This window comes from Aeromonas sp. 604443 (assembly GCF_049170315.1).
Taxonomy (GTDB): domain Bacteria; phylum Pseudomonadota; class Gammaproteobacteria; order Enterobacterales; family Aeromonadaceae; genus Aeromonas; species Aeromonas veronii_A.
This window is the reverse complement of the sequence record NZ_JAAKMI010000003.1, coordinates 345247-448528: the sequence shown is the minus strand read 5'-3', so window position 1 is coordinate 448528 and position 103282 is coordinate 345247. Positions and strand designations below refer to the sequence as shown.

Here is a 103282-nt window from a genome sequence, read left to right as displayed (position 1 = left end):
CTCGGGTGGGTACTCGCAAGCTGCATTATCTGCTCCAGGGTCAGGATGATGGCGGGCTCAAGGTCGGGCGGGACAGGTTGTTTCGGATATTGGCCGAGCACCGCCTGCTGGTGCCACCCAGACGGGCTTATCACAAGACCACCCACAGTTTTCACCGTTTCTACCGTCATCCCAACTTGCTCAAGGCGGGGCCAGAGCAGGTCACACCGGTGGCCCCGGAGCAGGTCTGGGTCGCAGATATCACCTATCTGCCAGCCAGGAGCGGACCGCTGTACCTGAGCCTGGTGACGGATGCCTACTCACGCAAGATAGTGGGCCACCACGTACACGAAGGGATGCACGCGGAGTCGGTGGCGATGGCGTTCAGGAAAGCACTGAAGCAACGGCGTGGCGACGGTGAACTCATCCATCACTCAGACCGCGGCGTGCAGTATTGCTCGGGACTGTATCAGTCATTACATGAACGGTACGGGGTGAAATGCTCGATGACGGATGGGTATGACTGTTACCAGAATGCGTTGGCGGAGCGGGTGAACGGGATTTTGAAAGGAGAGTTGTTGTTGCAAAGCCCACAGGACCTGGCGCAAGCGCGGGAAATGGTGCGTGAAGCGGTAGATATTTACAACGAGGAGCGGCCGCATCATGCATTGAAATACAGAACCCCCGATGCGGTACATAGGGGGTTCTGAGTAGAGAAATGCTAGTTGAAAATGTGTAAACCTATTTCAGGACTAGATAGAAGCAGTGGACTCGACACAATCGCTGTCGCCACTTTGTCGCCATTTAAGCAAAAGAAAAAGGCCACTATTTCTAGTGACCTTTCGTAACTCTTTGATTTTAATGGTGCCCGAGGCCGGAATCGAACCGGCACGACGCGAACGTCGAGGGATTTTAAATCCCTTGTGTCTACCGATTTCACCACTCGGGCACCGTAATCGGTATCAAGCTCGCGCCGCGGGCTTGTCAATATGGAGGCACGTTCCGGAGTCGAACCGGACTAAACGGATTTGCAATCCGCTGCATAACCGCTTTGCTAACGCGCCATGCAAAAGAGAGTTGACTCTCTATTGTCTGAATTTGGAGCGGGAAACGAGACTCGAACTCGCGACCCCGACCTTGGCAAGGTCGTGCTCTACCAACTGAGCTATTCCCGCATTGGTCTGGCTGACTGCCTGACTACGAGGACGCATTCTAGCGATGTTCCTCGCCCAGTCAACCAGAAATATTTAATTACCTGATCGTTCGGGCATTTTTTGCCCTTTTTGAACAGTTTTAGCGCCTTTGGCCGTTTCCTGCCTCAAATCAGCGGAAACCTCACCTTGCGGCGCAAGTGACTCACAGGTTGGCGTGGTGGGTCAAATCGCCCCAGGCGGCCTTCATGTACTGGAACATAGACCAGAAGGTGAGCACGGTAGCGACATAGAGCATCACATAGGCGAGCCACACCATCCAGACGTTGTATTGCCAGATAAGACCGGTGAGCGACACCATCTGGATCATGGTCTTCCACTTGCCAATCCAGCTGACCGCCACCGAGGAGCGTTTGCCGAGCTCAGCCATCCACTCACGCAGGGCGGAGATGATGATCTCGCGGCCAATCATGGTCATGGCGGGGATGGTCACCCAGATGGTGTTGTAGTGTTCGACGATGACCACCAGTGCGGCGGCGACCATGATCTTGTCGGCAACGGGGTCAAGGAAGGCGCCAAAGGCGGTGGACTGATTGAGCTTGCGAGCCAGATAGCCATCAAACCAGTCGGTAGCAGCAGCCAGAATAAAGATGATGGCGGCAGCCAGATAGGACCATTGATAAGGCAGATAGAACAGGATGACGAAGACGGGAATGAGCAAAATCCGGAAAAACGTCAACAGGTTAGGTATATTTGTCATTATTTTCAGCCACTTCTTGTACGTCGCTACATAGTGCGCCAAAGCCGATTTGCGATGCAACCGCGCTGGCGCCCGTCTTGGTCTTTTTAATCCATCAATCTTCTCAAAATGCGATGGCCATTATGGCATTTACGCCCCCCCCGCGTCACGGCTCTTGTGCATCAAGGAGTTAGCGATTGTGCCATGCTGCTAACCCTGCTCAGGCGCTGTGCAAGCCATCGTGGATGGTCTGGGCCAGCTCCTGACTGATGCCGGGTACCTTGGCCAGTTCATCCACGCTCGCCTTTTTGACCTCCTGCAGACCGCCCAGATATTTGAGCAGCGCCTGCCGTCGCTTTGGCCCCACCCCCGGAATATCCTCCAGACTGCTGCTGGTGCGGGCCTTGGCCCGTCTGGCCCGGTGGCCGGTAATGGCAAAACGGTGGGATTCATCGCGAATATGCTGAATAAGGTGCAAAGCGGGCATATCTGCCGGTAAATGCAGCTCTTCGTGGCTCTCCCCCATGATGAGAGTTTCCAACCCCGCCTTGCGGGTGACCCCCTTGGCAATCCCCACCAGCAGCGGATATTTGCCGCCGAGGAACTCCAGCTGACGGGCCAGGATCTCTTCGGCGCGGCGCAACTGGCCGAGGCCACCGTCAATAAACAACACGTCCGGCACCTTGTCCGGCTCCTGCTGCTTGCCAAAGCGGCGCTCCAGCGCCTGCTCCATCGCCGCGTAGTCATCACCGCCGGTGATGCCGTCGATGTTGAAACGACGATATTCCGATGAGAGCGGCCCCTCCCGGTTGAACACCACGCAAGAGGCCACGGTGCGCTCCCCCATGGTGTGGGAGATATCGAAACACTCCATGCGGGCGATGGGGCGCTCCAGCTCCAGCAGCTCTTCCAGCTGGTCGTAGCGGGCGGTGATGGTGCTCTTGTGAGCCAGCCGCGAGCGCAGCGCCGTCTCGGCGTTGATGGAGGCGAGCTTGATAAAGCGGGCCCGTTCGGCGCGGGTACGGCTCACCACCCGCACCTTGTAGCCTGCGGTCTGGCTCAGAGTCTCGGCGATGACGCTCTCGTCCTCAAGGGCCACATCGAGCAGCACCTCGCTCGGGATCTGCCGCCCCCCCTGCCCCGACAGATAGAACTGCAGCAGGAAGGATTGCACCACCTCGTCGAGCGGGGTGTCAGCCGGCACTTTCGGGAAGTAGCTGCGTGAGCCGAGCACCTTGCCCTGACGGATAAAGAGCACGTGGATGCAAGCAGCACCTTGCTGGAAGGCGACCCCCACCACATCCAGCTCGTCCAGTACGTTGCCGCTCACCGACTGCTGTTCGGTGACCCGGCGCAGCGCCAGGATCTGATCCCGGTAGCGGGCCGCCTCTTCAAAGCGCAGATCGCCGCTGGCAGACTCCATCTTGCCCACCAGCTCGCCAATCACCTGCTGGTTCTTGCCCGCCAGAAACAGTTTGGCAAGCTCCACCTGCTGGGCATATTCGGCCTCGCTCACCAACCCGGGTACGCAAGGGCCAGCGCAACGCTTGAGCTGATAGAGCAGACAGGGACGGGTGCGGTTGGCATAGACCGCATCCTCGCACTGGCGCACCGGAAAAATCTTCTGCATCAGATGCAAACTCTCGCGCACCGCACCGCCAGAGGGGTATGGGCCGAAGTACTCCCCCTTCACCTTGCGGGCGCCGCGATGGACGCCGATGCGCGGATGCTGGTGCGCGGTGATGATGATCCAGGGGTAGGATTTGTCGTCCCGCAGCAGCACGTTGTAACGGGGCTGGTACTGCTTGATAAGGTTGTGCTCGAGGATCAGCGCCTCGGTCTCGGTGTGGGTGACGGTGACCTGAATATCGGCGATCTGGCGCACCAGGGTGCTGGTCTTGATGCTGTCGACGTTGGTGCGAAAGTAGGAGGCGAGCCGCTTTTTCAGATCCTTGGCCTTGCCCACATAGATCACGGTGCCACCGCTGTCATACATGCGGTAGACGCCACTCTGATGGGTGACGGCGCTCAGAAACGCCTTGCTGTCGAAGAGAGGTTCGGGAGAGAAGGTCATCAGCTACTCGGCTCACACAAAGGCAAAAATTGACGGGCAGAGCATACTGCCCCCGCCGCCTGAAAAGCAAAAGGGCAGAAAAGCAAAAAGGCGGCACGCGCCGCCTTTGTGACCACACGCCACCCGATTAGAGGGTATCGGCATCCAGCATGCCATAGCGAATGGCCAGATGGGTCAGTTCCACGTCACCGTTGATCCCCAGCTTGCTAAACAGACGATAGCGGTAGCTGTTGACCGTCTTCGGGCTCAGATTGAGCTGCTCGGAGATATCGGTCACCTTCTGCCCCTTGGTGATCATCATCATGATCTGCAGCTCGCGCTCGGAGAGGGACTTGAAGGGATTCTCGTCAGCGGAGGCAAACTGGCTGAGGGCCATCTGCTGGGCAATCTCCGGGGAGATGTAGCGCTGACCGGAGTGCACCAACCGGATCGCCTGGATCATCTCGTCGGGAGCAGCCCCCTTGGTCAGGTAACCGGCGGCGCCTGCCTGCATCACCTTGGTGGGGAACGGATTTTCTGAATGAATGGTCAGCACTATGATGCGCACATCGGGGCGGATCCGCAGAATTTTGCGGGTCGCTTCCAGACCACCAATACCCGGCATGTTCATGTCCATCAGGATCACGTCCGGATGGTGTTGGCGACAGAAAGTGACTGCGGTCTCGCCGCTCTGTGCCTCGCCCACCACCTTGATCCCGCGCACATCTTCAAGAATGCGTCTTATCCCTGTACGCACCAGCTCATGATCATCGACCAGGAATACATTTATCACCCAAACACCCCGTTTTATCTCGTTTTAGCCGCCCGGTTAGGGTTAACAGGGCGTCTTGCATCATAACCAAACTCGTCGCTTTGGCAAACCATGCACGCCAAAAGTTTGAGAAAACCCATGTTTAGCGTTTAAAATCAAATAATTATATAAAATTTCAAAACAAAAAACGGTGCCTTGCGACACCGTTCTTCATGACGTTAGTGCTGTGGCCATCACTTGGCCAAAAAGGCGCGCACCTTCTCCAGATCGGCCTGGGTATCCACCCCGACAGGCGGCGCTTCAAGGGCCTGGGCGACGTGGATCTTCTCCCCGTACCAGAGCACCCGCAGCTGCTCCAGCGCCTCGACCTGCTCCAGCACGCTCGGTGCCCAGTCTACGTAACGCTGGATAAAGCCGGCGCGATAGGCATAGATACCGATATGACGCTGGTAGTGGTCACCAATCTGCTCATGGCTCTTGGCAAAGCGATCCCGATCCCAAGGAATGCTGGCGCGACTGAAGTAGAGGGCGTAGCCATCCTTGTCAGTCACCACTTTCACTGCGTTCGGGTTGAACGCCTCTTCCGCATCCTTGATCGGCACCGACAAGGTCGCCATCGGCGCCGTGGCAGCGGCCAGATTGTCCGCCACCTGACGAATGATGGCGGGCGGAATGAGCGGCTCATCCCCCTGCACATTGACGATGATGGTATCGGCGGCAAAGCCGTAGTGACGGCACACCTCGGCCAGACGCTCGGTGCCGGACTGGTGATCCGGTGAGGTCATGCACACCTCGACGCCGGTGCTCAACAATGCCTGCTGTACCCGGGCATCGTCAGTGGCGACGATCACCCGATCGGCACCCGATTGCAGGGCTTTCTCCACCACGTGCTGCACCATGGGCTTGCCATGGATATCCGCCAGCGGCTTGCCCGGCAGACGGGTTGACGCATAGCGGGCAGGAATAACGACAACGAAACTCATGACGGCAACTCATCGCTATTGAGCGGACGGGCACGATTCTCCAGCAGCACCGGGATCCCCTCCTCCAGCGGATAGGCCAGCTTGTCGAAGCGGCAGACCAACTCATGAACTGCTTTGTTGTAATGCAGCTTACCCTTGCAGACCGGGCAGGCGATGATGTCGAGCAACTTGATGTCCAAAGCCAAAACGATACTCCTTCAACGATGTCGCGCTGGCGGCTTCATCACGCCAGCGATGGATGTCGAGCAACCAGATATTCCATACGGGACCGCTATTGGTCCACTTCTCCCTCGCTCAGGCAAGGGAGATTAATCTTGCGCCTTGGTCGCACCCTTTGCCTTCGCCCCCAGCTTGTGCAGCAGGGCATCGAGCAGGGAGGCTGGCAACTCGGCACTGACCGGCAGATACCACCAGTTATCGAGGGCAAACGGGCGGCACTTGACCGCATCCTTCTCGGTCATCAGCAGCGGCTTGCTGGCAAAGCGCCCCACCAGCTCATCCCGATCGAAGGGGTGATGATCGCCGTAGGCTGCCTGCTGATCCAGCTGATAGCCGAGCCCTTCCAGGGTGGCAAAGAAGCGGGGCGGATGACCAATCCCCGCCAGCGCATCAACCGGCCCCGACAAAGGGGCTACAAGCGGCGCATCGTCGCGCACCCGGCGCGGGGTGTCGGCGACCAGTTGCATGGGGTACTCCCCCTTGCCCGGCTCGCCGCCGTTGCAGATGATGGCGTCCACCCGTTTGAGACGAGTGACCGGCTCGCGCAGCGGCCCCATCGGCAACAGGCAGGCGTTGCCGAAACGGCGCGCTCCGTCCACCACCACCAGCTCGATGTCGCGGGCCAGCGCGTAGTGCTGCAGGCCATCGTCGGTGATGATGATATCCACCTCACCGCTCTGCTCCAGCAGTCGTACCGCGTCGGCACGTTTCGGGGCAACCACCACCGGACAGCCGCAGCGCCGGGCAATCAGCACCGGCTCATCCCCCGCCTGTGCCGTGGTGCTGGTCTTATCCAGCCGATAGGGGTAATGGGGCGCCTTGCCGCCATAACCACGGCTCACCACCCCGGGGCGATAGCCGCGGGCTTGCAACTGATCCACCAGCCAGACCACCACTGGCGTCTTGCCGTTGCCCCCCACCGAAATATTGCCCACCACGATCACCGGCAAGGAGGAGCTATACCCCTTGCGCCAGCCGTGACGATAGGCGTAGCGGCGGGTGCCGCTGATGATGGCAAACAGCAGGGCAAAGGGGGCCAGCAACCAGCGCCAGCCACTTTTGCGATACCAGAGCCGTTCCAGCATCAGGCCTTGCTTCCCGCGTTGCCAAACTGAATAGCGCGCAGCTGGGCATAGGTGCCACGCTGCTCCATCAATGCTTCGTGGTTCCCGCGCTCGACGATATGACCTTCGTCGATTACCAGGATCTCGTCTGCCTTCTCGATGGTGGAGAGACGGTGGGCGATCACCAGCGAGGTACGCGCCTTGCAAAGCTCGTCGATAGCCGCCTGAATGTGGCGCTCGGACTCGGTATCGAGGGCCGAGGTGGCCTCATCCAGCAGTAGAACCGGCGCATCGCGCAGCAGGGCGCGGGCGATGGCAACACGCTGACGCTGACCACCGGAGAGGGATGCACCGTTCTCGCCAACCACAGTGTCATACCCGTTGCTCATCTTGCTGACGAATTCGTCGGCATGAGCGATGCGGGCAGCCTGCACGATCTGGTCGCGGCTGTATTTGTCTTCTGCCGCGTAGGCGATGTTGTTGGCCACCGAGTCGTTGAACAGGTGGACATGCTGGGAGACCAGCGCGTACTGCTTGCGCAGCTCGCTCAACTTGTATTCGCGGATGTTGATGCCATCCAGCAGGATCTCGCCCTGATCGATGTCGTAGAAGCGGGTCAGCAGGCTGGCAATGGTACTCTTGCCAGAGCCGGAACGGCCCACCAGCGCCACCGACTTACCCGCCTCCACCTTGAAGCTGACGTTGTGCAGCGCCGGGGTATCCTTGGTCGGGTAGGTGAAGGTGACGTTGCGAAACTCGATCTCACCGCGAGCACGCTCCAGAGTGCGGGTGCCGGTATCCTGCTCCGGCTCGGTGTCGAGCAGGCCAAACAGGCTGTGGCAGGCGGTGATGGCACGCTGGAACTGGTTGTTGACGTCGGTCAGGCTTTTCAGCGGCTTGAGCAGCATCATCATGGAGGTGATCATGACGGTAAACGTACCGGCAGTCAGGGTTGATTTGACGCTGTCAATGGTCGCGACGTAGAGGAAGGCCGCCAGCGCGATGGAGGCAACCATCTGCACCACAGGGCTGCCGATGGCATCAGCCGCGACCATCTTCATGGTCTGCTGGCGCATGTTGTTGCTGACCTGGAAGAAGCGCTTCTCTTCCACCTTCTGGCCACCAAACATCAGCACCTCTTTGTGCCCTTTGAGCATCTGCTCGGTGGAGGTGGTGATATCCCCTACCGCCTGCTGAATATGACGGCTGATCTGGCGGAAACGGCGGCTGATAAGGCCGATGATGACCCCCACCAGTGGGCCAACCACCAGGAAAATCACCGACAGCTGCCAGGAGTGCCAGAACATCAGGCCGAGCAGGCCGACTACGGTCGCCCCTTCCCGCACCAGGGTCACCAGCGTGGTGCTCGCCGCCGAGGAGACCTGACTGGCGTCATAGGTCACCTTGGAGAGCAGATGACCGGTATTCTGACGGTCGAAGAAGCTCATCGGCATCGCCACCATGTGATTGAACACCTGCTGTTGCAGACGCATCACGACGTGGTTGCCAACCCAGGCCATGCAGTAGTTGGAGAGAAAGTTGGCGACACCGCGCAGGGCAACGATGCCGAGGACGAAGAAGGGCATCCATTTCAAAACGGTGCTGTCGTTGCCATTGATGCCCTGATCGATCAGCGGCTTGATGGAGTAGACAAAGGTGGTATCCACGGCGGCGTAGCCCAGCATCCCGATGATGCCACCGACCAGGCCCAGCTTGCGATCACGGACATAACCGAGCAGGCGTTTGAATACTGGCCAGCTCTCTTGTGAGGTTTCTTGTTGCATGAATAGCCGTTAGTAATGGAAATGACGGGCTATTCTAGCCAAAGCGCAGGATTACACCAAGCGTCGCCACCGATATAGAATCCATCCGCTGCGGAAATGACGGATTATTGCTCAAACCACACTCTCGGCCGCCACCACTCACCACTGCGCCGGTACCAGGGCCCCAGATCTCGCTCGGCAGTGACGCTCAAGCCCGCTGCAGTGGGTTCGACCAGCATCGCCCCTTGCTGACCGGTGATCCACTGGCGGGTATCCCGATAGCGGGCCACCACATCTGGACGGGGAAAGCCCCACTGATTCATAAAACCGGCGCTGTGGATCACATCCTTTGCCGCCACCGCCGCGACAAACGGGAGCGTGGAGGAGGTGCGACTGCCATGATGGGGGCTCACCAGCAAGGTGCTGGCCAACCCATCCCCCTCCAGCGCCACCAGCCGTTGCTCGGCTTGCCGCTCGATATCTGCGCTCAGCAGCACGCTGCGCTGCCCATCGCTGATACGCACCACGCAGCCATCATTATTGCGCCCGCCACCGGGGCGCTCGGGCCAGAGCACTGCAAACGAGAGCCCCTGCCAGCGCCACTGTTGCCCACGCTGGCAGAGCGTCGTTCCCTCACTGAAGAGATAAGAGGAGAGCTCGTGACGCACCGGCATGGCGCTGAGCAGTCGCTTGCGATTGCCGGCATGGTCCCGATCCTTGTGGCTGATGATGAGGCGATCAATCACCCGGATCCCCAGATGGCTTAGCTGAGGCAGGATCACAGCGTCCGCCATGTTGTAGCCTCCGGGATAACGATCGCCGGTGTCATAGAGGATGGCGCGCTCCCCCTTGCTGATCAGCACCGCCAGCCCCTGCCCCACATCCAGCACCCGCAGTTGCCAGCGGGCAGGCGTTGGCCAGCACACCAACACCAGCGCAAGGGCACCCGGTAACCAGAGCCAGCGTGCCGGGCGCCACTGTGCGGCGAACCAGAGCAGCAACAGCAGGGTGCAGAGTGGCAGCCACCAACCGGGCAGTGGCCACCACAGTTGCAGTTGGTCTGCCAGCCAATTCAGGATGGTCAGCACCCACCCGAGCCCCAGATCCGCCAGCCAGAACAGGACATAGGCAAGCGAGGTGGAAAGCGGTGCAAGCAGCACACCGATCAGGGCCAGCGGGATGATGGCGATACAAAAGAGCGGCACCGCCAACAGGTTGATCACCATGGCAAGGGGCGCGATCCCCTCGAACAACGCCAGTTGCAGCGGCAGCAGACCGAGTAGCAGCCAGAGCTGGATCTGCCAGAGCCCCGGCTTGTCGTGGAGATATCCCACCAGCAGCAAGATGGCCACCGCCAGAAACGAGAGCCAGAAGCCGGCCGAATAGAGGGCGAAGGGATCCCAGAGGGTCAATACCACAAAGGCCCACAGCCAGATGCGCCAGGCCGGCCACTCTCGCCGACTCCAGCGCAACACGCTCCACACCAGCACCATGATCAGGGCCCGCTCGGTGGCCACAGCAAACCCGGCCAACGCGCTGTAGACGGCGGCAAACAGCAGGGAGGTGATGATGGCGCCGCGCAGACCAAACAGCCTGCCCAACCACCACCCGAGCACCGCCACCAGCGCAATGTGTTGCCCTGAGATGGCGATGATATGGGTCAGGCCGCTGCCGCGAAACAGCTCCCACTGGGCATCCGTGATGCCGCTCTGCTCGCCAAAAGTGAGCGCCGCCAGCAAGGGGGCATGGTCAAGCGGACGCCAACTCTCGGTCGCCGCGCCCAACCAGCGTTCGCGCCACCCCACAGGTGCTTGTTGAATGTCGATCACCCGGCGCAAATTGCCGGTGGCGGTGATCCCTTTGCCCAGCAGCAGACGCCGCCCATCCAGCCCCGCCTCGTTGGCCAGACCGTGAGCCGGTTTCAACGAGGTCACCAGGGTGATCCGGCTGCCCACTGTCATGGCGGGTAATGCCTTGTAGGCATTGACCCGGATCAGGGGCTCAGGTGTCACCGGTTGCTCGTCGAGGGTGCTCACCCGCAGCAGCAGCCGGACAAATTTATCCCCCTCGGGCTCTGCACTTTGCAGCTGTGCGGTTATCATGTGGCTCGTCTGATCGCCCAACCGCTCCAGCCAGGCCAGCCGATAGGCAAGATTGGCCTGCATCCAGAGGATGCCGAGCAGGAGAAACAGCCACCGCCAGGCACGACAATATGCAAGGGGGATCAGCAGGGACAGCAACAGGCCCCCCCATGCGAGTGAAGGTAACCATGGCCAGAACAGTGAGGAGCTTGCCCCCAGGGCAAACGACAACAGACGCAGATCCATGGAGCAAGTATTTAGCAAGGTTTCAATATGCCCAAACGACTCATTAAACGCTGGATGCCCGATCAGCAAACCCTGAAAGAACACAAGCACCTGCGGCTGTTCGGCAAACTGCTGCTCGATGCCAACCTCTGGCACCTCAACCGCCGCTCGGCCGCCGGGGCCTTTGCGGTGGGCCTCTTCATGGCCTGGGTGCCGCTCCCCTGCCAGATGCTGCTGGCCGCCGGAGGCGCCATCCTGTGCCGGGTCAATCTGCCGCTCTCGGTGGCGCTGGTCTGGCTCTCCAACCCCTTTACAATGCCTCCCCTGCTCTATGGCGCCTATCTGGTTGGTTGCCAGTTGCTGGGACATTCGGCGCAGCAGATCGAGATTGAATTCACCTGGGAGTGGCTGGTCTCGGTACTGGGCACAGTGGCACCACCGCTGTTGCTGGGCTCGCTGATCCTGGCCCTGCTCAGTTCCCTTATCGGTTACACCCTGATCCGCACCTTCTGGCGGATCAGCACGGTACGTCAGTGGCAAAAACGCAAGATGGCACGCCCATGCTGAGTCGCTGGTTTGCCCGCTTCAAGCTAGATCCCGATACCCTGCGCCAGCAGAAGTGGTTTGCCCTGTTTGGTGAACGACTGCTTGCCCCAGCCCTCTGGCAAGGGGGAACCCGCGCCCTGAGCGGCGCGGTAGCAGCCGGGATCTTCGCCTGCTGGTTCCCCATCCCGATGCATTCGCTCATCGCAGTCGGTCTGGCGCTGGCATTCAGCCTCAACCTGCCGCTGGCGCTGCTGGCGGTCTGGTTTAACAATCCGCTGACCCTGCCGTTCATGTATCTCTACGCCTATCGCACCGGTTGTCTGGTACTGCACCAGACACCGGAGCCTTTTCACCTCAGCTGGACCCTCCACTGGCTGGAGCAGGAGGCGGCCACCCTGGTCCCCCCCTTCCTGCTCGGCAGCCTGCTGCTGGCGGTACTCACCGCCCTGAGCGGCGGCGCCCTGACCGCGCTGCTGCTGCAACTGCGCAAACTGTGGCAAGGAGCCCGCCACCAGTGAGCCGCCCTTACCCTTGTTTGGTGATCAGCCGTTGACGATCAAAAAAGCCCGTCACCAAGGTGACGGGCTTTTTCATGGCATAGAACCAGAGCGCAAGGTGATGCGATTACAGCACCTTGGCGATTGCCTCGCAGAGGGGATCGATATTGGCGCGGGTGATCCCGGCCACGCTGATCCGGCCTGAGCCGACGATGTAGATGGCAAATTCGCTCTTGAGGCGCTCCACCTGATCCTTGGTGAAGCCGGAGAAGGAGAACATGCCGTTCTGCTCGCGGATAAAGCTGAAATCCTGGCTCACGCCGAGGGCAGCCAGCTTCTCTACCAGCAGTTCGCGCATCTCGCGAATACGCACCCGCATGGCCGCCACTTCTTCGACCCACTCGGCATAGAGAGCCGGATCGCTCACCACGGCGGTGACCACAGCGGCGCCGTGTGACGGCGGGTTGGAGTAGTTGGCACGAATGACGGTCTTGACCTGAGTGAAGGCCACGTCGGCGATCTCCTTGGTCGCGCTGACCAGCGTGAAGGCGCCGACCCGCTCGTTATAGAGGCCGAAGTTCTTGGAGAAAGAGCTCGCCACCAGCAGCTCGTCATGGCACTCGGCGAAGATGCGCAGGCCTTCGGCATCCTCTTCAATACCACGGGCAAAACCCTGATAGGCGAAGTCAAACAGCGGCAACCAGCCGGCGGCAGCACTCTGCTTGGCCAGCGCGCGCCACTGATCAGCTGTGGGGTCGATACCGGTCGGGTTGTGGCAGCAGCCGTGCAGCAGCACCAGCTCACCCGGTTGCACTTCGGCGAGCGAGGCCTGCATGGCGGCGAAGTCGAGCCCCTTGGTGGCGGCGTCGTAGTATTTGTACCACTTGACGGTAAGGCCCGCGGCCTGGAATACGCTGACGTGGTTGGCCCAGGTGGGATCGGAGATCCAGATGGTCTTGGCCAGACCGTTGCGCACTACAAATTCGGCCGCGATGCGCAGGGCACCGGTACCGCCCGGCGCTTGCGCCGTCTTGGCGCGGCCGCTGGCGGCCAGCGCGGAGTGCTGCCCGAACAGCAGTTGCTGCACGATGCGGCCATATTCGATATTGCCTTCAATACCGAGGTAGTTCTTGGTCTTCTCGTCGGTCAGCAGCTTCTGCTCGGCTTTCTTGACGCAGTGAAGAATGGGGGTGGCACCGGACTCGTCCTTGTAGATCCCTACGCCCAGATTGATCTTGTGGCTGCGAGAGTCAGCGCGGAAGGCTTCGGTCAGGCCCAGGATCGGATCCGCTGGGGCGGCAACAACCTTTTCAAACATGGTATTCCCTGTATTCCGTTGAGTTCGTTGGGTGGCAAAGCGGCTTGATAAACAAAAGCGCTCATCTGGCGAGCGCTTCGTCAACTCTTTATATCACCGCGTTCAATGGGGGAAAACCGCTTTTTGGCTCGCTTTCAGGCCAATTTCAACCAACGGCATGCCACGCTGGCGCCAGCGCACACACCTCGGCCGACAAGCCACCATTGGACTCAACTAAACCGCTACAAACTGCTAACAATGGCTTGGGGATCCGGCTCGGTTCCCAGGGCCGGGCTTCAGTCAAAGGTTGGGCATACGCGCTAAGGATGGGGGCCAGATCACGGGGCAACCACCAGCTGGCCGGACGCCCCAGCCGCTGGGCCAGCGCCTGCAGCCGATCCACCCCGGCGGGGTCGAGAGCGGTGAGATGACTCCACAGCACATTGGGGGGCAAGGCGGCCACCACCTGCTGCAAGGCAAGGGGAGCCGATGGAGGGGCCCACACCAGCAAGGTGCCGGGATCAAGGGGCAACTCGGCAAAGGCGCCAACGCTGTCGGTGGTGATCACCCGCTCGATACTCCCCTCCCCCCACAGGATCTTGCCAAGACCCGCCAGGGTGCGCTCGGGCAGCGCCACCTCCCCCAGCGCCTGCAACCAGGGGGCTGCGTCGATCAGGGTGCCGCCGCTGAAAAAGAGGCTGAACGGCTGGGCGGCGCGCAAGCGCAACAGCTGATCGGCGCAGAGCCGGATCCCCTTGTCCTCGAAATCAATCTGCTCGTTGGGGGTGAAGTTCACTTCGCTCTTGCGATAGAGCGCCGCCAGCACCCGTTCGTTGACCAGCTCCCCCAATTGCCAGCCCTGAGCATGCAACCACTCCTCGGGCTCGGGGGGCGCGGTGGCGATCTCGGCCAGCATCAGCTCGCGGGTGAGATAGCGCCGCCCGGCCGGGGTGAGCTCATAGCTGTGGCTGCCATGGGCGAGCAGCAGCTGGTTATCCTTGAGCAGGCCCACCAGCGGTTGCCACTGGCGGCCACGGATCACCACAGGTGAGTGGCTCAGCAACTGCTGCGCCAGCGCCCGCCATTCGGGGTGACTAAAGTCGATCAATTACAATCCATCCCTGTCAGTGCTCAATCGGATAAACAGCCTGAAAAGGTACCGTTACAGGCCGATGACGCCAAGCCTCCCGCGCCAATTACGTGACCTCGCTCCCTGCAATTTTCCCCAAACAGAAGAGCCCACCGTGGGGTGGGCTCTTCCTTGGATAACACTCGACGCTTAATCGACGTTGAGGCGCAGTTCGGCATCGTGCCAACCCAGTGGCAGGGTCAGCAGCTGATCGATCAGCTCCCGGCGATCGGATTTCTCCAGATAGGCGAGATAGAGCGGACGGCTCAGCGGCTGGCCCCCCTCCACCAGATGGAGCGCCCCCTTCTCGAGGAAGGGGCTGACCATTCGCCGTGGCAGGTAGGCAGCCCCACCGTTGGCCAGCACGAACTGCAACGCCATGCTGGCGGAGCTGGAGTGCAGCACCGGGGTCTTTTGCAGGCTCTGCAAACGGCTGGGTTGCGGCTCGAAGCTGGTGCCCCAGTCGAGATGGATATGCGGCATCTGCATCAGGTTGTCGGCATTGGCGGCCGGATCCCGGCTCACCAGCTCGAATACCAGCTCACCGATGGGATGCAGGGCGATCTCGTCGATCTTGGTGGGCTCGGAGAGCAGGGCCAGATCGAGGGAGCGCTCAAGCAACTGACGGCAGAGGTGCTCGCGGGAAGCCGTTTCCAGCCGTACCGCCAAACCGGGCGCCAGCGCATAGATGTGGTTGAGCCACTCGTTGAAATCGAGCTCCCAAAACACCGCGGGCGCGCCGATGGCCAACTGCTGGCTGAATCCCGGTGAAAGCGCCACATCCTGCTTGGCACGGCCAAGGGTGTGCAAGATGGCGTCTGCGTAGGGCAGCAGACGCTCACCGGAGGCGGTCAGGCGGATGTTGTTGCGATGACGGGCAAACAGACTGACACCCAGTTGCTGCTCTAGCTGGCGGATCCGGAAACTCACCGCCGACTGGGTCAGGTAGAGATTTTCAGCAGCCCGGCCAAAATGCCGGGTCTTGCTCACCTCGATAAAGGTCCGAAGCAGCTCGGTATCCATTAATCGATGGACTCGTCACTGCCACCGCCGCTGCCACCACCGACATCAAAGCTGCCGCCACCGCTGCTCTCTTCGCTGGCACCACCAACAACGGTGCAGAGGCGATGAACACGCTTGGGACCGATCACCTTGAGGTACTTGAACCACACCTTGGCATGGGGGTTGGCACCGGCTGCGCCGGATTTGACCTGCTCGACGAAGGCGGACTCGACATCGTCACGGGGTGCAAGGTTGCCCTGGTAGAGTGCCAGCATGGCGGTACCATACTTTTCCAGACTGTCCGCTTCGGCCACAGTGAATTCACCACTGCGACGCAGGCCACGGGGAAAATGTTTGAAGTCGTTGAAACGCTTGTCTGATTCGAAGCTCATAGTGCTCTTTTTTCTGGTTAGTTTGACCTTTGCGGGCAAGTATCATCAGGCCATCGCCGAGTGCAAAATCAATTTTCTCACTATGTTAATAAATATCTTTTATCGAAGTCACTTTGCCCCATCGCTGACGCCGATTTTGTGGCATAACACACAAAAAACGTTGATAAATAATAAACTTATGTAAACGTGCAGCCAATTTGCACGTCACTTTTTGGACTGTGCAGGCAAAAATAAAGCGCCATACGGCGCTTTATTTATCACATCAGATGAACCAGCTGAACCTTTGGTTCAAACATGCTTACTCAATCATGGCCGGTTGGGCCAGGTTGTCGGCACGCCACAGACGGTAGCGCACTTCATACTCCTGCGGCACGTAAATCACGAACGGCAGTTTTGAGTTGTAGTTCACGAAGAAGCCCTGACCGTAGATCTGGACGAAGGTCTCTTTCTGCTGGTTATCCGGGCACATCATCAGGGTGCTGATGGGGTCGGAGACTTTGCCCAGCTTCAGGTAGTTGTAGCCCCAACCTTTGACGCTGTGCTGTTCCAGGTTGCCTGCAAAACGCGGTACGTTGCAATCAACCATCATCTTTTTGCCGACCTGCAGCTCGACCATCATGTCGGCTTCTTTCTCGACTTCAGGCAGGCGGATCACCACACGTTCCTGATTCACGTCAGCGGCTGGGAACATGCTGATATCAAATTTTTTCGGCTCGGCGGCGAAGGCATGGCCACCCAGCAACAAGGCGCCCAGCAGGCTAAAACGCAATACGGTTTTCATCTGTACCTCATGGGGTTGGTTCAACGCCGCTAGACTAACCGCTCTGCCGATTTCATGCCAGCGATCTGCTACGTAAAAACTGCGTAAAATGATGCAGATCCGGCACACCATGACGTGATCTGGCTATTTTCTGACAGGGCGCACACTCCCGTTACAGGAACCTGAAACAAAAAGCGAGGCCAATTGGCCTCGCTTTGCATCCAAATGGCGCCAGAGTGCTATTTGGCCGCCTCTTGATGGGCCTTGATGACGGCCACCGCCTTGTCAGGGAAGTCGCTGAACACCCCGTCCACATCGGCTTGATAGAGGAAGATGTTGAGCAGATCGGTAAAGTCCTTGGCATAGGCCGGGATCTGCCCCTCATCCTGACGGAAGGTATAGGGGTGAACTTTCAGGCCCGCCGCATGGGCTTCTTTTACCATACCGGTGAAGACCGGTTTGCCCAAAGTGCCCGGCTCGGTGACGATCATCGGTTTCCACGGGCCAATCCCTTCGGCATAGCTGGCGATGGTTTTCATCGCTCCCGGCTTGAACATCCAGTCATAGTTGTAGGGGGTCGCCTTGCCCTTGGCGTCGTAGACCATGGTCTCGTTCCAGTCGGTCTCGGCCATCAGCTGCACCAGTTTCAGATCCATACCCATGGCGGGCATCAGCTCGCTGTTGATGCGCTTGAGTTCATCGGCATCGAAGCACTGCAGATAGACCTTGTCATCCTTCCCGGTATAGCCGTACTCCTTGAGCACCTTCAGCACTGCTTTGGAGATATCCTTGCCTTCGTGGCGGAACAACCAGGGCGCCTTGATCTCCGGGTAGATGCCGATGTTCTTGCCGGTGCTCTTGTTGAGCCCCTGGATCATCTCGATCTCCTCCTGGAAGGTGTGGATCTTGAAGTCTGACTTCCAGAGCGGGAAGCGGGCCGGATAGACCGGCACCTGCTTGCCATCCACCAGCTGGAACGGCTCGGTCATGCGCAGGGAACGCACCTCGTCCAGGGTGAAATCCACCACATAGTAACGGCCGTCCGGACGGGCACGGCCGGGGAAGCGCGCTGCCACATCGGTGATGCCATCGAGGAAGTGATCGTGCATCACCACCAGCTGGTCATCCTTGGTCATCACCAGATCCTGCTCCAGATAGTCGGCCCCCATGCCATAAGCCAGCGCCTTGGACTCCAGGGTATGCTCGGGCAGGTAGCCGGAAGCGCCACGGTGGGCGATCACCACCTTGCCTTCATCGGCAGCCAACACGGGTAATGAGAGGGATGCCCCAAGGCTCAAGGCGATGAGGGAAACGGCGAGTTTTTTCATATGTGATGCTCTTTTATTATTGTGTGTAGGTAATTGTTCTATCAGAGGTTTGTTGCACATTTACGGTGGAAAGCGGTGGGCAGCAGCGCACTGCCCACCGTCACGCATCAGCTCGCCTTGCGCAGAGCCTGATGGTATTGGTCAAGCCAGATCTGCAGCATCTGCTGCTCTGAATCGTTCAGGCGCAGCCCCAGCTTGCTGCGGCGCCAGAGGATATCGTCCAGTGAACAGGCCCACTCCCGCTCGATGAGATAACGCACTTCCGACTCGTAGAGACCGCCACCGAAGTGAATGCCGCGATCCTCTTTCAGCCAGAGACGGGCATGGGCGCCATAGGCCTCGGCAATGCGCAGGGCGCTGCGATCATCGAGCCAGTCAAACTCCAGCGCAAAGGCGCGGGCCAGCTCGCGTACCGAGCAGTCAAACTCGCCGCCGGGCAGACGGCTGGTCGCAGTCCAGTCATCCCCCATCTGGCTGAACCAGGGCTTGAGCTTGTTGCAGGCAGCCTGTGCCAGCTTGCGATAGGTGGTGAGCTTGCCGCCAAACACCGACAAGAGCGGCGCACCGTCAGACTCACCAGAAAGTTCGAGGGTGTAGTCGCGGGTCACCGCCTGCGGTGAATCTGACTCGTCGTCACAGAGCGGGCGCACCCCGGCATAGGTCCAGATCACATCTTTCGGCGCAATTTGGCGAGTGAAGTGGGCGTTGACCACCTTGCACAGGTAGTTAATTTCGGCCTCGCTGATCTTCGCTTCCCGCGGGCTGCCGTGGTGCTCCACATCGGTGGTGCCGATAAGGGAGTAGTCCTGCTGATAAGGGATGACGAAGACGATACGGTTATCTTCGTTTTGCAGGATATAGGCCTCTTCGCGCTCATGGATGCGCGGCACTATCATGTGGCTGCCTTTAATAAGGCGAATGCCGCGGGGGGATTTCTCGTGCAGGCTCTCGTCATAGAAGGTCTTGACCCAGGGGCCCGCCGCATTGACCAGACCACGGCAGGTGACGGTGAACTGCTCGCCCCCTTCCCGCTCCAAAGTGAGCGTCCAGTGTTTGGAACCGCGCACCGCCTTGATGCAGCGGGTGCGGGTCTGCACGTCGGCCCCCTTGTCACGGGCCATCATGGCATTGAGCACCACCAACCGGGCGTCGTCGACCCAGGCATCGGAATATTCAAACCCCTTGTTGATCCCCGCGGTCAAGCCATCTTGCGGCAGAAAGCGCACACCGCAGCTCCCCTTGAGCTTGTCGCGCTTGGCCAGATTGTCATAGAGGAACAGACCGGCGCGGATCATCCAGGCCGGACGCAGGTGCGGGCGGTGCGGCAGGCGAAAACGCATGGGACGGGCGATGTGAGGTGCCATACCGAGCAGCACCTCACGCTCCGCCAATGCCTCTTTCACCAGCCGGAATTCGTAATGCTCGAGATAGCGCAAACCGCCGTGGATCAACTTGCTGGAGTTGGACGAGGTGGCAGAGGCGAGATCTTGCGCCTCAAACAGGGCAACCTTCAGACCCCGTCCTGCCGCATCGGCTGCGATGCCGACCCCGTTGATGCCGCCACCGACGACGACCAGATCATAATGTTCGCTCATGTTCACCTACTTTCATTTTTATGATTGCTATAACAGCAATGTTTGATTTCGCTCATTTTAGAACATGAAAATACAACAAACGAACATTTTATGATGAAAGTGTGATCGCCACAGCCCGCTAGAGGTGGCAAAGAGGACAGGTCAGCGGAGCAAATGGCGTCGGGCCAACATCGGCGGGTTAATAGCCAAAAAAACCAGATTGAATAGTGGTTTTTGCAATACCTATAAAGGGGTGAGATGGGTGCAGGGATGGGGGACAGAAAAAGAAAGGAGGCCGCCCGAACGGGCGACCGGCACAGCCTTGGCCTCTTCAGCCGTCAGCAGATGTGGCAGGCGATCTGGTGTTGCGCCATCAATCGCGTCAGCTTCTCCGGTGGCTCCTGATCGGTAAAGAGGGCGTGGATCTGGCTGAGATTGCCCAGATTGACCATGGCATTGCGACCGAACTTGGTGTGGTCGGCGGCCAGGAACACATGACGGGAGTGAGCGATGATGGCCTGGGCAATCTTCACCTCGTGATAGTCGAAATCGAGCAGGGAGCCGTCGTTGTCGATGCCCGAAATCCCGATGACACCATAGTCCATGCGAAACTGACCGATAAAATCACGGGTCGCCTCCCCCACGATGCCGCCATCGCGGTTGCGGATCTCGCCACCGGCAATGATGACGGTGAAGTCATCCTTGGCCGTCAGAATGCTGGCCACGTTGAGGTTGTTGGTGACGATACGCAGCTCGCGGTGATCGAGCAGGGCACGGGCAATGGCCTCGGTGGTGGTACCTATGTCGATAAAGAGCGATGAACCGTCGGGAATATTGGCCGCGACCTCGCGGGCGATGCGCTCTTTCTCCTTGAGTTGCATCACTTTACGGGCGCTGTAGGCGGTATTGACGGTACTCGAATGCAGGGAGGCACCGCCATGATGGCGCCGGATCTTGTTCTGTTCGGCGAGATCGTTCAGATCCCGGCGAATGGTCTGGGGGCTGACGTCAAAGTGGGTCACCAGATCGTCGGTCGAGACAAATCCCTGCCGCGTCAGGACGTCCAGGATCTCCAGATGTCGTTGGGTTTGCTTCACGCTTGCACTCCGATGATGAGACAAAAAAAGGCCCCGGCAGATGCGGGGCCTTTTGGCAGTTTACCTGATCCCCTTTGGGATCAATAAGCTGAGGATCACGTTTTATGCCTTATGGGCAGCCGCTTTCTTGGCCGCAACGGCAATGTTCTCATGCTTGAGGGTCATCGCCAGCAGAATGATGGAGAGCACGCAGGAGACGGTCAGCACCATGAAGCCGCCATCCCAACCGAAGTGGTCAACGGTATAACCCAGCATGGCGTTGGCCGCGACCGCGCCGCCCAGATAACCGAACAGACCGGTGAAACCTGCCGCAGTACCGGCTGCTTTCTTCGGTGCCAGCTCAAGAGCATAGAGGCCAATCAGCATGACAGGGCCGTAGATCAGGAAGCCGATAGCCACCAGCGCCATCATGTCGATGGTCGGGTTGCCGGCCGGGTTGAACCAGTAAACCAGTACAGCCAGGGTCACCAGCACCATGAACAGGATACCGGCCGGGGCACGGCGGCCCTGGAACATCTTGTCAGAGATCCAGCCACACAGCAGGGTGCCCGGAATACCGGCCCACTCGTAGAGGAAGTAAGCCCAGGAGGAGTTGTCGACGGTGAAGTGCTTGGCCTCTTTCAGGTAGGTTGGCGCCCAGTCCAGCACACCGTAACGAATGAGGTAAACGAAGGCGTTGGCGATCGCGATGTACCACAGCAGTTTGTTGTGCAGCACGTACTTGACGAAGATCTCCTTGGCGGAGAACTCCTGCTCGTGGCTCTCGTTGTAATCCTTCGGATAGTCGTTCTTGTACTCCTCGATAGGAGGCAGACCGACCGATTGCGGGGTATCACGCATCACGAAGAAGGCGATCACTGCGATGGCGGCCGCCGCTGCCGCAGGCACATAGAAGGCACTGCGCCAGTCGTTGAACCAACCCATCCCGAGGATAAACAGCGGGCCAATCATGCCGCCACCCACGTTGTGCGCCACGTTCCAGACCGCAACCACTTCGCCGCGCTCTTTCTGTGACCACCAATGCACCATGGTGCGACCGCAGGGCGGCCAGCCCATGCCCTGTGCCCAACCGTTCAGGAACAACAGCACGAACATGATGGCAATGCTGGAGGTGGCCCAGTGCATGGTACCCATCATGAACATGATGGCAGCCGAGAGCAGCAGACCGGCGGAGAGGAAGTAACGGGCGTTGGAACGGTCAGAGACGTTCCCCATCAGAAATTTGGAGAGACCATAGGCAATGGAGACCCCGGAGAGCGCGAAACCGAGATCACCACGGGAAAAGCCCTGCTCGATCAGATAGGGCATCGCCAGACTGAAGTTTTTCCGTACCAGATAGTAGCCGGCGTAACCGAAGAAGATCCCGAAAAACACCTGCCAACGCATGCGTTTGTAGAAGGGGTCGACCTTGTCAGCCGGGAGCCTGTCGATGTGCGCCGCAGGCCTGAAGAGACTAAGCATGTTCTGCTTCCTTATTGTTGTTATGGGCGGTTGAGGATGCCCTGACCATTCCAACGAATCATGTGAGTCCACCGATTCGCAAGCGAGCCAATTGTGCTCATATGCGCTCATTTAATCTGTGATGCATGCTCAAATATTGCAGTTTTATTACAAATAAAAGCTCCAAATGAGAAATTGCTCAGCAAGCGCCAGCCCTTGTGTGGCAAGGGTTGCAAGCTACCCCCTAAGTGGTAACTAGCTGTTATCAAGATGCTTTACGTCACATTTTCTTAGCAATGAGTGGGATCTTGTCCACATTTCCTATGGAGGGGGGATGGTGAAATTATTGGGAAGGGTTATTTTCTGTCACGACCGATAACGAGCGCAAACGAGCATAACGTTTGCGCAAGACGCAAAAACAACAAGGAAACGTTTTCGGCAGCAACGGATAGACACAAAAAGATAGAACGGAACATCAAACCTCTACGGGTGGATATAAGGAATAAAAGTATGAGCATACAAAGACCCAATACCCTGCTTGGCGAGTGCATCGCCGAGTTTATCGGAACCGGCCTGCTGATATTTTTCGGCGTCGGATGTGTGGCGGCACTGGTGCTGGCTGGCGCCAACTTCGGGCAGTGGGAAATCTCCATTACCTGGGGTCTGGGTGTGGCCATCGCCATCTATGTCACCGGCGGCATTTCAGGTGCCCACCTGAACCCGGCTGTAACCCTGGCGCTGATGACCTTCTGCGGGTTCGACAAGCGCAAGGTAGTGCCCTACATCATCGCCCAGATGGCCGGTGCCTTCTGCTTCGCCGCCCTTGTCTACTTCCTTTATGGTAACCTTTTCACCCAGTGGGAAGTGACCCATAACGTGGTGCGCGGCAGCGTCGAGAGCCTCGGCACCGCCGGGATCTTCTCCACCTATCCCAATGCCCTGCTGACCAACATGCAAGCCTTCGCCGTCGAGCTGGTGATCACCGCCGTCCTGATGCTGGGCATCATGGCGCTGGGTGACAACAACAATGGCGCCCCCAAAGGCTTCGCTGCCGCTCTGCTGATCGGTATCCTTATCGCGGTGATCGGCGCCTCCCTTGGCCCGTTAACCGGTTTTGCCATGAACCCGGCCCGTGACTTTGGTCCGAAACTGTTCGCGTTCTTTGCTGGCTGGGGTGATGTTGCCCTGACCGGTGGTCGTGACAACCCCTACTTCTGGGTCCCGATCCTTGGTCCCATCGTTGGCGCCCAGATTGGTACCGCTCTGTATGTCAAAGTGCTGGCTCCCTGCGTCCCGGGCAACCGTGTCGTCACCACCGAGCAAGCTACCCAAACCGCCAAAGAAGAGGCTGCCGCATAAGAGCGGCCCCCTCCAACGTATAAAAACGTGGAAAATAGAAACGTGGAGAACATCATGTCTGCTGAAAAGAAATATGTCGTCGCTCTGGACCAGGGAACCACCTCTTCCCGCGCCATCGTGTTTGATCAGGATGCCAACATTGTCGGTACCTCCCAGCGCGAATTCACCCAGCACTACCCGAAAGCGGGTTGGGTAGAGCACGACCCGATGGAGATCTGGGCGACCCAATCCTCCGTCTTTACCGAAGTGCTGGCCAAGACCGGCCTTCGCAGCGAAGAGATCGCCGCCATCGGTATCACCAACCAGCGTGAAACCACCGTTGTCTGGGAAAAGGCCACTGGCAAACCCATCTACAACGCCATCGTCTGGCAGTGCCGCCGCACCGCAGCCATCTGCGAAGAGCTGAAAGCACGCGGTCTGGAAGAGTACGTCCGTGAAAACACCGGTCTGGTGCTGGATGCCTACTTCTCCGGTACCAAGGTGAAGTGGATCCTCGACAACGTGGAAGGTGCCCGCGAGAAGGCAATGAACGGCGAGCTGCTGTTCGGCACCATCGACACCTGGCTGGTCTGGAAAATGACCAATGGCGAAGTGCACGTCACCGACCCGACCAACGCCTCCCGTACCATGCTCTACAACATCCGCGAGCTGAAGTGGGACGAGAAGATGCTGGACGAGCTGGGCATCCCCATGTCCATGTTGCCGGAAGTGAAACCCTCTTCCGAAGTGTACGGCTACACCACCCGTGGCGGCGGCTCCCGCATCCCCATCGCCGGTATTGCCGGTGACCAGCAGTCTGCCCTGTTTGGCCAGCTCTGCTTTGAAAAAGGGATGGCCAAGAACACCTACGGCACCGGCTGCTTCATGCTGATGAACACCGGCACCGAGCCGGTTCGCTCCAGCAACGGCCTGCTGACTACCGTTGCCATCGGCCCGAAAGGGGAAGTGAACTACGCGCTGGAAGGTGCGGTGTTTATGGGCGGCGCCACCATCCAGTGGCTGCGTGACGAGCTGAAGATCATTCACGATGCCCGCGATACCGACTACTTCGCCTCCAAGGTGGGTGACACCAACGGCGTCTATCTGGTACCGGCCTTCGTCGGCCTAGGCGCGCCCTACTGGGATCCCTATGCTCGCGGCACCATGGTCGGCCTGACCCGTGGCGCCAACCGCAACCACATCATCCGTGCCGCGCTGGAATCCATCGCCTATCAGAGCCGCGATGTGCTGGATGCCATGCAGCAAGACTCCGGCATCAAGCTGGCTGCGCTGAAAGTAGACGGCGGCGCCGTGGCCAACGACTTCCTGATGCAGTTCCAGGCTGACATGATGCACACCCCTGTGGTGCGTCCGACCCGCATCGAGACCACCGCCATGGGCGCCGCCTTCCTAGCGGGTCTGGCAGTCGGCTTCTGGAAGAGCTCCGACGAGCTGGAAGACAAGTTCAGCGTGGACCGCGAGTTCATCCCGCAGATGGACAGAGACGATCGCGCCAAGCGCTACAACGGCTGGAAAAAAGCGGTTGAGCGTTCACGCCGTTGGGCTGAAGAGGATTGATCGGGCTCCCGACATTCCGTTGAGATAAACACCAAGGAGGCCGACCATCACGTCGGCCTCTTTTTGTCTACCCCTTGCCGACCCTCCCCTCCCGTTGCTCCCCCTGTTTTTATCTGGTGAATCTTGTTCTCACCAACCGTCACAACACAATTGAGTTCTCTATCTATAATCATCATCTGGGTCGCATATGCGGCCTTTCTTTATGGAGGAGAGAAATATGGAGAGGGCGATACACCGTTTTACACTGCACTCACTCTGGTCAGGGCTCGGGATCCGCACCCGGATCCTCTCCGGCGTAGCGATACTGATGGTTATCGCCATCAGTTGCATCACCCTGATCCTCGAGCAGATATCCCACACGCAGGCACAGCAGCGGGTCGAACGCTATGAGCTGCCAAGCAGTGTGGACCGCATTGCCAACCAGCTGACCGCCCAGCTGACCCAGCACCTGACAGAGGCGCAAGCGCTCGCCAGCAACAGCTTCGTCATCGACTGGCTGACCGCTGGCATGCCAGAAGCTGAGTGGCCCGAGATGGAGCGCTACTTTCAGGCTCTGCAACGACGTCTCGGCGGTAACGTCTTTATTGCCCCTCGCCAGACCAACACCTTGCTCAACTTCAGTGACGGCCCCACCGCCCAGAAAGCGCTGAGCGAGTCAGACCCGAAAGATGAGTGGTTTTACGGTTTTCTCCAGCGCAATCAACCTTACGAACTGAACCTCGACATCTCCGATTTCAACCAGCGAGCCTCCCTCTATATCAACACCGCCGTCACCCACGAGGGCAATACCCTGGCGGTGGCCGGTACCTCCATCGACATGAGCACCCTGAGCAAGCTCATCAGCAGCTATCGGATCGGCAAGAGCGGTCAGGTCTATCTGGCGGACATGGAAGGCAATATCGAGATCCACCCCGCACTGGAGCAAAAAGATGCCGCTCACCATCAACAATCCTTTCTCGATACCGTCAAACGGCTTATCCCCAAGGCTGGGGAACAGGTGGCAGTTGAGGCACTGACGCTGGAGGGAGAAACCTACCTTCTTGCTGTACGCTACATCCCCACCCTCAACCGGCTGCTGATTGGCGAGATCAACAGCGCCGAGTTGGAAGAGGGATTACATGAGTCACGCCAGCTCATCATCATGGTGTCGCTCGCCATCGGCACTCTGGCGATGCTGGCCTCCGCCTGGTTGGCTCACTCCATCAGTCGCCCGATTCGTCAGGCTGCCGATGGCATGCACCACATCACCGCCGATCGGGATCTGGCGACCCGCCTCGACTTCTCCGACGAGTCGGAGCTGGGCCAGATGGCCCAGAGCTTCAACCGGCTGATCCAGAGTCTTAACCAGAGCTTCTCCCGCTTCCAACAATCGGGGAGTGCCCTCTCCGCCCAATCCTCGCAAACCCTTCATCAGGCGCAGGCACTGGCGGGAGAAGCGTGCCAGCAGGCAAGGAGCATCCAAGAACTGACCAATGTAGTCGCTGCTATCGGCAGCAATGCCGAGCAGATCGCCAGCCGTTCCGAGGGGGTCAGCGACGTGACCCGGCGCATCGCTGACCATATGCTCAGTGTCGAACAGGATGTGATCCAGAGTGCCGATCGTCTCGATACTTTGCGCAGCAGCATCGGCACCTCGTCCGCGCTGCTTGAAGAGGTGGTCAAGGACAGCAACAACATCACCCAGATCATGAACCTCATCCGCGATGTCTCGAACCAGACCAACCTGCTGGCCCTCAATGCCGCTATCGAGGCTGCCCGGGCAGGGGATATGGGGCGGGGCTTTGCGGTGGTGGCCGACGAGGTGCGCCAACTGGCGGTGCGCACCCAGACCGCCACCAAGGATGTGCAGGATCTTATCTTGCGTCTGCAGGAGGGTACCCGGCAGGCCAGCAGCTCGATGGCAGGCTCCCACACCCTGAGCGAAGAGGGCTATAGCCGGATGCATCAAGCCAGAGAGGTGCTGGTCGATGCCACCAGCCAAATTAACCAGACAGCAAGGGAACTCAACGAAATCAGCGCGCTGGCACAAGCTCAGGATCAACAGATGGGGCAAGCCAGAGCTGCGCTTGACGAGCTCGCCATGGTGGCCGAGCATCAGCGTGAACACGCAGAGGAGAGCAATGCCGCCAGCCGCGAACTGTTCGAACTGGCCAAAGCCATCGACGAGCAGATCCGCCAATACCGGATTGGCTAGACCCGGTGCTTCCCCCTCTCCCTCTCAATAACCAAGACGCCACCGCAGGGTGGCGTTTTCATTTTGCAAATCATTTTGCCTGCGCTCTCGAAACGGGAATGACGACAAGACTTGCAAGCCATTGATAATTAACATGAAAAAAATGTGGAATGGCCATTGCTTAGTGATATCAGACTCAACAGAGGGATATCGCCATGAAACCGACCACCAATCAAGCGCCCGTAGCCCACGTCGCCACTCAAAAAGAGACCCTGACCCCCCGCGAAGGCACCTTCCTGATGATGGTGGCCCAACTGGTGGTGCTCACCTGCATCGTACTGGCCGCCACCGTCGGCGGCCTCTCCTGGCAGTGGACCCTGCTGCTGGCCATTCCACCGGTGATCGGCGGCGCCCTGCTCAGCCGGGTATGGGGCAAATTGCCCCGCTAACTGCGCTTCAGCTCACACACCTTCCCGAACCGGCGGCCGACCCTCAAGTCGGCCGTCTGTTTATCTGCCGCCTGGCTCATGCTGATTGGCCGCAACGAAGGCGCGGCTTGTTTTTCGTTAAGCAAACCGCAACGACGAACCGTTCAAACAAACCGCACAAACCAACCTGAACTACAGGGTATGGCTGCCCAGCTGCTCTTTGAGAAAATCGAGCCAGACCCGCAGCCGGATATCCCGCTGGGCATCGGAGTAGAAGACCGCATTGATGGGGCGCGAGGCGCCACTGTTGCTGCGGGCCAGCACCTCCACCAGCGCGCCGCTCTCCCGATCCGGCCCGGTCATGAAATCTGACAGACAGACGATCCCCTGCCCCGCCAACGCCAGCTGACGCAAGGTTTCGCCGCTGCTGGCTCGCAGGCTGGGGGTAATGGCAAAGCGATCCCCCTGCTCGGCACTGAGCAGCGGCCAGTGGTTGAGGTGATCGGGATGCAAAAAGCCGAGCAGCTCGTGACCGCTCAGCAGATCCGCCGGTTGGCGCGGGGTGCCGCGCTCGCTCAAATAGCCAGGGGAAGCCAGCAGCCGCAACCGCGAACGGCCCAGTGGCAGTGCGCGCAGTGAGGAGTCGGTCAGCTCGCCGATGCGGATGGCCATGTCCACCCGCCGCTCCATCAGATTGATAAAGCCCTCCGAACTGTGCAGCTGCAACTCGATGGCAGGGTAGCGGCGGCGAAACTCGCCGATGATCGGCACCAGCCGGTGCAGAATAAAGGGGGTAGCGGCATCTACCCGCAAGATCCCCTCTGGTTGCTCCCGGCGCATCAGCAGATGCCCCTCCGCCTCGCTCATCTCGGTCAGGATCTTCACCGCCCGCTGATAGAACCAACTCCCCTCCTCGGTCAGACTGACCCGGCGGGTGGTGCGATTGAGCAAAACGGTTGAGAGCTTCTCCTCCAGCCGCTTGATGCCACGGCTCACCACCGAGTTGTCCATGCCGAGGTTCTCCGCCGCCTGGCGAAAACTGCCCGCCTCCACCACCGCCACAAACAGGGTCAGTTCATCAGAATGGGTCTTCATTGCTGTTATCCGGACAAGAGTAATGGGCCTTTATAGGCGCAGCCGCTGTGGATTGGCAAGCGTGCGGTGAGGCCAGTTCTTTTTTCTACAGAAAAAGAACGTGACCGCGAGCCCACATCATGCCCGCGATTTGTCAGTACAATGCAGCCTGAAAAGCACCGTATGACACCACTTATTTCACAAGGATGAATACCATGACATTTGAAGAGCGGCTGGCCGCCGCCCATCAGGAGCTGGCTAACAAAGGGGTATGGCAGTCCAACTACAATCCCCCCTTGTTCTGGTTGTTGCGCCAACTGGGTTGGTCTGTCAAACCGCCACATTACGAGAGCTGGCTTACCAACTTTCTGGTATTTGGCATCGGCCTTGGACTGATCTGGAGCATACTGTTGTGGTTTTTCAGCTGGCAACCCATGGGAATGGATCTGCTATTTGCTCTACGTCAAACCGCATTTTTTGCGGGATTTATCGGCCTCATTATGGCCAGTGTCCTCAGGTTACGGCATAAGCAACTTAAACTGACCCCGTGGGAACAACTTGCTGAGCCCAGCGATGCTGATGATGAGGGAGACGAACTGAATGAAAGCCCATGAAAAACTGGACTATGTGGAGTTTGCTGCGCGAGATCTTGCCGCTACCAAGGCATTCTTTCAGGCCGTATTTGGCTGGCAATTTGTCGATTACGGCCCCGACTACTGCGCCTTTGCCGATGAGGAGCTGGATGGCGGCTTCTATCGGGCGGATCAGTGCAACCTGACAGATCAGGGCGGCGCCCTGCTGGTCTTCTACAGCGCAGATATTGAAGCGACCCAAGCCAAGGTGAGCCAACACGGAGGCATCATCAACCGCCCTCTTTTCGATTTTCCCGGTGGCCGTCGTTTCCACTTCGTTGAGCCCAGCGGCAATGAGTTTGCCGTCTGGGCTGAACCGGCTTGTGCGTGATGGGTTAGTGGGAGAAGCATCCACACGATGCGCCCCAACAATATCCATAATCAGCCGTGATCTCTTACAAATATCTAAAAATACTAATTAATAACTTGTTTTGTGATCTTGCCGATGCAATTCTTTGGAAACAATGAAGTATCATCGACATTCAATGCTAATGTTTGTTATTAGCATGATGCTGCTCTTGTATATATGTTTTTCATATCCATACATTGAATACCAACCATACAATATTTAAATACCGTTTTATCTGGAAGGGATTATGTCAAAAGCAATTCAAGGATTTGAATACGCAATAAAGGATGCTGAAGAGTTATTAGCCCATTTTGATAGTGTAAATGCAAACCCACCTCCACCAAACAGCGAAGTACTAAAACGAGCAGGACTTGTAATGGCACTCACTGCATGGGAAACCTATGTAGAAGATCGTGTTGTCGAAGAAATGCATAAAAAGCTTGCGATTGTTCAAGGTAGCTATCTTGGTGATTTTATATTAAAAAAACTTCATGCAGATTTGAAAACATTCCACAACCCTAGCTCCGATAAAACAAAACGAATTTTTCAAGACTATTTAGGGTTTGATGTCACTGAAGGGTGGCGGTGGTCAAATTACGAGCCAGATAAAGCCAGATCAACATTGAATCAATGGATTAAGAAGCGTGGGGATGCAGCCCATCGTTCAAAACCTATAAACTCAGGAATTCCATCAGCTCATTTGATTAAACGTGACGAACTTGAAAAAGTAATCAGATTTATAAAAGACTTGGTGAAGGCCACCGACAACTATGTCAATGAAAAGATAGATCAGCACCATGCTTCTGTTTTTGAGAGACAGCATCAGATATCAAGCTAAACAACTGAAAAAAAGTGCTGTATCTTGGCGATTCCATAATAACTACGCAAGTCTATACAGCTCTAACTATCACTTGACACCGACTTTGTCGGTGTCATTTATCGGATCCCATTGCTGCTCTCCCCTCAATACTGTTTTGCGACCAGCGCCCTGTTTCCAGCAAGTCACGACAAGCATACTGACCCTTCGTTTTTGCCAAGGAGGTTCAGATGTCATCACCCGTGATTGTGATTGCCCAGCTTGAAGCCAAACCCGAATTCGCCGCCCAGTTTCGCGCCGCCCTTGAGCCGCTGATTGCGGCCACGCTGCAAGAGGCGGGCTGCCAGCGCTATCAGTTGCACCAAGACTTGGACAATCCCCACAGCTGGATGCTCTACGAAGTGTGGGAGAGCGAAGCGGCCCTCACCGCCCATCAGGGCCAACCCCACTTTACCGAATTTGTCGCCAAGGCCGAGCCCTGGTTTGCCAGCAGCACCATTCGCCGCTATCAGCCACTGGGCGCCTGACTGGCCCTAGAGCCTGTTTCTGTTCAGCCCATCAAGGGCCAACCACCACCCCATTGAGGAATAAGATGATCAATATGCCACCCATGGGTCTGGGCACCTTCCGCCTGAAGGGCGAGCCGCTGCTTGCCACCCTGACCAACGGTCTGGAGCTGGGCTATCGCCATATCGATACCGCCCAGATCTATGACAACGAAGCCGAAGTCGGCGCCGTGCTGACCCGCAGCACTGTTGCCCGCCACGAGATCTACCTGACCACCAAGGTGTGGACCAGCGAGTTTGGCCCGGGCAAGGTGCTCCCGAGCCTGGAGGTAAGCCTGGAAAAACTGGGCACTGACTATCTGGATCTGGCGCTGATCCACTGGCCCTCCCCCAAGGATGAGGTGCCGATGGCAGTCTATCTGGAGCAGTTGACCGAGGCCAAGGCCCGGGGCCTGACCCGGGAGATCGGGGTCTCCAACTTCACCGTGGCCCAGCTCAAACAGGCTATCGAGATTTTGGGGCCTGGGGCCATCGCCCACCAGCAGATCGAGGTTCATCCCCTGCTGCAAAACCGCAAGGTGGTCGAGTTCTGCAAAGCTAACGGTATCGCCGTCACCGCCTATATGCCGCTCGCCTATGGCAAGGTGCTGAGCGAGCCGCTGCTGATGGAGATTGGCAAACGCCACGGGGTATCGGCTGCACAGGTGTCGCTGGCCTGGCTGCTGGCGCAGGACATGACAGTGATCCCGAGCTCCACCAAGCGGGAGAATCAGGCTGCCAATCTGGCCGCTCTCGATATCGCCTTGAGCAGCGAGGAGATGGCCGCCATCGCCACGCTGGATCGGGGTGAGCGCTGCGCCAACCCGGACTTTGCACCAGATTGGGATTAAACGGGAAGGGAGACATGGGCTCTCTTGCTTCGACGGCGGATACCGGCAACTCTAACGAGCCTATTGCAACTGCGAACTATCCCCTCTCCCGACGGGAGAAGGGTGCAAATAACGCTCAACGACATTTTTCAGCAAAATCGGGAGGTATCATGCCTCCCGCTTTTTTTGCCCTTTCATCTCACTCGTTGCTCATTCCCCCACGCACAGCAGGTTCAGCCAACCCTGTCTCCTTCCATTACCCCCGCCCCCGTTTCCTCTTTATACCCTACTCGCTCAACACGCTTTGTCTCTGCTTTCCAGTCACTTCGATCTCATCTCTCTTCCCCCCTCTTTGCGGCCACTCTTGTCTCTCCCATTCCCCTCCTACTCATCGCCATTGCTGCTGATTTGGCAAAAGTAATTTGATGTCACCGTCATTTTTGCCAACAAAACCCATCGGCATACTGGCGCCATTCTCCCGTCGGGAGTCCCTAACCAAGGAGTTGTTATGCCACTGGCGTTATTTGCCCTTACCCTGAGTGCCTTTGCGATAGGCACCACCGAATTTGTGATCGTGGGGCTTATCCCCACCATTGCCGAGCAGCTCAATGTCTCGCTTCCCTCGGCGGGCCTTCTGGTCAGCCTCTATGCCCTTGGCGTAGCCATCGGCGCCCCCGTGCTCACAGCGCTGACCGGCAAGGTGCCGCGCAAGTGGCTGCTGGTAGGGCTGATGGCGCTCTTTACCGCCGGCAACCTGCTGGCCTGGCAGGCCCCCGGTTACGAGAGCCTGATTGTGGCCCGCATCCTGACCGGATTGGCGCACGGGGTCTTCTTTTCGGTAGGCAGCACCATCGCCACGGGTCTTGTGGCCAAAGAGAAGGCAGCGAGCGCCATCGCCATCATGTTCAGCGGCCTTACCGTGGCGCTGGTGACAGGCGTACCGCTCGGCACCTGGATTGGTCAGGTCTTTGGCTGGCGTGAAACCTTTCTGGTGGTAAGCCTGCTGGGCCTCATCGCCATGGTGGGTAGCCTGCTGCTGATCCCGGGCAACCTGCCCAAGGGAGCAGCCTCGACCATCCGCGAGCAACTCTCGGTACTGACCAAGAAGCCGCTGCTGCTGGTCTACGCCAAGACCGCCCTCGGTTATGGCGGCGCCTTCACCGCTTTCACCTTCCTCGCCCCCATCCTGCAGCAGGTGAGCGGCTTTAGCGCCGGTGCGGTGAGCCTGATCCTGCTGGTGTACGGGGTATCGGTCGCCATCGGCAATATCTGGGGTGGCAAGCTGGCCGACAAGATGGGTCCCCTGCCGGCGCTCAAGCTGCTGTTTGCCGGTCTGGCGCTGGTGCTGCTGGCCCTCACCTTCACCGCCCCCCATCCGGTGCTGGCCGTGCTGACCGTGCTGGTGTGGGGCGCCTTTGCCTTCGGCAACGTGCCGGGTCTGCAGGTGCTGGTGGTCAAACAGGCCGAGCTGCACACCCCCAAGGCGGTGGATGTGGCCTCCGGCCTCAATATCGCCGCCTTCAACGTTGGCATCGCGCTGGGCTCCGTCGTCGGTGGCCTGGTGGTGGAGCACCTCGGCCTGATGCACACCCCCTGGATCGGCGCCCTTATCGTACTGCTGGCCTACGGACTGACCCATGTCAGCGAGCGCCGCGAAGCCGTCCGGCTCGCCGCCTGTCAGGCATAAGCTGCGCCAGCAGGCGTCACGCAAGGGCGTGGCGCCTGCTGCAATCGGTGCGGCAGGCTTCTATGCTGTGACACAGCGTCAACCCGGCAACTATTTCAGCAACTGTTTCAGTCACTTTTTCAGTAACCAAGCCTGTCACCCTCGCATCATTTGCCACGGAGTCTGTTATGAAGGTGCTTATCGTCTATGCCCATCCCGAACCCAAAAGTTTCAACGCTGCCCTCTTCTGCCACGCCATCAGGGCGCTGGAGCAGGCGGGCCACACGGTGATGACCAGCGATCTCTATGCCATGGGCTTTGATCCCGTCTCGGATCGGCGCAACTTCACCGCCGCCAGCGATCCCGATTTTCTCAAGCTGCAGCTTGAAGAGCTGGCTGCCACCGAGCAGGGCAGCTTCGCCCCGCTGCTGGAGCAGGAGATGCAAAAGCTGGAGGCGGCCGATCTGCTGATCTTCCAGTTCCCGCTCTGGTGGTTTGGTCTGCCCGCCATCCTCAAGGGGTGGGTGGATAGAGTCTTTGCCATGGGGCGGGTCTACGGTCAGGGTCATATCTACGAGAGCGGCAAGTTTCGCGGCAAGCGGGCGTTGCTGAGCCTCACCACCGGCGGCCCTACCGAGACCTATCTGCCCGACGGCTTCAACGGCGATATCGACGGGGTGCTGCGCCCCATCCAGCGCGGGATCCTGCAATTTGTCGGCTTCGATGTGCTGCGCCCCCATATCTGTTATGCACCGGTGCGGGTCTCGCAAGAAGAGCGGGAAGCCTGGCTCGCTCAGTGGGCCGAGCGCCTTGGCCAGATTGAGCAGGAGTCCCCCATCGCAGTCGGCCGCTACCAGTAGCGGCTGACGCAGCTGACACTCTCCCCACACAGCACAAAAACAGCGAGCGGCCCTCGGCCGCTCGCTGTTTTTCACGCTCTGTCGTTATGGTTTTTGTTATCCGTGGGCAAGCATTATGCCGCCTGTTGCACGCCTGCTTTGCCGGTCACCGCCCGCTTGAGCCAGTAGTCGAGGCTAACATAGCGGCCACCGCCGTAAACCAGCAGCACCAGCAGCATCACAAAGTAGGTGGCGGCAAACTCCATCCCGTTGTTGAGCATCACGGGATCCCCGAGCTCGGTGATGTAGTTGTAGCGACCGGGGAAGTTGGCGGCCAGCCACTCGATAAAGCCGTTGAGGCGCAAGGTGGCCTCCATGCTGCCGGTGGCGATGGCGTCCCAGCCGTGCTTCCAGTGCACCATGGCACTCGCCACGCTCATCAGAAAGATGGTGGGAATAGCCATGATGCGGGTAAAGAGGCCAAGGGCGATGCAGATGCAGCCCAGCACCTCGGTCCCCGCCGCCAGAAAGGCGAGCAGGGTCGGGAACGGCAAGTTGAGCCCCCCTTCCGAGACCGGGGCGCCAAACCAGGCGACCGTGCCGGCAAAGCCCATCACCTTGGAGTGGGCCCCCACATAGATGACCGGAATGAGATAGAGGCGAATGGCCAGCAGGGCCAGAAAATCGAGCCGCTTGCACTGGGCCACCGCCCGCTCGTACCACTGGATAAGGGTGTTGTTCATGGGAATTCTCCTTGGTGTTTGCTAAATGAGGGCAAGGGCGCGCCAGGCTGGCGCTCACCGACGGGCAGGGTAAGCAGACCCAGCCGGTAAAAATGGCGTGCCCACTCGATCAGATCAAAGTCGCTGCGAACCTGTTGCACCTGTTGCTGGAACGCGGCTTGGCTAATCCCCGGCTGCTGTTGCAGCAATTGGATCAGCGCCACGTCCCATTCGCGCAACCGCTGGGTCACCACCTGATGATCCGGACTGCGAAACAGGCCATAGAAGTGGTTGCCCTGCCGGGTCGGCACCACGCCGCTGCGACGAATGGCAAAGGGGAGCTCTAGCAGTTGCAGGGTAGGGTTGAGCACAAGCGAACTCTCCGCCGTCACCTCAACCCCCGATATAACTTGCGGCACTACCCCTTCATCAATCTCGACACAGAGGCAGGCCCACTCGTACTCCAGCAGCGCCAGCCGCTGCCTGGGCCAGTTGAGAGAGCCCTCTCCGTGCCGATGCTGCACATAGCGAACAAACTCGGTGGCGATATGGTGAAACTCGGGGGCCTCGGCGCCGTGCGCGATAACAAAGCCCTCCACCAGCTGCCCTCTGTCCACCGGCGCCCAGTGAGCGTGGGTGAGCGGAAAAGCGCTCTCCAGCACCGACTCCACATTGGCGCGCACGCTGCGGGCATAGTGGCTGGCGATGCCATCCTGCGGCAGCCGCACCCGGCTCGCCAGCCAGGCGGTCTGCTGCTGCATTCGCTGCGGCGCCGTTTTGGACGTGCTGATAAGAGATAACCGTCTATCCATAGCGCACCTCCCGCACCAGACTGTCGATCGCCTCGCAACAGGCGCCGTGCACCCGCGCCAGCTCGGCCTCCAGCTCTGCCAGCGGTGGTAGATGGTGATCCCGCTCCAGCAGCAGGGGGCGCAGGCCATGGGTCTGCACCGTATAACGGGCCAGCGCCACCACCTCCTCGCACACCGGTTTGCCGTGGGTATCTAATAAAGTGCCATCCGCCTCTTCCAGATGACCGGCGATATGGAAATAGCGGATCGCACTGCCCGGCAGCCCGGCGATCATCCGCTTGGGGCAGTAACCGTGGTTGCGGCTGTTCACAAAGACGTTGTTGATATCGAGCAGCAGCTCGCAGCCGCTGCGCGCCACCAGCTCGGCGAGAAAATCCTCCTCCGGCATCTCGTGGTCATAGCCGTGGTAGTAGGAGATATTTTCCAGCACCAGCGGGCGGGCCAGCGCCTCCTGCACCTGCGCGATCCGCTCTGCCAGATAGGGGATGTTCTCCCACTGGCGCGGCACCGGTAAGAGCTCATAGAGATAGCCCTGCTGGTCGCGGGAAAAGCTCAAATGCTCGCTGTAGATCCCGATGCCGAACTCATCCAGAAAGGTGCGGATCTGGCCAAGCAAAGTGCGGTTGAGGGGCTGACAATCGCCGAGGGAGAGGCTGAGGCCGTGGGCCACCAGCGGGTAACGCTCGGCCAGCTGATGCAGCTGCTCGCGCCTGGCGCCGCCAATGGCCATCCAGTTCTCCGGCGCCAGCTCGAGAAAGTCGATGCCGGGGCGGACGGGGCCGGAGCAGAGCGCATCCAGATGCTCCTGCCGCAGCCCGATCCCCCGACTGCGGGAGCTTATTGGCCGCATACCCCCTCCGTCATCTTGCTGCCGCTGTTGGAACCGGATCTGTCGTCATCAATCCCCTCGCCCGCCACGCCACACTTGCCGTCGCGGGCGCGCACCAGCCGGCCTTGCGGATCGCTGTCGAGGGCTTGTTTTTCAAAGCGCTTCTCGGTGCCGCACTTGCCCGCCGCGCACTTGCCGCCATGCTGTTCGCTGGGGGCGGCCTTGACCGGCGCATCGCTCGGGGTGGCCGCCAGCGCCAGTCCCGGAGTGAGGGCAATCAGGCTGGTCATGGCGATGGAGAGGGTCAGTTTGCCAGTGGTTTTGTTGCTGCTTGAGTTACTCATGGGCGGACTCCTTGACGGATGAAACGGGGTAACTGGAGAGATCGCGGGCGGCCACGATCTGACCGTGGAACTGCTGTTTGACGATGGCCATCGCCTCTTTCTTGTGATTGAGGCCGACCCCCATCCAGTGGTTGAGCACCAGCAGCTTGGGGTTCACCTCGGCGGCAATTTTGGCCACCACCGATGGCTTGGCATGAAGCGAAGCCGAAACCGGGTCGGCCCCCTCGTGGATGGCGAGCGGCATCACCAGAATGTCGGCCCCCTTGGCAAACGGCACAAAGGCCGGGTTGCTGCCGTTCTGATCCGCCGAGATAACGATGGTCCCCTCGGCGCTCTCGATGCGATAGGCCAGACAGGGCACGTCACCGTGGGGGATGCCGAGCGCGGTGATGGTCAGCCCATCCTGCTGATAGACGGTGTGGGGCTGCGGGCTCTGGTAGGGCACATCGTGCAAGGTGATGGGGAAGAGGCCATCGGTGCCATCCTTGAAGCCGCTCAGGTAGGCATAAGCGCCCTTGTCCTTGTTGAAGAGGGCATCAAAGTAGCCGCTCATGCTGGGGAAGGCCGAGCCGGCCTCTGGCCCCGCCAGATCCAGCGGATCGCTGCGCTCGAAGAAGTAGGCCCCCTTGAGCAGGGCGGGCAGGTCGGTCACATGATCGGTGTGAAAGTGGGTGATGCCGATAAAATCGACCTCTTCGAGCTTGGCCCCCGCCTGGCCGAAGCGCAGGTAGACGCCGCCACCGGCATCGATCAGGATGCGGGATTTCCCCTTCCACCAGATCACCTCGCTGGAGGAGGCACGCAGGTCGTCGGAGATGGGGCCGCCACTGCCGAGCACCTGCAGGGTGAAGGTTTTATCCAGTGGCGTCAGTTGTACCGGTTCGGCACAGGCCGGGGCGACGGTGAGCGCGCACCCGATGGCCAGCGCCACCGCTTTCAATCTCTGTTTCATCACAATTACCTGTCGGTTGGTTGTCGGTTGAAAGTGTGTCGTTTGTGTCGTTTGTGTCGTTTGTGTCGTTTAAAGAGGGGGGATAGAGGGGCCGATGGCGACGAGTGAACGCCAGCCACCGGCCATGGCGGGGCGCGAGCCCCCCGCCGTCAGTTACCGTCCCGTTCGTCCGCCTGCCAGCGCGCTTCCAGCCAGAGCAGGTTGCACAGGCCTAGCAGCAGGGCGAATCCGAGGCCCAAAATCCAGGTGAAGTACCACATAGCAGATCCCTTGAGGTCAGTAGAGTTGATGGCTGTCGCGCTTGATGCGGGCACGGTCGAGCTTGCCGCGCACCACCCGATAGACCCAGCCGGTGTAGCCCAGGTTGACCGGCATCAGCACCAGCACGAGGCCGAACATGATGGCCAGGGTCTTGTAGCTGGAGGTGCTGTCCCACAGGGTCAGGCTGCTGACCGCATCGAGGGATGAGGGCAGCACGAAGGGGAACAGGGCGATGGCTACCGAGCAGAGCATGGCGGCGCAGGCGATGGCGCTGGCCAGCAGCGCAATCCGGCCCCGCTCCAGCCAGGAGGCAATCCCGCTCACCAGCGGCGCCAGCGTCCCGATGATCGGCACCAGCCACAGCAGCGGATAGTCAAAGTAGTTGCGCAGCCAGCCTCCGGCGTGGGGGATCACCCCCTTCATCAGCGGGCTGATGGCAGCATTCGGGTCAAAGGGTTGTGTGCCGACACCGGTCAGCTGAAACCCTTGCAGATCCACCAGATGCCAGCCGGCCAGCAGGTAGCAGAGGCTCACCAGCGGGGCCAGCAGGATGGCGATCCCCCGTGCGCGCAGCGCAGGGGTGCCGGTCACCTTGGTTTGCAGAAAACCGGCGCCGTGCAGCAGCAACAGACTGATGGCAGTGGCCAGCACCGAGAGCAACCAGCCCCACTGGAAGTCGAAGGCGCCGTAGTGCAGGCGCAGCGCCGTGTCGAAGCGAAACGGCAGCCCCTCCATCACCAGACCGATAGCCGCACCGAGGATGAGCGCCGGTATCAGGCCACCCGCCACCAGCGCCCGATCCCACCAGCGGCGCCAAACCGGATCGGCCAGCTTGCTGCGATAGTCAAAACCGACCGGACGCAAAAATAGCCCGAGCAGCAGCACCACCATGGGGATGTAAAGCCCCGAGAAGGCGGCGGCATAAACCAGCGGCCAGGCGGCGAACAGGGCACCGGCGCCGGCAATCAGCCACACCTGATTGCCCTCCCACACCGGTCCCACGCTGTTGATCACCAGACGGCGGTCGTCATCATCTTTCGACACCACCGGCAGCAGCATGGCGATGCCGAGATCGAAGCCATCCATCACGATAAAACCGACCATCATGAAGAGCACCAGCGCCCACCAGATGAGTTTCAGGGTTGCGTAATCCATCAGGCGATCCTCGCAAGTTCGGGTTGTTCACCGCTGTAGCGGCCGGTATGGAGAATGGCGGGCCCCTTGCTGATCACATGGCGCAACAGGAACAGCTCCACCACCAGCAACAGGGTGTAGATGGAACAGATGGCGATGAGGCTGAACCAGAGTTGGCCCGGCTGAAGCAAAGAGACCGAGGCCGAGACCGGCAGCACGTCGCTGATGGTCCAGGGTTGACGGCCGAGCTCGGCCACCAGCCAGCCCGCCTCGATGGCAATCCAGGGCAGCGGAATGCTCCAGAGCAGGGTCTTGAGCAACCGTGGCGAGTCTTGCAGCCGGTTGCGGCAGAGCTGGACAAAGCTCACCACCATCAGCCCCAGCATGGTGATGCCAAGCCCCACCATCACCCGAAAGCCCCAGAACAGCGACGCCACCGGCGGGATGGAGTCATCGACCGCTTTGGCAATCTCCGCCTCCCCCGCCTTGGCGATATTGCTGGCATAGGGGGTGAGCAGCAGACCGTAGCCGAGATCCTTGCCGTGCTGCTCGAAGCGGGCGCGGTTGGCCGGTGTATCAGCGCCCTGCCGGATCTGGTCGAGGGCCTCGGCCGCCACCATGCCGCTGCGAATACGCGCCTCGTTCTGCACCTTGATATCCTTGAGGCCGGTCACCGCCTCGTCGATGGAGCGGGTGGCGATGATCCCCATCAGATACGGGATCTTGATGGCGGCGTGTGTAGTCTCTCCCTGCTGATCCGGGAAGCCGAACAGGGTAAAGGAAGCTGGCGCTGGCTCGGTCTCCCACTCCGCCTCGATGGCGGCGAGCTTGACCTTCTGCACCTCGCCGGTGCGATAGCCCGACTCATCCCCGAGCACAATGACCGAGAGAATGGCTGCCAGCCCAAAGCCGGAGGCAATAGCGAATGAGCGCAGGGCAAACTGCACTTCCGTCTTGCGCAGCAGATACCAGCTGCTCACCCCCATCACGAACATGGAGGCGGCCACATAGCCCGCCGCAACGGTGTGAACGAACTTCACCTGAGCCACCGGGTTAAAGAGCACGGCGGCGATATCCACCAGCTCCATCCGCTGGGTCAACAGGTTGAACTCGGCCCCCACCGGGTTTTGCATCCAGCCGTTACCGATCAGGATCCAGAGCGCCGAGAGATTGGAGCCGAGCGCCACCAGCATGGTCACCAGCAGGTGCTTGCCGCGGGAGAGCTTGTCCCAACCGAAGAAGAAGAGCCCCACCAGGGTCGATTCGAGGAAGAAGGCCATCAGCCCCTCGATGGCCAGCGGAGTACCGAAGATGTCCCCCACATAGTGGGAGTAGTAAGCCCAGTTGGTGCCGAACTGAAACTCCATGGTGATCCCCGTGGTGACCCCCATGACGAAGTTGATGCCAAACAGTTTGCCCCAGAAGCGGGTGATGTCCTGATAGATCACCTTGCCGGTCATCACATAAGCCGACTCGGCGATCACCAGGATCCAAGACAGCCCCAGCGTGAGGGGCACAAACAGGAAGTGGAACAGGGCCGTGGCGCCAAATTGCAGGCGAGACAGGCTGACCACGTCATCCGGATTGATCATGCGTCACTCTCTTTTGTTGTATTTGCCTTGCACGTTTCGTGCGTGACAAGTACATCACGGAGCATGACACCTATAACAGATGCAGTTATATTGAATTACACCTATAACAGTTGATCCAGATCATGTCCCTTTACCAGCAGTTGGCCGACCGCCTGCAAAGCCAGATTGACGATGGTATCTGGCAACCGGGGGAGCGCATCCCCTCCATTCGCCAGAGCTGCAAGACCCACGGGCTCAGCCCCATGACGGTATTGCAGGCCTATCAACTGCTCGAAAGTCAGGGGCGGATCCTCGCCCGCCCCCAGTCCGGCTACTACGTCAAGGCCGCCTCACCACAGGTCGTGCAGCACACGCCGAGCCAGACCCACTACAGCGGCTCGGTGGATATCAACGATCTGGTGTTCGAGGTGTTGCAGGCGAGCAAATCACGGGATCTGGTGCCCCTTGGCATGTCGGTGGCCGACCCGACCCTGTTCCCCCATCCCCAGCTCGGGCGGGCGCTGGCCAGCTGCATGCGCAAGCTCGATCCCTTCAGCACGCTGGCCGACCTGCCCCCCGGCAACGAGGCACTGCGCCGCGCCATCGCCCAGCGCTACGCCAGTGACGGGGTGGCGGTCAATCCGCAGGAGATCATCATCACCACCGGCGCCATGGAGGCACTCTCCCTCAGCCTGCAGGTGCTGACCGAGCCCGGTGACTGGGTGGTGGTGGAGTCCCCCACCTTCTATGGCGCCCTGCAGGCCATCGAGCGGCTGAAACTCAAGGCGGTGGAGATCCCGGTCATCCCGGGGGTGGGCATCGATCTGGCGCTATTGGAAGACGCCCTCAGCCAGATGCCGATCAAGGCGTGCTGGCTGATGGGCAATGTGCAGCACCCGCTGGGCCACACCATGCCGGATGGTCACAAAGCGCAGCTGATGGCGCTGCTCAACAGCCATGGGGTGCCGCTGGTGGAGGATGACGTCTATGCCGAGGTCTACTTCGGCCGCGAGCGCCCCAAACCCATCAAGCACTGGGATCAGCGCGGTGACAGCCTGCTCTGCAGCTCCTTTTCCAAGTGTCTGGCACCGGGCTTTCGGGTCGGCTGGGTAGTGGCGGGGCCCCATGCCGAGCGGGTGCAGCGGCTGCAACTGATGTCCACCCTCTCCACCAATGTACCGAGCCAGCTGGCGCTGGCCGAGATGCTGCGCCAGGGCGGGGTCGATGCCCACTTTCGCCGCCTGCGCCACACCCTGGCCCAGCGCCAGCAGCAGATGCGGGCGGCCCTGCAACGGCTGTTGCCGGACGAGGTGCGGATCTCCTCCCCCGATGGCGGCTACTTCCTCTGGCTGGCACTGCCTGCCCATTTCGACAGCCGCGCCCTGCACGCCAAGGCTCTGGGCAGCGGTTTTTCAGTGGCCCCCGGCGCGCTCTTTTCCAGTCAGGGACAACACAATCACTGCCTGCGCCTCAACAGCTCCCATCCCTGGAGCGAACAGCTGGAGCAGGCCCTCACCCGGCTGGCCGCACTGATTGCCGCACAACTCGGTGAAAAGTAACGTGGCAAAGAGCCGCTGACGAAACGAACAAAGGCCCGTAACGGGCCTGTGTAGTTGGGGAGTGACGCGCCTTGGCTCGCCATCAGAAACTGGTTATCTGGCCATGATCTGCGACTGCACCTTGAAGCCCAGCGCCTCGTAGAGCGCTTGGGCACGCTCGTTGAAGGCCATCACCTCCAGCCGGATTTGCTGAGCATCACGGGCCTTGGCCCACTCATCGCAATGGGCGATCAGCGCCTTGCCAATCCCGCGGGAACGGTGCTGCTCATCCACCACCACCGAGCCGATGCGGCAAATCGGCGCACGGGTGAGAAAAGGCACGCTCTCATTGATGTCGATCCGCGCCGTCAAAAAGCCCACCACCCTGCCATCCTGCTCGGCAACGCAGAACAGACGCCCTTCTGCACCGATGGCGCCGAGCAGAAATGCCCGCTCCTCTGGCGAAGGGGGGCTGAACACTTCGGGATAGTGCTGATGGTGGATCTCTCCTATCTGCCGGTTCAGCTCGACAATGGCGTCGATATCCAGTTCGCTTGCCTTGCGTATCTCCAACGGTTGCTCCTTGCAAAAAGGGTGATAGTCCTGCGCCATCTTAGGAGCTGTGCCCCGCAATCCAAATAGGCTTATCCGCATCTTTTGACGAGCCGCAGAAACAACAACGCCCCTTGAGCGGGGCGTTATCGGCAATCCATGGCGGTGAGGGATATCAGGCGGGGGCGTTAAGCTGGGCCACCTGCCGCTCGATGCTCCCTTTGAGGTTGTCATCGAGCTTGAGGGCGCGCGCCAGCTCATCGAGATAGCCTCGCTCCATAAAGTGATCCACCTCGATGGCGAGCAGGGAGGCGAGATAGACCTCGGTGGCCAACTCCATGTCGGTCACTTCCCGTGCCAGCGTATGGGGATCGAGGGGGCGGGCCAGCTCGGCGTCAATCCAGCGGGCGACATCGCTCTGGCCCTGTTCGGTCAGGTACTCCTGAATTTTCTGACGCTCGGCGCCGTCGATATGGCCATCGGCCCGGGCCGCAGCCACCATGGCGCGCACCAAGAGGGCCGCACGGGCATCCAGCGCATTGCCTTCCAGCCCACTGATGGGATGGGTGGGCTGGGCCGGTGCCGCCTGCTGGGCCTGCCAATCCTGATAGAGCTTGTAGGCCAGCCCGCCAAGGGCCGCCGCGCCGCCCACGGCAGCGGCCTTGCCGCCATATTTGCGCACTTTTTTATTGCCCAGTAGCAGACCGAGCGCGCCACCGGCCAGCGCTCCCTGCATCTGCCCCTTGCGCTTGTCGCCGCCTTCGTTGAGCCAGCCTTTGCCAGCCCCCAGCAACTGTTCCAGCATCTGTTTCATCGTGACACCTCGCTATTGTTCGCCCCATGCTGGCGCTGGCGTCATGAACCAAGAGTGAATGGGCCCCATTATTGCGCCGTCCCCTGTGCATCCTGCCGCCATTCGCGGTATACCTGAAACAGGTCAACAAGGAGCATCAGGATGCGCATCATCACCCCTTTCGTGGTTCTGCTGTTGTGCGGCACTGCCAGTGCCGCCAGCGAGCTGGATCGCTCAGCCCAGCAGGCCAAGCTGGATGCCGCCTGCCAGCAAGCTCAGCAGCAACTGGTCGAGCAGGGCAAGCAACAGCGGATCGACGCCTGCATCAAGGAGGGCGGCAAGGCCGACAAGTGCCAGCAGGAGTTCGCCAGCTTCGGCCAGCGCGAGGGCAACAAGCGGCCCGACCTCAACAACCTGCCCCCCTGCCAACAGGCTGACGCCTACCGCAAGAGCTACCGTCAATGACCCCGAACCAAGGAGAGAGCATGATCCCCCCCCGCGAACTGACCCTGCAATTTCTGGCCGAACCCTCCGACGTCAATTTCGGCGGCAAGGTGCATGGCGGCATGGTGATGAAGTGGATCGATCAGGCGGGCTATGCCTGCGCCGCTGGCTGGTGTGGCGGCTATGCGGTGACCGTCTATGTAGGGGGGATCCGCTTTTTGCGCCCCATCCAGATTGGCCAACTGGTAGAGGTGCACGCCCAGGTGATCCACACCGGCACCACCAGCATGCATCTGGCGGTGGATGTCTACAGCCGCCATCCCACCGAGACCGAGCGCCACAAAACCACCCACTGCATCATCATCTTCGTGGCGATGGATGAGCACGGCAAGCCGACCCCAGTGCCCCAGTGGCAGCCGGTGAGCGAGAGCGATCTGCAGTTGCAGCAGTACGCCAAAAAGCTGATCGCCCTGCGCGAGGAGATCGACAAGGAGATGCGCCAGCACCTCTGACCTTGGTGATTCCCCTTCCCGATACAGCGGGCGCTTTCGGCCTGCGGCGGCGCCCCTGTATAATCCCCCCTCTTCCCGCAACCGGAACCCTGCCCATGTCACTGGAAACTGCCCCGCCCGAGGTAAAACTCGCGGTGGATCTGATTGAACTGCTGGAAACCAATGAGCTGGCTCCCGAGCTGGTGCTGGCGGCACTGGCCATTGTGAAACAGGATTACGAGCGCAAGCTGGCGGAGGGGAAGGATCACTGATCCCTCCCCGCACTTTTTCTGCCTTATCTTTCCGACGCCAGTTTTTCCCCACAGAAGTTTTTCCCCCACATAGCCACTCACTGCGGCCCCATCACCTCGTCGCACAGGGCGATTAGGGCCGCACTCAAGCGGGTGAGCGGCTCGCTCCCGCTTCCCCCGGCATGGAGCGCCAGCTCCACCGGCGCCACCTTGGGCCACTGGGTCAGGGCCAGCTGATCGGCGGGCATCAGCCGTTTGGGCAGCAAGCTCACCCCGATCCCCGCGCTCACCGCCCCCTGCAAACTGGCGAGGCTGGCGCTGACATAGGCGATACGCCAACGCCGCCCCAGACCATCGAGCGCCTCGGTCATCTGGCGCCGATAGAGCCCTTCGCTCGGGAACACCACCAGCGGCAGCGGATCCCGTTCCCGGGCGGGCCAGTCGCGGCTGTCGACCCACACCAGCGGCTCGCGCCAGCTGGCAAGGGGCGAACCCTGCCCCCGCGTCTGTTTGACCAGCGCCAGATCCAGCTCTCCCGCCTCGAAGCGCTGCCAGATCTCGTGGCTCAGGCCGCTCTCCACCTCCAGCCGCACCTCGGGGTAATCGCGGGCAAAGGCGGCCAGTACCGGGGTGATGGCACCGGCGGCGAAATCCTCCGGCACCCCGAGGCTGAGCGCCACGCTCCCTTCCGTCACTTGTTCTTCGGCCTGCGCCAGCAGCGCCAGAATGCGGCGGGCCAGCCCCAGCAATTTTTCCCCCTCCGCCGTCGCCACTACCCTTCGGCCAGCGCGATCGAGCAGCGGGCAGCCGAGCTGCTGCTCAAGGCGGCGGATCTGCTGGCTGATGGTGGATTGGGTCAGATGAACCCGTTCACCGGCGCGGGTAAAACTGCCGGTGTCGATAATGGCGACAAAACTGCGCAGCAACAGGGGATCCAGCATGGGGCACTCCATTTACAAAACCACTGAAAATCATTCTATCATTTAATTTCCAAATGACTTTTTTCGCCGCTAGGCTGGCATTTGTTCTGTCAAGTCAGGGTTTTTCATCATGTCACAGCCTCTTGTAGCGTCTACCCCTCTTCGCTCGCTCACCCCATCAACCTCACTCCAGACTCACCGACAATGGCTGGAGCAGGCGGTGCAACTGGCCAGAGCAAATCACCGGCAGGGCGGTCGCCCCTTCGCCGCCCTGCTGGTGCGCGATGACCAGCTGGTAGCGAGCGCGGTCAACGGCATTCATCTGGATGGCGATCCCACCCGTCACGCCGAGCTGGAGGCGCTGCGCAAGGCAAGCCAGAGCGCGCCGCTCGCGGGCGGCATCGTCTATGCCAGCGGTCACCCCTGCCCCATGTGCCTCGGCGCGCTGGTGATGAACGGTATAGCCGCCGTCTATTACGCCTTTGATAACGCCGATGCGGCCCCGTTCGGCTTTGACAGCACTGCCGCCTATCAAACGCTGGGACTGCCGCTGGCACCGCCACCTCTGCCGCTGGTCAAACTGGCCGTCACCATGACGGCGGCGGATCTCTACGGCCACCAGCCGCAACAAGCAGCGCCTGATCATGAGTAAAGGGACTTTCGAACGCCCGGCAGAAGCGCGCCGCCATCAGTTTGCCCTGCTGGTGCTGGTGATCCTGACTGGCCTGAATCTGCGCCCCTTTCTTACCGCCATCGGCCCGCTGAGCGGCGAGATTGGCCGCGCCCTGTCGCTGGGGATGGACACCCTCGCCTGGCTTACCCTGCTGCCGCTCTGGCTCATCGGGATTGGCGTGCTGCTCACTCCCAGCCTGCGTCGGCGCGCCAGTGCGTGCCAACTGCTGGGGCTGGCCCTGTTGCTGCTCGGCGTTGGCAGCGCTATGCGCTTCGATGCCCAAAGCGGTGCCTTGCTGATCGCCAGCGCGGCGCTGTGTGGATTGGGGTCGGCACTGGTGCAGGGGGTGCTGCCGGCACTGATCAAGCAGGCCTTCGCCCACAAGGTGCCGCTGGTGATGGGGATCTTCTCTGCCTGCATGATGGGGGGCGGGGCATTGGGGGCCAGTCTCACCCCAAGGCTTGCAGTCAGCCTCGACTGGTCGCGGGCACTGGCGCTCTGGAGCCTGCCGGTGCTGCTGGCCCTCGTCTGGCTAGGGTGGAAAGTGCGTCTGCCAAACACCGCAGCGGTCGCCATTCCCCACGGCGAGCAACGGCTGATCACCCTGCCCCGCAGCTGGTTGCTGATCGTCTGCTTTGGCATCATTAACAGCGGCTACGGCATCGTGGTGGCCTGGATGGCCCCCGCCTATGTGGCGCAGGGCTGGAACGCTGCACAGGCTGGCGGGCTGGTCGCCTGGCTGGCACTGGCGCAGACCGCCAGCGGTCTCGGCTTGCCGCTGCTGGCGGCGCGCAGTCTGGATCGACGACCCTGGATGGGCCTTGCCATCGCCATGCAGCTGGCGGGATTCGGCGGCCTCTGGCTGGCGCCAGCCAGTGCCCCCATTCTCTGGTGCATGCTGTGCGGCGCCGGTCTTGGCGGCAGCTTTTCGCTCATCATGGTGATTGCGCTCGATCACCTGCCAGATCCGCGCCGCGCGGGCACCCTGAGCGCCCTGATGCAGGGCTTCGGCTTTATGCTGGCGGCCACCGGCCCCTGGGTGGCGGCACGGCTCTATCACTATGTGGGCGACTTTGCGGCCGCCTGGCAGTGGCAACTGGGAGGATTGCTGCTGATGAGCCTGCTGGTGCTACGCCTCGACCCGCGCCACTACCCTCGCGTCATGCGGTTACCGACCGCCAGCGAACCGACCCTTTCAGCGCCCCTCCCAACCGACTCTGCGGCCCAAAGCAACACACCGGCCTAAGGCCGGTGTGTTGGGGATGACAAGGTCGGCTGACGCCACTCAGAGGGGCAACTCAGCGCCCCTTCTTCTGCCGCCCTGTGTTAGCGGTGCGCGGCTTGCCAGCGGCCGGTTTGCCTCCCTTGGGAGCCCCTTTGCCAGCGCCGCCCTTGTTGGCAGCACCTTTACCCGCGCCCCCCTTGCCCACCGGCAGCTTCTTCTCGAAGGCTTCCGGGCCCGGCACATTGGGACGTCCGCCAATCTCGTGATCATCATCGCGGCGCGGCTTCTTGCCCTGCCCCGGTTTGGCGCTTTGCGCCGCAGGGGCCTTGGCCGCCTTGGGCTTGTCGCCTTTGGCCGGTTTCACCTCGGAAGAGGAGTCCTCAATCAGCTTGAACAGATCGATCAGCTCGTCATCGGTGAGATCGCGCCACTCGCCTACCGGCAGCCCCTTGAGGCTGACGTTCATGATGCGAATGCGCTCCAGCTTGGTCACTTCAAAACCGAAGTACTCGCACATGCGACGGATCTGGCGGTTCAATCCCTGCACCAGGGTGATGCGAAAGACGAACGGCGCCTCTTTCTTCACCTTGCACTTCTTGGTCACAGTACCGAGGATCGGCACCCCGGCCGCCATGCCGCGCACAAACTCGTCGGTCACCGGCTTGTCGACGGTCACCAGATACTCTTTCTCGTGATCGTTGCCTGCCCGCAGGATCTTGTTGACCAGATCGCCGTGGTTGGTAAGGAAGATCAGACCCTGCGAATCCTTGTCGAGCCGCCCGATGGGGAAGACCCGGGTGCTGTGGTTGACGAAATCGACGATGTTGTCCTTCTCGCCCGCCTCTGTGGTACTGACGATGCCCACCGGCTTGTTGAGGGCGATCAGCACCAGACTGTCCGCCTCGCGCGGCTCGATCACCTGACCGTTCACCTTGACCAGATCGCCAACCTGCACCTGATCACCGATCCCGGCCCGCTTGCCGTTGATAAAGACGTGGCCCTGCTCGATAAAGCGGTCGGCCTCGCGGCGCGAGCAGATGCCGCTCTCGCTGATGTATTTGTTCAGGCGCATGGATTCGTTAGCCAGCATGGGTCACCTGCCACAGGTTCTGGGCCGCGCCCGGTTGTGCCATCGCCTGTTCCGGCTGCGCCGGGGAGGCTGTCTGCTGCATCAGCCAATTCACTACGTCAAAGTTCTGCATACCATTCCATCTTCAAAAAAGGCCAATGCCAGCTTATCCATCAAAAAACGCCGCTACAGTAGCATAATTGCCCCCTTTCAGGGGCAGATAGTTGCAGGGTCGCAGCGTCCAAGCGGGCATCTGCGAACAAGTTCACGCCGCCAGATGGCCCGCGATGCAGCCTTTGAACAACCAACCTGATGCCAACGGCGGGATCCGGTGCCCACAGCCTGCGCGGCCGAACGCCATCAACTATACATATCACCTTGTTTCCATTAGGCTTTAAGCCGATTGGCTGCACCCAATGTGCTGCGCCAAACTCGCCCGCCCAGAGGCGGCCCCACCCCTATCGCCAAGGATTGCACCATGCTGGCTCACACTCGTCGCCTTGTTCGCCGTGCTCTGCTAACCCTGTTGCTGCTGTTGCTGACCGCATGGGCGGTGATCGCCTACTTCGCCTGGCAGGCAGCGCCGCTGCAGCTGTGGCACACAGTGGTGCCCCCCGAACTCAGCGCCGATGAGCTCGATCGCAGCGACTGGCAAGCCTATCTGGCCCGCGAGGCAGAGCTGTTCGAGCTGGTGGCCACCGAGGTAGTCGCCAAGACACCGCCGGAGCAGCAACTGGCCAGCAATCGCTACTATCAGGACGCCCCCATCAATCCCGCCCGCTTTCAGCAGAACTGGAACCGTTCCTACCTGCTGCGCCCCGAGGGGGAAGTCAAAGGGGTGGCGGTGCTGCTGCACGGCCTGACCGACTCCCCCTACAGTCTGCGCCATCTGGCCAGACGCTATCAGCAGCAGGGCTTTATCGCGCTGGGGCTGCGGATCCCCGGCCACGGCTCCGTGCCCGCTGGCCTCGTGGATGTGGATTGGGAGACCTGGCTGGCCGCCACCCGACTGGCGGTGCGGGAGGCCAGATTGCTGGCGCCGGGCAAGCGGCCGCTGCATCTGGTGGGCTTTTCCAACGGTGGCGCGCTGGCGGTGAAATATGCGCTCGATGCGCTGGCCGACCCGAGCGGCGCACTGGCAAAACCGGATCGGCTGGTACTGATCTCCCCGATGATCGGGGTGACCCGCTTTGCCCGCTTCGCCGGGCTAAAGGCCGTGCCTGCCCTGCTGCCCGCCTTTGCCAACGCCGCCTGGCTCGACACCATGCCGGAGTTCAACCCGTTCAAATACAACTCGTTCCCGGTCAACGGCGCGCGCCAGTCCTATCGCCTGACCCACGCCATCCAGCAGCAGGTACGCCAGCTGGCCGCCAGTGGCGAGCTGGCGGCGTTTCCCCCCGCCCTCACCTTCCAGTCGGTGATGGACTACACCGTCAGCACCCGCTCTATCATTGCCGATCTCTACCACTACCTGCCGGCCAACGGCAGCGAACTGGTGCTGTTTGATATCAACCGCAGCACTCTGTTTGGCCCGCTGATGAGCTCGGCCTCCGAGCTGGCGCTGCACCGCTTGCTGCCAAACGCCCCCGGGCACTATCGCCTCACCGTGGTGGGCAATGTCGAGCCAACCTCCCCCGCAACCCAGGCCAGAACGCTGGCCACCGGCGATCAGCCTGAGCAGCTCCGCCCGCTGGATGTCGACTATCCCAAAGAGATCTACTCCCTCTCCCATGTGGCGCTCCCCTTCCCGATGGACGACCCCCTCTATGGCATGGCAGCGCGCCCGGAGCAGCGGGAGCAATACGGCATCAACCTCGGCGCTCTGGCCCTGCGTGGCGAGCGCGGGGTGCTGATCGTCAACCCCGGCGCCCTCACCCGCACCTCCTCCAACCCCTTCTACCCCTATCTGCAACAGCGGGTGATGGAGACCCTCACCGCCCCTCCCGTCGTCCGGCCTGCCGCCGTCCCCCCTGCCAGCAGCGGTCAACCTGATGCGGCCTATGAGGCAGAAGTGGAGCAGTTTTTACAGGAGAGCGACGAGAGCAGCGCGCCTTTCTAGGGCGTCTCTGCCACATCGGCCAAGCGGCCGACGTGCTTGGCTCGATAGCGATACGAGAAAGGAGCCGTCAAGTGACGGCCCCTTTCTATTGATGATGGCAATGGGAGTGATGGCTTGGTGGGCTCAGGGATAGATGCTGACCTCAATCAGGTTCTGGTCAGGGTCGAGGAAGTAGATTGATTCTATCGGCCCGCAGGCGCCGCTTTTGGTCACCGGCCCCTCGACAATCTCCACCCCGTGGCAGGCAAGCTGGGCCATCACCTGCTCCAGCGGCCAGCGGGTGATAAGGCAGACATCCCCCGACCCCACCTGCGCCCGATTGCGCGGCTCCTGCCCCAGCAGTTGCAGATTGATCTTCTGGTTGCCAAACCCTACCGCCCGGCGCCCCGCACCGAAGGTGATGGCCTCCATATTGAGCACCGAACTGTAAAACGCCACGGCCCGTTCGATATCACTGACCGTCAATACCAGATGGTCGATATGGCTGATCATGGTTACCTCCTGGTGGTGATCTGGCTGATGTGACCGGCATATGCCCGCAAGCATCCGACTGCTGCCGCCACGGCGGGCAACCCCATCATACCCGGCAAGGGGAAGCCCATGTGTGCCTTGGCGCGCAAAGAGGGCGCAAATGATGATGTAATTTTTAAGGGGTGTTCAGTTGGGCGTTGCAGTGGCTGCTGTTGTCGCGTTCGGCTAACTCTTCACTGGCATTAATGCTTCTGGAGTCATCACAATAAGCGGGATGGCCAGCGCCTGACTCAACCGCTCCGCCAGTTCGTAGGCAGGGCCGATGGTGTCGTAGTCTGCCACACAGGTTGCCAAGGCACAGCCGTTGCTCTCTTCGACTCGCAGGTAAACGCTGTAGCCTTGAACGGTCAGACCGCTGTCACGCACCACCTGTATCTCACCTTCCTGATTGATGGCCTCCAGTTCAACCGCTACCGGTTTCTTGAACATCAGTACTCCTCAGTCACTGCAGATAGTGGCAGTAAAAAAGCCCAGCAGGGGGTAAGCAATAAATTATGCTGCCACATCTTGAATCTGTAAGCCACGTGAAAAAATTAATAATACGGGCTCCATAACCAAACATGCCACCGACAATAACATGCTGATTTAGATGAAAAAAATGATATTATCTCTTTCTTCTATAGACAATGTTCGAGGCTCGTGCGTGATGCAACAATGCGGTATTTATGAACAGCTCATTACTCAACTGCTGACATCTCGACTCGACCGCGAGCGCTTTTACGTAGGGGAACGCCAGCTTGAACCTGCCGAAGCGGCAGTTTGGTTATCCAGATTTCTGAGCCGGGTTTTGGAATATGCGGTGGGCTCGGTAACTGGAGAGGATCAGCTGCAACGGCAGATCGAGCTGGCTAACCAGTTATTGCTTTGGCTAAAGGATCGCACCCAAGACCCAGACTTTATTAGCGAGAACCTCATCGATAGTCAGGGAAAAATTCTGACAGCGCTCTACCAGTTGGATAACCCCATCTCCGCCAATTTAAAGCAATATGCCGAGGATATTTTCCCTCTGACAGGTCTCACTCAGAGCGAACTGTTTTGTGGCAGCAATGCGGGTTTGTCGATGGAGTCGGAGATTAAACGGGAAATTTTATCGGCAGATAGCATCTGCTGGCTGGTCTCATTTATCAAATGGGCAGGAATCCGGATTTTCCGTCATGAGCTGGAAGAGTTCACTCGCAGCGGCCGCCAATTAAAAGTAATTACTACCTCTTATATGGGGGCGACCGATGCCAAGGCAGTTGAATTTTTAGCCAGCCTCCCAAATACCGAAGTCAAACTCAGCTATAACACCCAGCGCGAGCGGTTGCATGCCAAGAGCTATCTCTTTTGCCGAAATACCGGCTTTCATACCGGCTATATAGGTTCCTCCAATCTCTCTCACTCTGCCCTCACCAGCGGCTTGGAGTGGAACCTAAAAATCACCTCGCAAGAGATCCCTCATATTATCGAGAAATCCCTGAGTACCTTTGAAACCTATTGGGAATCCGATGATTTTGAGCTGTTTGATGGCAAGCTCGAAAGCCGTACAAAATTGCAGCATGCACTGCAAGAGGCCCGTGGGGATGGGGACAAAAATAGCCCTGCCTATTTTTTTGATATCACGCCGTTTCCCCATCAACTGGAGATCCTTGAACAATTGGCGATGGAGCGCGCTTTACACCAGCGCTTCCGTAACTTGGTGGTTGCGGCCACCGGTACAGGGAAAACCCTGATCTCCGCTTTTGATTTTGCGCGTTTTCTGAAAACCAAACCCGACGCCAAGTTCCTGTTTGTCGCCCACAAAGAGGAGATCTTGCGCCAAGCATTAGCCTCGTACCGCGGTGTGCTCAAGCAATCCAATTTTGGCGAACTCTTAGTCGGCGGCGCCGTGCCAACCCACTACCGTCAACTATTTGCCTCGGTGCAATCCTTGAATAACCAGCTGGCTAATTTACGTCTTAGCCCAGATTATTTCGATTACATCGTCATTGATGAGGTTCACCATATTGCGGCGGCCAGTTATCGCGGTCTGCTCGCCGCCTTTGAACCTCACATTCTGCTGGGATTGACCGCAACGCCAGAGCGCCATGATGGCGGTGATATTCTTGCCGACTTTTGTGGTGTCATCGCAGCAGAGATCCGCTTGCCCGAGGCCATCAATCGTCGCCATCTCTGTCCGTTCCAATATTTTGGTATCGATGATGATACTGACTTGCGCCAAGTGGCTTGGAAAAATGGCCGTTATGACATCACTGAACTCACCAATATCTATACCCACAATCAGCAGCGGGTACAGAAAATAGTCCAGAGCCTCAATGAGATCGTCACCGATATTACCAAGATCAAAGCGCTGGCATTTTGTGTGAGCCGTGAACATGCCGACTTTATGTGCAAGGCATTTTTATTGAAGGGCATCAAGGCTGACATCCTCACCAGCGATAATCGAGACGAGCGGCATAGTAAACAACAAGATTTGCGCACTGGGGTTATCAATATTCTCTGCGTGGTGGACATCTTCAACGAAGGGGTTGATATCCCGGAAGTCGATACCTTGCTGTTTTTACGACCAACGGAAAGCCTCACTATCTTCTTGCAGCAATTAGGGCGCGGCCTGCGGCTGGCGAGCGATAAAGAGTGCTGCACCGTGTTGGACTTTGTTGGCAATGCCCGTGCTGAGTATGACTTTGCCCAGAAATTCCGGGCACTGGTGGGCAAAACCAACAAGGCGATCAGCCACGAAATCAAACAGGGCTTCCCTCACGCCCCCTTGGGCTGCCGCATCGAACTCTCAAAACAGACCCAAGAGTTAATTCTGAGCAATATCAAAAAGGCGACCCTCAATACCTCGCGCCTCATGGGCCTGATCCGCCGTTTCTCACTGGATTGTGATTTACCGCTGACGCTGGCGAACTTTTTGAAGTTCTACCCTCACATCAGCCTAGAGGAGATCTACAAGCGCGGTAACTGGAGCGCCTTGGTCAAACAGGCTAGCAACCATACCATTTCTGAAATGAGCGATCAGAAGCTGTCGACCCTCTACACCCGGGCCATCAAAACCCGGCTATTGGGCTGCAATGCGCTCCATTACTTGAAATTCTTACAAACCTTGGTGGAAAACGCCTTTACCTTAACGGCCGAACACGATGAACGTATGGCCTTGATGTGCCATTACGACTTCTGGCAACAGAGCGGCCCCACTGCTGGCTTTAGCTCCTTGGCGCACAGCCTGAAACAACTCAATCAACCAGAGTTAAGGGCCGAGCTGGCAGATCTGTTACCCATGCTGATCAACCGGGTGCAGCACGAACAAAGCGCCATGCCAAGCCTTCCCGGTAATCCGCTGCAACTGCATGCTCGCTATGCCAGAGAGCAGGTGCTGGTTGGCTTTGGCGCGACCACCTTCGCGCAGCAACCCACGGCTCGCGAAGGGGTCTATGTCATTGCAGAGCAACATATCGAGTTGCTGTTCGTGACCTTGAACAAAACGGAACAGCACTTCTCCCCCACTACCCGTTATCACGACTACGCCATCAACGAGTCGCTGTTTCATTGGCAGAGCCAAAACAGCGCTCGCCCAGAACGGGGTAAAGGGCTGAGTTACATAAACCACAGAGCAGAAGGTAAGCGCTTGTTTCTGTTCGTCCGCGAGCAGAGCAAAGATGAATTTGGCCGCACCCTTGGCTTTGTGAACTTTGGTGAGGTGGAGTACGTATCCCACACTGGCAGCCAACCGATGAACATTAAATGGCGTCTCACTACTCCGATGCCGCCATTTATGTGGAAAGAGGCCGCCAAACTGGCTGTTGGTTAGTAAGGCTTCTCACCCGGTGGGAAAATGACGCAAAACCCACCGGATTCTCGCCCAAAACCCCGGCTAAATTATCCAGTTGCATAATAACCATGCGGCCTTGCGGTTGTTTAACTGGCCCTAACGTCAGATAATACCGCCCGCCTTCAACCCCCGATAACCCGACTTTCAGTGACGGTAATTGATGACTGAGTACCTGCTTTTATTGATCGGCACCGTGCTGGTTAACAACTTCGTGCTGGTGAAATTCCTCGGCCTCTGCCCCTTTATGGGGGTCTCCGGCAAGCTGGAAACCGCCATCGGCATGGGGCTGGCGACCACCTTCGTGATGACCCTCGCCAGTGCCAGCTCCTATCTGGTGGAGCACTATATCCTGCTGCCGCTGGATATCGCCTATCTGCGCACCCTCGCCTTTATTCTGGTGATCGCCGTGGTGGTGCAGTTTACCGAGATGGTGGTGCGCAAGAGCAGCCCGACCCTCTATCGCCTGCTGGGGATCTTCCTGCCGCTCATCACCACCAACTGTGCGGTGCTCGGGGTGGCGCTGCTCAGCATCAATGAGCGACACGACTTTATCCAGAGCGTGATCTACGGCTTTGGCGCCGCCACCGGCTTCTCGCTGGTGTTGATCCTGTTTGCCGCCATGCGCGAGCGTCTGGTCGCCGCCGATGTGCCCGCGCCGTTTCGCGGGGTGTCGATTGCCATGATCACCGCCGGTCTGATGTCGCTGGCCTTTATGGGCTTTACCGGCCTTATCAAGATATAACCATGATCCATATTCTCTTTGCCATTCTGGTGCTCACCCTGCTGGCGCTGGCGTTCGGGATTATCCTGGGCTTTGCCGCCGTCAAGTTTCATGTGGAAGCAGACCCCATCGTCGATCAGCTCGATGCCCTGCTGCCCCAGACCCAGTGTGGCCAGTGCGGCTATCCCGGCTGCAAACCCTACGCCGAGGCGCTCGCCAACGGCGATCAGATCAACAAGTGCGTGCCCGGTGGCGAGGCCACCATGCGCAAGATTGCCGATCTGATGGGGGTCGAGCCCCAGCCACTGGGTGGCAGTGACGAGGCCGCAGTGCCAGTCAAAAAGGTCGCCTTTATCCACGAAGATCAGTGCATCGGCTGCACCAAGTGCATTCAGGCCTGCCCGGTGGATGCCATCGTCGGCGCCACCAAGGCGATGCATACCGTGATTGCCAACGAGTGCACCGGTTGCGATCTCTGTGTCGATCCCTGCCCGACCGATTGCATCGAGATGATCCCGGTGCCCACCACGGTCGATAACTGGAAGTGGGATCTCAATAACGTGCATGTTCCGGGCAAGATTCCGGTCAAGATAGTGGAATAAACAGCGGAGCAACCATGCATTCCTTACTCGAACGTATCAAAGCCGGCACGCTCTGGGACTTTCACGGTGGCATTCACCCCGCCGACAACAAGCTGCAATCAAGCCAGAGCCCGGTGGTAGACGCCGGTCTGCCGCCACGCCTCATCATTCCGCTGCGCCAGCACGCAGGCCCCGCCGGCGATCTGCTGGTGCAGGTGGGCGACAAGGTCAAAAAAGGGCAGCCGCTGACCCGTTATGCCAAGGGGCGGGTCGTCCCTGTCCATGCCTCCACCTCCGGCACCATCACCGAGATTGGCAACCACACGGTTGCCCACCCCTCCGGACTCGGCGATCTCTGTGTCATCCTCACCCCGGATGGGGAAGATGAATGGGGCGAGCGCAATGGCAAAGCCGATTACTGGAATCTGGAGCGGGGTGAGCTGCTCGAGCGCATCCAGCAGGCGGGGGTGGCGGGCCTTGGCGGCGCCGTGTTCCCCACTCACAGCAAGCTCGATGGCCGCGGCCAGCTCACCGAGATCCTGATCGTCAACGGGCTGGAGTGCGAACCCTATATCACTACCGATGATCGGCTGATGCAGCAGTATGCCGACGAGATCATGGATGGCATCCGGGTGCTCAAGCACCTGCTCAAGCCCAAGCTGACCCTGATCGGGGTGGAAGACAACAAGCCCGAGGCGATCGAGCAGCTGACCCACCATGCCACCGATGAAGATGTGCTGGTCAAGACGGTGCCGACCAAGTACCCCTCGGGCGGTGCCAAGCAGACCATCGAGCTGCTGACCGGCCGTCAGGTACCCAAGGGGGGCCGCGCGGTCGATATCGGCATCATGGTGCTCAACGTCGCCACCGTGTTTGCCATCAAGCGTGCCATTATCGACGGCGAACCGCTGATCGAGCGGATCGTCACCCTCACCGGCGACAGCTTCAAGAAACCCGGCAACGCCTGGGTGCGCCTGGGTACGCCGGTACGCTGGCTGTTGCAGCGTTTCGAGCTGCAACCGGAAGCGGAGCAGCGGGTGATCATGGGTGGCCCCATGATGGGCTTTACCCTGCCCCACGCCATGGTCCCTGTGGTCAAGGCCACCAACTGCCTGCTCGCGCCGACGCAGGCCGAACTGCCCGCCCCCGGCCCGGAGCAGCCCTGCATCCGTTGCAGCGCCTGCGCCGATGCCTGCCCGGCCACTCTGCTACCGCAAGAGCTCTACTGGTACAGCCGGGCCAAGGAGTATGACAAGGCCGAGAAGCTCAACCTGATGGACTGCATCGAGTGCGGTGCCTGCGCCTGGGTCTGCCCGAGCGAGATCCCGCTGGTGCAGTACTACAAGATCGCCAAAGACGACATTCGCGAAGCCCGTGCCGAGGCCGAAAAAGCCGAACGCGCCAAGCAGCGTTTCGAGGCCAAGCAGGCCCGTTTCGAGCGGGAGAAAGCAGCCCGCGAAGCGCGCCACGCCGAAGCCGCCGCCCAGCGCCGTCAGACCATGACGGCCGCAGGCGGGGAAGATCCGGTGGCAGCGGCACTGGCCCGCATCAAGGCCAAGCAGGATGCCCCCATCACTGCCATTGCCGCCACCGCCGAGGGCTTGCCTGACAACAGCGCCGTGATTGCCGCCCGCGAAGCCCGCAAACGGGAAGCGGAGGCGCGCCGCGCCGCCAAGCTGGCAGAGAACGCAAACAGCGAAACAGCCGCTGCGCCGCAACCCGCCGAGGCGATTGACCCCGCCAGCGATCCCAAGAAAGCAGCCATCGCCGCGGCTCTTGCTCGTGCCAAGGCCAAGAAAGCCGCTCAGGCAGGCGAGAGCGCCGAGCCTGTGACTGCCGAAGTCATTGCGGCGCCTATTGCAGACGCAGACCCGAAAAAAGCGGCGATTGCTGCCGCCATTGCCCGTGCCAAAGCCAAAAAGGCCGAGGCAAATGGTGAAGCGGTAAGCGCTGCCAACGGCACGGCAGCCGACGCAGGCACGCAAGGCGATGCACCTGTCGATCCCAAGAAAGCGGCAATTGCTGCCGCTATTGCCCGGGCCAAGGCCAAGAAGCTGGCCCAGCAGGGTGACAGCGCTGAGGGCGCGCTGACTGCAACCGCAGGCACCAGCGAACCCGCTGCAACCCAAAGCGATGCGCCATCTGCGGCCAGCGAAGCGGTTGATCCCAAGAAAGCCGCTATCGCCGCGGCCATTGCCCGCGCCAAGGCCAAAAAGCTGGCCCAGCAGGGCGAGAGTGCTGAGGATGCGCAGAGTGAGCCAGCTGCCAGCGCACAGACCCGCGACGTGGCGGTAGCCAAGAGCGAAGTAACCACCAGCCAAAGCGATACGGCTGCAAGCGAAGCTGTCGATCCCAAGAAAGCCGCTATCGCCGCAGCCATCGCCCGAGCCAAGGCCAAAAAACTGGCCCAGCAGAGCGAGCGTATCAGTGCAGAGGTAGAAAATGCCGGTACTCAATTAGAGAGTGCCGGAACTGAGGGGGAGCGCGCACCGGCCGAGCCGATGCAAAGCGATGCAGCCAGCAGTGAGCAACCACTTGCCGTCACTGCCGTGCCTGAAGCGAACGCCCCGGTTGATCCGAAAAAAGCGGCCATTGCAGCCGCGGTGGCCCGCGCCAAGGCGAAGAAGCTGGCGGCCGAGGCGGCCAGAGCCGCCGAGACCGCCGCTGAAGATGCTCCGTCAGCCGACCGAACAACCACAAGGTAATCGACAGACTCATGTTCAATATTGCGACTGCGCCGTTTGCCCATAACCGCAAACAGACCCGAACCCTGATGCTGCTGGTGATCCTGGCCTGCGTGCCGGGCTTGCTGGCCCAGACCTGGTTCTTCGGCTGGGGCTCCTTTATCCAGATCCTGCTGGCGTTAGTGACCGCGCTGCTATGTGAGGCGCTGGTGCTCAAGCTCCGTGGCCGCGCCATCAAGCCTGCCCTGATGGATGGCAGTGCGGCGCTCACCGCCGTGCTGATCGGTCTCTCCCTGCCGCCGCTGCTGCCATGGTGGATGCTGGTGGTGGGCACGGCCTTTGCCATCATTGTCGCCAAACACCTTTACGGCGGACTGGGTCAGAACCTGTTCAACCCGGCCATGGTCGCCTATGTGCTGCTGCTGGTCTCCTTCCCGGTGCAGATGACCAGCTGGCTGCCGCCGGAGAGCGTGCGCGCCTACAGCCTCGGTTTTGGTGATGCGGCGTCGGTGATCTTCACCGGCTTTAGCCTCGACGGCTACAGCATGGCCCAGCTCAAGCAGGGGGTGGATGGTCTCACCATGGCGACCCCCCTCGATACCCTGAAAACCGGCCTGACTCAGGGGCTCACCACCGGCGAGATCCTGAGCGGCCCGCTGTTCGAGGGTTGGGGCGGCATCGGCTGGAGCTGGGTCAACCTCGGCTATCTGCTGGGCGGCCTCTTCCTGCTGCAACAGAAGGTGATCAACTGGCGCATTCCGACCGCCATTCTGGGCTCCCTGCTGGCAGCGGCGACCCTCGGCTACCTGATGAGCCCGGATGCGACTGCCACGCCCATGTTCCATCTATTCAGCGGCGCTACCATGCTGGGGGCCTTCTTTATCGCCACCGATCCGGTCAGTGCCTGCACCACGCCGCGCGGCCGACTGGTCTATGGCGTGCTGATCGGAATGCTGGTCTACATCATCCGCCGCTTTGGCGGCTATCCGGATGCGTTCGCCTTCGCCGTGCTGCTGGCCAACCTTTGTGTGCCGTTTATTGACAGCCTGACTCGCCCGAAAGTGTATGGAGCCCGTCGCCAATGATGTTTCTGCCCTTTTCCCCCATCACAGCTGACGGAGCCCGGACATGTTAAAGAGCATGCGCAAGAACGGCCTTATTCTGGCGATGTTCGCGCTGGGCTGTACCGCGCTGGTGGTACTGACCAACGAGCTGACCAAGGATAAAATCGCCCACCAGCAGCAGCTGGAGAAGCAGCAGACCCTCTCGGTATTGCTGCCGGAGGGGAGCTATGACAACGATCTGGTGGCCAGCTGCAAGCAGGTGACCAGCAGGAAGTATCTCGGCAGCGATCAGCCGCAGTCTCTCTATACCGCCAGCAAGAATGGCGTGGTAACCGGCTATGCGCTGGAGGCGATCGCGCCGGACGGCTACAGCGGGGCGATCCGCATCGTGGCGGGCTTTGATGCCAAGGGCACCATCACCGCCGTGCGCGTGCTCGCTCACAACGAGACCCCGGGCCTGGGTGACAAGATCGAGCTGAAAAAATCGGACTGGATCAACAGCTTTGCCGGAAAATTCCTGACCCATGACAACGAGCCCCAGTGGGCGGTGAAGAAGGATGGCGGCGAGTTCGATGCTTTTACCGGCGCCACCATCACCCCGCGAGCCGTGGTCAAGGCGGTGAAGAACCTGCTGAAACTGCAGCAGGAGCAACCCGAACTGCTCAGCAACGCCCCGGCTTGTCCGGCGGCGAACTAACGGAGTCGAGCCATCATGAACCAGATGGAACAGATTGAAACGGGCACAACCCCGCTTGCCGAGCTGGAAAGCCGCAAGGGCGAGCTCAAGGAGCTGATGAGTCAGGGGCTGTGGAAGAACAACCCCTCGCTGGTGCAGGTGCTGGGGCTTTGCCCGACCCTTGCCGTCTCCTCCACCTTTACCAACGCGCTGGGGCTCGGCCTTGCCACCATGGCGGTGCTGGTCTGCTCCAACCTCGCCGTCTCGCTGGTGCGCAACTGGGTGCCGAAGGATATTCGCATCCCGGTCTATGTGATGATCATCGCCTCGCTGGTGACCAGTGTGCAACTGCTGATGAACGCCTACACCTATGGCCTCTATCAGGCGCTCGGCATCTTTATCGCCCTCATCGTCACCAACTGCGTCATCATCGGCCGCGCCGAGGCCTATGCCTCCAAGAATCCGCCGCTGCTGGCGGCCCTCGACGGCCTGATGATGGGCCTTGGCTTTACCCTGGTGCTGCTGGTACTGGGTGGCATGCGTGAGATCATCGGCATGGGCACTCTGTTTGATGGCGCCGAGCTGCTGCTGGGCGAGTGGGCAAAATCCCTGCGCATCGAGCTGTTCCACGCCGATGCCAGCCTGCTGCTGGCGATTTTGCCGCCGGGCGGCTTTATCGGACTGGGGCTGTTGATCGCCGCCAAGAATGCCATCAACGACTGGCGGGACCGCAAACAGGCCGCTACCGTAGCCCACTGCAACGTTGCCCCGGCCCGCGTCCGGGCGACCGAACTATGATCGGACGCAAGGCATGAATAACCAGAAACGCAGAGAGATCCTCGAGCGACTGCGGGCAAACAACCCCCACCCCACCACAGAGCTCAACTTCAACTCGCCGTTCGAGCTCTTGATCGCCGTGCTGCTCTCGGCGCAGGCGACCGATGTCAGCGTCAACAAGGCGACCGACAAGCTCTATCCGGTGGCCAACACCCCGCAAGCGATGCTGGATCTCGGGGTGGACGGGCTCAAGGAGTACATCAAAACCATTGGCCTCTTCAACACCAAGGCCGAGAACGTCATCAAGACCTGTGCCATCCTGCTGGAGCGCCATGGCGGCGAGGTGCCGGAGAACCGCGAAGCGCTGGAAGCCCTGCCGGGCGTCGGCCGCAAGACCGCCAACGTGGTGCTCAACACCGCCTTTGGCTGGCCCACCATCGCCGTAGATACCCATATCTTCCGGGTATCGAACCGCACCGGTTTTGCGGTGGGCAAGAACGTGGATCAGGTGGAGGAGAAGCTGCTCAAGGTAGTGCCCGCCGAGTTCAAGCTGGATGTCCACCACTGGCTCATCCTGCACGGACGTTACACCTGTCTCGCTCGCAAGCCCCGTTGTGGTTCTTGTATCATCGAGGACTTGTGCGAATACAAAGAGAAGGTCTATCCAGAAAGCTGATGGCCTCACAACCGAGATTGAAAGCAGTACACATCACCAACCCGGAGAACTGAGCAATGAGAATTCTGCATACCATGCTGCGTGTCGGCGATCTGCAACGCTCCATCGACTTCTACACCCGCGTCCTTGGCATGAAGCTGCTGCGCAAGAGCGAGAACAGCGAGTACAAGTACACCCTGGCCTTCGTTGGCTACGGTGACGAGAAGGATGAAGCGGTGATCGAGCTGACCTACAACTGGGGGGTGAGTGAGTACGAACTGGGCTCCGCCTACGGCCATATCGCGCTGGAAGCGGACGACATCTACGCCACCTGCGACGCACTGCGCGCCGCCGGTGCCAAGATCACCCGCGAACCGGGCCCGGTCAAGGGCGGTACCACCGTGATCGCCTTCGTCGAAGATCCGGACGGTTACAAGATTGAACTGATTGCCAAGAAAGATGCCGGTACCGGCCTGGGTGACAGCTTCTAAGCAGCCCTAATCCCGCTGCCGAATGGCAGGATCAAAAAAGAGCGCAGATGCGCTCTTTTTTATATCCGGCTGCCGGGGACGGCGCTAGATCTCGCCATTGCGCCCCATGCTGATCACCACCCGCCGGTTCTTGGCACGACCCTGCTCCGTTTCGTTGGAGGCAACGTGCTGCTTCTCGCCATGCCCCTCCACCGAGATCTTGCCGGGATCGATCCCCAGATCGACAAACACCTTCTTGATGGCATCGGCCCGTTTCTCGGATAGCTTCAGGTTCGGCCAGCGGCCGCCATAGCTGTCGCTGTAGGCATCGATCACCACCACGTCGATGCTCTTGTCCGCCTTGATAAACTCGCTGATCATCGCCAGCCGCCGCTTGGAGGGGATGGAGAGCTGATCGCTGTTCTTGTCGTAGGTAAGCACGCTAAAGGCGATGTCGTTGAAGCTGTAGGGCAAGAGCCCGCTCAGGCAGTCGATAAAGGCCTGATATTTGACCCGAAAGTTAACCGACGAAAGCGATACTCGCACCGCACGGTTTTGGCGATACCAGTCCCGATACTGGAAAGTGGGCATTCGTCCCCCCTCCAGCTCATCGAGCATGGTCCAGGCGGTTTGCCCCTCCACCAGCCCATCGAACTGCTGATAGAAGCGCAGTTGACTCACTTCTCGCCCGGCAATCCCTGGGCGCCATACCGGCGGCATGATGCCAAGGCTCACCGTCTGGGTCTGGGCCTGTGGCCGCTTGCCCTTGAGCTCAAAGTCGAGGTTGATCTTGCGCCCGGCGCGGCTGACAAAGGCCCCCGTTCCCCAGTTGGGGATCGGGTGTTCGAGGCGACACTCAATCTGGGTATCGGAGGTCAAACGCCAGACGGATTGATCCAGACCGGCACCGAATTCGGTGACCCCAGCCTGTAACTGCATACTCACGGATATGCTGACCAACCCCAACACCCAAGCGTTCAATTGCTTGCCCTCCACACGATCTCACAAGGGGTATCGGCCAGGGAGGGACAAGCTTTAGCGCAAATGGATCAGTGGGGAGAGGCTCTCTCTATCAACTTGAAGCTGGCAATTCGTCCAGCCAGCTCCCGTGCCAACTGATCCAGTTCGACACTATTCTGCTGCAGGGTGACCGAGTGCTGGCGATGGGCCTCGTACACTTCGCGGATGGTCATTACGTTGTGCTGGATATCGTCCGTTACGTAGCGCTGCTGCTCGGTTGCGGTAGCCACCTGCGCCGTCATGTCACTCACCTTGCGCACCTCATTGACGATGTCGGTCAGCTCGTGACCCGCCCGCTGCGCTTCACTGACGCTGAGGCCCGCCTGCTCGCTGCCCGACTGCATGGCCACCACCGCCTGACGGGCTCCAGCCCGCAAACGGGAGAGCATCTGTTCGATATCATCTGCCGCCTGCTGGGTACGGGCAGCCAGTGAACGTACCTCATCGGCGACCACGGCAAAGCCGCGCCCCGACTCACCGGCACGGGCTGCCTCAATGGCGGCATTGAGGGCCAACAGATTGGTGCGATCGGAGATCTGCTTGATGAGGTTGAGTGCCTCGACGGCGGACTCGGTATCCTGATGCAGGTTGTTGACCAACAGCCGGGTCTCGTCGAGGGTGCCGGCCACCTGCTCGATGGCGGCGATAGTCTGATCCACCTCCTTGTCCCCCTGCCGGGCACGGCCAATGGCCTGCTGGGTCGCCAGTGAGGTCTGGGTCGCATTGCGAGCAATTTCGGCCACCGTCGAAGCCATTTCCGTTGCGGCGGTGGCAACCAGTTCAACCTGACCGACGCCACGCACCACACCTTCATTCACTTCGGCAATCACCTCGCTGGAGTTGCTGGCACTACGGGTCAATATCTCACAGGAGCGGCGCACCTCCAGCAACAAGCCTTCCAGATGCTGCAGAAAGTGGTTGAGATCCCGCGCCAATGCCCCAAGCTCGTCACCCGATTGCCAGTTGACCCTCACCGTCAGATCATTTTCATTGACGAGCCGTGAAAAGGTGCGATGCAGAGCGACGAAGCCCAGATGCACATCCCGCAGCACCTTCCAACTGATGAGGGTAGTCAACAGCAGGCAGCACAGAACCGCCATAGCCCCCCACCAGAAGTTGCGCTGACTCTCTCCCTGCATCTGCTCAACCCGTTCGAACAACTGCTGGAAGAGCTGATCTTCGCCCTGTTTGAGCTGGTCGATCTTCTCGGTGCTCACGGCAAACCAGCGCTCCGGATCGACGCCAAAGCTCCCCTCGGTCATCTTGCCCAGGGCGAGCTGCTCATATTTCGCGACCTCTGCCATCACCGGACTCTTCTCAATTTGCTCAAGCAGGCGTCGCTGCGGCTCGCTTGCCACGGCGCGAAAACGCTCCAGATAGCTCTGCTGGGCAGCGAGCAGGGACATAAATTGCTGCAAGGTAGCCGGGGTGAAACTCCCTTTGGCAAAGACATTGCTGAGGGTCGCCCGCTCCATCCCCATACGCTCCTTGTTTTGCAAAAATGCGGCGTAGGCATTGGTCTGCAAGGCAATAGCGGCATCCTGGCTACGCAGACTAATCTCATCCACGACCTTGAGCAGAGAAGCAATCAACTGGCTATAAAAGGCGACCTGACGCGGGGCCTCTATGGCCAGTTTGTCCACCTGATTGCGGATCCCCATCAACTCGCGCAAAGCCAGATCCACCTGCTCGTGGGCAACCCCCCTCTCCAACCCCTGAAAGCGATGAATGGCTTCATCAACCTGTTGCCGCTGACGTGGCAGGGCATCTGCAAATTTGCGCCCTTCAGAGCCGATAAACCCCGCCGACATGCCACGCTCCTTTTGCAGCTCGTGCACCAACTGGGCGCTGCGTTCGACCACAGCCAGCTGCTGCAGGGCTTGCGTCATCTCATGGGTCACCCGATATCTGTCGTATGCGTAGTGGCTGGCGAAAAACAGCAGCGCCAATAACGGCAGGCAAATTGCCAGCAACATCTTGCCGGCCAATCCGAGTCTGTTCATCCCGCACTCCTGTCATTTTTATCAACGCGTTGATTATATCCGGCCTGCTCGCTTATGCCGCTGACGACATCTGCCATTGGCCAGAACCATGAGCTGCATCAACCATTTTCTGTAGATGGCCACGCAGCCCCCCCATAGCCCAGCCCAATGGTCAGGTCGAGACAGCCAGAGAGAAACTCGCTACAGTAGATCAGGGCGACAGGAGGTCGCTTGTTTGGGGAATCCAGCCATGAAACACCCGCTCTGCCCGCTTTACCGTCTGGGTTGCGCCCTCTTCGCGGCGACCCTGCCCATGGCGTCACTCGCGGCCAGTAACAACCTTGACGATCAGGAGGAGGACTGGGCGCAAAAACGGGCCAATGCGGTGATCTCGCTGATGACTTTCAGCGTGGTGCCGGACATCACCGCCAGCAACCTGGACATCGGCAGCAGCACTGGCCAATCTTCTGCGCTCAACATGGGGCAACTGGGAGGCGGCGCAACCCTGAGCGAAGCCGTGCCCATCTATCTGGAGGGGGCGCTGGGCTACAGCCGCTACGACCCCCAGTTTGTGATAAGCAATGGTACCGAGAGTCGCACCATACCGACCAAGTGGAATAGCCTGACCGCTTCGGGCGGGATCGGCTGGGATGTCACCCTTCACAAAGATCCGCGTGGCGGCCACTGGGTGCTGCGCCCCATAGCCAACGTCTCGCTCGGTACCATGGCCAGCGACCTGCGGATCGGCAACTGGCTGCTGGATCGTACCAAGGGCTACTCGCTGGACTTTCTCGATGGGGGTCAGCTCAATATGTACGGGCTGGGTGGCTCGCTGATGCTCGATTACGAACTCTTTTCACCGGCCCAGGACATAGATGCCGAACTGCGCTACTCCTATCAGCACCTGCAGAGCTTTGGCGGCACCTCGACCAGCGTCCGTGGTCACGCCGAGGCGGAGAACCTCGGCCTCTATCTGCGCCGCCGCGCCCCGCTGTTCCACTGGACCCTGCTCGACAGACCGGTGCGCTATGTACTGGAGGGGGCCCATACCGCATATCTGGGGGAACAACGGGGGTTGCTTGGCTTTGACTCCCTCAACTCCATCGGCGCCGGTCTGGAGCTGGATAGCAGCAAGTACGACATCATTGTCACCCGTACCCGGCTGGTTGCCCGCTACATGTTCAGCCACAACACCAGCGGTTATTCCATTGGGCTGGCCATGAGCTTCTAACCCGGACTGCCAGAGGGGCATCCTCCGAGTCGCACCATGCAGCTATCACCGCCACCATAAAAAACGCCAGCCTTGCGGCTGGCGTTCTCATTGGGGTTGAAGCGACTTATTTCAGATCGAAACGGTCATTGTTCATCACCTTGACCCAGGCCTTGACGAAGTCTCGGACGAACTTCTCCTTGCCATCTTGCTGGGCATAGACCTCGGCGTAGGCACGCAGCACCGAGTTGGAGCCAAACACCAGATCAACCCGGGTAGCAGTCCACTTCACCGCACCGCTCTGGCGATCCACGATCTGGTAACTGTTGCGGCCAGTCGGCTGCCAGCTATAGGCCATGTCGGTCAGGTTGACGAAGAAGTCGTTGCTGAGCACACCGACCCGGTCGGTAAAGACGCCGTGGGCCGACCCGCCATGGTTGGTGCCAAGCACCCGCATACCGCCGACCAGCACTGTCATCTCGCGGGCGGTGAGCCCCAGCAACTGGGCTCGGTCGAGCAGCATCTCCTCCGGCTGCACCTTGTAATGTCCCTTTTGCCAGTTGCGGAAACCGTCGTGCACCGGCTCGAGGAAGGCGAACGACTCGGCATCGGTCTGCTCGGCGCTGGCATCGCCGCGGCCCGGCGCAAAGGGAACGACGATATCAACGCCGGCCAGTTTGGCCGCCTGCTCTACCGCTGCACTGCCCCCCAGCACAATCAGGTCGGCGATGCTGACCGGCTTGCTCAGGGAGGCCTGCAGGGCGATCAGGGCGTTGAGCACCTTCTCGAGGCGAGCGGGCTCGTTGCCTTCCCACTCTTTCATCGGCGCGAGACGGATGCGAGCACCGTTGGCACCACCGCGATAATCGGAGCCGCGGAAGGTGCGGGCACTGTCCCATGCGGTGGCGATCAAATCGGCTGGCGCCACGCCGCAGGCCAGCAGTTTGGCCTTGATCTCACTAACCTCTTTGTCAGAGAGCTGGTAATCCACCGCCGGAACCGGATCCTGCCACACCATGACTTCGCTCGGCACTTCTGGCCCCAGATAGCGGCTGCGCGGCCCCATGTCGCGGTGGGTAAGCTTGAACCAGGCGCGGGCAAAGGCGTCGGAGAAGAGCGCTTGATCCGCGGCAAAGCGCTCGGAGATCTCCCGATAGACGGGGTCAAAACGCAGCGCCATGTCCGCATCGGTCATGATGGGGTTGCAGCGGATAGAGGGGTCTTCCACGTCCACCGGACGATCTTCCTCCTTGATGGCGACGGGCTCCCACTGCCAAGCACCGGCCGGGCTCTTCTTGAGCCACCAGTCGTGGCCCAGCAGCATCTTGAAGTAGCCGTTGTCCCAGCGGGTCGGGTTGCTGGTCCAGGCACCTTCGATCCCGCTGGTCACCGTATCACGGCCGATACCGCGGCTCTCGTGGTTGATCCAGCCAAGCCCCTGTTCGTGCACATCCGCCCCTTCGGGGGCTGGTCCCAGTTTGGCTGCGCTGCCGTTGCCGTGGGCCTTGCCGACGGTGTGGCCACCGGCGGTGAGGGCGACGGTCTCTTCGTCATTCATTCCCATACGGGCAAAGGTGACGCGCATGTCGTGGGCGGTTTTCAGGGGATCGGGATTGCCATCCACCCCTTCCGGGTTGACGTAAATCAGCCCCATCATCACCGCGGCCAGCGGGTTCTCCAGATCCCGTTCGCCGCTGTAACGGCTCCCTTCGCTACCGCTCGGTGCCAGCCACTCCTTCTCGGAACCCCAGTAGACATCTTTTTCCGGATGCCAGATATCCTCGCGGCCACCGGCAAAGCCGAAGGTCTTGAGCCCCATGGACTCATAGGCGACGTTGCCCGCCAGGATCATCAGGTCAGCCCAGGAAATCTTGTTGCCGTACTTCTGTTTGATCGGCCACAGCAGACGGCGTGCCTTGTCGAGGTTGCCGTTGTCAGGCCAACTGTTGAGGGGGGCGAAGCGCTGGTTGCCGGTGTTGGCACCGCCGCGCCCGTCGGTAGCGCGATAGCTGCCGGCGGAGTGCCAGGCCATGCGGATCATCAGGCCGCCATAGTGACCCCAGTCTGCCGGCCACCAAGGCTGGCTGTCGGTCATCAGGGCATGCAGATCTGCCTTGAGGGCATCGTAATCGAGGCTGTTGAAGGCATCGGGATAATCGAAAGTCTCATCCATCGGATTGGTCTTGCTGTCATGCTGGTGCAGGATGTCGAGGTTGAGGGCATTGGGCCACCAGACTTGATGCTCCTGGCTGGCAGAGGTATTGGCACCGTGGGCAAAGGGGCACTGACCGGCCCCGCTAGCGTGTTTGTCCATCTATCAGATCCTCATTGTGGTCATAATGACGGCGAAACCCTTCGCTTCGCAGTAGAGACTAGCCTACCCCCCACTAGTCACTTAAAAAACCGAATAAAAAAGTTCAATTCAATCTGGTTTTGCGATTGAACTATCTCGTCACCGGGTAACAAACAGAACAATGCAGGCGCTTGCAGAGTAGTAGTGGCATAGATCACACACGCTTGTTGAACCCACTGTTAACATGTTGCCATTGCACATCAGACGACAGCGTTGAAATGGACTTCACACCCGTTATTGCGGTTCTGCTGGGCCAGCTCTGGTATCTGCTGCCCCTGCTGTTGCTGGCCACCCTGATCAAAACGCCCAGGTTCAAGGGGATGGTTGGGGAGGCATTTATCAACTTGGGCATCCGGCTCTTTCTCGACAAGCGGGAGTACCACCTGCTCAAGAACGTGACCCTGCCGACCCCGCAGGGCACTACCCAGATCGATCATGTGATCGTCTCGCGCTTCGGGCTGTTTGTGATCGAGACCAAGAACATCAAGGGGTGGATATTTGGCAATCCAGCCCACAAGAGCTGGACCCAGCAGCTCTATCGCAGCAGACATACCTTTCAAAATCCCCTGCGCCAAAACTATCTGCACCTGATGACGCTCAAATCCTTGCTGGGTCTTGCTGATCATCAGCTCCATTCGATTATCTACTTTATTGGCGACTGCACCTTTAAAACCCCCATGCCGGATAACGTGATGAACCGCGGGCTTATTCGCTATATCAAGAGTAAAACCACTCAGGTGCTGACCCCTGCCGAAGTCACCAGAGTGATCGACACCATCCAGCGAGGACGACTGGCCGCCAATTGGCAGACCCATAAACAGCATGTGGCGCAGTTGAAAGCCCGCCACAGCGAGGTTCCCCACCCACCTTTATCCGTAGCTGCAATGTCTGTCGTCAATCAGGTGGTGAACGCCGCACCAATCACCACCGAATCGCTCACCCAAGCAAATCCACTATGCCCCAGATGCGGCAATCTGATGGTATTGCGTGCCGCCAAACGTGGGGATAACCGAGGCAATCGGTTTTGGGGATGCAGTGGATACCCCAAATGCAGATTCATTGTAAATCTCACAGGGAACAGCAAGGCATGAACTGCCACACAAGGGCAAACGTCCCCTGACATCAAGGGCGGCCAATTGGCCGCCCTTGATGCTTCTTAGCGAATTAGCGAATAGTCGCCATCTGCCGCACGCAGCGTTGTTCTCTATCATCCACCCGCTTGGCAAACCAGGCGGTGGTGAGGTTGCGGGTAATTTTCGGACTCTTTAGCTGAATGCCGGGCAGGATGGCGCGGGGCAGTCGCTTGCCCGCTTGCTTGTCGGCCAGGGTAAAGATGCGATGGTAGAGATCGGTCTCGGCAAATTCGGCGGTATCCCCTTTGCGCAGGCTCTGGTGGATCGCCTGTTTGCTGATATTGACCCGGTTGGCGAGGGTGTAGACGGCAAGCTCGGTATTGCCCGGCAGATCCGAGTCATAGCGGATCAGATCCCCGTCCAGCGCCAGAGTTTTGCCACTCAAGCGGCTGACGGCGGCCTGAAAGGCGGCATTGCGACTGGCGTACCAGCCGGCGTTGAAATCGGCAAAGCGGTAGAGGGTATCCGGGTAGTCGACGGGATAACCGAAGATATGTTTGGTGCCAAACCAGATGCCGCCGCGACGGGTAAAGACTTCGTGGCGGATGGAATCCTTGATTGGATAGGGGTAGCCACGGGCGTTGGCCTCGGCAAAGGCGATGCTCACCTGCATCGGGCCACCAGTATGCACCGGGTTGAGGTTGCCAAACAGCGTCTTGCCCATCGGCAGCATGCTGATCATGTCTTCGAAGATTTCACTCATCTCCCGCTCGGTACGCAACTTGTCGATGCGCTCGGCGTAGCTCTTGCCGGTGGGCGAGTTGATGGAGAGCGCGGCCCGCACCATAAATTCGGGGATCAGCAGCTTGGCGGCCCGTGAGTTGATCTCTTTCCAGGCGATCTTGCCAAGGCCCGGCACCACGGGGTCGGCCTGATAAGTGGCTTCCTGCTCCGCCACCGCCAGCACGCTACAGACATTGTGATCATTCACCGTCACCCCCTGGGTGGTGAGCGCCGTCACCACGTCGTTGGCCCACCCCTGTTTGTCCGGCACCTGACGGGGCAAGAAGCGCACGATGCGGCTCTTCATATCCGCCGGTTTGCGCGGCTGCATGGCAGGCGGCGTTTTGGGGTTGCTCACGCTCGCCTCTTTGGCAGGCGCGGAGGCGGGATCACTGGCACAACCGGCCAGCAACAAGGCAGAGCAGAAGGCAAGAAGACGACAGGAAGGCAAAGCGGTCATAAGCATGTCCATTTTTTGTAGGCCCTACAGGCAGCGCTGCTGGCACTGCACTGACAAGCAAAGTGGGGCCATTGTAGAGGATTGCCTGCTGCAGTTGAAACCCGCGCTCGCAGCATCCCCTCCCCTTGCCAGCTTTTGCCACCCCACGCGCCATCCGTTGTCTGCGATGCGGAACTCATGACCTTCCTCAATGGCTCACCCGCCCCGAACCGAACGGTGAGCGCCTGATAAAAAGAAACCCCCGCCATCGCTGGCGGGGGTTGGTCGTCTGGCAAGGCGGGCAAGATGCCCGCTGCAAACTCTTAGCGGTTTTTCACCTTCTGGTGCAGCTCCTGCACCGAGTTGACGTTGGCGGTGGCATCCACACTGATGGCCATGCAGGTGGCAAACGCCTCGTTCATGGTGGTGGTATACGCCACTTTGTTTTGCAAGGCGGCGCGACGCAGCTGCTTGGAGTCCTGGATCGCCACCCGCCCTTCGGCGGTGTTGACGATGTAGGTGTACTCGCCATTCTTGATGCGGTCGAGAATGTGCGGGCGACCTTCGTGCACCTTGTTGACCAGACGCGGGTTGATGCTCGCCTCACCCAGCGCGACGGCGGTGCCGTGAGTGGCATCCAGCTCGTAGCCCAGCTCCAGCAGCTTGGCGGCCAAGTCGACCACCTGCGCCTTGTCGCTGTGACGCACTGACAAGAGGGCACGACCCTCTTTCGGTACGGCGTGGTTGGCACCCAGCTGCGCCTTGGCATAGGCCTCGGCAAAGCTGCTGCCCACACCCATTACCTCACCTGTGGAGCGCATCTCCGGCCCCAGCAGCGGGTCAACCCCCGGGAACTTGGCGAACGGCAGTACCACCTCTTTCACCGAGTAGTAGGGCGGGATGATCTCTTTGGTGAAGCCCTGTTCTTGCAGCGACTGACCGGCCATCACACGGGCGGCAATCTTGGCCAGCGGAGCACCGGTCGCCTTGGAGACAAACGGCACGGTACGGGCGGCACGCGGGTTCACCTCGATAAGGTAGATGTCATCGCCCTTGACCGCGAACTGCACGTTCATCAGGCCGATAACGCCGAGCTCCAGCGCCAGCTTGCGCACCTGCTCGCGGATCTCGTCCTGAATCTTCTTGGACAAGGTATAGGGAGGCAGGGAGCAACCGGAGTCACCGGAGTGAATACCGGCCTGCTCGATGTGCTCCATGATGCCGCCGATGACCACGTCGGTGCCGTCGCAGATGGCATCCACGTCCAGCTCGGTCGCATCGTCCAGGAAGCGGTCCAGCAGTACAGGCGATTCGTTGGAGACGCTCACCGCCTCGGCGAAGTAGCGACGCAGATCCTGCTCGTCATAGACGATTTCCATGGCGCGGCCACCCAGCACGTAGGAGGGACGAACCACCAGCGGGTAGGTAATGCGCTCGGCCAGCAGCACGGCCTGCTCCAGCGCGGTGACGGTGCCGTTTTCCGGCTGCTTGAGGCCGAGGCGCTCGACGGCAGACTGGAAGCGTTCACGGTCTTCGGCGCGGTCGATGGCATCCGGGCTGGTACCGATGATCGGTACGCCGTTGGCTTCCAGTGCACGGGCCAGTTTCAGCGGGGTCTGGCCACCGTACTGGACAATCACGCCCTTGGGTTTTTCGATGCGCACGATTTCCAGCACATCTTCCAGGGTCACCGGCTCGAAGTAGAGACGGTCAGAAGTGTCGTAATCGGTGGAGACGGTCTCCGGGTTGCAGTTGACCATGATGGTCTCATAACCGTCTTCGCGCAGGGCCAGCGCCGCGTGCACGCAGCAGTAGTCGAACTCGATACCCTGACCGATACGGTTCGGGCCGCCGCCGATGATCATGATCTTGTCGCGGTTGCTCGGGGCCGCTTCGCACTCCTCGTCATAGCTGGAGTACATGTAGGCGGTGTTGGTGGCGAACTCGGCGGCGCAGGTATCGACCCGCTTGTAGACCGGGAAGATGTTGTTGCGGGCACGCAGTTTGCGCACTTCCCCTTCGGCCACACCGAGGATCTTGGCCAGACGGGCATCGGCAAAGCCTTTGCGCTTCAGGGCGCGCAGGAAGTCAGCATCGAGACCGGCCATGCCGCGCTCTTTCACCTCTTCTTCCAGTTTCACCAGATCTTCAATCTGTACCAGGAACCAGGGGTCAATCTTGGTCAGCTTGAAGATGCCGTCCATGGAGAGACCGGCGCGGAATGCATCGGCGATGTAGAAGATACGGTCGCTACCGGCATCCTGCAGCTCGTGACGGATGCGGGTCAGGGAGTCCGGGGCGTTCAGATCCACCATGGGGTCGAAGCCGGTCTTACCGGTCTCGAGGCTGCGCAACGCCTTGTGCAGGGACTCCTGGAAGTTACGGCCGATAGCCATCACTTCACCGACCGACTTCATCTGGGTCGTCAGACGGTCGTTGGCACCGGCGAACTTCTCGAAGTTGAAGCGTGGCACCTTGGTCACCACGTAGTCGATGGCCGGCTCGAAGGAGGCCGGAGTGCGACCGCCGGTGATGTCGTTCATCAGCTCGTCGAGGGTGTAACCGATGGCGAGCTTGGCTGCGATCTTGGCGATGGGGAAACCGGTCGCCTTGGAGGCCAGCGCAGAGGAGCGCGACACCCGCGGGTTCATCTCGATGATGACCATGCGGCCATCTTTCGGGTTGATGCCGAACTGGACGTTGGAGCCGCCGGTCTCGACACCGATTTCGCGCAGCACCGCCATGGAGGCGTTGCGCATCAGCTGGTACTCCTTGTCGGTCAGCGTCTGGGCTGGCGCGACCGTGATGGAGTCACCGGTGTGGATACCCATGGGGTCGAAGTTTTCGATGGCGCAGACGATGATGCAGTTGTCGTTGCGATCCCGCACCACCTCCATCTCGTACTCTTTCCAGCCGATCAGCGACTCGTCGATGAGCAGCTCTTTGGTCGGCGACAAGTCCAGACCGCGCTCGCAGATCTCAACGAACTCTTCGGTGTTGTAGGCGATGCCGCCACCGGAGCCACCCATGGTAAAGGAGGGACGGATGATGCAGGGGAAGCCAACCATCTGTTGCACGCCCCACGCCTCTTCCATGTTGTGGGCGATGCCGGCACGCGGGCACTCCAGGCCGATGCTGCGCATCGCCTTGTCAAAGCGGGAGCGGTCTTCGGCCTTGTCGATGGCGTCGGCGGTGGCACCGATCATCTCGACACCGAACTCGGCCAGCACGCCATGCTTCTCCAGCGCCAGTGCGCAGTTGAGCGCAGTCTGGCCGCCCATAGTGGGCAGGATGGCGTCCGGGCGCTCTTTCTTGATGATTTCGCGCACCACTTCCCAGGTGATGGGCTCGATGTAGGTGGCGTCTGCCATCTCCGGGTCGGTCATGATAGTGGCCGGGTTGGAGTTGACCAGAATGACGCGGTAGCCCTCCTCGCGCAGGGCTTTGCACGCCTGGGCGCCGGAGTAGTCAAATTCGCAGGCTTGGCCGATGACGATGGGGCCGGCGCCGAGGATCAGGATGCTCTGAAGGTCGTTACGTTTTGGCATGAAACTCTTTCCTCTATTTCTTAGGCGCGATACTGCTTAATCAATTCAATAAAGTGGTCAAAAAGACCGGCACAGTCGTGCGGACCCGGGCTCGCTTCGGGGTGCCCCTGGAAGCTGAAGGCCGGACGGTCGGTGCGATGGATACCTTGCAGGGAACCATCAAACAGGGAGACGTGGGTGGCGCGCAGGCAATCCGGCAGGCTGTTCTCGTCTACCGCAAAGCCGTGGTTCTGAGCGGTGATCATGACGGTGTTGTCATCAAGGCTCTTCACCGGATGGTTGGCGCCGTGGTGGCCAAACTTCATCTTGACGGTCTTAGCACCGGAGGCCAGACCCAGCAGCTGGTGACCCAGACAGATGCCGAATACCGGCGTGCTGGTATTAAGGAAAGCCTTGATGGCCTCGATGGCGTAGTCGCACGGCTCGGGGTCGCCGGGGCCGTTGGAGAGGAAGATGCCATCCGGGTTCATCGCCAGTACCTCGGCGGCCGGGGTCTTGGCCGGTACCACGGTCAGGCGGCAGCCACGGTCAACCAGCATCCGCAGGATGTTGCGCTTGACGCCAAAGTCATAGGCTACCACGTGGTACTTCAGCTGGTCGGCATCCGGGGTGACGTGCCCCTTGCCAAGCTGCCAGCTCCCTTCGGTCCAGTTGTACGCTTCACCAACCGTTACCTCTTTGGCCAGATCCATCCCCTTCAGACCGGGGAAGGCGCGGGCCTGTTCGAGAGCATAGGCTTCATCGACCTGTTTCCCGGCCAAAATGCAGCCAGCCTGAGCGCCTTTCTCGCGCAGGATGCGGGTCAGTTTACGGGTGTCGATGTCGGCGATGCCAACGATGTTGTGAGACTTGAGGTATTCGGAGAGGGATTGCTGATTGCGGAAATTGGAGGCAAGTATCGGAAGGTCCCGGATGATCAATCCCTGAGCATGGATCTGACTGGACTCTTCATCTTCGCTGTTGGTGCCGGTGTTGCCTATATGGGGGTAAGTGAGGGTGACTATCTGACGGGAATAAGAGGGATCGGTGAGGATTTCCTGATAGCCCGTCATCGACGTATTGAAAACCACTTCACCAACGGAACATCCCTCGGCGCCTATCGACACGCCTTTGAATACAGTTCCATCTTCCAGCACTAGCAATGCAGTGTGATTCAAGACAACCTCCAGTTATTTAGCTTTAAATTCAGCAATTTACCTGGGTGTTGCGGGCTCGGTTCCGGTCTTGGACAGGACTCGAACCCGGCAGATTTCTGGCAAATTGGGCGCATTCTACTTAAAAAAAGTGGCATTTCAACGTCTTTTCTCAGATGAAATGCATCTAAATTCAATAAAAAGGCAACATTACCCATTATCTATGCACTTAATCGCTTTGCAACCCCCTCCCGTGAAAGAAAAGGAAAAACCACCACCAAAAGATGACACCAAGCCAGCAATAGCGACAAAAACAAACAAAAAAAGCAATTAAAACAATGACTTTTATTTTTACACAAAAAACATTAATGACAAATTTAACGCTTTTACGATGACAAGAGTGAACGTGAAAAATGGAAAACGTTTTTCAGCGTTTGAATTTTTAGTCTTTCCGATTCCGTGTAAAAAAATGGCTTAATCCGCCATAAAGATGCTCAAATCTGTTACCTGGTGATGACATTCAGGAAGGAAAAATCTGGCAGACAAAGCAATAGTGTGATTTATAAGGCATTCAGATAAAAATTGCCGATAGAGTGTCTTTTTACACAAACTCTGGCTGACTGACAGCAAAAACCCCGGCAAGCCGGGGTTTTTCACTGGGTAGCAGTAGTACGAAAGTGCCGCACAGAGGCATCACTTGAGATTGAGCACATCCTGCATGTCATAAAGACCGGCACCCTGCTGACCAAGCCACTTGCCCGCCCGCACAGCACCGTTGGCGAAGGTCAGGCGGCTGGAAGCCTTGTGGCTGATCTCCACCCGCTCGCCTATATCGGCAAACATGACGGTATGCTCCCCCACCAGATCGCCGGCACGAATGGTGGCAAAGCCGATAGTGTTGCGATCCCGCTCGCCAGTGATCCCCTCGCGGCCATAGACGGCGCACTCCTTGAGATCCCGGCCCAGGGTTTTGGCGACCACTTCCCCCATGGAGAGCGCAGTACCGGATGGCGCATCCACCTTGTGGCGATGGTGGCCCTCGATGATCTCGATGTCGGTGTAATCCCCCATCACCTTGGCGGCCTGCTCCAGCAACTTGAACACCAGGTTGACCCCGACCGAGTAGTTGGAGGCGAACACGATACCGATCTGCTTGCCCGCCTCTTTCAGGGCGGCCTTGCCTGCATCATCAAAACCGGTGGTGCCGATCACCATCTGCTTGTGGTGGGCCAGCGCAAAGGCCAGATTGGCCAGGGTCACCTCGGGGCGGGTGAAGTCGATGATAAGATCAAACTCGTCACGCACCTTGTCAAGACTGTCACTGATGGCCACACCCAGATGGCCCAGCCCATTGAGCTCACCGGCATCAAGACCGATCACCGCCGAGCCCGGCCGCTCCAGCGCAGCACCAACCACCACGCCATCGGTGTTGGTGATGGCCTCCAGCAGCACCTTGCCCATACGACCATTACAGCCCATCACAGCCACACGGATCGGATTGTCCATCTCCACCCTCTCATCTCTTTTAATTATGGAAAGAGACCGTTTTACCAGCCTGTGCCAGCTTTGAAAAGCCCACAGTGAGCCAGCAGAGACAACCGACAAATAAACGAAAATATTTAATTTAATCCGAACATTTAACGGATTTAGTCAGAGTGACAAAATCGAAAGATAAAAACACCTATCCATCTGGACGTCTATCTTGACCTTGTGGGGTTGACTCACTACTGTGGGCACCCCAATGCGGCAGGATGCCCGCCCTGTTTTCCCCCTATCCCTATCCGATACAGGTACAAAGCAGTTTATGACAGGAGGTCATTGTTCAATTTCAGAGGAACACATGATCCAGACTCAACCCAGTGCCAGGGCCTTGCTGCCACTTCTGGTTTTTCTCGCACTCTTTATCGGTACCGGTACCTGGCTGACCCTGCAGGGGGTCGAGTTCGCCTTCTATCAGCTGCCCGCTCCGGTTGCTGCCCTGCCTGCGGTGATGCTCGCCCTGCTGCTTGGCAAAGAGAGCTTCAACAGCAATCTGGAGACCTTCTTCAAGGGGGTCGGCCACAGCAATATCATGGCGATGTGCCTTATCTATCTGCTGGCGGGCGCCTTTGCCAGCGTGGCCAAGGCCACCGGCGGGGTTGATGCCACCGTGGCGCTGGGCCTGTCGCTCATCCCTGGCTGGGCGCTGTTGCCCGGGCTGTTCCTCATCTCTGCCTTTATTGCTACCGCTATGGGCACCTCCATGGGCACCATAGGTGCCGTGGCGCCGGTCGCGCTGGGCGTGGCGCAGGCGGCCGGTATCGATCCGGTACTGATGGCAGGCACCATTCTCTCCGGCGCCATGTTTGGCGATAACCTCTCCATCATCTCCGACACCACCATAGCAGCAACCCGCAGTCAGGGGTGCGAGATGAAGGACAAGTTCCGCGAGAACTTCAAGATTGCGGCCCCTGCCGCCATCGCGGTGATCCTGCTCTATCTGACCCTGGGCTCAGTGGGTGAATCCCCTGCCAGCGGCAGCGCCATCGAGCTGTTCAAGGTGATGCCTTATCTGCTGATCCTGGGGCTGGCGCTCGCCGGAGTGAATGTGTTTGTGGTGCTGGGGATCGGCATTCTGGCCGCCGGAGTGGTGGGCATGATCAACGGCTACGCCATCGGTCAGTTCAGCAAGGATATCTATCAGGGCTTTACCGGCATGCAAGAGATCTTCCTGCTCTCCATGCTGATCGGCGGTCTCGGCGCCCTGATGGAGCGTCAGGGTGGTCTGGCCTGGATCAGTGAGCGCATCAGCGCCCTGATTGCCCGTTTCACTCGCGAGCACAATGGTGAACAGAACGAGAAAGCCGCCGAGCTCGGCATCGCCGGGGTGGTGAGCCTCACCAACCTCTGCACCGCCAACAACACGGTGGCTATTATCGTCGCCAGCAAGGTGGCCCGGGATCTGGCCGAACACCACGGTGTCACCCCGCGACGCGCCGCCTCCATGCTCGATATCTTCTCCTGCGTGGTACAGGGTCTGATCCCCTGGGGCGCACAGGCGCTGCTGCTGGGATCCATCTTCGCCCTGTCGCCGCTAGCCGTGGTGAGCATGAGCTTCTACCCGATGGCACTCGCGATAGCGGCACTAATTGCAGTGTTTGTGAAGCACCAGATGCGCGGCAAAGCTGACAAGTAACAGACCAGAGGCTGGCGCGCCGACATGCCGTCAACAGGGGCCACACCCTGGCCCTTGTTGACTCACTAACGGATCAGCCAGCATTTATCCCACCGTTCCGGGCATCAGCCGTCCGGGGCGGGGTTTCCCTGTCCCCCTTAACGTCAAGAGTGAATGTGCTAAGGTAGAGCGCGTTCAAGCCATCGATGCGCAGCTATGCCAGAGGTTCCCCATGCATGAGTCCCAACCCGAACGTCAATCCCTGCGCCAACTGGTTCGTCAACGCCGCAAAAATCTGAGTCCGGCCGAGCAGCAAGCGGCGGCCCAACAGCTGCTGGCCCAGTTCAAGCAACACCCCGAGATCCTCGCCGCCAAACGCATTGCCCTCTATCTGGCCAATGACGGGGAGATCAACCCCTTGCCCACCATCCATTGGCTGTGGGCCCAGCACAAAGAGGTCTACCTGCCGGTGCTCCACCCCTTTACTCCGGGTCACCTGCTCTTTTTGCGCTATACCGCTACCAGTCCCATGGTGCGCAACCGCTACGGCATAGAAGAGCCGGAGCTGGATATCCTGCAGGTGGTGCCCCACAGCACGCTCGATCTTATCTGCACCCCGCTGGTGGCCTTCGATGCCCAGGGCAATCGCCTTGGCATGGGGGGCGGCTACTACGATCGCACTCTCGCCATCTGGCATGAGCACAAGCTGGGCCCCAAGCCACTCGGCATTGCCCACGACTGCCAGCAGGTAGATGCCGTCCCGCAAGAGGAGTGGGATGTGCCGCTGCCCCAGATCATCACCCCGAGCCACTGCTGGCGCTTTGAATAGGCTGTTTTTGGCCGGCAGCCCCGGCTTTGTGCGCGCAAACGCAGAATAAACAGGCAAACGATTTACAAAGTCCCTCTTTTTGCCCCGGAACGTGAGCAACAAGGTCGCGACGGGGTACCGGGTTGGATATAATGCGCCCGCTTTTTTCTTAAGGAACGATCATGACTCAAGATGAAATGAAGAAGGCGGCCGGTTGGGCTGCGCTCAAGTATGTGGTTCCCGGCACCATCGTCGGGGTGGGCACCGGCTCTACCGTCAACCACTTTATCGACGCGCTGGCGACCATGAAGGACGAGATCAAGGGAGCGGTATCCAGCTCCGTGGCCTCTACCGAGCGCCTCAAGGGCTTCGGCATCACCGTATATGATCTCAACGAGATCAACGCCCTCTCCGTCTATGTGGATGGCGCCGACGAGATCAACGCAACCCGCGACATGATCAAGGGCGGTGGCGCAGCCCTGACCCGCGAGAAGATCGTTGCCGCCGTCGCTGACAAGTTCATCTGCATCATCGACAACACCAAGACCGTCGACGTGCTGGGCAAGTTCCCGCTGCCGGTGGAAGTGATCCCGATGGCCCGCGAATACGTGGCCCGCGAAATTCGCAAACTGGGTGGCAACCCGGTGTGGCGTGAAGGCGTGGTCACCGACAACGGCAACCACATTCTGGATGTGAAAGGCATGGCCATTACCGACGCCAAGGCGTTGGAAGTGCGACTGAACGCCATTGTTGGCGTGGTCACCAACGGCCTGTTCGCCGCCCGCGGCGCCGATGTGGTCCTGATCGGTACGCCGGACGGCGTGATTACCCAGTAATCCCGACACCGGCAGCACAGTGCAGCGGCATCCTCCCTCGCATGCCAGCGCCACTCTGCAACCTCTGACGCAGCAGCGGCGTTGATTGAGCCCCGGGATGGGATATGACCCAAACATTGCACTGTGAATAAATGACGGCGCCTGATGGCGCCGTTTTTATTTATCCCTCAACAAGTTGCATACGGATGTTTACAACATTCGTTGATAACTTCAAAGAATTTGACTTTCGTCACAAATATTCCCTCTCCCAAACGTTTTTGCTACTTTACGGTTTTCTTCGCACACCAAATCTGCACTTACGTTTGCACATACAGAGGGATCGTCATGACTGCCAAGTTTTCGTTGGACAAGGATAAAATCAAGGTTCTGCTGCTGGAGGGGGTTCATCCCAACACTGTAGAGACCTTTCGTGCCGCAGGTTACACCAGTGTGGAGTATCTCAAGACCTCGCTCTCCGAAGAGGAGCTGATCGAGCAGATCCGCGACGTCCATTTCATCGGGCTGCGCTCCCGCACCCAGATCACCGAGAAAGTCCTCGACGCAGCCAACAAGCTGGTCGCCATCGGCTGCTTCTGCATCGGTACCAACCAGGTCGAGCTGGAAGCGGCCCAGATCCGCGGTATTCCGGTCTTCAACGCCCCCTTCTCCAACACCCGTTCGGTCGCCGAGCTGGTACTGGGCGAGATCCTGCTGCTGTTGCGCGGCATCCCCGAGAAAAACGCCAAGTGCCATCGCGGCGTGTGGGAAAAACTGGCCAACCGCTCAGTGGAAGCCCGCGGCAAGAAGCTCGGCATCATCGGCTACGGCCACATCGGTACCCAGCTTGGCATCATCGCCGAAAGCATCGGCATGAAGGTTTATTACTACGATATCGAGAACAAGCTCTCGCTGGGCAACGCCATTCAGGTGCCGAGCATGGTCGAGCTGCTCAATATGTCTGACGTCATCAGCCTGCACGTGCCGGAGACCGCCTCCACCAAAAACATGATCGGTGCAGAGCAGCTGCGGATGATGAAACCGGGCGCCATCTTCATCAACGCAGCCCGCGGAACCGTGGTGGATATCGATGCGCTGGCAGACGTCATCAAGAGCGGCCATATCGCCGGCGCCGCCATCGACGTCTTCCCGGTCGAGCCCAAGTCCAATGAGGAAGAGTTCCAAAGCCCGCTGCGTGGGCTGGAGAACGTGATCCTGACCCCGCACATTGGTGGCACCACCCATGAAGCGCAGGAGAACATCGGGCTGGAAGTGGCCAACAAGCTAGTCAAATACTCCGACAACGGCTCCACCCTCTCCGCCGTCAACTTCCCGGAAGTGTCGCTGCCGGGCCACAAGGGCTCCAGCCGCCTGCTGCACATTCACCGCAACCAGCCGGGGGTGATGAACCAGATCAACCAGATCTTCGCCGAAGAGGGGATCAACATCGCCGGTCAATACCTGCAAACCAGCAGCCATATCGGTTACGTGGTGATCGACGTGGAGACCGAGCACAGCGAGAAGGCGCTCGCCAAGCTCAAGGAGATCAACGGCACCATCCGTGCCCGCATCCTCCACTGATAGCCCCTTATCTGCGCAGCAAAAAGCCCGTCGTGATGACGGGCTTTTGTATGAAGCAGAACCCAAAGGCAGCGTAGTGGCTTACCACCATCCCAACAGGTTGCGGCCCACCAGCGCGCCCCATACCAGGGCATTAAGGGCCAGCGCGATAAAGACGGCGGCAGAGCCCAGATCCTTGGCGCGACCGGAGAGCTCATGATGCTCAGAGCCAACCCTGTCTACCACAGCTTCAATGGCGGAGTTGAGGATCTCGACGATCACCACCAGCCAACTGATGACGATAAGCAGCAGGATCTGGTTGAGAGAATCCCCCAGCCAGAAGGCAAGTGGCATCAGCAACAGGATCAGCATCAGCTCCTGCCGAAAAGCCGCCTCGTTAATCCAGGCTGACTTGAGCCCCTTCATGCTGTAACCGGTTGCGTTGATGATGCGGGTGACCCCGGTTGCCCCTGGCTTTGCCACGCTATCTACCTCATTTGGAATCGATTTTGGCCTCACATCCTATCAGAGCCCCCCAAGGTTTCAATCAGGGGACTTTTGCTTTATTTTATCTCTTTGCTTTTTCGCCCCTTGCGGCTGACACCACCCACTCGAGACTTGAGTTGTATGTCCATTCACACAGATGAATTGCGCACCCGTCGCCTGGAGTCACTGATCACTCCGAGCGAGCTTGCACACGCGTTTCCGATCACCGATACCATTGCCCAGAATCTGCTGGATGCCCGTCGCGAAGTGGAAGCCATTCTAGCCGGAGACGATCAGCGCCTGCTGGTCATTGTCGGCCCCTGCTCTATTCATGATCCCGCTGCTGCTCGCGAGTATGCCCAGCGCCTCAACGCCCTGCGCGAGCAGTATAAAGAGAGCCTCTGCATCGTGATGCGCACCTACTTCGAGAAGCCGCGCACCATCGTCGGCTGGAAAGGGCTGATCAACGATCCGCGCCTCGATGGCAGCTTCGATGTCAACGAAGGGCTGAAACTGGCGCGCAAACTGCTGGTCGATATCAACGAACTGGGCATGCCAACCGCCACCGAATTCCTCGATATGGTGACCGGCCAGTATATTGCCGACCTCATCACCTGGGGCGCCATCGGCGCACGTACCACCGAATCCCAGGTACACCGCGAGATGGCTTCGGCCCTCTCCTGCCCGGTTGGCTTCAAGAACGGCACCGATGGCAATACCCGCATCGCCATCGATGCGGTGCGCGCCGCCCGTCACAGCCACATCTTCTATTCGCCGGACAAAGACGGCAAGATGACCATTTACCGCACCGCCGGTAACCCCTTTGGTCATGTGATCCTGCGTGGCGGCCACCGACCCAACTACGACACCGCCAGTGTCGATGAAGCCTGTGAAGCGCTGGCCGATGTGGGCCTGCCGGAGCGTCTGGTGGTCGATTTCAGCCACGGCAACAGCATGAAGGATCACCGCCGTCAGCTGCTGGTGGCGCAAGATATCTGCGATCAGCTGCGCCGCGGCCGTACCGGCATCGCCGGCATCATGGCAGAAAGCTTCCTGGTGGAAGGGCGTCAGGATGTGGAGAACGGCTGCGCAGCCACCTTTGGCCAGAGCATCACAGATGCCTGCCTGTCATGGAGCGACACCGAAACCCTGCTGGCGATGCTGGCAGAGGCAGCACTGGTACGCCTTGCCAAGCGGCAAGCCTGAGCCCCGATGACGAATATCGGCTGGCAGATAGTCCCCCTCGACGAGACGCTGCTGGCGCAGTGGGCAACCCTGCGCCAGCAGCTGTGGCCGCACCACGCACTTTCGGCCCACCTGCAGGAAGGGGTTGAGATGTTGGCCAATGCACATCTCAACGCCTTTCTGGCGCTGGATGAACAGAGTCAAGCGGTAGGCTTTGCCGATGCAGCCCTGCGCCACGATTACGTGAATGGCTGCAACAGCAGCCCTGTGATGTATCTGGAAGGGGTCTATGTGCAACCGGCCTCGCGCCAGCGTGGGGTGGCCCAAGCCTTGATCGCTCAGGTGGCGCAGTGGGGCCGCGAGCTGGGTTGCCGGGAACTGGCCTCCGATGCCGCCATCGACAATCTTGACTCGCAGCAGATGCACCAACAACTCGGCTTTGCCGAAACGGAGCGAGTCGTATTCTTCAAAAAGGCCCTCGGCTGACGCCAAGGGACTTTCTTGTTTCTCACAAACGGGGCATAAACCACACGCGCCCCGCCGCTTCGATGCGGTCGGTGCGGATCTGGAATACCTGCGCCAGCAGCGCCTCATCCACCAGCTCTACACCCCCTTCGCGCACCACCGCGCCCCCTTGCAGGCAGAGAATGCGGTCGGCCCAGTCGATGGCCAGATTGATATCGTGGATGGCGAGCACTACCAGCAAGCCCTGCCCGGCCAGGGTTTTCAGCAACCGCAATAGCGCCAGCTGGTGATGCAGGTCGAGCCCCGCCAGCGGCTCGTCCAGCAGCAGCACCTTGCCGGTCGGATTGAGGCTCGGCCACACCTGCAGCAAGGTGCGGGCAATCAGCACTCGCTGCTGCTCGCCCCCCGACAACCGGCTGAAGTCACGAGCCAGCAAGGCTTCCAGCTCCAATGCCTCGCACAGTGCGTTTATCGCCTCATTCTGTCTGGCGGGCGCAACCGCCTCATCGAACCCCAGGCTCAACACCTGAAACACCGGAATATGAAACAGCTGGGGCTGACGCTGGGGTAGCATGGCACGCTGCTTGGCAAGCTCGGGCCAACTCAGGTCAGTAAGCACTTCCCCCCCCAGCAGCACTGTGCCATCGGCGGGTAAAATCCCCGCCAGCGCCCCGAGCAGGGTCGACTTGCCACTGCCATTGGGGCCAAGCAGCGCCACCAACTGGCCGCCATGCCAACGGATATTGAGGGGAGAGAGCCGTCCGGCAATGGCGAGCTCGCGCGCCTCCAGCAGCGGCGCAGTAGCACCAGAAGAAACCGGCATGTGATCAGCGGGCGACATCGGCATCTTGCCTCAACAACGGGTAAATAAGGTGACTGCGCGCCCCGACCAAATCATGCAGAACCATCAGCAGTTTGCCTCAATAGCAGATAGATAAAGAGCGGCGCCCCCACCGAGGCGGTGATGACCCCTATAGGCAACTCCCCCGCGCTCAGGGTGGATCGAGCAACCAGATCGGCTGCCAGCAGCAGGGCCCCGCCACCGAGCGCCGACGCAGGCAGCAGGAAACGCTGATCGCTACCGCCACAGAGCCGCAGCAGATGGGGCACCACCAGCCCGACAAAACCGATCACCCCGCACAGGGATACCGCCACCCCGGTCAGCAGACAGACCGCCAGCACCAGCCGTACTCGCATCCTGTCGACATCCATCCCCATCAGGCGGGCCTGGGTCTCCCCCAGCAGCAACTGTTGCAGCGCCTTGCCCTGCCAGCAGAGCCAGCCCAGGGTGAGCGGCAGCACCAGCCACCACCAGGCAAACTGCTGGCTGCCGTAAGAGAGGCTGCCCATCATCCAGAACATGAATTCACGCAAGGAGCCGTCGTCGGCAAAGTACATCAGCCAGGTCATGGCGGCATTGGTGAGAATACCGATAGCCACCCCAAACAGTAGCAAGCGGGCATGACCGAGACGCGCCCGGCGAGCCAGCCGAATGAGCAGCATGGTCACCAGCAGGGCGCCACCGAAGGCCGCCAGTGACAGCCCCCAGCCTGGCAGATAGACACCGAGGGATTTGACTACCGCCATCGCTACCATGGCAGCCAGTCCTGCCCCGCTTGAGACACCAAGCAGCCCGGGCTCCGCCACCGGGTTGTGCAGCATCACCTGTAGCACGGCACCGCCACAGGCAAGGGCTGCACCAGCCAAGAGGGCCAGCAAGGCGCGCGGCAGACGCAGCTCCAGCAGGATGCGCTGTTCGAGATCGCCAAGGGGCTGCCAGGGCAGCAGCACAAACTCGCCCCAGACGAGGGATAAGAGAAACAGCAGCAGGGTCAGCAGGGTCAGGCCACCGAGCCAGCGCCGCTGCCAGCGCTGCTGGCGGGCGATAAGGGAGAGGTACAAGGATGATCCCCGAATAACAAGGCTTCCCCCCAGCCCTGTCACAGCGCCGGGGAGAAGCAGGAAAAGGGCATGATAACAGTGGCTTGCCACCCAAGGTCAAGGCTGGTAACGCTTGGCCATCACGCTTATCTCGCCGCTGGCCACCAGATTTTGCAGCGCCACCAGCAAGGGCTGGCGCAGCGACTGGTGAGGTGAGTGCTTGCTCATCCCCAGATAGAGGGTCACCGGCGTGGCGGGACGGTAGTCCGCCTTGCCTATCCGGCTGGCATTTCCCTGACTCAGGGCATAGTCCACCTGACAGTCGGTGCCAATCATCAGCGGCAAGTGACCGCGCTGCACCATGCGCAGCAGCTGATCTTCGGTGGGTACTCCGTGCTTGTCGAGGCGGCTGTCACTGTTGAAGGGCTCAAAGTAGGCGGAGTTGAGCACATAGCCCACCTTCACCCCCTGCAGATCGCGGTATTGGTGGATCCGGGCCACATTGACCGGCTGACCATAAAACGCGGGCCAGCACTGGTAGTAGGCAGGCTGCAGATAGTCGATAAACTGCGCCCGCTCGGCGGTATAGGCGAGGCCAATCATCAGATCGACCTGACCGGTCTGCATCTGCTTGAGCGCCCTGCCCCACGGCATCCGTCGTACCTGCAACTCAATGCCGCTCGCCTGTTGCAACCGGCGCAGGATGTCCATGTCGAGCCCCTGCAACCGGCCATCCGCTTGCAGGATGCGAAATGGCGGCCACAGATCGGTGGCCACCGTCAGCGTCGGGGCCGCACGCACCGGCATGGCAAATAACAGTAACAACACAATCCCGCATAACTTGCCCATCCCGTCGCATACCTCGCACGGCTTATCCTGTTGGTTAAAAATACCCTCCCGCACCACGTATGAAAACCCGTGGTTCAGGGATAAAATGCGCCGGATTTTCAAGGAGAACCCTATGAACCCGATTTTCACCAGTATCGGTCTGCTGCTCTGCAGCAACGTCTTTATGACCTTCGCCTGGTACGCTCACCTCAAGAGCATGAACCATAAACCCTGGATCATTGCCGCCCTGGTGAGCTGGGGTATCGCCCTGTTCGAATACCTGCTGCAAGTGCCCGCCAACCGCATCGGCCATACGGTGATGAGCGTGGGCCAACTTAAAATCCTGCAAGAAGTGATCACACTCACCGTATTCGTCCCCTTCTCTATCTTCTATCTCAAAGAAGATCTGAAATGGGACTATCTCTGGGCAGGGCTCTGCATTCTCGGTGCGGTCTTTTTTGTCTTTCGCGAGAAACTGACCGGCGCCTGAGGCTGTACACTCAATATCATCCCGCTCATGGCATCTCATTGATCGACGAGGCAAAAAAATGGAATTGCGAGACATGTTACAGATCCTGGCCAAGCAGGATGGCTCAGACCTCTATCTGTCGACCGGCGCGCCCCCCTGCGCCAAATTTAACGGCGGCCTGCGCCCCCTCAACGAAACGCCGCTGGAGCCGGGTGAAGTGGCGCGGATCGCCGCCGAGATCATGGATGGCGAGCAGAAGCAGCAGTTCGAGAAGGATCTGGAGATGAACCTCGCCATCTCCCTGCCCCAGATCGGCCGCTTTCGGGTCAACATCTTCAAGCAGCGCAACGAAGTCTCTCTGGTGGCCCGCAACATCAAGACCGAAATCCCCCGCTTTGAAGATCTCAAACTCCCGCCTGTGCTGCTCGACACCATCATGGAGAAACGCGGTCTGGTGCTGTTTGTCGGCGGTACCGGCTCGGGTAAATCTACCTCGCTGGCAGCGCTTATCGACCATCGCAACCGCAACAGCGGCGGCCACATCATCACCATCGAGGATCCGGTGGAGTTCGTTCATCGTCACCGCAAGAGCATCATCAATCAGCGGGAAGTGGGCGTGGACACCCGCAGCTTCCACGCTGCGCTGAAAAACACCCTGCGTCAGGCGCCGGACGTCATTCTTATCGGCGAGATCCGCGATCGCGAGACCATGGAGCATGCGCTGGCCTTCTCCGAAACCGGCCACCTTGCCATCTCCACCCTGCACGCCAACAACGCCAACCAGGCGCTGGATCGCATCATCAACTTCTTCCCCGAGGAGCGCCGTCCACAACTGCTCAACGATCTGGGCAACAACCTCAAGGCCTTTGTCTCCCAGCGGCTGGTGAAAACCACCGATGGCGGCCGCCGGGCCGCAGTGGAGATCATGCTCGGCACCCACACCATCCGCGACATGATCAAGCGCGGCGAATTTGGCGGCCTCAAAGAGGTGATGGAAAAGTCCAAAGCCCTCGGCATGGTCACCTTCGACAGTGCCCTGTTTGATCTGGTGGTGGAAGGGGTAATTGAGGAAGAAGAGGCGGTGAAGAACGCCGATTCGGCCAACAACCTGCGCCTCAAGATCAAGCTGTGGAAGGAGAAGGGACAGATAGCCAGCAGCAGTGATGCCACCGGCTGGAGTCTGGAGCCAACAAAGGATGAAAAGGACGATCTCTTCTGATCGCTCCCTCCCGTGCCTCAACAGGCACGGGGGCATTATCTCCCTCTCACACTTTCGCAAAGTGTCTTCCAGACCACTTAACACCAACGGCGAACGCGCTGGCAATACGCCACATACTCGTCACCAAAGCGGGCGCTTAGCAGCCGCTCCTCCGGCATGATCTGAAAGCGAGTTAACCAGGCCACCAGCACGATTGGCCCAACCCAGACCCACATCCCGCCGAGATAACAGCCCCAGGCGGCCAGCCAGCAGAGCAAGCCCAGATACATGGGATTGCGGCTGACACGATAGACGCCACAGGTCACCAGACGGCTGGTGTGCTGCGGTTTGGTGGGGCTGACCGTGGTCTGGTGGTGACGAAACCGTTGCAGGGCCCCAAAGCCCATGATGGCCCCCGCCACGACCAGCACAGCCATCAGCGTCATTGCCCAGATACCGGGCTGGCTCTCCCCTCTTAGCCACCACATGGCCCCTGCACAGAGCAGGAAGATCAGCGGTGGTGGCAAACGTAACTCAAGATTGACCATTTTCTTCCCCTGACGAGTGTCGGCCGAACCCGTGTTGCGGTAGACTCCCAACCAGTCAGCACCTGTTGAGAGTGACAAAGATCATAATAATAACAACAAGTTGTGGTTAAACCACCACCAATGTGGCCGACCCCGTCCAAACTATCCAACGCGAACAACAAAAAGGAATCACCATGCACAAGAAAACTCTGCTGGCTACCCTGATCTTCGGCCTGCTCGCGGGCCAAGCCGTTGCGGCTCCCTATCTGCCCCTTGCGACGGATCATCGAAACGGCCAGGAGCAAACCGCCAGCAACGCCTGGTTGGAAGTGGATCTGGGCGCCTTTGAACACAATATCCAGACCCTCAAGGATCGTCTCGGTGACAAAGGCCCGCAGATCTGCGCCATCATGAAGGCCGACGCTTATGGTCATGGCATCGACCTGCTGGTCCCCTCCGTGGTCAAGGCCAATATCCCCTGCATCGGCATCGCCAGCAACGAAGAGGCGCGCGTCGCCCGCGAGAAGGGCTTTACCGGCCGTCTGATGCGGGTGCGTGCTGCCACCCCGGATGAAGTAGAGCAGGCCCTGCCCTACAAGATGGAGGAGCTGATCGGCAGTCTGGTCAGTGCCCAGGGTATCGCCGATATCGCCCAGCGCCACCACACCACCATTCCGGTGCATATCGCGCTCAACTCCGCCGGCATGAGCCGCAACGGCATCGACCTGCGTCTGGCCGATGCCAAGCAGGATGCGCTGGCCATGCTCAAGCTAAAGGGGATCACCCCGGTCGGCATCATGACCCACTTCCCGGTTGAGGAGAAAGAGGACGTCAAGATGGGGCTGGCCCAGTTCAAACTGGACTCCCAGTGGCTACTGGAAGCGGGCAAGCTGGATCGCAGCAAGATCACCATCCACGCCGCCAACTCCTTCGCCACCCTGGCCGTGCCGGACGCCTACTTCGACATGGTGCGCCCGGGCGGCCTGCTCTACGGTGACTCCATCCCCTCCCACACCGAGTACAAGCGGGTGATGGCATTCAAGACCCAGGTCGCCTCGGTCAACCACTATGCCGCGGGCAACACCGTCGGTTATGACCGCACCTTTACTCTCAAGCGTGACTCCTGGCTCGCCAACCTGCCGCTGGGCTACTCCGATGGCTATCGCCGCGCCCTCAGCAACAAGGCCTATGTGCTGATCCAGGGTCAGAAGGTGCCGGTGGTCGGCAAGACCTCCATGAACACCATCATGGTGGACGTGACCGACCTGAAGGGTGTGAAACCCGGTGACGAGGTGGTGCTGTTTGGCCGTCAGGGTGACGCCGAAGTGAAACAGGCGGATCTGGAGGAGTACAACGGCGCCCTGCTGGCGGACATGTACACCATCTGGGGCTACACCAACCCCAAGAAGATCAAACGCTGATCACGCGATATGAAAAAGGGCTCCCGCGGGAGCCCTTGTTGTTATTGCTTCATTGTCTGCCGCGCTCAAGCGGCCTTTTTACGGGTCACAAACAGACTCAGCCCCATGGATGCCAGCAGGATCAACGCGACTACGCCCAGTGCTATGCCAGTCGGGATCTTGAAGATATCCAGCAGCAGCATCTTGACCCCGATAAACATCAGGATCAGCGCCAGACCGTATTTGAGCAGGGCGAAGCGATCAGCCACACCCGCCAGCAGGAAGTACATGGCACGCAGACCCATGATGGCGAAGATGTTGGAGGTCAGCACGATGAAGGGATCCGTGGTCACCGCGAAGATGGCCGGGATACTGTCCACCGCGAAGATGAGATCGCTCACCTCCACCAGCACCAGGATCAGCAGTAGCGGAGTGGCATAGCGCACACCGTCACGCCAGACGAAAAACTTCTCCCCTTCCAGGGTCTCGGTCACCTTGAAGCGACGGCGCATCCAGCCCAGCAGCGGATTGTTGGCCAAGTCCGGCTCCTTGTCGGCCGCCCACAGCATCTTGGCACCGGTCAGCAGCAGGAAAGCGCCGAACAGATAGAGGATCCAGTGGAACTGCTCGATGAGCCAGCTACCCGCGAACACCATACCGGCACGCATCACGATGGCACCCAGTACTCCATAGAGCAGCACCCGGCGCTGTAGCTCGGCCGGAATGGCAAAGTAACCGAACAGCATCAGCCAGACAAAGACGTTGTCCACTGCCAGCGCTTTCTCGATGAGGTAGCCGGTGAGGAACTCCAACCCCTTCTGATTGGCGATTTCACGACCCGCGCTGTGATCCAGCCAGAGCCAGATAGCCAGGTTGAAGAGCAGCGCCACGCTGACCCAGACGAGGGACCAGACACCCGCCTCTTTGAGGGACACCTTGTGTGACTTGCCGCCACCGACAAAGCGTATGTCTATCCATAACAGGACCAGCACTATGCTGAAGAAACCGGTCCACATCCACCATTCACCCATTTTCACTTCTCCCAAAAACGACAAAACCCACGACCGAGAGGCGTGGGTTTGCGTTTGGAGCAGATACACCTTGCCTCTCGGCAAGGTCTCACTTACAGCTGATTTACATCAACTGCCCGGCTGCCGGGTGCACTGCAGGATATGGGTGCACCGTAATGACGACAAACCGGCGGGAAGTTACTCCCCTTGTTGCGCGGATAGTAGCAGCGGTAAAAGATAACGCCAAGAGGCATCTTCACTACCGCCAGAAATAAATCGGGGCCCCATCAAGGAGCCCCGCAAGCAGATTCAACACAGCCCCATCAGAGCGGGTCGACCTTGAGGCAGGAGACCGCGTGATCGAAGTTCCCCTCCAGCACGGGGCGGGTCTTGGCGCACTCGGGGCCAGCCACCGGGCAGCGGGTGCGGAACACGCAGCCTGACGGCGGATTCATCGGCGATGGCAAATCCCCCTCCAGGATCTGGATCACCTTGTTGCGCTCCAGCTCAGGGTCCGGGATCGGCACCGCTGACATCAGCGCCTTGGTGTAGGGGTGCAACGGGTTGGCGAAGATCTCCTTGCGAGTCCCCAGCTCAACGGCGTTGCCCAGATACATCACCAGCACCCGATCGGAGATATGTTTGACCACCGACAGATCGTGGGCGATGAAGATGAGCGACAGCCCCATCTCCTTTTGCAGGGATTTGAGCAGGTTGACCACCTGCGCCTGAATGGATACGTCAAGCGCCGACACCGGCTCGTCGCAGATGATCATCTTGGGCTCGAGGATCAGCGCCCGGGCAATCCCGATCCGCTGGCACTGGCCGCCGGAGAACTCGTGCGGATAGCGGTTGACCAGGTTGGGCAACAACCCCACCTTGCTCATCATGGCGCGCACCTTCTCTTTCACCTCTTCCCGCGGCAGGTTGGGGTAGAAGGTGATGAGCGGCTCGGCAATGATGTCGCCGATGGTCATGCGCGGGTTCAGGGAGGCCAGCGGGTCCTGGAAGATCATCTGGATCTCTTTGCGCTTCTCGCGCAGGGCATTCTGATCGAGCTTGGTGAGATCGTCACCCAGCCACACCACCTTGCCATCGGTGGCCGGTACCAGACCGATGATGGCGCGGGCAAAGGTGGACTTGCCGCAGCCGGATTCCCCCACAACACCAAGAGTTTCACCCTCATAGAGACGCAAGGTCACGCCATCGACCGCCTTGAGATCAGACGGCTTGGCCCAGGGCCACGCCTTGCCACTCTTGATACTGAAGTGAACCTTGAGGTCAGACACTTCCAACAGCAATTTTTTGTCGGCACCCATTTAGTTGGCCCCCTTGTTGATGGCATCCGAAACCCAGTGACAGGCACGCTCTCGACCGTCGTTGAACGGGGTCAGAACTGGTGACTGCTGGCCGCAAATCTCGCTGACCCGGTGGCAACGCTCCTGGAAGGGGCAGCCGGTCGGCAGACGCAGCAGGTTGGGCGGATTGCCCGGGATGGTGGGCAGCACTTCCCCTTCGGTATCGAGGCGGGGAATGGCGCGCAGCAAGCCTTCGGTATAGGGGTGGCTCGGGCGATAGAAAATATCGTCTACCTTGCCGTACTCCATGGTACGACCGGCATACATCACCAGCACCTTGTTGCAGATACCGGCGACCACGCCAAGGTCGTGGGTGATCATGATGATGGCGGTGTTGAACTCGCGCTTGAGCTCGTTCATCAGGGTCATGATCTGGGCCTGCACGGTCACGTCGAGCGCGGTGGTCGGCTCGTCGGCGATCAGCAGTTGCGGCCGGCAGAGCAGCGCCATGGCGATCATCACCCGCTGACGCATACCGCCGGAGAACTCGTGGGGATACATCCCCATCCGCTTGCGTGCTTCAGGAATTTTGACCGCATCGAGCATCCGTACCGACTCTTCGAACGCTTCAGCCTTGCTGACGCCCTTATGCAACATCAGCACTTCCATCAGCTGATCCTGCACCTTCATGTAGGGGTTGAGCGAGGTCATGGGGTCCTGAAAGATCATGGCGATCTTCTCGGAGCGGATCTTGTTGAGCTTGGACTCCGGCAGGTTGAGGATCTCCTCACCCTGAAACTTGGCGGAACCGGTAATAATGCCGTTTTTGGCCAGCAGCCCCATGATGGCAAAGGCCGTCTGGGATTTGCCGGAGCCAGACTCGCCGACAATCCCCAAGGTTTCACCCGCAGAGAGAGAAAAGTTGAGGTCGTTGACCGCCACCACATTGCCGTCCGGGGTCTTGAACTCGACCCGCAGATCTTTCACATCCAGTAACTTCATATAAAAACTCCTTATCGATCTTTCGTGATGCTTTCCTGTCGATCCGATGCTCGATTAACGATCTTTCGGATCGAGGGCGTCACGCAGACCATCCCCGAGGAAGTTGAAGCAAAACAGGGTCACCACCATAAAGCAGGCGGGGAACAGCAGTTGCCAGATGGCCACTTCCATCGACTTGGAGCCTTCATCCAGCAGGGCACCCCAGCTGGTCATCGGTTCCTGAACTCCAAGGCCCAGGAAACTCAGGAAGGATTCAAACATGATCATCCCCGGCACCAGCAAGGTGGCGTAGACGGCCACGATACCGAGTACGTTCGGTACGATGTGACGGGTGATGATCTTCCACTTGGAGACGCCACAGACGTGGGCTGCCTCGATAAACTCCTTGCTCTTGAGGCTGAGAGTCTGGCCCCGCACGATACGCGCCATGTCGAGCCAGCTCACCGCCCCGATGGCGATAAAGATGAGCGCCAGATTGCGGCCAAAGAAGGTGACCAGCATGATGACGAAGAACATGAAGGGGAAAGCGTTGAGGATCTCCAGTACCCGCATCATCAGGCTGTCGACCCGCCCGCCGATAAAGCCGGAGGCCGCACCATACAGGGTGCCGATGATGACCGCCACCATGGCGCCCATGATGCCGACCATCAGGGAAATACGGCCACCCAGCAGGGTGCGCACGAACAGATCGCGCCCCAGGCTGTCGGTACCGAAGTAGTGACCCGCTTCCATATCCGGCGGCGACTGCATGGCGCCCCAGTCCGGATCGTCAAAGGTGTATTGGGACAAGTGGGGGCCAAAGATGACCGCCAGACCGATGATGGTCAGAATGATCAGGCTGGTCAGGGCCGCCTTGTTGCGCAGGAAACGGCGACGGGCATCCTTCCACAGGGAACGTCCCTCCACCACTTCCACTTTTTGCGCGAACGCCTCGACGGCATCGCGTTTTTCAGTTGAAACAACCATGATGAACTCCCGAATTAGTAACGGATCTTGGGATCGATAAAGGCGTAGAGAATATCGACCACAGCGTTAAAGGTGATGGTGAGGGCGCCGACCAGAATGGTCAGACCGAGTACCATGGAGTAATCACGGTTAAGGGCACCGTTGACGAACAGCTGACCGATCCCCGGCAGACCGAAGATGGTCTCGATCACCACGGAACCGGTGATGATGCCGACAAAGGCCGGGCCAAGATAGGAGACCACCGGCAGCATGGCCGGACGCAGCGCGTGTTTCAGGATGATGTGGCGCAGCGGCAAGCCCTTGGCACGGGCGGTACGGATGAAGTTGGAGTTCATGGTCTCGATCATGCTGCCCCGCATGATCCGCGAGATGGCTGAGATGTAGTACATCATCATGCCGAACACCGGCAGCACCATAAACTGGATGCCACCCCCCTGCCATCCACCGGCAGGGAACCAGCCAAGATGAATACTGAAGAACAGCACCAGCAAGGGCGCCAGCACAAAGCCCGGGATCACCACCCCGGCCATGGCCGACGACATCAGCAGATAATCGATGATGGTGTTCTGTTTCAGTGCCGCTATGGTGCCGAAGGTGACCCCCAGCAGCACGGCGAAGAAGAAGGCCGTGGTCCCGATCTTGGCGGAAACAGGCAGCGCCTGACTCACCAGATCATTGACGGTGAAATCCTTGTATTTGAAAGAGGGGCCCAAATCACCCTGCACCAGGTTGCCCAGGTAGGTGAGATATTGCATGCCAATGGGTTTGTCGAGCCCGTATTTGGCCTCGATATTGGCGATGACTTCGGGGGGCAGTGAACGCTCGCTGGTAAAGGGGTTACCGGGGGCGAAACGCATCATGAAGAAAGAGACGGTGATCAAGACCAGCAGAGTCGGGATCGCTTCCAATAGCCGTTTAAAAATGAATTTCAACATAGACATTTCCTGTCCTGTACTGCTTCCAAATGGTCGCGGTTGTAATAAAGGCCCGCCGTCCGGCGGGCCCTGCTTGTTATGCGACTTGTTGCTTTAAATCAGTGAGCAATGATGTACATATCTTTGCTGTAGAGGTTATCCAGCGGGTTAGCCGGGTAGCCACCCACATAGGATTTCACCATGCGCGGAGTAACGTATTGATAGATAGGGGCGATCGGCATGTCCTTGGCAAGGATGGCCTCAGCCTGGGCATAGATCTTGTTGCGGGCCACATCGTCAACCTGATCGCGAGACTCATCCATCAGCTTGTCATACTCCGGATTAGAGTACTTGCCGTCGTTGGTGCCGTGGGTGGTCTGCATCAGATCCAGCATGGAGGAGGCTTCGTTATAGTCAGCGTTCCAGCCGGCACGAGCTACTTCAAACTGCCCCTGTTTCTTGGTTTCCAAGTAAGTTTTCCACTCCTGGTTGACCAGGCTCACCTGCACACCCAGCTTCTTCCACATGGAGGCCACGGCCACGGCCACTTTCTTGTGGTTGTCGTCGGTGTTGTAGAGCAGTTCGAGCTTGAGCGGCTTGCTGGCATCGAAACCGGCTTCTTTCAACATGGCTTTCGCTTTGGTATCACGCTCGGCCTGGGTCATCTTCGACCAATCGGCGACTACTGGCTTGAAACCATCCACATAGTCTGGGGTCAGACCGTAAGCCGGAGTCTGGCCCTGACCCATTACCTTGTCGGCGATCACATCACGATCGATGGCGTAGGAGAGCGCAGTACGGACACGCACATCGTCAAACGGTTTGTGCTTGAAGTTGAATTGGTAATAGTAAGTGGACACCAAGCCGGTCACCTTCAGTTCATTCGGGTAATCCTTCTTGAGCTGCTTGAAACGTTCGATAGGTGTGGTGTAAGTCAGATCCACCTCCCCCGCCAGATAGCGGCTCAGATCGGCGTTGGTAGACTGGATCGGCAAATAGACCACTGTATTGATCACTGTCTTGCCGTCGTCCCAGTAATTTTTGTTGCGCTCAAGCTCTATCCGCTCGTTAACCACCCATTTCTTCAGCACATAGGCACCGTTGGATACCATGTTCTCCGGCTGGGTCCACTTGTCACCAAACTGCTCGACTACCTTTTTCGGTACCGGATAGGTGGTGGTGTGGGAGAGCATGCTGACGAAGTAAGGGATGGCTTTCTCAAGCTGCACTTCGAAGGTGTAGTCGTCAGTCGCCTTCACACCCAGCGTATCAGCGGGTTTCTTGCCAGCGATAATATCGGTGGCGTTGGCGATAGTCGGCATCTCCAGATACCAGGAGTAAGGAGAGGCGGTTTTCGGATCAACGGCACGCTGGAAAGCAAAAACGAAATCGTGGGCAGTGACCGGGTCACCGTTGGACCACTTGGCATCTTTGCGCAGATGGAAGACGTAGTGCTTGTTATCCTTGGTTTCCCAAGATTCTGCTACGCCAGGCAGTACTTCACCCTTGGGACCAGAAAGTACCAGACCCTCGAACAGGTCACGAAGAATATTGGATTCGACCGTTCCTTCGGTCTTGTGCGGGTCAAGGGTCGCAGGCTCGGAGCCGTTGCCTTTTACCAGTTGCTGGACTTCAGCCAGCTTGGTTCCCGCCGGGACATCGGCAGCCTGAGCCACATTGACGCCACCAAACAGTGCAGCCACCAGCAATGTGTTAATAATTGTTTTTTTATGAGTCATTTCCCTACTCCAACAAGAACATTCCATGCGTTTTTTAAAGTGACGGGGTTAAAACCCGCTCCCAGCATAATTCCCTGCCAATTCCGATAATGCAACAGATATTGTCAGGGTAATCGTCATTTTCTGGTCAAAAAACCAGCTGGCATGCGCTTTTTCAGTATTAAAACACCAGCAAAGCGCTCATTTTTCACACAAACGACCGATTCTAGAAAAGACCGTGCAAAAAGCAACCAATAAAAAGCCGGTCACGAGGACCGGCTTTCATAAAGCGGAGCTGGCTCACATCAGGCTGGGGAAAACCCCCTTGATGCCGGCCACCATGATCTCGATACCCAGCGACATCATGATAAGACCCATGATACGGGTCACCACGTTGATACCGGTGTTGCCCATGATCTTGAACAGCAGCGGGGCGGCGCGGAAGATGAGCCAGGAGCAGAAAGAGAAGACCACGACAACCACTGACATGCCGAGCAGCTGCTGCCAGTGGCTCTGGCTGGCATAGACAATCACCGAGGAGATAGCACCGGGGCCCGCCATCAGCGGCAGCGCCAACGGCACCACGGCGATAGACTCGCGCACCGCCAGTTCGCCCTTTTCCTGTTTGTTGTGCTTCACCTCGCCCAGCTTGCCCTGCAGCATCGACCAAGCAATCAGGGTAATCAGCGACCCACCGGCGATCCGGAACGATGCCAGCGAGATGCCAAACCCATCGAGGATCAGCTGCCCCATATACATGGAGACCAGCAGGATCACCATCACCGCGATATTGGCGGTGGTATTGGTTTTCATCCGCTCGGCCTGGGTATGGTGGCTGGTCAGGCTGACAAACACCGGCAACAAACCAAGCGGATTGATAATTGCGAACAAACCGACAAAAAACTTCAGATACAACGAGACGTCAATTGCTGCCATAGGCGCCTTCCAATAGAGTTTCGGGCCCAGCGGGCCAGTCCATTAATTTCGTGCGTAAATTTACATCATAGCCAGAGCGGGCACCAATCAAATAATCTCACCATTTTGAGGGTTTTTTAGTTAGTTCATCTAATGCATCCGCGCTAACTGGCATAAACCGATGCCAAAAGCCCTTTCTACCGCCCGACACGCGTTAGAAAAGTGAGCGCAAGCCTGCTTAATCATGACCAGAGAGTCCGACGGTGACTGACCGAATGACCAAGCGACTCGAGAGGATCCAGGCTTTGCCTTCCCACTATTTCAGGCCAGACATTACTTCATTGACTCGGCAAGAGAGCCACAATGCAAAAACCGGGAAAGGGGGCAGAAATAGCCCCCTTGGGGAATAAAGCGGATTAGTCATGGATTAAAACAACAATCATTTTTGCAACAAACGCTGGAATAAAGTGCGTTTGTCGGTGATTTTGAAACCAATTCACTCATATTTGCTAACCTATACCGCCAAAATAGCTCTGTAATACTATGGCCTAGTGCAATTAACCACTTGATAAATGTGGTTTATTGCTCTGCATTAACAAGTCTCTCACCTTTCCCTTTGATGCACATTCCGATAACATCAGTCAAACAAGGATTGTGAAATAAAATTTCTTTTGTTCTTTTGTTACACATGATCCAGATCAAGTTTTTCTGAGTCAGCCCCGCTCTATAATCGACTCAGAAAGCGATTTAGTAAGGCATGTGAAAAAGCTGTTGCAACGATACCGTCTTGACAGGGCGACTATAATTGCCGGGCATTGCCAACGTCTTACTAAACAGTTTTCAAATAATCAGGAGATAAACATGGCAGTAACCAATTTGGCTGAACTGGATGCACTGGTCGCCCGCGTTAAGGAAGCCCAGCGTGAATTCGCCAGCTTCTCTCAAGAGCAGGTAGACAAGATCTTCCGTGCCGCCGCCCTGGCCGCCAACAACGCCCGTATCCCCCTGGCCCAGATGGCCGTGGAAGAATCCGGTATGGGTATCATCGAAGACAAGGTTATCAAGAACCACTTCGCCTCCGAATACATCTACAACAAGTACAAAGACGAGAAGACCTGCGGCATTCTGAGCGAAGATGATCAGATGGGTACCATCACCATCGCCGAGCCGGTAGGTATCATCTGTGGTATCGTTCCGACCACCAACCCGACCTCTACTGCGATCTTCAAATCCATGATCGCGCTCAAGACCCGCAACGCCATTATCTTCTCCCCGCACCCCCGCGCCAAAAACTCCACCAATACCGCAGCCAAGCTGGTACTGGATGCAGCTGTTGCCGCTGGTGCACCGAAAGACATCATCGGCTGGATCGACCAACCGTCCGTTGAGCTCTCTAACGCCCTGATGAAGCACGAAGACATCAACCTGATCCTGGCCACCGGTGGCCCGGGCATGGTGAAAGCAGCCTACTCTTCCGGTAAGCCTGCGATCGGTGTAGGTGCTGGTAACGTGCCTATCGTTATCGACGAAACCGCCGACGTGAAGCGTGCCGTTGCCTCCATCCTGATGTCCAAGACTTTCGATAACGGCGTGGTCTGTGCTTCCGAGCAGGCGGTCATCGTTGTTGATGCCATCTACGACCAGGTTAAAGAGCGCTTTGCATCCCACAAGGGCCATGTGCTCTCCAAAGAAGATGCTGACAAGGTACGTAAAGTCATCCTGATCAACGGTGCCCTGAACGCCAACATCGTTGGCCAGCCAGCCACCAAGATTGCCGAGATGGCAGGCGTGACTGTACCGGCTGATACCAAGATCCTGATCGGTGAAGGCGTCAAGCTGTGTGCAGAAGATGAGTTTGCTCACGAGAAATTGTCCCCGCTGCTCGGTATGTTCCGTGCAAGCAGCTTCGAAAACGCCGTTGATATGGCCTGTGACATGGTCAACATCGGTGGTATCGGCCACACCTCAGGTCTGTACACCGACCAGGACCGCAACGCTGACCGCATCAAGTACTTCGGCGACAAGATGAAGACCGCGCGTATCCTGATCAACACTCCGTCTACCCAAGGCGGTATCGGTGACCTGTACAACTTCGCAATGGCTCCGTCCCTGACCCTGGGTTGCGGCTCCTGGAGCGGTAACTCCATCTCCGAAAACGTGGGTCCGAAGCACCTGATCAACAAGAAGACAGTCGCAAAACGGGCAGAAAACATGCTGTGGCACAAACTTCCGAAATCCATCTACTTCCGTCGTGGTTCCCTGCCGATCGCTCTGAGCGACCTGGAAGGTAAAAAGCGTGCCATGGTCGTGACCGACCGCTTCCTGTTCAACAACGGCTACGCCGATGAACTGGTCAGCCTGCTGAAAGCACAGAATATGGAAGTGGAAGTGTTCTACGAAGTAGAAGCTGACCCGACCTTGGCTGTGGTTCGCAAGGGTGCCGAGATGGCCAACTCCTTCAAACCGGACGTTATCCTGGCGCTGGGCGGTGGTTCACCGATGGATGCTGCCAAGATCATGTGGGTGATGTACGAGCACCCGAACACTGCGTTCGAAGATCTGGCCATGCGCTTCATGGATATCCGCAAGCGTATCTACAAGTTCCCGAAAATGGGCGTGAAGGCCGAACTGGTCTGTATCACCACCACTTCCGGTACCGGCTCTGAAGTCACTCCGTTTGCAGTAGTAACCGATGAAGTGTCTGGTCAGAAGTATCCGCTGGCTGACTACGAGCTGACCCCGAACATGGCCATCGTTGATGCCAACCTGGTCATGGGTATGCCGAAGTCCCTGTGTGCCTTCGGTGGTATCGATGCCGTGACTCACGCCATGGAAGCCTATGTTTCCGTACTGGCTAACGAGTACTCCGACGGCCAGGCGCTGCAAGCCCTGAAAATGCTGAAAGAGTACCTGCCGTCCAGCTACCAGAACGGTGCCAACGACCCGATCGCTCGTGAGAAGGTGCACAATGCTGCCACCATCGCCGGTATCGCGTTCGCCAACGCCTTCCTGGGTGTGTGCCACTCCATGGCTCACAAACTGGGTGCCGAGTTCCACATTCCGCACGGTCTGGCTAACGCCCTGCTGATCAGCAACGTCATCCGCTACAACGCGAACGACAACCCGACCAAGCAGACTGCGTTCTCCCAGTACGACCGTCCGCAGGCTCGTCGTCGTTACGCCGAAGTCGCTGACCACCTGGGTCTGACTGCTGCCGGTGACCGCACCGCCGCCAAGATCGAGAAGCTGCTGACTTGGCTGGACGAGCTGAAGGCGACCTTGGGTATCCCGGCCTCTATCCGCGAAGCTGGCGTGACTGAAGCTGACTTCCTGGCCAAGGTTGACCAGCTGGCTATCGAAGCTTTCGATGACCAGTGCACCGGCGCCAACCCGCGCTACCCGCTGATCAGCGAGCTGAAGCAGGTTCTGCTGGACTCCTACTACGGTCGTCCGTTCACCGAAGCCGCTCCGGTAACTGCTGCCCCGGTTGAAGCCAAGGTTGAAGGCAAGAAGAAATCCAAGGCCTGATAACCAGTCCTGAGATAACAAGCCCGCGCACTGCGCGGGCTTTTTTTATCTGCCACTTATCACAGAGCTCCTCACTCCAGCCGATTGCGGTAGTGCAGCGCCTAACTTCCCAACCAACCAACCAACTCGCCCCAGCCAATCCGCTATCAACATCCCAACCTGTCACTCTGTATTGATGGGCACCTGTGATAACAAGAGCACGCCCCATCACCTCCTATCCCCTACCCCCAACGAATTACCCTGACGGCAGATGTGAGCAGTCAACGCCATCTCAAGAGCTAAAGGTGTGATAAACAAGATAAGCAGAGCCTCGCTAACGCAACGCAGCAGAACTGCCGACTGGCGTACGTACAGGGCCAACCGACTGGCATGAATAGAGCAATGATAATGCGCAGAGAAAGCGGGAAAGACTGTCAGTGAAGAGAGTTGCAGCACCAGTTGCGCAACCGACACATCAGCAGTTGCCACGATGCAAAGATAAAAAAATGGCAGCCATCAGGCTGCCATCGGGAGAGCACAATTCAGCGATCAGAGGGTCGCAGCGACTTCATCGGAGATGGAGCCGTTATGGTAAACCTCTTGCACGTCGTCCAGATCTTCCAGCATGTCGATCAGACGCATCAGCTTGGGTGCAGTCTCTGCATCCA

At 59.3% G+C, this 103282-nt stretch carries 95 protein-coding genes and 3 tRNA genes (1 of these 98 cut by a window edge); 42 read left to right on the top strand and 56 right to left on the bottom strand.

Going from position 1 to position 103282, the window contains the following annotated elements; translation table 11 throughout:
* Positions 1-689 (top strand): IS3 family transposase (locus G5380_RS07570; protein ID WP_421352593.1); only part of this gene is annotated, 689 nt, incomplete at its 5' end.
* Between the two features lie 152 nt (positions 690-841).
* Here G5380_RS07570 and G5380_RS07565 read toward each other — a convergent pair.
* From G5380_RS07565 to G5380_RS07515, 11 genes are all read right to left on the bottom strand, one after another.
* A tRNA-Leu gene (locus tag G5380_RS07565) sits at positions 842-928 on the bottom strand.
* Positions 929-969: 41 nt separating this feature from the next.
* A tRNA-Cys gene (locus G5380_RS07560) sits at positions 970-1043 on the bottom strand.
* A 35-nt stretch (positions 1044-1078) separates the two neighbouring features.
* Positions 1079-1154 (bottom strand) — tRNA-Gly (locus tag G5380_RS07555).
* Positions 1155-1335: 181 nt separating this feature from the next.
* Complete coding sequence (gene pgsA / locus G5380_RS07550) at positions 1336-1890, bottom strand: CDP-diacylglycerol--glycerol-3-phosphate 3-phosphatidyltransferase (RefSeq protein ID WP_031227442.1); 555 nt, start codon at positions 1888-1890, stop codon at positions 1336-1338.
* A 199-nt stretch (positions 1891-2089) separates the two neighbouring features.
* On the bottom strand, positions 2090-3943 hold the full coding sequence (gene uvrC / locus G5380_RS07545; protein ID WP_421352592.1) for an excinuclease ABC subunit UvrC: 1854 nt from the start codon (positions 3941-3943) through the stop codon (positions 2090-2092).
* Between the two features lie 127 nt (positions 3944-4070).
* Positions 4071-4715 (bottom strand): UvrY/SirA/GacA family response regulator transcription factor, encoded by a 645-nt coding sequence (uvrY, locus tag G5380_RS07540; protein WP_005337448.1) that lies wholly within the window; start codon positions 4713-4715, stop codon positions 4071-4073.
* A 212-nt stretch (positions 4716-4927) separates the two neighbouring features.
* Positions 4928-5677: a 3-deoxy-manno-octulosonate cytidylyltransferase gene (kdsB, locus tag G5380_RS07535; protein ID WP_128815636.1), complete on the bottom strand. Its 750-nt coding sequence runs from the start codon at positions 5675-5677 to the stop codon at positions 4928-4930.
* Positions 5674-5862 (bottom strand): Trm112 family protein, encoded by a 189-nt coding sequence (locus G5380_RS07530; protein WP_005347033.1) that lies wholly within the window; start codon positions 5860-5862, stop codon positions 5674-5676. Before G5380_RS07530 ends, kdsB begins: the two co-directional genes overlap by 4 nt.
* A 123-nt stretch (positions 5863-5985) precedes the next feature.
* Positions 5986-6981: a tetraacyldisaccharide 4'-kinase gene (gene lpxK, locus G5380_RS07525; RefSeq protein ID WP_421352591.1), complete on the bottom strand. Its 996-nt coding sequence runs from the start codon at positions 6979-6981 to the stop codon at positions 5986-5988.
* Complete coding sequence (gene msbA, locus G5380_RS07520; protein WP_005359702.1) at positions 6981-8744, bottom strand: lipid A ABC transporter ATP-binding protein/permease MsbA; 1764 nt, start codon at positions 8742-8744, stop codon at positions 6981-6983. Before msbA ends, lpxK begins: the two co-directional genes overlap by 1 nt.
* 104 nt (positions 8745-8848) lie before the next feature.
* The gene (locus G5380_RS07515; RefSeq protein WP_421352590.1) at positions 8849-11050 is read right to left on the bottom strand and encodes a DNA internalization-related competence protein ComEC/Rec2; all 2202 of its coding nucleotides are present in this window, start codon (positions 11048-11050) and stop codon (positions 8849-8851) included.
* 27 nt (positions 11051-11077) lie between these two features.
* Between G5380_RS07515 and G5380_RS07510 the strand changes: the two genes are divergently transcribed.
* Both G5380_RS07510 and G5380_RS07505 read left to right on the top strand, forming a co-directional pair.
* Entirely contained in the window at positions 11078-11596 is a 519-nt protein-coding gene (locus G5380_RS07510; RefSeq protein WP_005350890.1) for a DUF2062 domain-containing protein, read from the top strand.
* Complete coding sequence (locus G5380_RS07505; RefSeq protein WP_005359699.1) at positions 11590-12093, top strand: DUF2062 domain-containing protein; 504 nt, start codon at positions 11590-11592, stop codon at positions 12091-12093. The genes G5380_RS07510 and G5380_RS07505 overlap by 7 nt, the downstream gene beginning before the upstream one ends.
* 106 nt (positions 12094-12199) lie before the next feature.
* Here the strand turns inward: G5380_RS07505 and G5380_RS07500 are convergent, their stop codons facing one another.
* The 9 genes from G5380_RS07500 to glpT all read right to left on the bottom strand — a co-directional run bounded on the left by G5380_RS07500 (position 12200) and on the right by glpT (position 22112).
* On the bottom strand, positions 12200-13390 hold the full coding sequence (locus tag G5380_RS07500) for an amino acid aminotransferase (RefSeq protein ID WP_421313032.1): 1191 nt from the start codon (positions 13388-13390) through the stop codon (positions 12200-12202).
* Between the two features lie 145 nt (positions 13391-13535).
* Positions 13536-14477, bottom strand: coding sequence for a hypothetical protein (locus G5380_RS07495; protein ID WP_421206441.1), 942 nt, complete (start codon positions 14475-14477; stop codon positions 13536-13538).
* 171 nt (positions 14478-14648) lie between these two features.
* Positions 14649-15521, bottom strand: coding sequence for an HTH-type transcriptional regulator HdfR (hdfR, locus tag G5380_RS07490; protein ID WP_421206443.1), 873 nt, complete (start codon positions 15519-15521; stop codon positions 14649-14651).
* The gene (gene maoP, locus G5380_RS07485) at positions 15521-15892 is read right to left on the bottom strand and encodes a DUF413 domain-containing protein (RefSeq protein ID WP_005337527.1); all 372 of its coding nucleotides are present in this window, start codon (positions 15890-15892) and stop codon (positions 15521-15523) included. The genes hdfR and maoP overlap by 1 nt, the downstream gene beginning before the upstream one ends.
* 298 nt (positions 15893-16190) lie before the next feature.
* Positions 16191-16673 carry a serine protease inhibitor ecotin gene (eco, locus tag G5380_RS07480; RefSeq protein WP_005337529.1) on the bottom strand — a complete coding sequence of 161 codons (483 nt, stop codon included), beginning with the start codon at positions 16671-16673 and terminating at the stop codon, positions 16191-16193.
* 218 nt (positions 16674-16891) lie between these two features.
* Positions 16892-17980, bottom strand: coding sequence for a glycerophosphodiester phosphodiesterase (gene glpQ, locus G5380_RS07475; RefSeq protein ID WP_005337531.1), 1089 nt, complete (start codon positions 17978-17980; stop codon positions 16892-16894).
* A 107-nt stretch (positions 17981-18087) separates the two neighbouring features.
* Positions 18088-19575 carry a glycerol-3-phosphate dehydrogenase gene (glpD, locus tag G5380_RS07470; protein ID WP_103422269.1) on the bottom strand — a complete coding sequence of 496 codons (1488 nt, stop codon included), beginning with the start codon at positions 19573-19575 and terminating at the stop codon, positions 18088-18090.
* A 317-nt stretch (positions 19576-19892) separates the two neighbouring features.
* A complete protein-coding gene (locus G5380_RS07465; RefSeq protein WP_421352589.1) occupies positions 19893-20651 on the bottom strand; it encodes a DeoR/GlpR family transcriptional regulator in 759 nt (252 codons plus the stop codon).
* A gap of 102 nt (positions 20652-20753) precedes the next feature.
* Positions 20754-22112, bottom strand: coding sequence for a glycerol-3-phosphate transporter (glpT, locus tag G5380_RS07460; protein WP_005337540.1), 1359 nt, complete (start codon positions 22110-22112; stop codon positions 20754-20756).
* A 489-nt stretch (positions 22113-22601) separates the two neighbouring features.
* Between glpT and G5380_RS07455 the strand changes: the two genes are divergently transcribed.
* The 4 genes from G5380_RS07455 to G5380_RS07440 all read left to right on the top strand — a co-directional run bounded on the left by G5380_RS07455 (position 22602) and on the right by G5380_RS07440 (position 27629).
* Positions 22602-23450 (top strand): MIP/aquaporin family protein, encoded by an 849-nt coding sequence (locus G5380_RS07455; RefSeq protein WP_005350866.1) that lies wholly within the window; start codon positions 22602-22604, stop codon positions 23448-23450.
* Between the two features lie 54 nt (positions 23451-23504).
* Entirely contained in the window at positions 23505-25007 is a 1503-nt protein-coding gene (glpK, locus tag G5380_RS07450) for a glycerol kinase GlpK (RefSeq protein ID WP_204477386.1), read from the top strand.
* Positions 25008-25224: 217 nt separating this feature from the next.
* Complete coding sequence (locus G5380_RS07445; protein WP_227342410.1) at positions 25225-27201, top strand: methyl-accepting chemotaxis protein; 1977 nt, start codon at positions 25225-25227, stop codon at positions 27199-27201.
* 194 nt (positions 27202-27395) lie between these two features.
* Positions 27396-27629: a hypothetical protein gene (locus G5380_RS07440; RefSeq protein ID WP_019446771.1), complete on the top strand. Its 234-nt coding sequence runs from the start codon at positions 27396-27398 to the stop codon at positions 27627-27629.
* A gap of 171 nt (positions 27630-27800) precedes the next feature.
* Here G5380_RS07440 and G5380_RS07435 read toward each other — a convergent pair whose 3' ends face one another.
* Complete coding sequence (locus tag G5380_RS07435; protein WP_266135070.1) at positions 27801-28703, bottom strand: LysR substrate-binding domain-containing protein; 903 nt, start codon at positions 28701-28703, stop codon at positions 27801-27803.
* A 194-nt stretch (positions 28704-28897) separates the two neighbouring features.
* Between G5380_RS07435 and G5380_RS07430 the strand changes: the two genes are divergently transcribed.
* The 7 genes from G5380_RS07430 (at position 28898) to G5380_RS07400 (ending at position 34381) form a co-directional block, all read left to right on the top strand.
* Positions 28898-29296: a DUF6404 family protein gene (locus G5380_RS07430; RefSeq protein WP_266135071.1), complete on the top strand. Its 399-nt coding sequence runs from the start codon at positions 28898-28900 to the stop codon at positions 29294-29296.
* Positions 29283-29645, top strand: coding sequence for a VOC family protein (locus tag G5380_RS07425; RefSeq protein WP_266135072.1), 363 nt, complete (start codon positions 29283-29285; stop codon positions 29643-29645). The genes G5380_RS07430 and G5380_RS07425 overlap by 14 nt, the downstream gene beginning before the upstream one ends.
* 265 nt (positions 29646-29910) lie before the next feature.
* Positions 29911-30501 (top strand): HEPN domain-containing protein, encoded by a 591-nt coding sequence (locus G5380_RS07420; RefSeq protein WP_266135073.1) that lies wholly within the window; start codon positions 29911-29913, stop codon positions 30499-30501.
* 209 nt (positions 30502-30710) lie between these two features.
* Complete coding sequence (locus G5380_RS07415) at positions 30711-31007, top strand: putative quinol monooxygenase (RefSeq protein WP_064336428.1); 297 nt, start codon at positions 30711-30713, stop codon at positions 31005-31007.
* Positions 31008-31072: 65 nt separating this feature from the next.
* The gene (gene dkgB / locus G5380_RS07410) at positions 31073-31876 is read left to right on the top strand and encodes a 2,5-didehydrogluconate reductase DkgB (RefSeq protein WP_216953294.1); all 804 of its coding nucleotides are present in this window, start codon (positions 31073-31075) and stop codon (positions 31874-31876) included.
* 487 nt (positions 31877-32363) lie between these two features.
* A complete protein-coding gene (locus tag G5380_RS07405) occupies positions 32364-33542 on the top strand; it encodes an MFS transporter (RefSeq protein WP_201995468.1) in 1179 nt (392 codons plus the stop codon).
* A gap of 167 nt (positions 33543-33709) precedes the next feature.
* The gene (locus tag G5380_RS07400) at positions 33710-34381 is read left to right on the top strand and encodes an NAD(P)H-dependent oxidoreductase (RefSeq protein WP_266135075.1); all 672 of its coding nucleotides are present in this window, start codon (positions 33710-33712) and stop codon (positions 34379-34381) included.
* Positions 34382-34494: 113 nt separating this feature from the next.
* Here G5380_RS07400 and G5380_RS07395 read toward each other — a convergent pair whose 3' ends face one another.
* The 8 genes from G5380_RS07395 to G5380_RS07360 all read right to left on the bottom strand — a co-directional run bounded on the left by G5380_RS07395 (position 34495) and on the right by G5380_RS07360 (position 41006).
* Entirely contained in the window at positions 34495-35103 is a 609-nt protein-coding gene (locus G5380_RS07395; RefSeq protein ID WP_064338242.1) for a DoxX family protein, read from the bottom strand.
* The gene (locus G5380_RS07390; RefSeq protein WP_421352588.1) at positions 35100-35894 is read right to left on the bottom strand and encodes a putative DNA-binding domain-containing protein; all 795 of its coding nucleotides are present in this window, start codon (positions 35892-35894) and stop codon (positions 35100-35102) included. The genes G5380_RS07395 and G5380_RS07390 overlap by 4 nt, the downstream gene beginning before the upstream one ends.
* Positions 35887-36744 carry a DUF692 domain-containing protein gene (locus G5380_RS07385; protein ID WP_421224347.1) on the bottom strand — a complete coding sequence of 286 codons (858 nt, stop codon included), beginning with the start codon at positions 36742-36744 and terminating at the stop codon, positions 35887-35889. The genes G5380_RS07390 and G5380_RS07385 overlap by 8 nt, the downstream gene beginning before the upstream one ends.
* Entirely contained in the window at positions 36732-37067 is a 336-nt protein-coding gene (locus G5380_RS07380) for a hypothetical protein (protein ID WP_201955840.1), read from the bottom strand. The genes G5380_RS07385 and G5380_RS07380 overlap by 13 nt, the downstream gene beginning before the upstream one ends.
* Complete coding sequence (locus G5380_RS07375; RefSeq protein ID WP_042081514.1) at positions 37060-38019, bottom strand: MBL fold metallo-hydrolase; 960 nt, start codon at positions 38017-38019, stop codon at positions 37060-37062. Before G5380_RS07375 ends, G5380_RS07380 begins: the two co-directional genes overlap by 8 nt.
* A 149-nt stretch (positions 38020-38168) precedes the next feature.
* Positions 38169-38279, bottom strand: coding sequence for a cytochrome bd-I oxidase subunit CydX (cydX, locus tag G5380_RS07370; protein WP_005337572.1), 111 nt, complete (start codon positions 38277-38279; stop codon positions 38169-38171).
* Between the two features lie 16 nt (positions 38280-38295).
* On the bottom strand, positions 38296-39435 hold the full coding sequence (cydB, locus tag G5380_RS07365; protein WP_421352587.1) for a cytochrome d ubiquinol oxidase subunit II: 1140 nt from the start codon (positions 39433-39435) through the stop codon (positions 38296-38298).
* Positions 39435-41006 carry a cytochrome ubiquinol oxidase subunit I gene (locus G5380_RS07360; RefSeq protein WP_421352586.1) on the bottom strand — a complete coding sequence of 524 codons (1572 nt, stop codon included), beginning with the start codon at positions 41004-41006 and terminating at the stop codon, positions 39435-39437. The genes cydB and G5380_RS07360 overlap by 1 nt, the downstream gene beginning before the upstream one ends.
* A gap of 122 nt (positions 41007-41128) precedes the next feature.
* On the opposite strand from G5380_RS07360, the gene G5380_RS07355 reads away from it, so the two are divergent.
* Positions 41129-42544 carry a PLP-dependent aminotransferase family protein gene (locus G5380_RS07355; RefSeq protein WP_421352585.1) on the top strand — a complete coding sequence of 472 codons (1416 nt, stop codon included), beginning with the start codon at positions 41129-41131 and terminating at the stop codon, positions 42542-42544.
* 93 nt (positions 42545-42637) lie between these two features.
* Here the strand turns inward: G5380_RS07355 and G5380_RS07350 are convergent, their stop codons facing one another.
* Both G5380_RS07350 and G5380_RS07345 read right to left on the bottom strand, forming a co-directional pair.
* Positions 42638-43096, bottom strand: coding sequence for a GNAT family N-acetyltransferase (locus G5380_RS07350; protein ID WP_101531498.1), 459 nt, complete (start codon positions 43094-43096; stop codon positions 42638-42640).
* 154 nt (positions 43097-43250) lie between these two features.
* On the bottom strand, positions 43251-43889 hold the full coding sequence (locus tag G5380_RS07345; protein ID WP_421352584.1) for a tellurite resistance TerB family protein: 639 nt from the start codon (positions 43887-43889) through the stop codon (positions 43251-43253).
* Between the two features lie 141 nt (positions 43890-44030).
* Between G5380_RS07345 and G5380_RS07340 the strand changes: the two genes are divergently transcribed.
* From G5380_RS07340 to rsmS, 3 genes are all read left to right on the top strand, one after another.
* Positions 44031-44333, top strand: coding sequence for a hypothetical protein (locus G5380_RS07340; protein WP_088869296.1), 303 nt, complete (start codon positions 44031-44033; stop codon positions 44331-44333).
* Positions 44334-44353: 20 nt separating this feature from the next.
* Positions 44354-44824, top strand: a complete 471-nt coding sequence (locus tag G5380_RS07335) for an acyl-CoA thioesterase (RefSeq protein WP_216963462.1) — start codon at positions 44354-44356, stop codon at positions 44822-44824.
* A 95-nt stretch (positions 44825-44919) separates the two neighbouring features.
* Positions 44920-45075, top strand: a complete 156-nt coding sequence (rsmS, locus tag G5380_RS07330) for a pleiotropic regulatory protein RsmS (RefSeq protein ID WP_080768580.1) — start codon at positions 44920-44922, stop codon at positions 45073-45075.
* A gap of 77 nt (positions 45076-45152) precedes the next feature.
* On the opposite strand, the gene G5380_RS07325 is transcribed toward rsmS, so the two are convergent.
* Entirely contained in the window at positions 45153-45995 is an 843-nt protein-coding gene (locus G5380_RS07325; RefSeq protein WP_101531500.1) for a LysR family transcriptional regulator, read from the bottom strand.
* 109 nt (positions 45996-46104) lie between these two features.
* Between G5380_RS07325 and G5380_RS07320 the strand changes: the two genes are divergently transcribed.
* Positions 46105-46626 (top strand): nucleoside deaminase, encoded by a 522-nt coding sequence (locus G5380_RS07320; RefSeq protein WP_374996644.1) that lies wholly within the window; start codon positions 46105-46107, stop codon positions 46624-46626.
* Positions 46619-47893, top strand: a complete 1275-nt coding sequence (locus G5380_RS07315) for a cyanate transporter (protein WP_421352583.1) — start codon at positions 46619-46621, stop codon at positions 47891-47893. The genes G5380_RS07320 and G5380_RS07315 overlap by 8 nt, the downstream gene beginning before the upstream one ends.
* A gap of 52 nt (positions 47894-47945) precedes the next feature.
* Here G5380_RS07315 and rluF read toward each other — a convergent pair whose 3' ends face one another.
* Positions 47946-48962, bottom strand: coding sequence for a 23S rRNA pseudouridine(2604) synthase RluF (gene rluF / locus G5380_RS07310; protein ID WP_064341542.1), 1017 nt, complete (start codon positions 48960-48962; stop codon positions 47946-47948).
* The gene (locus G5380_RS07305; protein WP_005337590.1) at positions 48952-49074 is read right to left on the bottom strand and encodes a hypothetical protein; all 123 of its coding nucleotides are present in this window, start codon (positions 49072-49074) and stop codon (positions 48952-48954) included. The genes rluF and G5380_RS07305 overlap by 11 nt, the downstream gene beginning before the upstream one ends.
* Positions 49075-49419: 345 nt before the next feature.
* On the opposite strand from G5380_RS07305, the gene G5380_RS07300 reads away from it, so the two are divergent.
* Positions 49420-51000: an alpha/beta hydrolase gene (locus G5380_RS07300; protein WP_421352582.1), complete on the top strand. Its 1581-nt coding sequence runs from the start codon at positions 49420-49422 to the stop codon at positions 50998-51000.
* 123 nt (positions 51001-51123) lie between these two features.
* On the opposite strand, the gene G5380_RS07295 is transcribed toward G5380_RS07300, so the two are convergent.
* Positions 51124-51492, bottom strand: coding sequence for a VOC family protein (locus tag G5380_RS07295; RefSeq protein ID WP_005337594.1), 369 nt, complete (start codon positions 51490-51492; stop codon positions 51124-51126).
* 204 nt (positions 51493-51696) lie between these two features.
* Positions 51697-51960 carry a hypothetical protein gene (locus G5380_RS07290; protein WP_042056561.1) on the bottom strand — a complete coding sequence of 88 codons (264 nt, stop codon included), beginning with the start codon at positions 51958-51960 and terminating at the stop codon, positions 51697-51699.
* A 217-nt stretch (positions 51961-52177) separates the two neighbouring features.
* On the opposite strand from G5380_RS07290, the gene G5380_RS07285 reads away from it, so the two are divergent.
* The 9 genes from G5380_RS07285 (at position 52178) to gloA (ending at position 62991) form a co-directional block, all read left to right on the top strand.
* Complete coding sequence (locus G5380_RS07285; RefSeq protein ID WP_421352596.1) at positions 52178-55321, top strand: DUF3427 domain-containing protein; 3144 nt, start codon at positions 52178-52180, stop codon at positions 55319-55321.
* A 181-nt stretch (positions 55322-55502) separates the two neighbouring features.
* The gene (gene rsxA / locus G5380_RS07280) at positions 55503-56084 is read left to right on the top strand and encodes an electron transport complex subunit RsxA (protein WP_005337600.1); all 582 of its coding nucleotides are present in this window, start codon (positions 55503-55505) and stop codon (positions 56082-56084) included.
* 2 nt (positions 56085-56086) lie between these two features.
* Positions 56087-56665, top strand: coding sequence for an electron transport complex subunit RsxB (rsxB, locus tag G5380_RS07275; RefSeq protein ID WP_005350799.1), 579 nt, complete (start codon positions 56087-56089; stop codon positions 56663-56665).
* Positions 56666-56679: 14 nt separating this feature from the next.
* On the top strand, positions 56680-59349 hold the full coding sequence (rsxC, locus tag G5380_RS07270; RefSeq protein ID WP_421352581.1) for an electron transport complex subunit RsxC: 2670 nt from the start codon (positions 56680-56682) through the stop codon (positions 59347-59349).
* A gap of 11 nt (positions 59350-59360) precedes the next feature.
* Entirely contained in the window at positions 59361-60413 is a 1053-nt protein-coding gene (rsxD, locus tag G5380_RS07265; protein ID WP_201902161.1) for an electron transport complex subunit RsxD, read from the top strand.
* Between the two features lie 43 nt (positions 60414-60456).
* Positions 60457-61089 carry an electron transport complex subunit RsxG gene (rsxG, locus tag G5380_RS07260; protein ID WP_421352580.1) on the top strand — a complete coding sequence of 211 codons (633 nt, stop codon included), beginning with the start codon at positions 60457-60459 and terminating at the stop codon, positions 61087-61089.
* Positions 61090-61104: 15 nt separating this feature from the next.
* Positions 61105-61866 carry an electron transport complex subunit E gene (locus tag G5380_RS07255; protein WP_410170585.1) on the top strand — a complete coding sequence of 254 codons (762 nt, stop codon included), beginning with the start codon at positions 61105-61107 and terminating at the stop codon, positions 61864-61866.
* 13 nt (positions 61867-61879) lie between these two features.
* Positions 61880-62521, top strand: a complete 642-nt coding sequence (nth, locus tag G5380_RS07250) for an endonuclease III (protein WP_005350790.1) — start codon at positions 61880-61882, stop codon at positions 62519-62521.
* A gap of 56 nt (positions 62522-62577) precedes the next feature.
* A complete protein-coding gene (gloA, locus tag G5380_RS07245) occupies positions 62578-62991 on the top strand; it encodes a lactoylglutathione lyase (RefSeq protein ID WP_005347113.1) in 414 nt (137 codons plus the stop codon).
* An 84-nt stretch (positions 62992-63075) separates the two neighbouring features.
* On the opposite strand, the gene G5380_RS07240 is transcribed toward gloA, so the two are convergent.
* Both G5380_RS07240 and G5380_RS07235 read right to left on the bottom strand, forming a co-directional pair.
* On the bottom strand, positions 63076-63951 hold the full coding sequence (locus tag G5380_RS07240; RefSeq protein WP_005337611.1) for a flagellar protein MotY: 876 nt from the start codon (positions 63949-63951) through the stop codon (positions 63076-63078).
* Between the two features lie 68 nt (positions 63952-64019).
* Entirely contained in the window at positions 64020-65993 is a 1974-nt protein-coding gene (locus G5380_RS07235) for a methyl-accepting chemotaxis protein (RefSeq protein ID WP_421352579.1), read from the bottom strand.
* A 292-nt stretch (positions 65994-66285) separates the two neighbouring features.
* Between G5380_RS07235 and G5380_RS07230 the strand changes: the two genes are divergently transcribed.
* Positions 66286-67203 (top strand): autotransporter domain-containing protein, encoded by a 918-nt coding sequence (locus G5380_RS07230; RefSeq protein ID WP_227343024.1) that lies wholly within the window; start codon positions 66286-66288, stop codon positions 67201-67203.
* Positions 67204-67309: 106 nt separating this feature from the next.
* Here G5380_RS07230 and katG read toward each other — a convergent pair whose 3' ends face one another.
* Entirely contained in the window at positions 67310-69496 is a 2187-nt protein-coding gene (gene katG / locus G5380_RS07225; RefSeq protein ID WP_421212522.1) for a catalase/peroxidase HPI, read from the bottom strand.
* 257 nt (positions 69497-69753) lie between these two features.
* On the opposite strand from katG, the gene G5380_RS07220 reads away from it, so the two are divergent.
* Positions 69754-70626: an NERD domain-containing protein gene (locus G5380_RS07220; protein WP_421352595.1), complete on the top strand. Its 873-nt coding sequence runs from the start codon at positions 69754-69756 to the stop codon at positions 70624-70626.
* A gap of 73 nt (positions 70627-70699) precedes the next feature.
* On the opposite strand, the gene G5380_RS07215 is transcribed toward G5380_RS07220, so the two are convergent.
* The 4 genes from G5380_RS07215 to dapB all read right to left on the bottom strand — a co-directional run bounded on the left by G5380_RS07215 (position 70700) and on the right by dapB (position 78017).
* Positions 70700-71851, bottom strand: coding sequence for a DUF1615 domain-containing protein (locus tag G5380_RS07215; RefSeq protein ID WP_236320391.1), 1152 nt, complete (start codon positions 71849-71851; stop codon positions 70700-70702).
* 302 nt (positions 71852-72153) lie between these two features.
* Positions 72154-75378, bottom strand: coding sequence for a carbamoyl-phosphate synthase large subunit (gene carB, locus G5380_RS07210; protein WP_216961925.1), 3225 nt, complete (start codon positions 75376-75378; stop codon positions 72154-72156).
* Positions 75379-75398: 20 nt separating this feature from the next.
* Entirely contained in the window at positions 75399-76535 is a 1137-nt protein-coding gene (carA, locus tag G5380_RS07205) for a glutamine-hydrolyzing carbamoyl-phosphate synthase small subunit (protein WP_031227689.1), read from the bottom strand.
* Between the two features lie 669 nt (positions 76536-77204).
* Positions 77205-78017 (bottom strand): 4-hydroxy-tetrahydrodipicolinate reductase, encoded by an 813-nt coding sequence (gene dapB / locus G5380_RS07200; RefSeq protein WP_005347132.1) that lies wholly within the window; start codon positions 78015-78017, stop codon positions 77205-77207.
* 334 nt (positions 78018-78351) lie between these two features.
* On the opposite strand from dapB, the gene G5380_RS07195 reads away from it, so the two are divergent.
* The 4 genes from G5380_RS07195 to serA all read left to right on the top strand — a co-directional run bounded on the left by G5380_RS07195 (position 78352) and on the right by serA (position 82866).
* On the top strand, positions 78352-79686 hold the full coding sequence (locus G5380_RS07195; RefSeq protein ID WP_421296232.1) for a Na+/H+ antiporter NhaC family protein: 1335 nt from the start codon (positions 78352-78354) through the stop codon (positions 79684-79686).
* A 211-nt stretch (positions 79687-79897) separates the two neighbouring features.
* On the top strand, positions 79898-80494 hold the full coding sequence (locus tag G5380_RS07190) for a 5-formyltetrahydrofolate cyclo-ligase (protein ID WP_005337635.1): 597 nt from the start codon (positions 79898-79900) through the stop codon (positions 80492-80494).
* Between the two features lie 161 nt (positions 80495-80655).
* A complete protein-coding gene (gene rpiA, locus G5380_RS07185) occupies positions 80656-81309 on the top strand; it encodes a ribose-5-phosphate isomerase RpiA (protein ID WP_421271460.1) in 654 nt (217 codons plus the stop codon).
* A gap of 324 nt (positions 81310-81633) precedes the next feature.
* On the top strand, positions 81634-82866 hold the full coding sequence (gene serA / locus G5380_RS07180; RefSeq protein WP_162632474.1) for a phosphoglycerate dehydrogenase: 1233 nt from the start codon (positions 81634-81636) through the stop codon (positions 82864-82866).
* An 81-nt stretch (positions 82867-82947) separates the two neighbouring features.
* Here the strand turns inward: serA and G5380_RS07175 are convergent, their stop codons facing one another.
* Positions 82948-83328, bottom strand: coding sequence for a diacylglycerol kinase (locus G5380_RS07175; RefSeq protein WP_005337641.1), 381 nt, complete (start codon positions 83326-83328; stop codon positions 82948-82950).
* Between the two features lie 144 nt (positions 83329-83472).
* Here G5380_RS07175 and G5380_RS07170 point away from each other — a divergent pair, with 144 nt between their 5' ends.
* Positions 83473-84537 carry a 3-deoxy-7-phosphoheptulonate synthase gene (locus G5380_RS07170; protein WP_213386391.1) on the top strand — a complete coding sequence of 355 codons (1065 nt, stop codon included), beginning with the start codon at positions 83473-83475 and terminating at the stop codon, positions 84535-84537.
* Positions 84538-84543: 6 nt separating this feature from the next.
* A complete protein-coding gene (gene aac(6'), locus G5380_RS07165; RefSeq protein WP_139464053.1) occupies positions 84544-85002 on the top strand; it encodes an aminoglycoside 6'-N-acetyltransferase in 459 nt (152 codons plus the stop codon).
* Positions 85003-85024: 22 nt separating this feature from the next.
* Here the strand turns inward: aac(6') and G5380_RS07160 are convergent, their stop codons facing one another.
* The 3 genes from G5380_RS07160 to G5380_RS07150 all read right to left on the bottom strand — a co-directional run bounded on the left by G5380_RS07160 (position 85025) and on the right by G5380_RS07150 (position 87711).
* Positions 85025-85822, bottom strand: a complete 798-nt coding sequence (locus tag G5380_RS07160) for an ATP-binding cassette domain-containing protein (protein ID WP_421352578.1) — start codon at positions 85820-85822, stop codon at positions 85025-85027.
* 53 nt (positions 85823-85875) lie between these two features.
* Positions 85876-86883, bottom strand: a complete 1008-nt coding sequence (gene btuC, locus G5380_RS07155; protein ID WP_421352577.1) for a vitamin B12 ABC transporter permease BtuC — start codon at positions 86881-86883, stop codon at positions 85876-85878.
* A 96-nt stretch (positions 86884-86979) separates the two neighbouring features.
* Positions 86980-87711, bottom strand: coding sequence for a substrate-binding periplasmic protein (locus G5380_RS07150; RefSeq protein ID WP_021230624.1), 732 nt, complete (start codon positions 87709-87711; stop codon positions 86980-86982).
* A gap of 112 nt (positions 87712-87823) precedes the next feature.
* Here G5380_RS07150 and G5380_RS07145 point away from each other — a divergent pair, with 112 nt between their 5' ends.
* Positions 87824-88180 carry a DMT family protein gene (locus G5380_RS07145; RefSeq protein WP_005337656.1) on the top strand — a complete coding sequence of 119 codons (357 nt, stop codon included), beginning with the start codon at positions 87824-87826 and terminating at the stop codon, positions 88178-88180.
* 58 nt (positions 88181-88238) lie between these two features.
* The gene (gene tapW, locus G5380_RS07140) at positions 88239-89378 is read left to right on the top strand and encodes a type IVa pilus ATPase TapW (RefSeq protein WP_421260231.1); all 1140 of its coding nucleotides are present in this window, start codon (positions 88239-88241) and stop codon (positions 89376-89378) included.
* Between the two features lie 77 nt (positions 89379-89455).
* On the opposite strand, the gene G5380_RS07135 is transcribed toward tapW, so the two are convergent.
* Positions 89456-89905 (bottom strand): methyltransferase family protein, encoded by a 450-nt coding sequence (locus G5380_RS07135; protein WP_421208710.1) that lies wholly within the window; start codon positions 89903-89905, stop codon positions 89456-89458.
* Between the two features lie 173 nt (positions 89906-90078).
* On the opposite strand from G5380_RS07135, the gene alr reads away from it, so the two are divergent.
* Positions 90079-91305, top strand: a complete 1227-nt coding sequence (alr, locus tag G5380_RS07130; protein ID WP_103422279.1) for an alanine racemase — start codon at positions 90079-90081, stop codon at positions 91303-91305.
* A 65-nt stretch (positions 91306-91370) separates the two neighbouring features.
* On the opposite strand, the gene G5380_RS07125 is transcribed toward alr, so the two are convergent.
* The 7 genes from G5380_RS07125 to G5380_RS07095 form a co-directional block, all read right to left on the bottom strand.
* Positions 91371-92315, bottom strand: coding sequence for a TerC family protein (locus G5380_RS07125; RefSeq protein ID WP_421352576.1), 945 nt, complete (start codon positions 92313-92315; stop codon positions 91371-91373).
* A gap of 302 nt (positions 92316-92617) precedes the next feature.
* The gene (gene oppF, locus G5380_RS07120; protein WP_005337666.1) at positions 92618-93613 is read right to left on the bottom strand and encodes a murein tripeptide/oligopeptide ABC transporter ATP binding protein OppF; all 996 of its coding nucleotides are present in this window, start codon (positions 93611-93613) and stop codon (positions 92618-92620) included.
* A complete protein-coding gene (locus G5380_RS07115; RefSeq protein WP_100646210.1) occupies positions 93614-94594 on the bottom strand; it encodes an ABC transporter ATP-binding protein in 981 nt (326 codons plus the stop codon).
* A gap of 54 nt (positions 94595-94648) precedes the next feature.
* Positions 94649-95560, bottom strand: coding sequence for an oligopeptide ABC transporter permease OppC (gene oppC / locus G5380_RS07110; protein WP_005337670.1), 912 nt, complete (start codon positions 95558-95560; stop codon positions 94649-94651).
* 14 nt (positions 95561-95574) lie between these two features.
* On the bottom strand, positions 95575-96495 hold the full coding sequence (oppB, locus tag G5380_RS07105; RefSeq protein WP_005337672.1) for an oligopeptide ABC transporter permease OppB: 921 nt from the start codon (positions 96493-96495) through the stop codon (positions 95575-95577).
* A 98-nt stretch (positions 96496-96593) separates the two neighbouring features.
* A complete protein-coding gene (locus G5380_RS07100) occupies positions 96594-98213 on the bottom strand; it encodes an ABC transporter substrate-binding protein (protein ID WP_421352575.1) in 1620 nt (539 codons plus the stop codon).
* A 279-nt stretch (positions 98214-98492) separates the two neighbouring features.
* Entirely contained in the window at positions 98493-99128 is a 636-nt protein-coding gene (locus G5380_RS07095; protein WP_005337678.1) for a YchE family NAAT transporter, read from the bottom strand.
* Positions 99129-99968: 840 nt separating this feature from the next.
* On the opposite strand from G5380_RS07095, the gene adhE reads away from it, so the two are divergent.
* On the top strand, positions 99969-102635 hold the full coding sequence (adhE, locus tag G5380_RS07090) for a bifunctional acetaldehyde-CoA/alcohol dehydrogenase (protein ID WP_019446648.1): 2667 nt from the start codon (positions 99969-99971) through the stop codon (positions 102633-102635).
* A gap of 528 nt (positions 102636-103163) precedes the next feature.
* On the opposite strand, the gene G5380_RS07085 is transcribed toward adhE, so the two are convergent.
* A protein-coding gene (locus tag G5380_RS07085; protein WP_005337681.1) for a YebC/PmpR family DNA-binding transcriptional regulator crosses the window boundary here: on the bottom strand, positions 103164-103282 show its final stretch. Its footprint extends 622 nt past the window's final position; only the last 119 of its 741 coding nucleotides appear in the window; the start codon falls outside the window, past its right edge; it ends in the stop codon at positions 103164-103166.

Excerpts from the sequence above, each read along its gene's own strand:
- pgsA (WP_031227442.1), bottom strand. The coding sequence starts at position 1,890 with ATGACAAATATACCTAACCTGTTGACGTTTTTCCGGATTTTGCTCATT.
- uvrC (WP_421352592.1), bottom strand. The coding sequence starts at position 3,943 with ATGACCTTCTCTCCCGAACCTCTCTTCGACAGCAAGGCGTTTCTGAGC.
- kdsB (WP_128815636.1), bottom strand. The coding sequence starts at position 5,677 with ATGAGTTTCGTTGTCGTTATTCCTGCCCGCTATGCGTCAACCCGTCTG.
- lpxK (WP_421352591.1), bottom strand. The coding sequence starts at position 6,981 with ATGCTGGAACGGCTCTGGTATCGCAAAAGTGGCTGGCGCTGGTTGCTG.
- msbA (WP_005359702.1), bottom strand. The coding sequence starts at position 8,744 with ATGCAACAAGAAACCTCACAAGAGAGCTGGCCAGTATTCAAACGCCTG.
- G5380_RS07515 (WP_421352590.1), bottom strand. The coding sequence starts at position 11,050 with ATGGATCTGCGTCTGTTGTCGTTTGCCCTGGGGGCAAGCTCCTCACTG.
- G5380_RS07510 (WP_005350890.1), top strand. The coding sequence starts at position 11,078 with ATGCCCAAACGACTCATTAAACGCTGGATGCCCGATCAGCAAACCCTG.
- G5380_RS07505 (WP_005359699.1), top strand. The coding sequence starts at position 11,590 with ATGCTGAGTCGCTGGTTTGCCCGCTTCAAGCTAGATCCCGATACCCTG.
- G5380_RS07500 (WP_421313032.1), bottom strand. The coding sequence starts at position 13,390 with ATGTTTGAAAAGGTTGTTGCCGCCCCAGCGGATCCGATCCTGGGCCTG.
- hdfR (WP_421206443.1), bottom strand. The coding sequence starts at position 15,521 with ATGGATACCGAGCTGCTTCGGACCTTTATCGAGGTGAGCAAGACCCGG.
- maoP (WP_005337527.1), bottom strand. The coding sequence starts at position 15,892 with ATGAGCTTCGAATCAGACAAGCGTTTCAACGACTTCAAACATTTTCCC.
- eco (WP_005337529.1), bottom strand. The coding sequence starts at position 16,673 with ATGAAAACCGTATTGCGTTTTAGCCTGCTGGGCGCCTTGTTGCTGGGT.
- glpQ (WP_005337531.1), bottom strand. The coding sequence starts at position 17,980 with ATGAAAAAACTCGCCGTTTCCCTCATCGCCTTGAGCCTTGGGGCATCC.
- glpD (WP_103422269.1), bottom strand. The coding sequence starts at position 19,575 with ATGAGCGAACATTATGATCTGGTCGTCGTCGGTGGCGGCATCAACGGG.
- glpT (WP_005337540.1), bottom strand. The coding sequence starts at position 22,112 with ATGCTTAGTCTCTTCAGGCCTGCGGCGCACATCGACAGGCTCCCGGCT.
- G5380_RS07455 (WP_005350866.1), top strand. The coding sequence starts at position 22,602 with ATGAGCATACAAAGACCCAATACCCTGCTTGGCGAGTGCATCGCCGAG.
- glpK (WP_204477386.1), top strand. The coding sequence starts at position 23,505 with ATGTCTGCTGAAAAGAAATATGTCGTCGCTCTGGACCAGGGAACCACC.
- G5380_RS07445 (WP_227342410.1), top strand. The coding sequence starts at position 25,225 with ATGGAGAGGGCGATACACCGTTTTACACTGCACTCACTCTGGTCAGGG.
- G5380_RS07440 (WP_019446771.1), top strand. The coding sequence starts at position 27,396 with ATGAAACCGACCACCAATCAAGCGCCCGTAGCCCACGTCGCCACTCAA.
- G5380_RS07435 (WP_266135070.1), bottom strand. The coding sequence starts at position 28,703 with ATGAAGACCCATTCTGATGAACTGACCCTGTTTGTGGCGGTGGTGGAG.
- G5380_RS07430 (WP_266135071.1), top strand. The coding sequence starts at position 28,898 with ATGACATTTGAAGAGCGGCTGGCCGCCGCCCATCAGGAGCTGGCTAAC.
- G5380_RS07425 (WP_266135072.1), top strand. The coding sequence starts at position 29,283 with ATGAAAGCCCATGAAAAACTGGACTATGTGGAGTTTGCTGCGCGAGAT.
- G5380_RS07420 (WP_266135073.1), top strand. The coding sequence starts at position 29,911 with ATGTCAAAAGCAATTCAAGGATTTGAATACGCAATAAAGGATGCTGAA.
- G5380_RS07415 (WP_064336428.1), top strand. The coding sequence starts at position 30,711 with ATGTCATCACCCGTGATTGTGATTGCCCAGCTTGAAGCCAAACCCGAA.
- dkgB (WP_216953294.1), top strand. The coding sequence starts at position 31,073 with ATGATCAATATGCCACCCATGGGTCTGGGCACCTTCCGCCTGAAGGGC.
- G5380_RS07405 (WP_201995468.1), top strand. The coding sequence starts at position 32,364 with ATGCCACTGGCGTTATTTGCCCTTACCCTGAGTGCCTTTGCGATAGGC.
- G5380_RS07400 (WP_266135075.1), top strand. The coding sequence starts at position 33,710 with ATGAAGGTGCTTATCGTCTATGCCCATCCCGAACCCAAAAGTTTCAAC.
- G5380_RS07395 (WP_064338242.1), bottom strand. The coding sequence starts at position 35,103 with ATGAACAACACCCTTATCCAGTGGTACGAGCGGGCGGTGGCCCAGTGC.
- G5380_RS07390 (WP_421352588.1), bottom strand. The coding sequence starts at position 35,894 with ATGGATAGACGGTTATCTCTTATCAGCACGTCCAAAACGGCGCCGCAG.
- G5380_RS07385 (WP_421224347.1), bottom strand. The coding sequence starts at position 36,744 with ATGCGGCCAATAAGCTCCCGCAGTCGGGGGATCGGGCTGCGGCAGGAG.
- G5380_RS07380 (WP_201955840.1), bottom strand. The coding sequence starts at position 37,067 with ATGAGTAACTCAAGCAGCAACAAAACCACTGGCAAACTGACCCTCTCC.
- G5380_RS07375 (WP_042081514.1), bottom strand. The coding sequence starts at position 38,019 with ATGAAACAGAGATTGAAAGCGGTGGCGCTGGCCATCGGGTGCGCGCTC.
- cydX (WP_005337572.1), bottom strand. The coding sequence starts at position 38,279 with ATGTGGTACTTCACCTGGATTTTGGGCCTCGGATTCGCCCTGCTGCTA.
- cydB (WP_421352587.1), bottom strand. The coding sequence starts at position 39,435 with ATGGATTACGCAACCCTGAAACTCATCTGGTGGGCGCTGGTGCTCTTC.
- G5380_RS07360 (WP_421352586.1), bottom strand. The coding sequence starts at position 41,006 with ATGATCAATCCGGATGACGTGGTCAGCCTGTCTCGCCTGCAATTTGGC.
- G5380_RS07355 (WP_421352585.1), top strand. The coding sequence starts at position 41,129 with ATGTCCCTTTACCAGCAGTTGGCCGACCGCCTGCAAAGCCAGATTGAC.
- G5380_RS07345 (WP_421352584.1), bottom strand. The coding sequence starts at position 43,889 with ATGAAACAGATGCTGGAACAGTTGCTGGGGGCTGGCAAAGGCTGGCTC.
- G5380_RS07340 (WP_088869296.1), top strand. The coding sequence starts at position 44,031 with ATGCGCATCATCACCCCTTTCGTGGTTCTGCTGTTGTGCGGCACTGCC.
- G5380_RS07335 (WP_216963462.1), top strand. The coding sequence starts at position 44,354 with ATGATCCCCCCCCGCGAACTGACCCTGCAATTTCTGGCCGAACCCTCC.
- rsmS (WP_080768580.1), top strand. The coding sequence starts at position 44,920 with ATGTCACTGGAAACTGCCCCGCCCGAGGTAAAACTCGCGGTGGATCTG.
- G5380_RS07325 (WP_101531500.1), bottom strand. The coding sequence starts at position 45,995 with ATGCTGGATCCCCTGTTGCTGCGCAGTTTTGTCGCCATTATCGACACC.
- G5380_RS07320 (WP_374996644.1), top strand. The coding sequence starts at position 46,105 with ATGTCACAGCCTCTTGTAGCGTCTACCCCTCTTCGCTCGCTCACCCCA.
- G5380_RS07315 (WP_421352583.1), top strand. The coding sequence starts at position 46,619 with ATGAGTAAAGGGACTTTCGAACGCCCGGCAGAAGCGCGCCGCCATCAG.
- rluF (WP_064341542.1), bottom strand. The coding sequence starts at position 48,962 with ATGCTGGCTAACGAATCCATGCGCCTGAACAAATACATCAGCGAGAGC.
- G5380_RS07305 (WP_005337590.1), bottom strand. The coding sequence starts at position 49,074 with ATGCAGAACTTTGACGTAGTGAATTGGCTGATGCAGCAGACAGCCTCC.
- G5380_RS07300 (WP_421352582.1), top strand. The coding sequence starts at position 49,420 with ATGCTGGCTCACACTCGTCGCCTTGTTCGCCGTGCTCTGCTAACCCTG.
- G5380_RS07295 (WP_005337594.1), bottom strand. The coding sequence starts at position 51,492 with ATGATCAGCCATATCGACCATCTGGTATTGACGGTCAGTGATATCGAA.
- G5380_RS07290 (WP_042056561.1), bottom strand. The coding sequence starts at position 51,960 with ATGTTCAAGAAACCGGTAGCGGTTGAACTGGAGGCCATCAATCAGGAA.
- G5380_RS07285 (WP_421352596.1), top strand. The coding sequence starts at position 52,178 with ATGCAACAATGCGGTATTTATGAACAGCTCATTACTCAACTGCTGACA.
- rsxA (WP_005337600.1), top strand. The coding sequence starts at position 55,503 with ATGACTGAGTACCTGCTTTTATTGATCGGCACCGTGCTGGTTAACAAC.
- rsxB (WP_005350799.1), top strand. The coding sequence starts at position 56,087 with ATGATCCATATTCTCTTTGCCATTCTGGTGCTCACCCTGCTGGCGCTG.
- rsxC (WP_421352581.1), top strand. The coding sequence starts at position 56,680 with ATGCATTCCTTACTCGAACGTATCAAAGCCGGCACGCTCTGGGACTTT.
- rsxD (WP_201902161.1), top strand. The coding sequence starts at position 59,361 with ATGTTCAATATTGCGACTGCGCCGTTTGCCCATAACCGCAAACAGACC.
- rsxG (WP_421352580.1), top strand. The coding sequence starts at position 60,457 with ATGTTAAAGAGCATGCGCAAGAACGGCCTTATTCTGGCGATGTTCGCG.
- G5380_RS07255 (WP_410170585.1), top strand. The coding sequence starts at position 61,105 with ATGAACCAGATGGAACAGATTGAAACGGGCACAACCCCGCTTGCCGAG.
- nth (WP_005350790.1), top strand. The coding sequence starts at position 61,880 with ATGAATAACCAGAAACGCAGAGAGATCCTCGAGCGACTGCGGGCAAAC.
- gloA (WP_005347113.1), top strand. The coding sequence starts at position 62,578 with ATGAGAATTCTGCATACCATGCTGCGTGTCGGCGATCTGCAACGCTCC.
- G5380_RS07235 (WP_421352579.1), bottom strand. The coding sequence starts at position 65,993 with ATGAACAGACTCGGATTGGCCGGCAAGATGTTGCTGGCAATTTGCCTG.
- G5380_RS07230 (WP_227343024.1), top strand. The coding sequence starts at position 66,286 with ATGGCGTCACTCGCGGCCAGTAACAACCTTGACGATCAGGAGGAGGAC.
- katG (WP_421212522.1), bottom strand. The coding sequence starts at position 69,496 with ATGGACAAACACGCTAGCGGGGCCGGTCAGTGCCCCTTTGCCCACGGT.
- G5380_RS07220 (WP_421352595.1), top strand. The coding sequence starts at position 69,754 with ATGGACTTCACACCCGTTATTGCGGTTCTGCTGGGCCAGCTCTGGTAT.
- G5380_RS07215 (WP_236320391.1), bottom strand. The coding sequence starts at position 71,851 with ATGACCGCTTTGCCTTCCTGTCGTCTTCTTGCCTTCTGCTCTGCCTTG.
- carB (WP_216961925.1), bottom strand. The coding sequence starts at position 75,378 with ATGCCAAAACGTAACGACCTTCAGAGCATCCTGATCCTCGGCGCCGGC.
- dapB (WP_005347132.1), bottom strand. The coding sequence starts at position 78,017 with ATGGACAATCCGATCCGTGTGGCTGTGATGGGCTGTAATGGTCGTATG.
- G5380_RS07195 (WP_421296232.1), top strand. The coding sequence starts at position 78,352 with ATGATCCAGACTCAACCCAGTGCCAGGGCCTTGCTGCCACTTCTGGTT.
- G5380_RS07190 (WP_005337635.1), top strand. The coding sequence starts at position 79,898 with ATGCATGAGTCCCAACCCGAACGTCAATCCCTGCGCCAACTGGTTCGT.
- rpiA (WP_421271460.1), top strand. The coding sequence starts at position 80,656 with ATGACTCAAGATGAAATGAAGAAGGCGGCCGGTTGGGCTGCGCTCAAG.
- serA (WP_162632474.1), top strand. The coding sequence starts at position 81,634 with ATGACTGCCAAGTTTTCGTTGGACAAGGATAAAATCAAGGTTCTGCTG.
- G5380_RS07170 (WP_213386391.1), top strand. The coding sequence starts at position 83,473 with ATGTCCATTCACACAGATGAATTGCGCACCCGTCGCCTGGAGTCACTG.
- G5380_RS07160 (WP_421352578.1), bottom strand. The coding sequence starts at position 85,822 with ATGTCGCCCGCTGATCACATGCCGGTTTCTTCTGGTGCTACTGCGCCG.
- G5380_RS07150 (WP_021230624.1), bottom strand. The coding sequence starts at position 87,711 with ATGGGCAAGTTATGCGGGATTGTGTTGTTACTGTTATTTGCCATGCCG.
- G5380_RS07145 (WP_005337656.1), top strand. The coding sequence starts at position 87,824 with ATGAACCCGATTTTCACCAGTATCGGTCTGCTGCTCTGCAGCAACGTC.
- tapW (WP_421260231.1), top strand. The coding sequence starts at position 88,239 with ATGGAATTGCGAGACATGTTACAGATCCTGGCCAAGCAGGATGGCTCA.
- G5380_RS07135 (WP_421208710.1), bottom strand. The coding sequence starts at position 89,905 with ATGGTCAATCTTGAGTTACGTTTGCCACCACCGCTGATCTTCCTGCTC.
- alr (WP_103422279.1), top strand. The coding sequence starts at position 90,079 with ATGCACAAGAAAACTCTGCTGGCTACCCTGATCTTCGGCCTGCTCGCG.
- G5380_RS07125 (WP_421352576.1), bottom strand. The coding sequence starts at position 92,315 with ATGGGTGAATGGTGGATGTGGACCGGTTTCTTCAGCATAGTGCTGGTC.
- oppF (WP_005337666.1), bottom strand. The coding sequence starts at position 93,613 with ATGGGTGCCGACAAAAAATTGCTGTTGGAAGTGTCTGACCTCAAGGTT.
- G5380_RS07115 (WP_100646210.1), bottom strand. The coding sequence starts at position 94,594 with ATGAAGTTACTGGATGTGAAAGATCTGCGGGTCGAGTTCAAGACCCCG.
- oppC (WP_005337670.1), bottom strand. The coding sequence starts at position 95,560 with ATGGTTGTTTCAACTGAAAAACGCGATGCCGTCGAGGCGTTCGCGCAA.
- oppB (WP_005337672.1), bottom strand. The coding sequence starts at position 96,495 with ATGTTGAAATTCATTTTTAAACGGCTATTGGAAGCGATCCCGACTCTG.
- G5380_RS07100 (WP_421352575.1), bottom strand. The coding sequence starts at position 98,213 with ATGACTCATAAAAAAACAATTATTAACACATTGCTGGTGGCTGCACTG.
- G5380_RS07095 (WP_005337678.1), bottom strand. The coding sequence starts at position 99,128 with ATGGCAGCAATTGACGTCTCGTTGTATCTGAAGTTTTTTGTCGGTTTG.
- adhE (WP_019446648.1), top strand. The coding sequence starts at position 99,969 with ATGGCAGTAACCAATTTGGCTGAACTGGATGCACTGGTCGCCCGCGTT.